Source organism: Saccharibacillus sp. O23 (assembly GCF_002205895.1).
In the GTDB taxonomy this organism is placed as follows: Bacteria; Bacillota; Bacilli; order Paenibacillales; family Paenibacillaceae; genus Saccharibacillus.
The window spans coordinates 1-96,096 of the sequence record NZ_NJDE01000013.1 but is presented as its reverse complement, the minus strand read 5'-3'; the positions used below and the strand labels follow the sequence as shown (position 1 = coordinate 96,096).

The following is a 96,096-nucleotide window of genomic DNA, read 5'->3' as shown; positions in this document are numbered from 1 at the left end:
CCTCCCGCCGCCTAACTGCCGCTTTCGGCAGTTAGGCGGCGGGAGGTGTCCGGTGAATCCACTCCCCCGAAATGCCTCTTCCGTACCAAGGATTGGGCTTGTCCCAGACCGTAGCGTTGAATGCGATGTTATCGGATGTCAGCACCTTCTTAGAATCCACTAAATTATTTTTATTTATATCAATGTTATTATGTTCTAATCGCTATTACTCCAAGTTAATATACCTTCATTCTCAGTAAATCCCTCAAACGATATTCTACTGTTTTCTTCATAACAAATATTAACATTTATCCATGCTTCCATTGACTCACTGAGCCTATGTCTATCAATAGATAAAAAACTCGTATTTCTATTTTCTTGAAAATATAAATCGATATAATCGGCATCTTCATTAGTCAAATTCGTTTTATTTAAAGTGTATTTCATTAAGAAATTCAAAGCATCCTTAGTATCGTCTTCAATAAATGTAAAAATGCCTTCTACAGATGGCTGCATACACGCATAACCACCTGCTTGATTAAAGTAAATCACTCCTGATTTAGTTTTTATAATTAAAGCTAATTGTTCCAAATCATATAAGCAGACTTTTCGATTATTGTTCATTTTATCGTCCTCGTCTTTTCAGTCTTTTAAATGCGCTGATTTCCGATAACGTTCCTGTATTTACGACTCGACGCATGTCGAGTGTGCAGCGAATGCCGGACCAAGGACGAATGTCCGCAGCGTGAATATTATGTTATCTGCTGTTTCTCTCTTCTTCGATTAATCTAATCAGTAAGTAAGTCTTTCAATAGCCACTCATTATTATTTCCATCTTTCGAAACAAACCAAATGTGACTATACTTTTCTGGCTTGTATATTTCATTCTTGTATTTAAGAAAGTCACTCATTCCATATACAGGAGAAGCATTCCTGACTAGAAGCGCTACAGGATAAACCACATCGTACTTATCTATCTTTTTTTCCTTTTGCTTTAACAATTCATTAAGAGTTTTTATATAATGTGTTGAGCTTTCTAATGCGTGAAATTCTTTATCAGATCTGCCTAATAACATCTTAGCTTCTTCCGAGTCATAAAATAAGTGAGTTACTTCTACGCCTATAAAACCGCCCTTTATATTCTTTAAAATATAGTCTGGACATTCTTGTTTTTCTACGACTTTCAAATCGTCTTGTCGATTGAAATTATATATGTTTATAAATATGCTAATAGCAGCTTCTTCTAAAGCAGATTTTTCATCATTGTGATTTCGCATTTTTGTTCTCTCCTACTATGTATTTGAGAAATTGCAGATAACGTTCCTGTATTTACGACCCGACGCGTTTCGGGTGTCTGGCGTATGCCAGACCAAGGACGTACGTCCGCAGCGTAAATATTATGTTATCTGATGTACGGTGGCTTCTTGAATCACTTACTCAGAATGACTAAATTCCTTCCGGATCTGTTCTTTTTTTTCTTCAATAATTGCTTTTAATCTTATGGCTTCTTTTTCTGTTATCTTTCCCTTGATTAAGTCGTCGTTGATCTCTACTTTAATATCTTCTAACAATCCTCTTGTTTGATATAATCTTAATCCTGTCCATTCTGTGATGAAAAAGTCATCCTTGATCTTACCGTCTATATTGAAGTGTATTCGGTAGTAACCTACATGGTTGGATCGATATTCAATTCTAACCTTGACTTCGATATATTCCCGCTCTTTATTCCCTACTTCTATGTAGTCTAAACTCTTGATATGCAACGAAATATCTTCGATTAAGACTTTCAAATACTGCTCGTCATAATCCCAAAATAGTTCTTCAAACTCTTCTGGCTCCTCAATCCTAAAAGTAATTACGTTAAGCCAGAACGCTTCTAACGCTCGATCTCTTGCATTGTGCTTGTACACTCAATTTCTTAAATCATGTATATTCATAAGTTCACTCATTTCATAAATGGTTTTACCATATTTCAGATAACGTTCCTGTATTCACGACTCAGCGTATGCTGAGTGTCCCGCGAATGCCGGACCCAGAACGAATGTCCGTAGCGTGAATATTATGTTATATGATGTTACTGTCTTCTTGATCTGCTTCCATTATTTATTTTCATCTACGAAATCTCTATATCTATCGTGTAGTTGTACTCCGTTTTTTATAGATTCCCCTGTTTGTTTGTCTACCACATCAAGATCAAAACCTAAATCACTATAACCATCAAGCATTTCTAATATTGAATACATCACTTCTTCTATTAATTCTGTTTGAATATCTTTGAACTTGTCAGGGCTAATTACTTTCCCTATACTCTCATATTCTTTCTTAAATTCAGTCCATGACATTTTTGATTCCTTATGTAAGCATGAAGAAGATAAATCACTATAGGTTTGTTTAATGTTTTCGAACTGTTGGAAAAAATCATTTAATTTATTCTCATTGGAATTCACTATAATGGCTCACCTTCTCTCTATTTGATGCTTTTCAGTAATTTCATATAACGTTCCTGTATATCCACGACTCGACGCATGTCGAGTGTCCGGCGAATGCCGGGCCAAGGAAGAATGTCCGCAGCGTGAATATTATGTTATAGGATGTCAGCGCCTTCTTCGATTTAGCACACTAAAATCATTTATTATCTTCGTTCATCTATCATCCATGAGAATTTACTTGCTATTGCATTTGCAATTTCTAAAATTGACTCTTCTATTTCTATCTTCATCTTTTGAGGTATATCTATTTCTATTAGGTTAATCTCTTCTATTCCTTTTAGAGTATAAAAAGCATAACTACCTTCTGAATCAGCTAAAAGACCAGTAGCTATTATCAATTCATCATTAATCATTTTGGAAAATTTCAAATTACTTATTTTGTTAAACTCTAATATTTCAATAAAGAATTTCTCAATTTCAATCGTTTTTGTTTTCTTTGTATATTTCTCATCGGAATAAATCATTAAATAATCATATAAAAGAAAATCGGACATATAATCCCCCCGTTCTTTCATGAATTTAAAGAAGGTTAGAGTGTTTTTGAGTTACTACGATCCTTTGGATATGATTGCGCTGATTTCCGATAACGTTCCCGTATTCACGACTCAGCGTATGCTGAGTGTCCGACGACTGTCGGACCTAGGGCGTATGCCCGCAGCGTGAATATTATGTTATATGACGTATGATACTTCTTTGAACTACAAACAAGTCACTTAAATATTCCACAAAGGTACTGAATAAACTGAGATCAAGCTACTTTTGTTTAATTTTTTCAAATTACAGTCTTTACATAGAATTTGTAAATTTGAAGGGTCATTACTTCCGTAATTAGAAATAGGCACAATATGATCTATTTCAAAATCTCCTCCACGATTAATGACACCTGTCATGTCACATCTACAAACTACACAAACGCCATTATCTCTATAAAATAACCCTTTCTTTAACCAAGCAGGCCACCTGTTTCTTTTAACTTTGTTTCCTTTTTTAAAACCTTCAGGATAATCTACATTCAAATCTTCTTTTTCATCAACTAAATGATTTGCGATTTCTTCATGAAAATCTCTAAGAAACGACTTATTTAGCATCAGTAAATGAAAGCTTGAATTAATTGCTATTGGTTTAATCTCTTCCTGTATGCCATGAATAGTATCAATAAAATTCTCAAATTGAATGCATGAAATACAAGATTTACAATGATTACAATTACTTATAGCTTCAAAATCCAAATCCACGTCAGATAAATCTATTCCCGCTCCTTCAATGAACTTAATTTCATAGTAAATATATGACTCATATTCAGAAATACTAAGATTCTTTAAGGTGCTTCTTAGATCATGTTCAACAAATCCATCAACGTATTCTAAATAGTAATGTAAAATCGTCTTTTTATGTGGTTTAAATAATCTCGGTATAATCTCTTCCTTCAACTCTTCCCAAAAATCTTTGAAAATAAATCCATGAACAGCCTCTTCATTGTAAAATATATCTATCGACCAATTCGCTAATTGAATTGCTTGACTATAACTGAATTTCACGTGTTTATTATTCATAAAAACCTCTTGAAATTTATTTTCTTCATCATATGTTATATAACGTCTTTTTCACGAACTTCCTAAATTCGCTACCTCCCGCAGTATTCACGAACTGCACAAATCTCTCACTCAAACCGATATTGCGGAACTCTCTTATTTCATGTATATCACATCCACACTTCCAGTATAACCTTACCAATCCAGCATGAATATCACTTTTTCTCATTACTCTCCCGCTTCTTCACGCAAAAAAGCCCGCGCTTTTGCGCGAGCTCCTTCTTCCTTTTCAGTTTCCTATCCCTGTCATCCCGTTCCTACCAAGACACCGTAATAATCGAAGTCTGGAAGCCCATCTGCCCGTTCTCGCGCTCCGACTTGTTGACCATGATCTTCGTGCCGGATTCGCTCCATTTCATCGCGTCGCCGGCGTCGGCGAGGTCGGAGGAGATCATGAAAGCTTCTCCCGTCGCGGCATCGGAGATATAGAAACCGTCTTTGCTGCCGTCATCGGCGGAGGTCACGGTATACGCGAGGCGTTTGCCGTCGGGCGACCAGCTTGTGCCGAATACCTGCGTGCCGGAAGCCAGCGTCTTTTTCTCGTTGCCGGCCAGATCGGTCAGCATCAGCGTCATTTCGGTCTGCGCGGTACGCTTGACGAGCGCCAATTGGCTGCCGTCCGGCGAAGGGATCGCCCATTGGATGCCGCTGCCGAACCGTTCGAGCTTCTTCGTCGAAGTATGGTAAGCGAACAGTTCCTGCTCGTTCAGCCCCGTATAATACACGATGTCTCCGGCGGCCTGAATCCCGTTGGCGCGCTGACCGGCGTCTTGGGTCAGGTCCAGTAGCTGCGTCTCGTTCCCTTGCAGATCGGTCTCGAACAATCCGCCTTCGATATTCCCGTACACGAAATGCTCGTTATCCAGCCATGCGCCGTCGATCAAGATCTCCCGGCCTTTGGCGATCTGCACCGATTTACCGGTCTTCAGATCCATGATGTAGCCGATGCCCGTCATTTCGAAGATCTCTTGGTAAAAAAGATGCTTTTTGTCCGGCGACAATTTGGCTCCGCTCCAATTTTTGTCCGCGTCCGCGACGATCGCTTTTTCTCCGCCGCCTTCCAATTCGTGCGCGTATAGACCGTGCGGAAGCATCTGTCCGTCGCCGAACGCCTGCGGATCGCCGGAGTCGTCCTGCCGATCCACCAGAATCTCGTTTTCGCCGAGCCAGTCTTGACCTCGCACGCCGTTCACTTTCTGAATGTCTTCCAATTTGAGATCGGCGTAGACCGATTGATTCGTATTTTCCGTCACCGTGATGTCGGGCTTCGCGGCCGATGTGTCGGTGTTCGTCTGCTGCGCGCCGCCCGGCGCCACGACGACGGGTTCCGAAGCCGAAGGCTGGGATCCGCATCCGGCCAGCAGCAGGATCGCGGCCGCGGCAGCCGATAAAGCGTTGATCCGTTTATGAATAGTCATGGGTCGTTCCTTCCCCTCGTTATGAATAGAACCAGTGTACCGGACAAATGCTTCGAAAATGTTTCAGCCGCGTAAACAATCCCGCCGTCCTGATTGGGATGCGTTCTATCCTTATGCCTTCGCCGCTTCTTTGCCCGCAAAAGGAAACGTCAATTCGAATAAAGTACCGCTTTCGTCGGAAGACACCAGCTCGATCGTGCCGCCCTGCGCTTCCGTCAGCCTTTTGACCAATGCCAGACCCAAGCCGCTGCCGCCCGACTGCCGCGCCCGGTCCCGGTTGACGGTGAAGAACGGTTCGAAGATGCGTTCGCGCAGCTCTTCGGGAATCGCCGGTCCGGTATTCGCGACGCGAACCGCCAGACGTTCCTCCTGCCCGATCCGCTTCACTCCGCTCTCCACCGTTACCGTCCCGTCCGCGACATTGTATTTGATCGCGTTATCCAACAAATTCACGAAAATATGCATAAAACTTTCCCGGTCGAACCAGATCGGGGCCCGATGAACCGCATCTTCGCCATCCTGCTCGGCGTCTAGGCGAAGCGTCAGACCGAACCTCTCCGCTTTGCCCCGCATCCGTCCGGCGATATCGGCCAGCGCTTCGTCCGCGTCCATCTCGCCGGCCTGCAGTTCGAAATCGTATTTCTCCAATTCCGCGAGCCGAAGCACTTTCTCGACCATCTCGTACAGCCGCTCCGCTTCTTTGCCGATATTGAGCCGCGCTTCTTCCAGCAGATTCGGATCGTCGCCGTACATCTCCAGCAGTTCGACGTAGGCTTTGATCGAAGTGAGCGGCGTTTTGAACTCGTGGCTGATGCTGCCGATATATTCTTTTTGCTGCCGCTCGAGCGCCTGCAATTTCTCTACCGCGAGCTTGAGCTTGCGCTGTTCGCCTTGCATGGCCGAGATATTGCGTTCGATCGCGCCGCTCATCTCGTACAATCCTTCGCCGAGCTGACCCAGTTCGTCGCGGCTGCGTTTAAGCGGAGCCGAACGGATAAACTCGCCCCGTCGGATCGCGTCCGCCGCTTTTTTCAATCGGACGATGCCGCCCGCGAAGCGGTTGAAGAACAGATACCCCAGCACGAAGCTGAGCGCGACCACGCTGAGTCCGATCGTCACGAAGAGGTCGCGAATATCCGCGTAAGCCGCTTGGTAGCTGCCGATCGGATAACGGAAACGGATTACGCCGAGCTGCCCGTCCGGGCCTTCCAGCGGCGCGAAATATTCCAGCGAACTGCCCTGCTTCCAATACGCCACCTGCCCGCCGATCGCGTAACGAAAAGCCGATGCGCCCGAAGCGTCTCCTTCCAGCGGTCCGATCTCTCCGGGCAGCGACGTGCCGATCCGGCCGCCTTCGGCATCGTATAAGGTCACGGGCATGCCGATCAGATCCGACAGCTCGTCCGATAAACGCACGCCTTCCTGCTTCAGAAAAGCCGGCGGCTGAAGTCTCGGCGTCTGCGAATAATACTCTTGTCTGACCCGCAGATTCGCGAGCTGCGTCTGCCGCGCCATCGTCGCTTCGATCTGCTCTTTCTGGCTCTCTTCCGTGCCTCGCAGCACCAATGCGCTCAATACGCCGACCGTCAGAATCAGCAGCACGGCCAGAAACAGCGTGAATTTCAGCTTGATGCTGATTCTCATGACGGCAGAGCCGCCTTATACCCGACGCCGTATACCGTTTGCAGCATTCCCTGATGATGCTCGCCGAGCTTTTTGCGCAGACGCTGCACATGGATATCCACCGTGCGCGTGCCGCCCGCGTAATCCATGCTCCATACCCGGTCCAGCAGGTCGTCGCGCGTGAAGACGCGGGCCGGCCGGGAGACGAGCAGCGTCAGCAGATCGAATTCTTTGGGCGTCAATTCCAGCTCCTGCCCGTCGAGTTCGGCCGAACGGTGCGAGATGCGGATCCGCAGCGGGCCGAGTTCCACGAGATCGCCGGCTTCCGCTTCGTCAGGGGCCGAATCGCCGGATTCGCCGCCGCCCGCGGCCGCTCCGTTTTTCTCCAGACGGCGCATCAAAGCTTTGACTCTCGCCAGCACTTCGCGGATCTCGAACGGCTTCGTCATATAATCGTCCGCGCCCAGTTCCAGCCCGACGATCTTGTCGATCATGTCGTTCTTGACCGTGAGCAGAATAATGCCGATTCCGCTGCGGTTCTCCAGACGTCGGCAGACTTCGTATCCGTCCATTTTGGGCATCATGACGTCGAGCACCAAGACCGAAGGGCCGAAACTTTCGACTTTCTCGAGCGCTTCTTCCCCGTCGGCCGCCGTTTCCGTCTCGTATCCTTCCCGTTTCAGGGCGTACGCGATCGCGCTGCGAATCCCCGGTTCGTCGTCTACGACCAATACCTTTTTGCTCATCGATAACTCCTCCTGTCCGCTTGCTTCTTACTTTATTAAACACGCAACCGTTCGAAAATGCACGGCAAACAGCCCCGGCAGGTCCGAAATCCCTGCCGGGGCTGCGCGATCGAGTCCGTATTACCCTTCCGCCACGACCCGGTCTTTGCCCGACCGTTTCGCCATATATAACCGGCGGTCGGCTACCGCGAGCAGATCCGTGCGGCTGATGCCGCCGCCGTACACGGTATGTACGCCGATGCTTGCCGTCACGGGCAATTTGCCCGTGATCGGGCTCCAATCCGCGTTCCGGATCGCGAGGCACATCCGATTCGCCAACTCGCGCCCCTGCTTCGCGTCGGTACGCGGGAACATGGCGACGAATTCCTCGCCGCCCATGCGCGCCACCGAAGCTTTCTCCGGGGCGGCGACCGACAGGATCTTCGCCACGTTGATCAAGACCGTATCGCCGACGACGTGCGAGAGCGTATCGTTGATCCGCTTGAAGAAGTCCAAATCGATGATCGCGACCGTGAGCGGTTCGCCGTTCTCCGCGGACTGCACCAGCAGCTCGTTGAGATGCTCGTCGATAAAGCGGCGATTGCGCAGTCCGGTAAGCGGATCGCGCAGCGCCATCTCGCGGAAGTGCTCGCTGCTCTTGCGAGCCTCCTCGGCCTCGAATACGGCCTGGAAGATGCGCGCTTTGGCTTCGCGTTCGGCCGAGCGAAGCGCTTCCGATTCGTCGTGGAACACGCGGTGTTCCTCGTACGCTTCTTTGTAACGTCCCGCGGCCGCATACAGCTCGGCCTGACGAAGCCGAACCCGCACGCCGAGTCCGGTCAAGCCGTGATCGTCGCACAGATGACGGGCCTCGTCCAGCATAGCCTGCGCTTCGGCCAGTTTGCCTTGCATCAGCTGCGCCTGCGTGATCGTCAGCATGCATTCCGGCAGCGAAGCCAATTCGCTGAGCTTTCTCTGCGACGGGTCGGAGACCACGGACAGCAGCGTCTTCTCGGCGGCTTGCGGATCGCCCAGCAGGATTTCGCCTTTGGCGATCGTGTCCAGCAGCATCATGTCGATCCGAAGCCCGTGCCGTCCGGACAGTTCGCGGATCTCCTCGATCAACTGCGCGGCTTTCTCGAGATCGCCGAGATCGTAATACGTAAACGCCATATTGTTGAGCGCATACAAAGCAAATTGGACATCGTCCGTCGCGTCGGCGATCGCCAACACCTCGTCGAAACGCTGTTTCGCATCGTCGTAAGCGCCCGACTCGTCCAGCGCCAAAGCGAGAATCATCAAGTGATCCGCGCGCGTGGCGGGCGCTACCCCGCTCGGCAGATGCTTCAAGGCGCGAAGAGCATGTTCGAGCGCGCTGTCGTGATCGCCGAGCCTGCGGAAGAAGCTGCACAGCAAGCGATGGCTCCGCGCGAGAATATGATCGTGGCCGTGCTCCGACGCCCAAGCATTGATCTCCCGAATCAAACGTCCGCTCTCGGCCACTTTGCCCTGCCGGCCGATCACGTCGGCGTGAATCAAGCGAGTGCGCTGAATCAGATCTTCGTACCCGAGCCGTTCGGCGGCGACCAGCGCCTGCTGAACCGGCCCGATCGCCACGTTAATGTCCCGATAAGGCTGAATCTCCAACCGATCGAGCAGTACCTCGAATTCTTCGCGGCTACAGCCCCCTCGCTCCGCCGCCCGGTCAAGCAGTTCCCAGTCCGGTCTTTTAATCGAAGCCGTTTTTTTGTCTGAATGATGATCCGGCAAGGTGTCTCCTCCCCCATGCAGCCGCAGTTTCCATGTAAGTTGTCCGCGACTTTATCGCGATACAATGACTACCAAGTATCCCTATACTAAGGTCACCCGCCGTTAAAATCAATGTCTCATCCCTAATTCGGCCTATAAAATATAGGAAAAAAGACCGATCGGAAGATGAACCTCCCCGGTCTTTTTCAGAATCCGTCAATGCTGCCCCAAAATATCCAGCAGCGTGCCCGGAATCCGGAACTGCTGTCCGTTGATATGAATCGTTTTGAGAAGTTCGCGTTCTTCGGCGTCATGCGCGTCTTTGATCGCCTGAACTTCATGCTGCAAGCGTTCCATCTGAAGATCCAGCGAACTGGCGGAATCGGCCGCGGCTTTGAGTTCGGCCAACAATTCTTCCGGAACGTCCTGATTATACTTGTAGAAGATTTTGTGTTCGAGGCTGGCCCAGAAATCCATCGCGATGGTGCGGATCTGGAGTTCGACGCAGACATGTTCGGTCCGATCGGACAAGAAGACCGGCACTTCGATCAACAGATGCAGGCTGCGGTAACCGTTCGGTTTGGGATTCGCGATATAATCTTTGACTTCCAGCACTTTCAGGTCGTCCTGCTGCTTCAGCATCTCGCTTACTTTGTAGATGTCGGAGATGAACGAGCAGGTGATGCGCAGGCCGGCGATATCGCGGATATGTTCTTTGATCGACTCGAGCGAAATATTGCGGTTTTTGCGAACCAGCTTGTTCACGATGCTTTCCGGCGATTTCAGACGGGATTTGGTATGCTCGATCGGACTGTAATCGTGCAGCGTCTGAAATTCTTGTTTGAGAATATCGATCTTCGTCTCCATCTCGTCAAGCGCAAACTTGTAGGTCATCATAAAGCGGGTCACTTCGTCGCGAAACGATTTCAACTGTTCCATCGGAACCCGGTTTTTGGTCAAGTCCAAAGCGTTATTTTCTATCACTTTCGTTCTCGTTCCTCTCTGCAGGGGGCACCCGAACTCGGCGTCCGGCCGTCATGTCGAATAGTATGCCTACTCCCAATATCGGTCACTTTAAGTATAGTGCTTACCTCTTCGTTTTACAAATTGGCAAAAAACGCCGATTCATTCGAAAAAAAGGTCCGGAACGTCGTGGTTGACGTTCCGGACCTCCGGTTTGGCTCATATTCAGAAAAAGGCGATGCTCGAATTTCAAGAAATCAATCGATCATTCCGGATTGGCTCAGCAAACGCTGCAGCATAGCCGCCGTCTCGCCGCGCGTCACGTCGCTGCCCGGCTTCAGGCTTCCGTCGTAGCCCCGAATAACGCCTTGGCGTATCATCTGCTCGACCGCCGAACGGGACCAATCGCTGACTTCGCCGGAATCTTCAAAGCTGCCGAGCTGCATCGAAGCCGAACCGCCGACTGCCGTATCCGGCGTCAGCGCCGACTGGGCGCGTCCCAGAATCGCCGCCGCTTCCTCGCGGCTGATCGTCCGGTCCGGAGCGAAGCCTCCGTCGCTTTGCCCGTTGATCAGGTTCCATTGGGCGGCGGTGCGAACGGCTTCCGCGTACCAGTCGGAGGCCTTCACGTCTTTGAAAGAACGTTCGGTTCCGCGGTCGTACAGCGCGTAAGCGCGAACGACCGCGGCCGCGAATTCCGCGCGGGTAACCGGACGGTTCGGCGCGAATTGCCCCGTGCTTTCCCCGTTGAGGATCTGGCGGGCGGAAAGATCTTCGACCGCCGACCGGCTCCAGTGGTTATCGGTATCCGCGTAAGAAGACTGCGCGTTCATGAAAGATACGCCCCCGCCTTCCAGCGTCTTGACGACGACGTACTTCTCGCCGCCTAGTTCGACGATTCTCGTCGGCAGCGGCTTGAGCGTGCCGTCGGGATTCAGCGTGACGCCCGTCAATCCGGCGGAAACGGCGCTTGTCGGCAGTTTCACCGAGTACTCCGCGTAATTTTCGAATTTGTCGGTCCACGCTTCGTTCGCGCCTGCGCCGGCGGCCAAGCTGAACTTGAGCGGCGCCAGATCGGACCGCTGTCCGCCGCGTTCGGCAATCGCTTTGTTCAGCGATTCGGTCTCCGCCTCGGAAGGAGCGCTGACTTCGATGTTGTAAACGGCGGCGGCGTCGACCGTGCCGGAAACCGATTGAACGTTCAGGCCGGAAGCCGGCAGCTTGACCGAAAAGTCCGGCGTGCGGATCGTCAGCGGCAGGTTGCCTTGGCGCAGCGAGCCGAGCAGCTTGCCGCTGATCTCCCCGGTCAGCTTGTTCGCCGATTCCGCCAGCGGAACGATGATGCCGCCGCTGCCCGAATTCGGCAGTTCGGACAAAATCTTGGCTTCGTCGAGTTTAAAGTTCGTCGTGCGGATCCCGCCGACGTTCGACGTCTGGGCGGAAGACAAAGCGCTCACGTTTTTGCCGCCCACGATCACCGGCAGCAGAGCCGAAGCGGCCGGCGCAGGAGCGGGAACCGGAGTCGAAGGCGTGCTCGGAGCCGGAGAGCTCGTTGTCGGAGCCGGCGTCGGGTTAGGCGTAGGTGCAGGGTCAGGCGTAGGCGGCGTTATGACGACCGGAGGAGTGGAGCCGCCGCCCGTGCCCGGATTGTCGCCGCCGGCTCCTCCGTCCGATCCGCCAGTGCCGGGGTTCGGAGTAGGCGTAGTGCCGGGATCGGGAATCGTTTCGGAAATCGGAGTTCCGAATCTTAAAGTAAGCGTACTGATCGTCATACCCACCGCATATTGGTAATTCACGTACACGACATCTTGGGTTGCGTTGATCAAAGCCGGAATCCCGTCCCGTTGATAAGGAATTCCTTCAGGCGTCGCGTTCGGAAGAGATTCCCATATGCTGCCGTTATATTTGGATACCGAAGGTGCTTGTTGTTCGCCCGAATTATAAGCCGCGTATAGGTATCCTCCCGCGAAAGTAATTTGTTTTCCGCTCTGTCCGCCTTTTGCCATCAATCCTGGACTTCCGGCGTGCAGCCAAGCATCGTTATTTTCATCAAGAGTTTGCGTATACGTTTTGATTTGCAGCGCCTGTTCCGGTGTTTGTGTCGAGTCTATATAATAAATCGCATGCATGCCTAATCCGTCCGTCGCGTAAGAGATCTCGCCAATCGAAGAAGGAATTTCGACTTCTTTGGTTGTCGGGATAAGAACCGTATCGGAAGAATCGCTTGCATACGTCACAAAATGCAATCGACTTTGCACGCCTTCATAGACTTTGTACATGATGAAAGGCTGTCCTTCCACGACCTGCATTTTGATGTAATTTACATCATGCTGATTGTTCCCCTGAGATGTTCCTTCCAATAACCCCCATGACCCCGAAGAATTGGTTCCTAGGGAGTAGCTTTGTATAGTCAGACCACCGGAAGCGGCCGAGTCCGTATAAGCCAAATAAAGTCGATCGTTCCCTGCTCCAAGCGTTATGTTGGAAGCTTTGACATCGGTCAAAGGAGCGCCAACATTTTCCCATGTTCCGTTTACAAACCTTTTGATGATAAGAGGCGCGTCAATATCGTTTTCCGTGTCTCTGTATGCGGCATAAAGAACGCCTTTGTATGCCGCAAAAGAAGACATATTACTCGAACGTATGATCGGAAGATCGCCTTTAGATAACGGTTCGATATCTCCGTTTCGATAAATGGCTATCCCTTTGCGATCAGGCGAATAATCGTTGACGATTGTATACATATTGCCGTCAGAGTCCAAAAGAGAAGTAACAAGACCCTTCGCATTAATATCTTGAATTTTGGTCCAATTTTTCTCGTTTTGCGGATCGGCTACGTTCGGCGAAGAGGTGTTAGGATCCGTGGAAGACGGATCATTCACGTTTACATCATTCGAGATATTTTGATCGATCGAATCGGCGAACGCCGCCGGAACGGAAGCCCCGAGAGTCAATGCAAACGAAAAACTGAGTACGGCTGCTTTCTTGGCCCATTTGGCTTTGGAAAAGCTGGATGTCATCTGTGATCTTGTCTCCTCTGTAATCGTCTGGATGTCGAACCGTTTCGGTTTCCTATCTTATCCTATCGGTCCGAACCCTTTCTGAACACGCCAAAAAGTCCTGTTCTTTTCAAACAGGACTTTTCTTGAATAGGAACCTTTCCCACCCCCGAAAACGAATCTTTCCTATACGTCCCGCCGTCCGTACAGCTTGATCGATAGCGCCGCGGACGCGATCACCAGCACGGTCAGCGCCAAGCCCGCCGTCAGCAGCGTCGGCGCGGCTCTCCAGATGTCGTCGTCGATCCATCTTTGCATGGTCAGCGAATTTTGGACCAGCGAACCGATCAAGGTGCTCACGAAGATCACCAGAATCATAAAAACGATACGCACAGTCTGAATGCCTTTGGGTCCCAGCCAATAATAAACGGGCAGATAGATCGAAGCGACCAACGCGTTCAATCCGAACACGGCCAGCATGTCATGGGCGCGAAAAACGCCCGCTTCGATTCCGAGCAGCCCCGCGCATAGATAAAAGACGACGCTGAAAACTAAACCGATCACCGTAAAAGGCAGGATGCTCGCATACTTGGAAAGCACGAACTGACGGCGGCTGACCGGAAGACTGGCCGTAAAGCGCTGCGTTCCATTCTGAATATCGATCGTGCAGGACGTGATGAACAAGATCATCGCCGGCATCATCGCATAGATCAAAAAGCTTGCGTTTTGCGCGAAAGTCATGTAGGCGAAGAACGGAAAAAGAATCAATATATAGCGATATACCAGCAAAATATCTTTCCGGACCAGATAAACCACGCTATGCATGAACCCGTTCCCCTTTCCCTTTCGCCGTGTAATACACGATCTCTTCGAGCGTCGGCTGTTCGATCAAGGCCAGACCTCCGAACAGCTTTTCCGCCGATTCGCGTTCCTTCATTAAGCCTTCGAACCCCATGTCCGTTTCTCTCAGCCCTATAAAGAGCGCGCGCAGATCGGCATCCAGCAGTTCTTTGCCGCCTTTGACGAGCGCATGACGTTCCAGCACCGCGTCTTTGGTTTCTTCGAAGATCAGCCTGCCTTTGTTGACGAACACGATATAATCGGCGATCCGGTCGAGGTCGTTGGTGATATGGCTGGAGAACAAGATCGATCGGCGCTCGTCTTGGATCTGCTCGGCCAGCAGGTCCAGCAGTTCGCGCCGGAATACGGGATCGAGCCCCGCCGTCGGTTCGTCCATGATCAGCAGCTCGGCCGAATGGGACAAAGCGACCGCCAGCGAGAACTTCATTTTCATGCCTTTGGACAGTTCTTTGATCTTCTTGTTCTCGGGCAGTTCGAACCGGTCCAGATAACCGCGGAAGACGTCTTCGTTCCAATCGCCGTAGAACGGGGCCAGAATATTCTTCATTCGTTTCAACGTCAGATGTTCGTAAAAATAACTTTCGTCCGACACGTAACCGATCTTGCCCCGAAGCTCGGCCGCGTCGCCTTGCAGTCTTCGTCCGAACAATTCGACATGCCCTTGATCGGGCCGAACCATCTGCATCATCATGCGGATCAACGTGCTTTTGCCCGAACCGTTCGGCCCGATCAATCCGGTGATGAAGCCTTTGCGGACATCGAAGGTTACGCCGTTCAATTCGAATCCGTCGTAGCGTTTGCCGATGCTTTCCATTCTTACCGCGTTCATCTGTCATCCTCCTCGTATACGGTTTCCAGCAGAGCGATCAGCTCCTGCTTGTCCAATCCGAGCGTCCGGCTTTCGGCCGCGATTTCCGCCAACTTCTCCTCAAGCGCCTTCAAGCGCTGCTCGCGCAAGAACTCGCGGTTGACGCCGGAGACGAACGAACCGCGTCCGACCATCGAATCGATCAGCCCCGCGCGTTCCAGTTCTTCGTAAGCCCGCTTGGTCGTGATCACGCTGATCTGCAAGTCTTTCGCGAGTTGGCGAATCGAAGGCAAAGACGAACCGGCCGGCAGTTCTCCCGTCAAGATCGACTGCCGAATCTGCGACACGATCTGCGCATAGATCGGTTCGCCGGACGAATTGGAGATTACGATATTCATCGTCCACCTCCTGTTCACTTTGTATATAGACAATATATACATTGTACAGGTAAACGTCAATCCGCTTCCGCGACGAACGAGTGACGAATCGCGCGCAGCACGCCGGTTTTCGATTTTCGGACAACATAAACAGGCTGCCCGAAACCTTCCGAAAGGTTCGCGGGCAGCCTGTTGTCTTCGGCTGTTCAATAGCTATTCAACAAGACGTCGACTTGATTATTCCGCTTTGACCAGAATCTTGACTTGGTCTTTTTCTTTGAGCAGCGTCTCGAAGCCTTCGCTCAACACTTGATCCAGCTCGATGCGTTTGGTTACCAGTTTCTCGGCCGGGAAGTAGCCTTGTTCCATCAAGCTGATGACCGCCGGGAAAACGTTCCGGTAACCGATAATGCCGTTGATCATCCGTTCTTTCATGACGATGCGGTTCGGCATGATCGGCGCTTCTTTTTCGAAAATGCTGACGATCATCAATTCGCCGCTGATGTTGGTCGATTCCAGCGCTTGAGTGAGCACGCTCGGAACGCCGGTGACTTCGTAAGCGATATCCACGCCGCCTTCCGTGCGCTCGTGAATCTCGGAGACGACGTCCATTTCTTTGGGATCGAGCACGATCGCGCCCAGTTCGGCCGCTTTGGCTTTGCGTTCCGGCGACAATTCGACCGCGTAGATCTCTGCCGCGCCCGATGCTTTGAGCGCTTCGATGACGAGCAACCCGATCGGGCCGGCGCCGAATACCGCCGCTTTGTCGCCGACTCTGAGTTTGCTTTGGCGAACGGCATGCAGAGCGACAGCGGATGGTTCGACCAGCGCGCCTTGTTCGTAAGACATGCTGTCCGGAATCTTATGCACCATGTATTCTTGAGCGGTCACGTATTCCGAGAAACCGCCTCCGCCTCCGGCCAAGCCGAGGAAGCCCATTTTTTCGCACAGATTGTATTTGCCTTTGCGGCAAGCTTCGCATTCACCGCAAGCATAGATCGGTTCCACCACGACGCGGTCGCCGACTTGCACGCGCGTCACGCCTTCGCCCGTCTCCACGACGCGGCCCGAGAATTCGTGGCCCATCACGACGGGAGCGGATTCGCCGGTAATCGGATGCGGTTCTCCGGCCGGAATAAAGATCGGGCCGGCCGTATATTCGTGCAGATCGCTGCCGCAGATGCCGCACCATTCCACTTTAATTTTGACTTTGCCGGGCTGCGCCTTCGGTTCTTCGATTTGTTCCAAACGCAGATCCTTAGGTCCGTGCCATCTCAATGCTTTCATTGCCGGTCATCTCCTTCGGTTGTCTTGGCATGAACGTCCCGATCATTCCGGAAACGTTTCCGAAAATAAATATGTCATAATATTGGCACATTGTCAAACCAAACAAGCTAAAATATCCTTGCGTTCTGCGGCGAATGTATTATGTAAAAGCTGAAATATAAGCATTCAAAAGCTTTTATGCCTGAATTTTAAACTTGCGTTCGCAAGGGGTGCTATAATATAGAGATACGGTATTCATTCCATTCTTATTCGGAAACGATTCCGAAAATAAGAATCCGAAATCAAGAGGTGATCTTTCTGGCAGCCAAAAAAGTGACGATCGAAGACGTGGCGCGCCATGCCGGCGTCGGCATCGCCACCGTCTCCCGCGCGATCAACAACGGCGAAGGCATAAGCGCCAAGACGCGTACCCGCATTCTGCAAACGATCGAAGAATTGGGATTCGTGCCGAATACTTCCGCCCAGAGTCTCAAAGTCCGGCTGACCAATCAAATCGCGCTGGCCGTGCCGGATATTCGCAACGCGATCATTCCCGATATCGCTTGGGCCGTCGAGCAGGCGGCGAAAGCTCACGGCTACCGGGTGGTGCAGATCAATACGGCCGGCAACGCGAGAGCCGAACTGGAAGTGGTGCGCGATATCAAGAAATTGCATGTGGACGGACTGATCGTCATGCCGCTGGCCTATCCCAAGACACTGCCCGAATTGATCAACAAAGCCGGCCTTCCGATCTCGGTTATCAATTACGGCAAACAGCTTGACGCTTCGCTCAAAGCCGACGTGGTCTGTTTGTCGATTCTGGAAGGCAAGTTGGTCATGGAGCATCTCCAGCAGATCGGACGGACGCGCATCGCGTATGCCGGCACGCAGAAAGACGTGATCGAAGACCGTTATCTGGCGTACGAACTCGCGCTGGATCGGGTAGATGCTTCGCTGGTGTATTTCGGGGAAGATTTCTCGCTTCAGACCGGAGTTCGCGCCGCCGACTATTTCCATAGCCTCGCGCGCATGCCGGATGCCGTCTACGCGGTTAACGATATGGTCGCGATCGGCTTGGTCAATCGGTTCAAAGAACTGGGCGTACGCGTTCCGGAAGAAGTCGCCGTCGTCGGCATCGACAACAACCAATGGACCACGATCAGCAGCCCGCAGATCAGTTCGGTGTCGATCATGGGCAGCGAAGTGGCCCGGCTGGCGACCGAACTGCTGCTGAGAAGAATCCGGGAACAGAGCCGCGACGATTACGAGAAAGTGGAGTTCGAGCCGCGGCTGATCGTCAGGGAATCCAGCGTGTCGCTCAAGCGTTCTCCCATGTCGGGAAGCTAAAGAGAAAAAAATACCGCCTCGCGAACGGGTTGCCGTTCGAGGCGGTATTCGCGTTTTATTCAGAACAGGTACTTCCGGAAGTCGGACAAGCTCGTAAAGCGCCGGATCTCGACTCCTTTTCCGCGCAGATATCGTTCCAACGTGATCGCCAACCAATGCGACGCCGACTGAAGCGGTATCAGGTTCGCGGGGTCCAACAGCGGAACGAGCGCGGGCAGCTTGGCCGCATCCGCGATTTTCTTCCCTTCTTCCGCCGCTTCCGATCCGTGCTTCCATTGCCCGGTTTCGCAGAAGACCAAGAAACTGTACAATTCCGCATCCGCTTGAGCCGCCGCGAAAAAAGCCACTTCGTAATCTTTGCGTTCGCAAGCATACTGCACTTTGTCGAGCATGCCTTTGAACTCTTCGTAAAATCCGACGGCTCGTTTCGGATAGTCCGGTTCTTCCGTCTGGACTTCGCTACGCCGACGAGCGATCAGGACGCGAAGCGAATCCGCGAGCCGTTCGCAAGCCGCAACCGTTTCGTTCACGTTAGCGCTGCGCAGAAGGGTGTTCACGTTAGCCTCCAGACCTTCCGGACGAATCGACATATTGTAGAGCTGCGGCAGGTTTCGGCCCCAACCTTTGCGCAAATAGGTCCGGTTCAGCAGCGCGATCGCTTCGAAGATCGGCGTCATGATCTCGTAAGCCTGCATCCGATAATAAGTCAAAGGCCGTCCGGTGCCCGCACGCCGCAATTCGTATAATACGGGATAAACAACCTGCATCTTCGTTTCCGCAAGACGAATGAATTCTTCCTCGCCTTCGAACGAACGCAGGTCTTTGATTTGTCGCTTAAGATTGTTGAACCGTTCCAGATCTTCGTCCGATCGCACATACAACAAACGGCAATCGGCCAGAATGCCGGCTTTGCCGTCCGCCAACGTCGCCATCCGCTCTGCCCGTTCCCAACTGAGCGGCCAGAAGTCGAAACCGATGTCGTGCAGGATAAAGGATAAACCCGCGTTCTTCCCTTCGGGAGTAGCCGGAATGAAAAAGAAGTCCAGATCGGAACGATCCGTCGCGGTTCCGTCCAGATAAGAACCGTAATACGCGGCAATGGCTACGTCTTCCGCATGATGCCGCCGAATTCGCTCGATCAACGTCGAAGAAACATCGAATACGTTGAACTTGTCCATGCTTGAAGTTCCTCCGTTCTTCGCCCGCTCTGAAGACAGCAGGCTTTCCTTTTCATACTAGCACTCTCGAGCCGCAGGAGCAAAATTTTCTTACAGAATCTAGTTAGTTGACCGAATTAAATCTAAGGCTTACGTTCCTCGGAAACACACACGGTTCTAGCGGGTTTTCGAGGGGCGTAACCTCTCCTTACCTTCGGTCAGCGTACCCGTTAGTTGACCGAATTAAATCTAAGGCTTACGTTCTTCGGAAACACGCACGGTTCTAGCGGGTTTTCGAGGGGCGTAACCTCTCCTTACCTTCGGTCAGCGTGCCCGTCAGTTGACCGAATTAAATCTAGGGTTTACGTTCCTCGGAAACCCGCGTCAGGCATCAAAAAGCCGCTTCGCGGATCGCAAAGCGATCGACGAAAGCGGCTTTCAGGTTCGAAACAGATTCGGGCGATGCCGAAAATCGGAGATTAAGCGGCTTTTGCCGCTGCCGCGACTTCGACCTTGATGATCTGCGTCGATGTTTCGCCGGCCGCGTTTTTCAGCACGGCTTTGTATTCGTACGTGCCGGCAGCTTTGCCGTTCACCTTCGTGACGGCCTGCTGCGCGCCCGGAGTCGCGGCGTTCAAGCTCTGCGCGTCGATCAATTGACCGTTTTCGTACAATTCGTACGAAGAAGCATTGGTGCCCCACCAGAGGTTCATGGTCACGTTATAGCTGCCGTCGCGATCCCAATTATCATGCGACAGCACGCCTTGACCCGGGTTCGCGTCCGTGACGTTGACCGTCAGCTTGCCGCTTTGGGTCGTACCGAAACGGTTGGTCAGCGACAGCTCGTATACGTACGATCCGTTCGATTTGCTGGAGACCGGCACGCTCAATTTCTGCGCGCCCGGCGTCACGTCGCTCAGCAGACCTGCGGAGATGACCGCGCCGTTCTCGTACAGCTTGTACGACGAACCGTTATTGCCCCACCACATATTCATGGTCACGTTATAGCTGCCGTCTTGCAGGCCGTTGTCGTGTCCGTTATCGTCGGACAGCACCGGGGTTCCCGGAGCGGCCGTTGCCGGTCCGTCCACCGGCTGCGGTTGTTCCGGTTCTTCCGGTTGAGTGACGGCCGCAGGCGCGAGATCGGCCGCGCCGCGAGGTTTCAACTGGAAGGCGCCGCGGAAGATCGCGGATACGCCCGTAATGTCCAGCTTGTCGCCTTCTTGATACGCGAACTGCTCTTGCGTAAGGCCGGTACGGCCGTCCACGCGAACGTGCGTGACGATGCCGGTCTCCGAAGTCGCATCGAATTCGAACGTTCCCGCGGGAGTCGCGGACACGATATTCGATACTTTGACGTTTTTCAATTGAATCAGTTGACCTTGATTGGCATCCGTTACGGCATCCGCGATCTTCGCCGCAGGAAGCTCGGCCGTGCCGACTTTCTCGATCGCCGTCGGCGTCGTCAGTTCCAGTTCCGTGTTATACAGCGCCAGCGGAGCGGTCACGCGGATCTTGTCGCCTTGATGAAATCCGCTCTGGCTCTGAAAAACGTAGATGCCCGCCGTTTCGTCCTGCAAGTAGAACGCTTGGCCGCCGAACGCTCCCGGCTCCGTCGTGACCACGCCTTCGAGCGTCACGTTCGTGCCTTCCGCCTGCGAGCGGGCCGAAGCGATGGTGCTCAGCTCGGGGGTGTTGGCTCCCGGCTGTTCGATGCCCGGCAGAGGCTGCGCGGGCACGTTGGCGATCGTGACGCTCTTGGTCAGCAGGTTGGTCCCGTTCTGACGCAGACGCAGGCTTGCCGCGCCCGACGTGCCCGGTTTGATGCGCACGGTCAGGTCTTTGTAAGCCAGCCCTTTGGCATCGGCCGTAATGTTGAACGTCGGGCTGTAGCCGTACGAACTCGGCCATGTGCCGTCCGCGTTCTGCACCTGCGCCACCTGCGTTCCGCCTGCCGTGTAGATGCCTGCGCTGAAACCGGACAGCGTCGCGTTCGGCGCGACGTTGCCGAGCTGCACGCGAATTTGGAACTGTTCCGCGTTCGGCAGTTGATCTTGATGGATCAGGCTGTATTCCGGTTGGCTGACGCTGGTCGACGAGCCGTACGAACCCGGTTTGAAGGTCGACGGATCCCACCATTTGTAGCCGGCGGCCGGAGCCGACCACGGTTCGGCCTGCGGCTCCGTGGAAGCGGCCGGAGCTTCGAACGGCAGCAGCGCCGTCGGCTTGTCCAACTGCAAGTTCTCCACTTGGCTCAAGCTCGTATAGGTTTCTTTCTCGGCCAGCCAATCGATCGTGTTCAGCAGCAGCTTGCCGTCGTCGACTTCTTTGAAGCCGTCGTAAGTCGTTTTCTTCGCGCCCGTTTCTTCGCGCAGATATTTCGGCGAAGCGTCTTCGACCGGCGAAGAATCGCCGATAAACGCCGCTTTGCCCAGACCGACTTTGGATACGGCTACGTAAGGACCTTCTTCGACGCCGCCGCCGTTGTAGACGCCTTGATCGACCGCGTTGCCCCAAGCCGCGTTCGTTTTCGGCAGGTACACGATGCCTTTGGCTTTGGTCGGGTCCATGATCGCCAGCGTAGAGCCCGCGTGCATCGCGACCCCTTTCACGCCTTCCGTAATACCGAACGCTTGGTCGGCGGCCACGATATTGTTCGCGGTAATATCGCCCAGCGCGTTGTAGCGGAAACGAACGCCGAAGTTCTCGCCCAGCCAATCGGAGCTGGCGACGCCCTGCATCGCTGCCGAATTTCTTTCTTCCGTGCTCATGCCTTTGGCCGGATCTTCCCAAGCGCCGCGGCGATAGCCGTTGATCGATTCGGAACCGTCCCAACGGTTCTTGTTGCGGTCCGCGTTATAGTGGTCGCCGACAAAGAAAATGCTGCCGCCCTGCTGCACGTACTGCAGCATGGCCGCTTGTTCGCTCGTTTTGAACGGAATATTCGGCTCCGCCACCACGAACACGTCGTAGTCGGCCAGATCCGCGTATGTAATCGGCGTCGATTTCCGCAGTTCTTTGACGGAATACCCGCTGCCCGCGATCCCGTTGCCGAAATCGGAGAAGCCGCCGTCGATCACCCAATCCGCCGCGCCGGCCGTTTGGCCGTGCGTGTTGTCGAACAGCACTTTTTTGCCCGCGTTTTCGTTCACGACTTTGGCATTGATGAACGGCGCCGGATCGCTTGCCGACTCCGCGGACGCCGGAACCGCAGACAGCAGCCCGACTTCGATCGACGCCGCCATCGACAGCGCCAGCACCGCTTTCATGCTTTTCGATCTGAACAGCGTAAACTTACCCACCTAACCGCCTCCTGTTTGGATCTCGTATTGAGAGCATTTTTAAAGACAACCGTTTTTTGGTATCGGGTTGTCCGTGTCTCATTCTAGCACTTGTCCAAATCAGAAGGTACCGTATTCGGTAAAAAATGAAAAAGAAATTGTAAAAAATGCGTAAAATACGAATATTAAGTCTTCCGACCCATGTCTACACGATCACGAGCTCGGGCTCCGGCACGAATCCGAACTCGGCTTCCACCTTCTCTTGAACCAGTTTCACCAGATCGGTCACGTCGCTTGCTTTGGCTCCGCCCCGGTTCTGAATGATATTGCCGTGATGGTCGGAGATCATCGCGCCGCCGCGAACCGTTCCGCGCAGTCCCAAACGGTCCACCAGCTTGCCCATCGGCTCGCCGATCGTATAGTTGTTCTTGAACACGGAGCCGCATGACGGATAATCGAAATGCAGCTTGCCTCCGCGGTCGGCGATCACGTCGAGCAGTTCTTGACGCACTTCGAAGCCCTGCTTGGCGGCGATGTTCAATTCGCCCGCGTAATGCCGGTAATAATCCGGAAGCATGGAAGAAGGCAGGTTCTTGGCTTGCAGTTTCGCGAACAACGCTTCCGTCTCGTCCGGGGTAAGCTTCGGATCGACCGGCAGCTTGAGATCCGCTCCGACGACGATCCACGGTTTGCGCATGAAGATCGAGGTCTTGTAGCCGTATTCGCAGCCCGCGAGCGGCACGGGAATGATGCCCTGCTCCGGATGTTCTTTATCGATCACGTAAGCCGTTTCCAGCACGTCGCTGACTTGGTGGCTGAAATATTTCGCGTTCATGTAGACGCCCGCCCCGAGCGTGCCCGGCAGCAGGAACATGAAATCGAAAGACGAGATGCCCGTGTACAGCCCGAAAAGCGCGAGCAGCGTCATCGGCGTGCCTCCCGACACGAATAAGCGGCCCGGCAGCAGTTTGAATTCGATATGTTCTTTCAAGGAAAAGAACAGCATGTCTTCGTCCGGACGATCCGGGAACAACGTGTTGGAGCCCATGCCGAACAGGAACGGATTCAATCCTTTCGTTTTGGCGCCTTCGAGTACGATCTTCAGTTCTTCGAGCGTATGCGGAAGCGCCAGATGCCGGGCTTCTCCTCCGATCTCGTAAGTCGAAAAAGCATCCAGTCCTACATGGTTGCGGCACAAAAGGTCGAACGTCGGGTTTTGCGAATTCATTTCTTGTACTCTCCTCTTCGCGTTCTTCTATAGGAAATCCGTTCGCGATCTTTGGCGGATCCGCAAACGAATCGATTGACGAATGTCGATAAAAAGTCTAAAATTTTAAGTTGCACGCCAGCATCCTACAGGAAGCGGCGGCAAAAATCAATGAGATTATAGGTGATCATAGATGGAAAATCAGCCGTACCGCATTTTGCTTTTCTATAAATTCGTCAAAATCGACGATCCGGCCGCCTTTACGGCGGAACATCTGCAGTACTGCAAAGACCTCGGGGTCAAAGGACGCATCCTCATCGCGAGCGAAGGCATCAACGGCACGTTGTCGGGCACGTACGAGCAGACCGAACAATACATGAAAGACCTGCTGGCCGACGAGCGTTTCGCGGATACCGTATTCAAGATCGACGAATCCGAAGGCCATGCGTTCAAGAAAATCTTCGTGCGCCACAAAGAAGAATTGGTCACGTTCCGTTACGAAAAAGAATTGGATCCCAACGTCACGTTCGGCAAACGCCTGTCTCCGAAAGAGTTCCACGAGCAGCTTCAACGCGACGACGTGATCGTGCTCGACGGACGGACCGACTACGAATACGATCTGGGCCATTTCCGCAACGCGATTCGCCCGGATATCGATTCGTTCCGCGAGTTCCCGCAGTGGATCCGCGAGAATCTGTCGGAACACAAAGACAAAACGATCTTGACGTACTGCACGGGCGGCATCCGCTGCGAGAAGCTGACCGGCTTCATGCTCGAAGAAGGCTTCGCGGACGTCGGCCAACTCGAAGGCGGCATCGTCACTTACGGCAAAGACCCGGAGGTCAAAGGCGATCTGTTCGACGGCAAATGCTATGTATTCGACGAACGCATCTCGGTACCGATCAACCATGTGGCGCCGAGCGTCGTCGGGACCTGCTATCACTGCGAAGAGCCGACGGACGTATACGTCAACTGTCCGGTATGCAATCTTCAGCATCTGGTCTGCGAATCCTGCGCCGACGAGCACAGTCATTACTGCTCGGACGAATGCAAAGAATCGGTAACCGCCGTTTAAGCGAACAACCAGAAAAAAGGCTCTATCCGGAAAACGTCCGGGCAGAGCTTTTTTTTGTATTTCTTCAGGCTCGAAACTTCCGCGGTGCAGATCGCCTGCTTGGGGCGTACAAGCCCCGGACGGCCGAAGCCGTCAATCGCGCGGATAGTTCACCGCCATAATGTCCATAAAAGGGACTTTGCGCATGTCTTCGCCTTGTTCGACATGCACTCTTCCGGTTCGCGGGTCCATCTTGACGATCATGCCCCGAACCGCTTCTTCCACTCCCCAGACCGTCAATTCCACAACGGATTTCTCCTGGTAGGCCTCAGTCAGTTGATTCCCTATTTCTTCCAGAACAAACTCGTCGCGGGTCGGGCGTTTTGCTACTTTGCCTTTTGCCAAACCGCTTCCTCCTCGCAATCGCGTGATTCCTTCATTATAGCATTATTCAGGCTTCAGGTCGCGCGAAAAAGCGAATTTTCCGAAAAAATTACGCACACGCGTTCGCGTATTCGTTATTCAGCTTACGGTCTCCCGACCGCGAAGCGCCGCGACGTCCGCCAGCATCTCGTACGAACGAAGCCGTTCGCCGTGGTCGTAAATCCCGCTGGTCACGATCAACTCGTCGGCCTGCGTCCGCTCGACCAACGCTCGGAGCCTCTGCTCGACCGTCTCGCGATCGCCGACGATGGCCGATTCCATCCGTTTGCGCACGGCCGCCAGTTCGAGCGGATCGAGCTGCGACGACAGATCGGCCGGAGGTTGAATCTTGCCGGGACGTCCGCGGGTCAAAGCGACGACCTGCTGCTGCATCGTGGTCGAGAGGAATTCCGCCCGCTCCTGCGTATCGGCCGCGATCAGCGAAACGCCCAGCATCACGTAAGGCTCCGACAGAATGTCCGAAGGCCGGAACGTGCTGCGGTAAACTTCCAGCGCCCGATCCAGATAATCCGGCGAGAAATGGCCCGCGAAAGAGAACGGCAGACCTTGATAAGCCGCCAAGCGGGCGCTGAAGTCGCTGGAGCCGAGCAGCCAGATCGGAACGTCCAAGCCTTCGCCCGGAACGGCGCGAAGCGGCGCATGATAAGAAGTCTTCGACGCGTCGAAGTAGCTTCTCAGTTCTTCCAGAAGCTGCGGGAAGTCTTCGCCGCTGTTCAGGTCGCGCCGCAGCGCAAGCGACGTGCGCCGGTCGCTGCCCGGCGCGCGTCCCAGCCCCAGATCGATCCGGCCGGGATACATCGATTCGAGCGTGCCGAACTGTTCGGCGATGACCAGCGGCGCATGGTTCGGCAGCATGATGCCGCCCGCGCCGACGCGGATCGTCGAAGTGCCGGCCGCGAGATAACCGATCACGACGGAAGTCGCCGAGCTGGCGACGCCCGGCATATTATGATGTTCCGCTACCCAGTAGCGGTTATAGCCCCATTTTTCCGCATGCCGCGCCAGATCCAGACTGTCCCGGAAAGCGTCGGCCGCGGTTTTGCCTTCGACGATCTGCGACAGATCGAGCACCGAGATCGGCAGGTCTCCGAGCTTTTTGCGCGCCGGCCGTTGTTCGCCGGACGACTTCGAAAAATCTTGATTCGATTCGGTCATTTTGATCTTCCTCTCTTTCGGTCTTTCTTAAAAACGATTTATCGGCCTGCTTCCGCTCCGCCGTCTTGATTTTGCCTCTTGAACAGGCGATCCAGCTTCGGTTCGAGCAGCCAGCCGAATCGGCTTCGCACGAAGGCGGACGATAGAGCCGCCGTAAGCAGGAGCCCCGACGGAATCAGCAGCAGCGTCCATGCGGATTCTCCGTAATTTTCGTAGAATCCGGCCGCGATCAATCCTTTGACGATAAATCCGTGCAGCAGATACGCATAGAGCGTATACCGGCCGAGCGACGACGCGAGCGGCACGCTGCGCCCCGTCATGAGCACCATGACGGATCCGCCGATCAGAGCGGCCGCGGCGTAAGCGAGCACGCGGTACAGCCCCGCCGTCCATTCCGGATGGTCGATCGCGCGGTAAGGCAGGCTGCCGTAGAACCATTCCGGACGCAGCCCGCTTCCGTATTTTATCATAACGAACGCGGCGGCGCCCAACACCGCGATCGCGGCGGCGCGAACGAGCGGCGTCCGCACGCGGTCGATCGTTTCTTTATCCAAGTAATAACCCGCCAAGAAAAACGGGAAAAAGACGATCGTCCGCGAAATGCTGGCGTAATACTCCGCGTCCGCGGCGTACCCGGCCAGAATGGCGATGACGAGCGAAATCGGCAGCGCCCAGCGGATCTTCACGGCGTAAGGCAGCAGCATTTTCCAGATGATCATGCTGAAGATGAACCACATCAACCAATAAGGCGTGAAATACGAGAATCGCAGCTTGTCCGCGCCCATCACGAAATAATCGAACAGCGAATACAAGCTCTCGAAGATCAGGTAAGGCACGATCAGAGAACCGACCACTTTGATGCGGTAATCGCCGCTGGTGATCTTTTTGCAGAAAAAGCCCGAAATCAGCACGAACAACGGAATATGAAACGAATAAATAAACAAATATAACGGCCGAAAAGCGGCTTGTCCGCTGAGCGGCTCGATCAGATGTCCGATCACGACGAGCGAGATCAGCAAAAACTTCATGTTGTCGAAATAAGCATCCCGCTTTGCCATCTTATCCTCTCCTTCGTCGGAGCCGGATCCGCTTTCTTCCATAAAAAACGTCAAGTCCGATTCTTGTCCTGCGCTGCGCGCATCCGTCGCGCGGCATCCGGCTAATCTGGCTTGGGGACCATATACCCGCCTCGCCGCATCGTGAACCTTCGCTGCAGAGCCGCGCGGCGCGGATATGGTATGATGAATCCAAAGGTCGACCAGCCATTCCACTCATGCAAGGAGGCATCAGCCATGGAACAGCAGCAAGGAAATCCGGCAGCCAAACCGCTTACGGAAACTTTACGTTCCGAGATGCGCGCCAAGGCGCGCGCTTTGGCGGAGTCGCTGCTTATGTTCGACGATATCGAAGCTTTTCTGGACAGCGAGGAGCAGGAGATCGGGAGAAACGGAGCGCCGCAAACGGCCTTCATGCGGGAAAACGAAGACGGCGATCTCCTTTTGTCCGCCGTATTCGGAGCGGACGGGCGGCTCGTTCATTATGCGGCGGGCAGCGAGCTGCATACGGCTTCGCCGCAAGACCGTCCGGCGCTGACGATCGCGGAACTTCGAAACGCCGCCGAAACGTTCGCGCGCGAGGAATACCCCGATTTCCCTGCCGGTTTCGACGGGCGCGAAGTCCGCGAACACGAAGCCGGCGCGACCTTCGTTTACACGCAGATCGCGTCCGGTATTCCGCTGCCGGAATCCGGTTTTCGGATCGAGGTCAATCCGATCGGCTTCGTGTCCGTCTTCATCTTCGAAGGGCGAAAACCCGAACCTGCCCGGCCTGCAAAATCGCGAACGCCCGAGCAAGCGTTACGGATCTTCGCGGACCGGTTGACGCTGAAATTGGGCATTCATTTTCTGCATAAACAAGCGTACGAGCAGGGCGACGATCGGCTGCATCTGGTCTATATGGCCGAAGCGTACGCTTCTCTGCTTCCGGCCGATGCCGAAGAACAATCGCCGGCCGTCAAGCCGTACGCGAACCTTCTTCCGGATCGGGAAGATTCGCATGCGGAGACCGTACCGCCGGACCGGCAGGAAAGCTGCGCGCAGGCTCTGGAAGCCGCGCGGCGGGAACAGCCGGAACTGGCTCCTTTTCTGGTCTATGCGCTGCAAGAGAATGTATTTCCGCCGGCGCAAGATCTCTTAGACGCCGAATCGGAGGACGGCAGCGAGACGATGTCTTTCCGCTTCGCCGTACGCAAAAACGGACTGCCGATCTTCAAGCGGGAGCTTGAAGCGGACGTCAACGTCGAGATCGATCGCGGCAGCGGCAGGCCGACGTTCTATCTCGGTTCGGATATCGATGCGGCGGAGCTTGCGGCGCTTTCCGCGGTCCCCGCTTTTTCCGAAGAAGAAGCCCGGCGGCGGCTGCTCGCCTCCCTGCGCGCCAAGCCGGTCTGGACGCTTGAACGAACCGGCCCCGCGGCCGAACGCTATCGCTTGGCCTACCGAATGGAGCATCGGGAATCCGGGCGTCTGGTCATGGGCGTGGACGCGGCCGACGGACGGATTCTGACTTGCGGATTTTTTTGAAAAATTAAAACCTTTTGCCGCGCCCGCCGATCCAATCCGTGAACGCTGTTTCGAAAAGGAGGAAATTCATTGAATTCGGATCTGCTGGTTCGTCGGGCCGCGGGCGGAGACTCGCAGGCTTTTGCCGAACTGATCGGCGCGGAGCGCACGCGGATGCTGCGCGTAGCCGGCTATTATGTCCGCGACCGCAACGACGCCGAAGACGTCGTTCAAGAAGCGATCTGCCGCGCGCTGGTCGCCCTGCCTTCATTAAAGGAACCGGCTTACTTTCGTACATGGTTGACGCGTATCGTCATCAACGCTTCGCTGAGCCTGCTGCAGCGGAACCGCCGAACGATACCGTCAGGCGGCATCGAAGAAGAACGGCTCGATCCCGCATCGGCCGATCACGACCGCCGCCTTGACCTGCTGCAAGCTTTGGCCGATCTGCCTTCCCGATACCGCCGGATCGTCATCTTGAGATACCTGCACGATCTCAAGCAGACGGAGGTGGCGGAACTGTTGGAACTTCCGCTGGGAACGGTGAAGACGCTGCAGAGCAAAGCGCTTAAGCTGCTGCGCGAACATTACCGGGACGAGATGGCGGAACGCGGACTCGATCGTTCCACGGCTCGCGGAGATTCCGACGAATCCGACAAACGGAGGCTCGGCGATATGTACGGCAAACACGAAGCCCCGGCGGAACAAGAAATCGCCGAAAAGCTGCGTCAGCTTCGCAGTCAAGCCCAAACGTTCATGCGGCGTGAAACCGCTCTGGAAGAAGCAAGGCTGCAGCCGTTTATCGAAGAAGTGTTTCGGCAAGGCGACGAGATCAAAGAGCTTCTGTTCGTTTGGAACAAACCCGGCACCGAGTTCGGCTTATCGGTGACGCTGAACGTCGAAGGCGAGCTGACCGATTACGCGGTCGATCCCGGACTTTACGGCGAGGCTTCAGACCGGCCGCGTTTGAACGAGCAAGAACTGCTTCAGATCGGCGAACGCTTCGTACGCGACCATTATCCCGACGCGCCGGATCTGTTCGGCCGACCGGAAGCGGAAGATCGGGGCGACCGTATCTTCTTTACCGCTTATCAGTATGCTTCGGGCATGCCGCTGCCCCGCTCGGGTTATCAGATCGACCTGCATCGTTCGGGCTTCGTGTCGGCATTCAAGTATTTCGGGTCGCGTCCTCAGCCTGTACTGCCTGAAGATCGGCTCACGCCGCAGGAAGCGCTGGACCGAATCGCGAGCGGTCTTGAGATGAAGCTTTATGTCAACATGCTGCACGAGTCGGTGTATGCGGAAGGCGACGATCGGCTGCATCTGCTCTACGTGCCCGAACCTTTCCTGACAGGAATTCCGGCGCTGCGGAGCGGAGAAGCCGATCCCCGGCCTAATGAAGTCGACGACCCGAAGTTCGATCCGTGCGCGGGAGAAAACGGGCCGATCGCGGATTTCATGCAGAGGTTCCGGCAGCAGAAAGGTGCCTGTTCGCCGACTTCGCCGCTGGAATGGATCGGAGTACGCGAAGAAGACTTCGAGCTCTTGCGGGAAGCCGATATGGGCGGCGAACGGACGATCGTTTACCGCCGCAGATCGGCGGCTTCGAATCGCGATCTTCAGGTTCCTTATACGCTGGACGGTTATATGCAGACGCTTAACGAGGACACGATCAAAGTTCGAATCGACCGCGAATCGGGACGGCTCTCGGGACTTATGGATTTGCGCGAAGAACGCGGCGGCCTGAGTCTCGACGATAATGCTTGCCTGCAGATCGCTTTGCGATTTTTGCATGCGGCCGATCCCGGCATCTTGCCTTATCTGCGGCTCGACGAGCGCGAAGCGGACGAAGACGATTCTGTCGACGAACCGCTGCACCCGGACGATAACGCGAAAACCGCAGAGTCTGTCGCAGCTTTTCGACGCCGCAACCCCGTTTTCCGCTTTTCCGTCTGCAAAAATGGGGTTCCCGGCTTCTGGCATCACGTATCGATCGGCGTCAACCGCTCGACGGGATTCGTCGTTCATTATATGGGCGCCGATCTGGACGCCGAAGAACTGCGGCAGCTGTCCGTTGTCCCTGCCCTGACGCCCGAAGAAGCGAAATTGCGGCTTCTGCAGGCATTGGACCTTCGTCTCTGCTGGGAGCTCCATTACGGAGAACATTCTTCGCAGCGGACTTATCTTCCGTACTACAAGCCGTTCGGACCGGACGAAGACCGGAAAATCCGGATGGTCGAAGCCCATACGGGGACGATCATCTCGGAAAAAACATAAACCGATCCTCGGGATCGAACAACAGGACATCACGAACAGCCCGCTCTTTACCGGAGGCGGGCTGTTCGCTTGCTCATAGGCTGATGTCGAAGGCATTTAACCGAATATGCGAATCTGCATCATGCAAACGTATGCCGGACGTTCAGCTTCTCGACGAACGCCGCATCATCCCCAACATCCGGAAGATCTGGCCGCGGTGATGCGCTTCGTGTTCGATCAAGTGATACACGATCCACTCGGGCGTCACTTCGTATTCGTCCGGCAGCAGACGGTACGTGCGCCAATCTTCGGCATCGATCGAACGGAGTTTATCCAGAAAGTCTCTACGGACCGCCGCCAGACGTTCCAAATGCCGCTCCAAGCTCTCGCCCGGCGGGCACCAGATCTCGCCCTGCTCGTCCCGGGTGGGCGCGGCGAACCACGATTCGATCTCCGGATCCAAGTCTTTCCGTCCGAACATGTCGAAATGCAGCCAGCTCGTCTCTACGTCCGCGATATGGTACAGCAGCGCTCCGACGGTCGTCTTATTTTCTCCCTGCGGCGCATCGAGTTCCTGCTGAGTGATGCCTTCCAGCTTCTCCAACAGTTCGCGGCGCACGTCTTCCATCATCCACAGCATTCGCCCGATCTCTTCCGGGTAACCCGGTAGGGCGCGGATAGCAAGCTTCGGTTCGTTCATCGGGAGTCCTCCTTCGTTTTTTGGAAATGAGCGGACGCGCACCGAATGGGTTCGTTGCTTGGTCCGAGTCGTACGGTTCGAACACGCGATCAGCTTCTCAGCTGCTTGACCATCTGCGCGATCTGTCCCCGATGATGCGCTTCGTGTTCGATCAGATGGTAGACGACCCACTCGGGCGTGACATCGTAATCCGGCAGCGTGCGCGGACGACGCCAATCTTCCGGACCGATCGAGCGAAAATGCTCCAAGAAGTCTTTGCGGACCGCCGACAACCGCTCCGAATGCTGTTCGAAGCTCTCGCCGCCGACCGGACTCAATCGGCCTTCCGCATCGCGATGCGACGCCGGAAACCATGTCTCGATCTCCGGTCCCGGCTCGCTCTCCAACACTTCCGCATACAGCCAATCGGCTTCGATCAGCGCGATATGGTACAGCAGCGAACCGACCGTCGAAGCCTGTCCTTCGAGTTTGCGATCCAATTCTTCCGGCTTCAGCCCGCGGACCAGATCCAGCAGCGTGCGCCGCACGTCTTCCATTCCCCACAGCCAACGCCCGATCTCTTCCGGGTAACCCGGCAGCGCGGCGATCGTCAAATTTTTTCGGCTCAGACGTTTTCCTCTTTTCTATTCGGATTTCGGCTCTTCGAACAATCCCATGCTCAAATAACGTTCTCCGGTATCCGGAGCGATGCAGACGACGCGTTTGCCCGGTCCGAGCCGCTCGGCGATCTTCATGGCGGCGAACACCGAAGCGCCCGAAGACGGGCCGAGCAGCATGCCTTCCAGACGAGCCAGCTTCCGCATCGTATCCAGCGCTTCTTCGTCCCGCACGCGGATGATCTCGTCATAGACTCCGGTGTTCAGAATCGAAGGCACGAAGCCCGGGCTGGTGCCGACCAGCTTATGCGGACCCGGCGAACCGCCGGACAGCACCGGCGAGCCTTCGGGTTCCACCACGGCGATATGCAGGCCGGGCAGCGACGCCCGGAGCGTCTCGCCCGTTCCGGTAATCGTGCCGCCCGTTCCCGCCGTGGCGACGAACGCGTCGAGCCTTTCTTCCGTCTGCTCCAGAATCTCGACCGCCGTCGTGCCCCGGTGGGCATCGGGATTCGCCCGGTTCTCGAACTGCTGCGGAATGAAGGCGTCGGGAATCGACGCTTGAAGTTCCAGCGCCCGCGCGATCGCGCCGGGCATGCGCTGCGCGCTCGGCGTCAGTTCGACCCGAGCGCCGTACGCTTTGAGCAGATTGATCCGTTCGCGCGACATATTGTCGGGCATGACCAGAATCGCCCGGTAGCCGCGCGCCGCCGCGATCATCGCCAGACCGATGCCGGTATTGCCGCTGGTCGGTTCGATGATCGTGCTTCCCGGACGAAGCTTGCCGGCTTGTTCCGCGGCTTCGATCAAGCCTCGCGCCGCGCGGTCTTTGACGCTGCCGGACGGATTGAAATATTCCAGCTTCACGAAGATTTCGGCCGCGCCTTTCGGAGCGGTACGACCCAGGCGCACCATCGGCGTATCGCCGATCAGGCGGGCGATATCGGGATAGACGCCGCCGTGCGCCGCAGATTTTCCGCCTTGCGTATCCGCCGGATCGGAGGTTTGTACATGAGGTCTCATCGCAGATCCCTTCTTTCTCAAAGCTTGATTCTAAATGAATCGAGCGGCTTCGCCCGACTGCCGAACAACGAAGAAAAACGGCCCGCGAAGGCCGTTTTCCGGTTTGACGCTTATATTATTGTAACCGATTTGCCGTTCGAACGCTTATTGTTCGCTTTGCACGCCGCGGAGCGTGAACCGGTACGCGTAAGTCCGGTCGGAAGGCAGCGTGAACTCTTCGTGCGTTACCGCCTGCCAACTGTCGTCGCCGCCTACGCCCATCTGACGATGGTTCACGCGCAGCACGGTACGGTCCGACTTCGGAAGCTTGTATCCGTGGTCGCAAGCTTCCAGCGTTTCCGGGCTGTAAGGCAGCGCGTTCAGTTCGACTTCCGGCGAACCTTCCACGCGCAGTCCGCTGCCGGAAGCGTCGGTCAGCTCGGCCCAACGCACGCCGGTCTTGTTGCCGACTTCTTGAGGGCGCAGGTAAGGGGTAACCTGATCGGCCACTTTGCCCGAGTAGATGCCCAGACGCGCGCTCTGATGGCGGTCCCAATAGTTCTCGTGCGGGCCGCGGCCGTACCATTGCAGCGTGTCCAGATCGCCGCGAAGTTCGAGCAGCAGACCGATCTCCGGAATTTCCGGCAGTCCTTCGCCCGGCTTGAACGTCATCGAGACGGCGATCCCGCCCGATCCCGAGACTTCGTACGTCAGTTCGACTTCCGATTGCGGAGCCGTCGGCAGCGCGAGCAGAGTCTTCAAGACGACCGTTCCTTGCGTTTCCGAAGCGTCCAAGCGGAGCAGCTTGCGGTTCCGGCCGGCTTCGCGCCAGATCGCGCTGCGCTCGTCGAGCTTGCTGCCGCGATCGTTATCCGTCAGCGCGCGCCAGAAGTTCGGACGCACGGCGGCGAGCAGCAGCTCTTGTCCTTGCCACAGTAGCGAAGACAGATCGCCGCTTTCTTTGTCGAACACGACCGCCAGCTGTTCGCCCGTCACGGTCAGCTTCTGACCGTCGTCTTCCGTCTTGAGCGGAGTTCCGGAAGCCGGCTGCGCCGCCGGCGCTTCTTCGCCCGCCGGAGGCAGAATGAATTGACCGAACGCGATCTCGTGGCCGCTCGCCGCCCAGAAACGGTCTTCCTGTTCGCTCAGCGACAGCGTCAGCGTATACTCTCCCGCGGATGCCGGAAGAGTGAACGGTACGACGATCTCGGTGTTTTCGCCCGGAGCCAATTGCAGAGGCAGCGTGCCGCGTTCGACCACTACGCCTTCGCGGGCCGTTTCCCAAGTCAGTTTGTAGCGGTTCAGATCCGTGAACAGGAAGTCGTTGTACACGCGAACCAAACCGTTGTTCAGATCGATCTCTTCGAAACGAACGTTCTGGTAGCACGTCTTGACTTCGAGCAGCTTCGGCGTCACCGTGCGATCGGCGAAAATAAGGCCGTTTCCGCAGAACGTGCCGTCGTTCGGCGAATCGCCGAAGTCGCCGCCGTACGCCAGATAATCGACGCCGTCCGCCGTCTTCGTCCGGATCGCTTGGTCGATCCAGTCCCAGATAAAGCCGCCTTGCAGTACCGGATATTTATACGTCAGATCCGTGTACTTGAACAGGTTGCCGCAGGAGTTGCCCATCGCGTGGCTGTATTCGCACAAGATAAACGGCTTCTGCGGATTCTCCTGCGCGTATTTCTCGACATTCTGAGGCGTCGTGTACATATGGCTTTCGATATCGGAAGCGGCGTCCCATTCGCGCGCATGGAAGGTGCCTTCGTAATGCACGAGACGGGTCTTGTCTACCGCATGGAAGAAGTTCGCCATATGCAGGAAGTTCTCGCCGCCCCACGATTCGTTGCCGAGCGACCAGATGATGATCGACGCATGGTTCTTGTCGCGCTGGTACATCGAATTCGCCCGATCCAGCACGTTGGCGCGCCAGTGCGGCTTGCTGCCCGGCACGGTGCGTTCGGCTTCTTCGGTCTGTCCGTATTCCCAGCTTCCGTGCGTTTCCAAGTTCGTCTCGTCGATCACGTACAGTCCGTATTCGTCGCACAGATCGTACCAGCGCGGCTGGTTCGGATAATGCGAAGTGCGCACGGCATTGATATTATGGGCCTTCATCAATTTGATGTCCGCGATCATGTCCTCTTCCGTAACGGAACGTCCTCTGTCGGCGCTGAATTCGTGACGGTTCACGCCTTTGAACACGATGCGTTTGCCGTTGATCTTCATTACGCCATCTTCGATCGCGAAATGACGGAATCCTACGCGGAACTTCACCGCTTCGACTTCGCCGTTCTCGTCCGAGAGGGACAAGACAAGCGTGTACAGGTTCGGCGTTTCGGCCGACCATTTTGCCGGCTTCGGCACGGCAGCGGACAAGTCGGCGGCATACAGAAGGTCTTTTTGCACATCCACTTCCGCGGTCATGCGCGCCGACGCTTCCCGTCCGGACGCGTCGAGCAGCTTGGCTTCCAGCTTGTACGTCCCGCCTTTTTTGCCGAACGGATTGCCGATTTGCACGCCCACTTGAAGATAACCGTCTTCGAACCGGTCGTCCAATTCCGCCGTCGCGAGCACGTCGGCGATTTGCACTTTCGGTTTGGCGTACAAGAACACGTCGCGGAAAATGCCGCTCATGCGCCAGAAATCCTGATCTTCCAGCCAGCTCGCGTCGCACCAACGGAAGACCTGCACCGCCAGTTTGTTTTCGCCTTTGCGCAGATACGGGGTCAGCAAGAATTCGGCCGGCGTGAACGTGTCTTCGCTGTATCCGACCAGATCGCCGTTTACCCATATGTAGAAGCACGACTCCACGCCTTGGAAACTGATATAGACCGGGCGGTCTTCCCACTCTTCCGGCACTTCGAACGTCCGCACGTACGAACCTACGGGGTTGAATTCGGTCGGCGCGAACGGAGGCTGGAGATCTTCGCGTCCTTCCCACGGGTAACGCACGTTCGTGTACTGCGGGTAATCGTATCCGTGCAGCTGCCAATGGGCAGGAACCGGGATATCGTCCCAATCTTCGGTCGAGTAACCGATTTCATAAAAATTCTCCGGACGATCCGCCGGTTTATCGACATGATGGAATTTCCACGTGCCGTTCAGCGAACGCACGCGGCTGGAAGTCGCGCTTCCGCTCAACGCTTCCTCCGCATCGGCATAAGGAGTCAAAGCCGCGCGGGCATCCAGGCGGTTTAATTGGAAGATTTCAGGGTTATTGTTCCATTCCGGGTAACCGTTCTCAGGAGCGACGTACTTGTATTTTTTCAACATCTCTTTTCACCTCATCAGCAAAATTAAAGCGCTCGATCGAAGACTGAACCTGTGCTTAAGCCCTTATCAACACTAAACGTAAGGTTACGCTCCCCTGAGATTTCGTACCTAAAGCATGTACGAAGTCTCCGACGGAATCGCACCGCAAGCGCGTGCATTTCAGGAAATCGTAAACCTTGGAATAAGCGTCGAAAGGGAGCTTAGGCTCTAGTGTACACTGAGAACGGCAGAAAAGAAAAGCTCCTCGCCCCGGACCGTGGTAGCGTTTTCGCTCGAAAACGTAATCGGGAAGCAAATTTGAAAGAAAATTTCCTTATTCTTATACGCAAAATATAAGAATATGGTCAATTCGCGACGTATTTTGTTGGATTAAATCTAGATTTCGGTAATTTTTTTATGCATTTAAAAATCAAGCCAACCGACATTCGCCGAATGGCGCTGTCCGTTGGCTGCAACTTCTTGCCGGATCTCGATCGCCCGCTTCAAGCGAAGGATCAACCGCCGATTTTCACCAGAATCTTCGCATGGCTCTTGTCGCGAATCAGCAGTTCCAGCCCTTCGTCGACAATATCGTCCAGTCCGATCTTATGCGTAATGACCGACTTGACGTCCAGCGCTCCCGCCTCGATCAAAGCGATGATCTCCGGAAAGATATGACGGTAAGCCAGAGTTGCCGTAACGGTCGCTTCTTTGACGAGCATTTGGAAAAAGTCGACTTTGAGCGGTTCCGGAATGGCGGCGATCACCACCACCTGTCCGCCTTTTTTCACCACCGACACGGCGCTGTCCATCGTGGGTTGAACGCCCGCCGCTTCAAAAGCGATATCGATTCCGCCGGATTGCTCTTGAATCGCCTGCGCGGCATCGACTTCGGAACTGTTCACCGGAATAGCGCCGAGTTTCTCCGCAAGCTTCAGCCGTTCGTCGAATACGTCGACCGCGTACACCTGCGACGCTCCGGCCGCTTTGGCGCACAGTACGGTCAACAGCCCGATCGGTCCCGCTCCGTACACGGCGACCTTCTGTCCGACTTTAAGGCTGCTGTGGCGCACGGCGTGCATGGCGACCGCGGTCGGTTCGACCAGCGCGCCTTCTTCGAACGAGACGTTGTCCGGAAGAGCATGAACCATATAAGCTTCTACCACGACGTAATCCGCGAATCCGCCGTCACCGTTCAATCCGACGAATCCGAAATCGACGCATTGATTGTAATGTCCTTGCAGACAATATTCGCAGACTCCGCAATGGTACAGAGGCTCGACCGCGACACGCTGCCCTTTTTCGATTCCGGTTACGTCGGGGCCGATCTCCGCTACGACGCCGGAAAACTCGTGGCCGAGCACGAGCGGAGCTTTTTGACCGGATAACGGGTGCTCTTGTCCTTCTTGAATCCCTACCCCGTGATGATACGCATGCAGATCGCTGCCGCAAATGCCGGCATATTCCACTTTGATTTTGACCTGACCCGGTTGTACGCTGCGCTCTTCGCGTTCCTCGACCCGGACGTCTTGTTTGCCGTACCAGACTGCTGCTTTCATGATCGATCTCTCCTTCTGTCAACTATTTAAAAAACGTTCTATTCAAATTTTATTATATCGCGAGCGCATCCTTCATTTATAATAATAGATACTAATGATTCCATTAATGAAACTAATGACAGGAGAATCTCTCATGAATTTGGAGCAGCTTGCTTATATCGTCGAAATCGCCAAAACGCGCTCTTTTTCCGCCGCCGCTTCGCAGATGCACATGACTCAATCCGCGATCAGCCAATCGGTGCGCAAACTGGAAGAAGAGCTGGAACTGAACGTATTCGAGCGATCCCGGCAGGGCGCGGTTCCGACGGAGGAAGGCAAACGGTTGATCGAACAGGCGATCGAGATTTTGCAGCGCGTCGATCTGCTGCGTTCCGCGATCGACCGCGACAAGCCGCTCAGCGGTTCGATCGCAGTCGCCACTTTTCCGAGCGTCATGCCTTATCTCATCGAAACGACCGCGCAGATGAAATCCGAACATCCGCAGCTTCATATCTCCATTGAAGAAAAAGGTTCTATGGACATCGCGGAAGACGTGCGGCAAGGGCGCACCGACCTCGGATTTATCGCGATCTACGACAAGCAGTTGGAACATTTGAACGGACTTCGTTTCAGCGCGATGTATGCCGGCAAACTGGTGGTCGCGGCCCATCGCGAATCTCCGCTTGCCCAGTATCATCGCGTCGCGCCCAAGCAGCTTATGCAGCACCAGCTTGCCCTGTACAACGACCGGTTCGTGCATGATTTCGTCGATCGGTTCGCCGACATGCACGGCGAGCTGTCCGTCTTGTTCTGGACCAACAATTCGGAAGCGGTGACCAGCGTGTTGGACAACGGACTTGCGGGCAGCATCGGACACGATTTTTCTTTTTATCGGCATCCGCTCTGGAAGTCGGGTCGTATCAAGATTATCGAGATCGCGGACGTGGGACAACCCGACATGCAGATCGGTTTCTTACGCTCCGAAGCGCGCGCGTTCGGACCGGGTGCGGAACGTTTCGCCGCCCGTTTCCGTCAGGCGATCGAACTCGGGCATTTGTGAAGGCGCGGCGCTAAGGACCAAACGCGGGAGAACGCCGTCAGTCTGCCGACGAGGCGACTGCGTTCCGGCAGTCCGGATCGACGCAAAAAATCCGAAAAGAACCTTTCGGTTCCTTTCGGATGCTGTAAGCGGCCGAGGCCGATCCGGCCTAATTCTTAGCCTTCGAACTTCACGACGTAGTAGTTCTTCTTGCCGCGGCGCAGCACGAGAGTCGTGCCGTGCAGACGGTCTTCCGCTCCGATCGTCGTTTCGATCGACGTGCGTTTCTCGCCGTTGACGGAGATCGCGCCGCTCTGAATGTCTTTGCGCGCTTGGCCTTTCGACGGAGCCGCACCGGCTTCGACCAACAGGTCGATCAGCAGCGGTTCGGAAGACGCTTCGGCCGTGACGCTCGGCATATCCGCCAGCGCTTCGGCCAGATCGGCTTCGTTCAGTTCGGCGAAGCTGCCCGAGAACAGCGCGGCCGTGATCTTCTCCGCGCTTTCTACCGCGTCCGCGCCGTGAACCAGTTCCGTCACGCGGCGGGCGAGTTCGCGCTGAGCGACGCGTTTTTCCGGCGCTTTGAGATGTTCCGTTTCGAGCGCTTCGATCTCTTCGCGATTCAGGAACGTGAAGTATTTCAGGAACTTGATCACGTCGGCGTCGTCCGTGTTGATCCAGAACTGGTAGAACGTGTACGCGCTCGTTTTGCTGCGGTCGAGCCAGACGGCGCCGGATTCGGATTTACCGAACTTTTTGCCGTCGCTCTTCGTGACCAGCGGCATCGTCATGCCGTAAGCGTCGCCGCCGCCGTTTTTGCCGATCAGGTCGAGACCCGCCGTGATATTGCCCCATTGGTCGCTTCCGCCGAGCTGCAGCGAACAGCCTTCGTCTTCATGCAGACGTTGGAAATCGTACGCTTGCAGGATCATGTACGAGAATTCGGTAAACGAGATGCCGTTCGCGAGACGCGAATCGACCGAGTCTTTGGCCAGCATGTAGTTGACCGTGAAGTTCTTGCCCACGTCGCGCAGGAAGTCGATCATCGTGATCGGGCCGAGCCAGTCGTAGTTGCTGACCATCTTCGCCGGGACCGGCGCGCCGCCTTCTCCGAAATCGAGGAAGCGCGACAGTTGATTTTGCAGTTTGCGCGTCCAATCCGCGACCGTATCCGCCGTATTCAGCGAACGTTCGGTCGAACGGCCGCTCGGATCGCCGATCATGCCCGTACCGCCGCCCACGAGAGCGATCGGACGGTGTCCGGCATTCTGGAAACGTCTCATCGTCAGCACCGGCAGCAGGTGGCCGATATGCAGGCTGTCCGCCGTCGGGTCGAACCCGTTGTACAGCGTGACGCTTTCTTCGCTCAGCTTCTTCTGCAGTTCTTCGCGGTGCGTGACTTGGTAGATCAGCCCTCTGTATTCGAGATCGTCCAGCAGGGCATTGGCTTCGATCGGCGTGTGTTCGTTGGTCATTAGGGGGTTCCTCCTTCGGAATCTGAAAATGAAAATCAAAAAAGACCCGGCCCGCTGCATTTCTGCAGGGACGAGTCTTAATCGCGGTACCACCCTTATTGAAAAGGCGCCATAGATCGGAGCAAGGCGCGTTTTCCACTTTAGCCGCCCGATAACGTGGACGATTCCGTCCCGTCCCTTCCGCTCTCGCGGGTTCGGCGACGGGAAGCTCCGGGACGTAATTCGCGGTTCGACCGTCTGCCACCTCACACCAACCGGCGGCTCTCTGAGAGTACGATTCCGAACGCTACTGGATTCCCTTCGACGCTTCTTATTGCGCTCCGCAGGCCGGGCGCTCATTGATTCACTTTATAACATGTTCGCGAGAAAGCTGTCAATGCCGCTTTTCCGAAACCGATTTAAAAAATAATTTACACAGCCTTTACACAACCTTTGATCTTTGAAAAATTCATGTGATACAATGTGACGGCATCAATCACAATCTAGGAGGAATGGAAGTTCATGAATTGGAAAAATTGGAGAAAGCCGAGCGTAAGCCTGGCTGTCGCGGCGCTGCTGTCGACTCAAATCGCGGGCGTAACGGGCACGGCTTCGGCAGCCGCAGGCGACGTCGAAGTCCATCTGCTGGGGATCAACGACCTGCACGGGCAGCTCGACACGACTTCGATCGTCAGCAACAAGCCGGTCGGCACCGCTCCTATTCTCGCTACATATCTCAAACAAGCCAAAGCCAAATATCCGAACTCCCTGCTGTTCCATAACGGCGATTCCGTGGGCGCGTCCGCTCCGATCTCTTCGCTCGAACGCGACGAGCCGACGCTGGAATGGTTGAACATGATGGGCTTCGACGTCGGTTCGCTGGGCAACCACGAATTCGACCAAGGCATCGCCGCGCTCAAAGCGCAGTTGAACGGCGGCCTCGATCCCAAAGAAGGCAAAGTCACGCATAAAGGCGTGAAATTCGACTACGTGAACGCCAACGTGATCGAGACGGCGACCGGCAAACCGCTGATCAAACCTTACGTGATCAAAGAAGTCGGCGGCGTGAAGATCGGCTTTATCGGCCTCGTGACCAAATCGACGCCTTCCAAGGTCGCTCCGTCGGGTACGGCGGGCGTGAAATTCCTGAGCGCGGAAGAAGAAGTGGCCGCCGTCAACAAATACGCCAAAGAACTGCAAGATCAAGGCGTGGAAACGATCGTCGTGCTGGCGCATGACCCGGCTTCGACCAAAGAAGGCGCGACGACGGGCGAAGCGGCCGATCTGGCCAAAGCATTGCCCGCGAACTCTCCGATCGACGTGATCGTCGCCGGCGACAACCATGCTTTGGCGAACGGCGAAGTGAACGGCAAACTGATCGTTCAAGCGTATTCGTACGGCACGGCGTTCGAAGACATCAAGCTCATGATCGATCCGAAAACGGGCGACGTCACGGAGAAATCCGCGACCGTAACAAGCACGTTCCAAGAAGGCGTAACGCCGGACGCGGACACCGTGGCCCTGATCAAAAAGTATCTGGACAAGCACCCGGAACTGACCAAACCGGTCGGCACGACGGACGGTTCGGTAACCCGCACGGACGCTTACAACAACGAAGCGGCGCTGGGCAACCTGATCGCCGACGCCATGCGTACCGCGGACTTCGGCGACAAAGCGGCTCCGGCCGATTTCGCGTTCATGAATCCGGGCGGCATCCGCGCGGATCTGCCGAAAGGCGACGTGACGTTCGCCGACTTGGCCAAGATCCAACCGTTCGGCAACACGCTGGTGAAATTGTCGCTGACGGGCGCTCAAGTTAAGCAGCTGCTTCAGCAGCAGTGGGGCACCAACGCCGACGGCACGCCGAATACCAAGACGCTGCAAATCTCCGGCCTGAAATACAGCGCCGATCTGAACAAACCGGTCGCGGAGCGCGTCACGTCGCTGACGACGGTGGACGGCACGGCCATCGACCCGGCCAAGACCTATACGGCCGTCGTCAACAACTTCATGGCCGCAGGCGGCGACAACTACAAGATTCTGACCGAAGCGAGCAGCTCGCTGGCCGGCCCGATCGATCTCGACGTGTTCTACAAATACGTCGTCGATACGTTCAAAGGCGGCGCGATCACCGCTAAAGTCGAAGGCCGCATCGCCAACACGCCGGCCGCCGGTTCGGAGAAACCGGATACGGACGGCCCGGCTACGGGACCTTCGACGCCGGCGACGCCTTCGAACGATCCGATCTCGCGCGCCGATTTCGTTTCCGATCTGGTTGCCGCGATGAAATTGAACGCCGTGACGTCCGCGCCGAAATTCAGCGACGTCGCCGCGGACGCTCCGTATGCCGACGCGATCGCGGAAGCCGTCAACGCCGGCCTGATCAAAGGCATCGGCGGCGGCAAGTTCAACCCGGACCGCTCGATCACCCGCGAAGAAATGGCGGCGGTTCTGGCCGCGGCTCTCAAAGGCAAGCTGCCTAGCGTCGATGCCGCTTCAGTGCTGAGCGCGTTCGGCGACGCTTCGAGCGTGTCGGCTTACGCCAAAACGCCGGTCGCTCAACTGGTGCAAGCGGGCGTTCTGAAAGCCGGCGAACCGGGAAGCTTCCAGCCGAAAAACGCCGTGACGTCCGCGGACGCAGCTGCCGCTATCCAAGCGGCTCTGGCGGTTAAATAAAGATTCTTGATCGCGAGGTAAGTCTGATCGCGTAACCTCGGACATTTGCGATTCGGCAGCCGCTTGTTCTACAATGGCATCAAGCAAGCGTTCGACGAACGCGAACCTCCGAACGGCGACGAAGAACGTCCCGCCCGATTCCCCTCCCCTGGGAATCGAGCCGGGACGTTTTTTTGTGCGGAATATTGCGGATTCGGCAAGGCGTCGCGGTCGTCGAGTCAGTTTGCCGGCTGTTCGACTGTTAGAGTATCCGATTGTTCGAGAACAAGGAGGTTTGGCATATGGATTTCGAATCGGCGCATCGTCTGTTTATCGAGCGGCATCTGCAAGAACGCACCGGCGAACGCCGGGACCGTCTGGAACGGGGCCACCGCGAAGCCGAGCAGCTTTTCTGCCGAAACGTCTGGTGGCCGCTGCGGCAGACGTTCGATCATCTGCATCCCGAATACGAAGTGACCGACTGGCGCGGACTGCGCTATTTTTGCGATTTCGTCTGGATCACGCCTTCCGTGAAGCTGGTCATCGAGATCAAAGGCTTCGGCCCGCATGTTCAAGACATGGACCGCCGCACGTTCTGCCGCGAGCTGAACCGCGAAACGTTCCTGACCGCGATGGGCTTTCAAGTGATCTCGTTCGCTTACGACGACGTCTCCCAGCGTCCCGAATTGTGTAAAACCCTTCTGCGGATGGTACTCGGGCGATACACGGCGCTCGATACGTCCCGCGCTTCTTCGCCGCGAACATCGATCGCGGAACGCGAGATCATTCGCCTCGCCTGCACGCTGGGACGGGCGGTTCGTCCGATCGACGTCGTTCGTCATCTTAATCTGGACCGCCGAACGGCTGCCGACCTGCTGCAAACGTTGTGTCGGAAACAAGTATTCGAAGCACGGTACGGCCCGGCGGGGCAGCGAGTCGTGAAATATGTGCTAAAAGACGCGGCTCGAGCTTTTATGTAAACCGGTAACGCTTCGTTCATCAAACTAAACCTGACTTTTTCTGAATAAGGCCAAAAATCCCTTTATTTTTCACGTTCGCTTCGTTTCCGGAAGAATAAGTCCATTAATCCCTCTATTTTCGGCATAATTCAAGTAATTGGGCAATAATAGAATGATTTAAGCGGAAAATTGGACTTATCTTATGTTTTCTCGAAGATATGAAAGAAATAAGGGGATTTATGGACTTAATTGCGAGTAAAACGAATCAGGCATAAAAAGAATGAGAAGTAGGCAGATCCAGCTTGTACGGCTTTCGACCGCAGATGTTTGCGGAACAGAAACGCGCCTCGATAGGAAATCTTTGCATGCTGCGAATGCTCGTTTTTCTTACGTTGTTTCCCGCCCATGCCAAAAACGGCCGCGCATCTTCGCGCAGCCGTTTTTTTCGCTTCTGATCCACTTCTGGTCCACTTCTTGTTTGCTTCTTATTCCGTTTACCGCCCGCTTCCCGTTCACCGTGGTCCGTCACGCTTGATCGCCTCTCCGATCATCCTCGCAGCGCAGAACGCGCGTACTCGAAGCGGTAGCAAGCCCTGCGGCCCTCGCCGGCTTCCCTTCTCCGACTCAACTATGCCCGATCACCGCATGCGGTACATAAGGCTCTTCCAAACGCCGGACTTCCTCGTCCGTCAGTTTGATCGACAGCGCGGCGACGGCGTCGTCCAGATGATGTTCTTTCGTCGCGCCGACGATCGGGGCGGTCACGGCGCTTTTTTGCAGCACCCATGCGAGCGCGATCTGCGCCCGAGGCACGCCGCGTTCCTTCGCCACTTCCGCTACCGCTTCGACCACCCGGCGATCCGCTTCTTCCGTTTTGTCGTACAGCGTCTTGCCGAACGCGTCGTTCTCCGAACGTTTGCTGCCGTCTTCCCAATCCCGCGTCAACCGGCCGCGCGCCAGCGGACTCCACGGGATCACGCCTATGCCTTCCGCTTCGCATAGCGGCAGCATCTCCCGTTCTTCTTCGCGGTACAGCAGATTGACGTAATTCTGCATGCTGACGAACTTGGTCCATCCGCGAGTTTCCGCCGTATGCTGCGCTTTGAGGAACTGCCAAGCGAACATGGACGAAGCGCCGATGTAGCGGGCTTTGCCGGCTTTGACTACGTCGTGCAGCGCCTCCATCGTTTCTTCGATCGGCGTGTGCGGGTCCCAACGGTGGATCTGGTACAGATCGACGTAGTCCATGCCCAGACGGCGCAGGCTGTGGTCGATCTCCGTCAGGATCGCTTTGCGCGACAAGCCGCCGCCGTTAGGACCTTGACGCATTTTGCCGTGCACCTTCGTCGCCACCACGACCTCGTCGCGGTTCGCGAAGTCTCTCAGCGCGCGGCCGACGATCTCTTCGCTCGTGCCGTCCGAATAGACGTTGGCCGTGTCGAAGAAATTGAAGCCCGACTCCAGCGCTTTGCGGATAAACGGCCGGCTTTCTTCTTCGTTCAGCGTCCAAGCGTGCGTTCCCCGATCCGGCAGGCCGTAGCTCATGCAGCCCAGACATAATCGGGAGACGTCCATTCCGGTTTGACCCAATTTGACATAGTCCATGTTCTTATTCGCTCCTTTGGGTTAAAAATAAGACGATTGCCGACCGACAGACGCTTCTTCGAACAGGCGAACGGTCGAGCCGCGGCGTTCTGCAGCTTCCGTTCGGCGCATTGCGTACCTGCCGCCGATCCGCCGCCGTAGCGGATTCGTCGCGGCGTCGTTTACACCCGCACGTCGAGCGGATGCTTCCGCACGTGGTACACGTACACTTTCGTGCGGTGCAGATCGCCGCAGACCGCCGCCGAATCCGGCTCCCATCCGTCGAACGCGAAGAACACGCTCACGATCTTCGCGCCTTCTTTGGCCCGCTCCCGCAGGATCGGACCGAGCCGCCGCATAGCGGCCGGATGCAGATAACAGACTATCAGGTCCGCCTGTTCGTACGGATACTCGAACAGATCGCCGCGCCGGAAGACCAACCGGCTGACCGGCAGACGATTGAACCGGCCGAGCAGCCGGGAGACCAGCAGCGGCACGAGCGAATTCTCCACGCCGGTCACCCGGCAGAGCGGAAACCGCCGCGCCAGGTTCAGCGCCAGCGTGCCGAATCCCGCGCCGGCTTCGACGATCTCGCAGCCTTCCGGAAGCCGGCCGATCTCGCGCATGACCATGCGCCGCACCGGCCGGCTCGTCGGCATCGGCGTGATGCCGTTGCGCACGCTGGCGGCGAAGATCATCAGCACCGCCAGCAGCACGATCGCCGTCAGCGTCCAACTGAGTATCGGATACAACTCGTGCACGGTCGCCCTCCTTCCGCCTTTGTCGAAGAATCTTTTTCGGATCGTGCAGCGTTCCCTCTCATCATAACCCTTTTTCGGGGCCGCCGCCTCTTTGCCGAACGCGGCTCCGAGTCGGAAGACCGCTTTTGTTTCCCGGCGAAAATCGAAAATGCAATTCACAAGAAAGGAATGAGCCTTTGTGCATGTCAAAACCTGGCGCAGCGGCGTCCTGATGCTGCTCTGCATGACGGCCGGCATCGTCGACGTTGTCGGCTATATCCACCTCGGCCGGGTCTTTACGGCCAATATGACGGGCAATATCGTGATCCTCGGCATGTCGTTTGCGGACGTGGCCGAGCTGTCCTTTCTGCGCGCGGCGCTCGCCTGTCTCGGGTTTGTCGTCGGCAATGCGGCCGCCGCCGCACTGCTGGGCGGCGACAAGACCCCGAGCTTCTGGCCGACGAGAATCACGACCATCTTGGCGATACAGCTGGCTTTCTATTTGATCTTCGCGGCAGCGGCCGAACCCGTCATGAGCGAATCGCGGCTGCATCTGTTGATTATCCTGCTCAGCGTCGCCATGGGCATGCAGACCACGGCGGCGCGCAGGCTCGGAATCGCGGGCATCTCTACCACCGTGCTGACGAACAATATCGCCAGCGTCATCGAAGACGTCACCGCGTTTTTCCGCACGCTTGTGCGAAGCTCTGAGAAACCCTCGCGGATCGGCGGCGAGACGTGGCTTCGTCTGACGGCCGTCGCCGTCTACTGCTTCGGCGCGCTCGTGGCCGGTCTGGCGGAAGTGAATCGTCCGTTCAGCGCGATCTGGATGCCGATCGCGGTCACGGCTTTGATCCTGATCATCGCGTTGAAGCTGTTCCGAGGTTTGAATGCCGACGGGGAACCCGCGCCTCCTGTTGCCGAGAAAAACCGGCAAGTCCGATAGCATACCCCAATCTCCCATATTCCTCACATCGAAGCGGAGCCGAAAAAAGGCTTCGCTTTCGGCTTATGTCTATTCCGCATCCCTTTTTCTCAACCCGGCATCCCTTTTCCCGCGTTCGGCCCGGATTTGGCGCAAACAAAGAGACCTAACCCAAGCAACGGGCCTGTCAACATATCTGCCGCCAACGTACACTGGGAACATGGACGAGCCGCTATCGACGATCGGCCGTCTCAATCCAAACTCGCGGGAAGGGTGATCCCATGGAAAAGTGGAACGCAAGGCTGTCGGAACTGGAAGCAACGATGATCGAATGGAGACGCTATCTGCACCGCAATCCCGAACTGTCGTTCCAAGAAACCGCGACCGCGGCTTTCGTGGCGGAGAAGCTGCGCGAATTCGGCGGCATCGAGGTTCGTACCGGCGTCGGCGGCAACGGCGTCGTAGGCACGATTCGCGGCGGCAAACCGGGCATCACCGTGGCTCTGCGCGCCGACTTCGACGCGCTGCCGATCCAAGACGAGAAAGACGTGCCTTACCGCTCGACCGTCCCGGGCGTTATGCATGCCTGCGGACACGACGGCCATACCGCCGCTCTGCTGGCGGTGGCGAAGATTCTGAGCGAACATCGCGAAGAGTTGTCCGGCAGCGTCGTCCTGCTGCACCAACATGCCGAAGAAGCGCCTCCGGGCGGCGCCAAGAGCATGATCGAAGACGGATGTCTGGAAGGCGTGGACGAAGTCTACGGCATTCATCTGGCTTCTCTTCAACCTTACGGCACGATCGGTTACAAGCACGGTTATCTGACCGCGAGCGCCGATCTGTTCGAGGTGCTGATTCAAGGCAAAGGCGGTCACGGCGCTTCCCCGCACCAGACGATCGACGCGGTCGCGCTCGGCGCTCAGCTGATCACCGAACTGCAAATGCTCGTCAGCCGACGCGTCGATCCTCTGCATCCCGCCGTATTGACGGTCGGTTCGTTCCACGCGGGGTCCGCGCATAACGTGATCGCCGATCAAGCGAAGATGACCGGGACCGTGCGGACTTTCCAAGAAGACGCCCGCGATCGGATCGAATCCGGGATTCGGGCGCTCAGCGAAGGATTATGCCGTTCTTTCGACGCGACCTGCGAAGTCGGCTACATGAGAGGTTATCCGGCCACCTTCAATCATCACAAAGAAACGGACGAAGTCGTTCGCATACTGACGGACGAACAGATCGCGAAGCTGGTCGAACTTCCGGCCATGATGGGCGGCGAAGACTTTTCGTATTATCTTCAGGAGAAACCGGGCACTTTCATCATGGTCGGCGCGGCTTTCGAAGATCAAGAGAACTTCCCGCATCACCATCCGAGATTCGATTTCGACGAGCGCGCTTTGACGATGTCGGCCAGAGCGTTTCTCGCGATCGTCGAAGGGCGATTGAACGCCGCTTCCGAGACGGCGGAAGCCGAGACCGCTTCGGTCTGACCGCCGCTCCGCCCTACTCTCGTTTACCGATCGAATTTCCGCCGATCGAATTTCCATCGAAGCGCGAAAAAGCCGGATTCCTTGGAATCCGGCTTTTTCATGCACCTTCGACCGAATATCGGCATGTTCCGTTCCGCGGATCTGCGCCGTTATCCAGACTGCGGCTTCGGGATTCGGATTCCGAGCGATCGGTACGGGCGCACTCTACAGTCCCAACCCCTGCCGGAATTCGCGCGGCGTCTTGCCGAAGCGGCGTTTGAACGATCGGGTGAAATTTTTGGGATTCTGGTACCCGACCGCCTCGCTTACTTCGTACGTTCGGCAGCCGCCTTGCTCCAGCATGTCGGCGGCGCGCGTCATGCGCACGTCGTTCAGATATTCGGAGAAGTTGATGCCCGTTTTCTGCTTGAAGTATTTGCTGACGTAAGTCGGGTTCATCCGCACCGCGAGCGCCGAACCTTCGAGCGAAGCTTCCGAACAGTTTTCTTCGATGTAACGCATGATTCGCATAATGATCGGATCGTCGGCTCCTTCCGCCACGGGAAAATCGGGTCCCGATTTCGCTTGCGATCCGCCGCCTTCTTCTGCGGCTTGCAGCTCCAGATCCATCGTTTTTTTCAGCGCCATGAAGATCTCTTTCAGCTCCTGATACCGCGTCGGTTTGAGAATGTAACTGCGCACCCCGAACTCCATGGCCCGGCAGGCCGCGTCGAAATCCCGGTGAGCGCTCAAAAACACGATGCGCGGCGAGGTTTTTTGTTTATGCAAGTATTCCGCCACCTCGATTCCCGTCATGACCGGCATGGAGACGTCGCATAACAACACGTCGACCGAATGGCAGCCGATATATTCCAAGGCTTCGAGCCCGTTCTGGGCGAACCCGTCCACTACGAATCCCAATTCGTCCCACGGGAAGTAATTTCCCAGACCATGTCTGATTTCAGCTTCGTCATCGGCAATCAGCAGCTTATACATGCACCAACCTCCTTTTTTCGACAGATTATATAACATCATTTATGAATCTTCAATGATTTTGCTTGCAAATCGAAGATATTTTCACATAATCTTTTCATTTCGTTCCGTTAAAAGGTGTTCGGCTCCGGACGCTTTTTCCGCCGGAATCATGACTTTGACGAGAGTCCCGCAGCCTTCTTTGCTGAAGATCCGCAGGCCCGAACGTTTTCCGTAAGCCAGAATCAGCCGTTTATGCGTATTCGAGACCCCGATATGCGCCGATTGGCCGAACGGCCCATCCAATTTTCGTTTCAATTCGTCCAGACGCCTTTCCGTCATGCCTGCCCCGTTATCGGACACCGATACGCTGATTCCGCCCTGCCGCTCGTAAATTTTGATCTTGATCCGTCCGCCTCGCCGATTGGCGATCCCGTGGATCAGACTGTTCTCGACCAACGGCTGCAGCAGCAGTTTCAAGATCCGGACATCTCTTCCTTGCGCCCGGCAGTCCCAGACGACGTCGAAACGCTCCCCGCTGCGCATCTGTTGAATCGCGATATACGACTCGGTATAACGGATTTCTTCTTCGATCATCACGTATTTCCGTTCCAGATCGAGCGCAGCTCTCAGAATATCGCCCAGCGGCTCGATCATCCGCGTCAACTCGTTGTCCAAGCCGCCCGCCATCGCCGCCGCTTTCCATTTGACCGACTCTAACGTATTCTGCAAAAAATGCGGATTCAGCTGCGATTGCAGCGCGCTCAGTTCCATCAGCTCGTTGACCGCCTGCCGCTGGGCCAACTGCGTTTTGAGATACTTTTTCTCCAGAAAGTTAGCAAGAATCTGCTGCACGATGTACCCGTTGACGTCTTCTTTGTCCGCGCGGGTCGCAGGTTCGGTGCCGCGCTCGGCATCGTGCAGCATATCGACGATATGCCGGATATTTCGCACGTCGCGCCGGGCAAACCGCAGACTGATCGCGATCGCGGCGAGAATCGACAGACCGGCGGCGATCGCCGTGTAGACGCCGAGGCGGATCGGCAGTTCGTAAAGGGCCGAATTCGGCGTAACCGAAGCGAAACGCAGCCCGTAATCGGGCGATTGCAGTTCCGCCACGTCGTAACCGAACGCCGATTCGCCGAACAACGCTTCCGGGCGGTAAGGATCGAACAAAAGCCCGGATGTTCCGTCGATGCGATCTCCTTCTCCCTGCGCGATTACGCGTCCGTCCAGATCCGCGATCAACAAATGCTGATCGGCCGAAGTCGGCAGGCCGGACAATTGTTCTTTCAAATAATCAAGTCGGACGTTCAGCACGATCACCGCGTCGTTTTTCCCTTTGATGTCGAGCATCTGATACAACGAGATCACGTCGGTGCGAAAGCTCGCCAATCCGTATTTATCGAACGAGCGTGGCTCGGTCCATTGTTTGTTCCGCTCCGACCGATGCGCCGTATAGCTGTCGTACCATCCCGCATCGTACGTGTCGTCGAAATCCATCATGCCTCCGGTCGTCGACGAGATGAATCGTGCGCGTTCGTTCGCCACATAGACGTAGATCGATTCGATATAAGGCCTGGCGATCGCGGGCGAATCGATAAAATTTTTGAACGAAGCGAGATCCCGGTAATCTTCGGGGTCGGGCAGCGGCTCGTTCAACATCTCCCGCAGCCGGCCGAATTCGAGCGCGCTGGACACCGCATGCATATGCAGCGTATCCAATTCCTCGAACAGCAGCTCCACGTTCGCCCTCATCCGATCCAATACCCGCCGGTTCGCCGCCTGTACTTCGCTCCCTACATAGTTCTGAATGATCGCGATCGCCAGTCCTCCGAGCATGACCAACGGAATCAATACCGGCAGCATAAACGACGAAAGCCTGCGTACAAAAAAAGTATTGTAAATTTTCTTCACACCGACTTCCCCTCTCTTTGTCGCAACCTGACGTTTTACGTCGATTATAGCCGCTTGCGCTGCAACGTTAAAGCATAAAAAAAATGCCCGAAGCACAAAAAATGATCCTTTTTACCGGATAAATCGAATTTTCGGCACAAATCAAGTTCCATAAGCCAACCTGAAACACTTTCTGAAAACGTCATTGTTCCTTACAATAGGATCAACAACGAAAGATATCCTGACATCGGAAAGGAGCCTGATTCGATGAACGATTTGCTCGAAGTAGAAGAGATCGAAACGGTGTTTCGTACGGAACGCGGGGAAGTGACGTCGGTAGACGGCGTCAGTTTCCGGCTCAAAGCGGGCGAGACGCTCGGCATCGTCGGCGAATCCGGCTGCGGCAAAAGCGTCACTTCGCTCTCCATCATGAGCTTGCTCGGCAAAAACGGTTCGATTCGTCGGGGAGAAATCCGCTTGAACGGCCGCAAGATTACGGGACTCGCCGAATCGGCGATGCGCCGCATTCGCGGCAGCGAAGTCTCGATGATCTTCCAAGATCCGATGACTTCGCTCAATCCGGTATTCACCATCGGCAGCCAACTGATCGAATCGATCTCGCTCCATCTGAAACTCAAGAATCGGCAGGCCCGCGATCATGCGATCGATATGCTGCGCAAGGTCGGCATCTCCCGGCCGGAAGAGATCATGGACGAATATCCGCATAAGTTGTCCGGCGGCATGCGTCAGCGGGTGATGATCGCCATCGCGCTCTCCTGCAAACCGAAACTGCTGATCGCCGACGAACCGACTACCGCGCTCGACGTGACCATTCAGGCCCAGATTCTCGACTTGATGAAAAAGCTGCGCGAAGAAACGGGAACGGCCATCATGCTGATCACCCACGATCTGGGCGTCGTCGCCGAAATGGCCGATCGGGTCATCGTGATGTACGCGGGACAGGTCGTCGAAGAAGCGGACGTATTCACCTTGTTCGACAAACCGCTGCACCCCTACACGATCGGCTTGATGAGTTCGATCCCCCATCTGGACGCGGACGACGACGAGACGCTGGCTTCGATTCCCGGAACGGTTCCTCCGCTGCAAAACATGCCTTCCGGCTGCCGTTTCCATACCCGCTGCCCTTTGGCCAGAGAAAAATGTTCGGCTCTGGCTCCTCCGCTGCTCGAAATGGCGGAAGGACACCGCGTCCGCTGTTGGGCGGCGCAAGGCGATATGGAAGGTTACGAAACTCAGGCGAAAGGAGAGTTCTTATGATCGAATTCGATTCTTCCGTACTCGAACGACCGCAGCCCGAGACCGCGTCCACGCTGCTTCAGCTTAACGGACTCAAGACGCATTATCCGATTCGCAAAGGACTGCTCGGGCGCGTCCGGGGCCATGTCAAAGCGGTCGACGGCGTCAGCCTTGACATCCGCGAAGGCGAAACGTTGGGACTGGTCGGCGAATCCGGCTGCGGCAAATCGACGATCGGTCGGACCATTCTGAGGCTCGAACAATCGACGGGCGGACAAATCCTGTACAAAGGCGAAGACATCACCCGGTATTCGACGCCGAAGATGCGGCCGCTGCGCACCGAGATGCAGATGATTTTCCAAGATCCTTTTTCTTCGCTGAATCCGTGGATGCGAGTCAAAGACATTCTCAAAGAACCGATGCTCGCCCACGGCAAAGCGACCGCTTCGACCGCCGATGCCGAAGTCGACCGGCTGCTGGACGCGGTCGGCATTCCCCGCTCTTACAAAGACCGTTACGTGCACGAATTCTCCGGCGGGCAGCGGCAGCGGATCGGGATCGCCCGGGCTTTGTCGCTGAACCCCAAATTCATCGTCTGCGACGAACCGGTGTCCGCGCTGGACGTATCGATTCAAGCCCAAGTCCTTAACCTGCTCAAAGAGCTGCAAAAAGAACTCGGCCTCACTTACCTCTTCATCGCCCACGGGCTGGGAGCGGTCAAATACATCAGCACGCGGATCGCGGTCATGTATCTGGGCAAAGTCGTGGAGATCGGAACCAAAGACGAGATCTTCCGCAATCCCAAACATCCGTACACGCGGATTCTGCTGAACGCGTATCCCGTGCCGAATCCGCATCTGCGCGGACGCGAGAAGATCGTTGTGCAGGGCGACGTGCCTTCGCCGGCCAACCCGCCGTCCGGCTGCCGTTTTCACACCCGCTGCCCGTTCGCGCAGGAGCTCTGCCGACAGGAAGAACCCCCGCTCGCCGCGGACGGAACCAACGGCGGACACGCGGCGGCCTGCCATTTTACGTTATAAACGAAACGTTCGTCCATTCGTCCGAAAAGGAGGTTGTCTCGCATGCTGACTTATATCGTTCGCCGGCTGTTGATCTTCGTTCCGGTACTGCTCGGCATCACGATCATCAACTTCATCATCGTGAATATGGCGCCGGGCAACCCGGTCGACATGTATATCGATCCGAATATGTCGCCGGAGATCATCGAAGCCAAAAAAGAAGCGCTCGGCTTGAACGATCCGCTGATCGTCCAATACGTCAAATGGCTGGGCACGCTCTTGACCGGCGATCTGGGCTACTCGATGAGCTCTTACGCGCCGGTCGCCCAGCTCGTCGGCGAACGGATCATGCCGACCGTCACGTTGGGATTGGCCGCGCTGGTTCTCGCGCTGCTGATCGCGGTCCCGCTCGGCATCCTGAGCGCGCTCAAACAGAACACCAAGATCGATTATTTCGTGACCGGCTTGTCGTTCATCGGCACGTCGATCCCCAACTTCTTCCTCGGGCTGGCTCTGATCTATATCTTCGCCGTGAATCTGGGCGTCCTGCCGACCGGCGGCATGCAGCAGCTCGGCGGCGACGGCGGCATGTGGGACCGCGTCCGGCATATGATCCTGCCGGCGATCGTGCTGGCGACGGCGATCGCCGGCCGCAAAGTCCGCTATGTTCGCGCCAGCATGCTCGACGTGCTGAAGCAGGATTATCTGCGGACCGCGCGTTCCAAAGGCGTGCACGAATTCTGGGTCACGAACAAACATGCGCTGCGCAACGCCCTGCTTCCGGTGATCACCGTAGTCGGACTGGAGATTCCGATCCTGCTCGGCGGCGCGATCATCACCGAACAGATCTTCCAATGGCCGGGCATCGGCCAACTGACGCTCCAATCCATGATGTCCCGCGATTATCCGACGATCATGGCGCTGAATCTGATCGCCGCCATCGCGGTGCTCGGCGCCAATCTGTTGACGGACATTCTGTATTCCGCGGCCGATCCGCGCATCAAGGTAGGCTGATTCCCATTTCGCTCAGGAGGTGAACCCGATGTCCACAACCAAGCTTCCGACGTTGGCCCAAGCCGGCGTACCGACCCTGCCGGAGATCGAAAACGTACAGGTCGAGAAACGTTTCCGGCAGGTCTCCCGGCGCTTCGCCCGCAACAAGATGGCGGTGATCGGCCTGTTCTTCTGCATCGCGTTGTTCGCGATCGGCTTGTTCGCTCCGCTGCTTCAGCCTTACCCGCCGGATCAAGTCTCCGGCGAGTTCTCGGCTCCGCCGAGCGCGGCCCATCTGCTGGGCACCGACCAGATCGGACGCGACGTGCTCAGCCGCTTGATCTCGGCCACGCAGGTCTCGCTCTTGGTCGGCTTCGCCACCGTCGCGATCTATGTCGCGTTCGGCACGCTCGTCGGCCTGTTATCCGCTTATTACGGCGGCTGGATCGATACCGTGTTCATGCGGATTACCGATATGTTCATGGCGTTCCCGTTCATGATGGTCATCCTTGTCGTCGTCAGCGTGGTCGGACCGAGCCTGTTTACGATCATCGCGGTGCTCGCGCTGTTCTCTTGGCCGAGCATCGCCCGGCTGGTTCGCGGCAGCGTCTTGTCGCTGAAGCAGGCGGATCACGTCCGCGCCGCCGTCTCGCTCGGTCTGAAGACGCCGCGCATCATCATGCAGCATATCTTCCCCGGCGCTCTCGCTCCGATCATCGTCAACGCGACGTTCGGCGTCGCTTCCGCCATCTTGACGGAATCGGGACTCAGCTTTCTCGGCATGGGCGTGCAGCCGCCGACCGCGAGTTGGGGCAATATGCTGAGCGAAGCGCAGTCGATCTCGGTGCTGAGCGATCAGCCGTGGCTGTGGCTGCCGGCCGGACTCGCGATCCTGCTGACGGTGCTGGCGATCAACTTCGTCGGCGACGGCCTGCGCGACGCGCTCGATCCGAAGCAATAAAATCTTCGCGGGATGACTGTTACTATCGAATGATTCCAATCCAATCGCCTAGGGGGCCGTACTTATGAGAAAACACAGAAAACCGTTCAGCGCGCTGCTGTTGACCGCAGCCGTCGCTTTGACCTTGTCGGCCTGCGGAGGCGGAGGCTACACGACCACCAAAGAAGCTTCGGCCGATTCGTCCGCCGCTTCTTCCGCGGGCGGCACCGCCGTTATCGGGATCGTCAATCCGCCTACGACCTTCAATCCGCTTAACCCGAACGATACGGCCTCCACGCAGGCGATCTCGGTCATGAACGACAGCCTCTCCGTCCTGAACGACAAATTGGAATTCGAGCTGCGGTTGGCCGACGCGATCGACACCGAAGACAATCGGACGTTCAAGATTCATCTCCACGATAACGCGACCTGGAACGACGGAACGGACTTCACGACCAAAGACGTCGAATACACGCTCAACATGATCGCGAATCCGAGCGTGACGAGCAATATCAACCTGTCGTTTATCGAAGGCTTGAACGATTCCGGCAAGCTGGACGCGGGCACGAGCAGCATCTCCGGTTTCAAAAGCCTCGACGACAAGACGTTTACCGTAACCACGAAATATCCGGTCGAAATGACGTACTTCAACGACGGCTTCAGCGGCAAGGTTCGTTTCCTGCCTCAGCATGTACTCAAAGACACGCCGGCGGAATCGCTCGATACCAGCCCTTACATGCAGAATCCGACCGTGACGATCGGCCAGTTCAGTTTCGTCAAATTCGCCAAAGACCAATACATCCAATACAAAGCCAACGAAAGCTATTATCTCGGCGCGCCGAAGCTGTCCGGGCTGTACCTGAAGATCATGACGGCTTCGAATCTGGTCGCTCAGATCCAGACGGGCGAAGTCGACACGAACATGGACCGCACGGGCCTGATCCCGGTCGAGGATTTCGAAAAAGTGTCCAATATGACGAACGTGACCTCTTCCTTCTCTCCGATCAGCACGCCGGTATCCGTCATGTTCAACGTCCAGAAGATGAGCGATCCGAAAGTGCGCAGAGCGCTCGAAATGGCGGTCAACCGTCAGCAGATCGTGGACAAGCTGCTCAAAGGCAACGGCGAGATCGTGGACGGCATGCTGCCGAGCACCCACCCGTTCTTCGACGGCAGCATCGAACCTTACGCCTACGATCCGGACGGCGCGAAGAAACTGCTGGAAGAAGCCGGATGGGATTTCGGTCAAGTCATCAAATTCTCGGTTCCGGTCGGCAATAAAGTTCGCGAGCAGGCTTCCGAGCTGATGGCCGCCGACTGGAAAGCGATCGGCTTGCAAGTCGAGATTCAGAAGTTCGATTTCCCGACCCTGCTGCAAAAACTGGTCTCGAACGATTACGAAGTCGGCGTCGTGACGATCCCGTATACGGCCGACCCGAGTTCCGTGTTCAACTACTTCACGCCGGCCAGCGCCATGAACTTCACGGGCATCGACGATCCGAAACTGACGGCATTGATCGAAAAAGGCGCGAAAGAAACGGATACCGAAGCGCGCAAAGAAATCTACAACCAAGTGCAGCAGTACTTCCACGAAAACGTGCCTCAGTTCGCGATGTACGTCGACAAGCTGATGATCGTTCAGTCGAATACGCTGAAAGGGAAAGTGGGACCGGATGCTTTGAATAATTTGTACAAGTGGGAGAAGACGGAATAAAGGGGGCTTCCGCTCCTTGGTTGATCGGGAAGGTCCTATTCGTTGAAAAAGCACGGCGGCGCCGGAGAGATTCCGTTCCGGTCGCTGTCTCAATCGGGAAGCTGGATGAGACTTAGAATGAGGCTTCCCGATTTCAAAGGCGAACACTATAGCGTATGCTTCCGAAGTGCATTTCTTCGAAATGCTTCGGTTCCTTCACTGGAATCTCTCCTCTGCCTCTGTCGCTTTTCAAAGTCAGGACCGCCTCGATACACCCGGATGCTCAGCCCCTTATTTGAAAAGAGTAAAGAAAAGATCAAAACAAGAACAGGGACCAAAAATGAGCAGCAAAATACCAAGAAAGCGGGTGGCGGAATGAAATTAGCGGAAAAGGTATCGGAATTGGTCGAGCGGAAAAGAAATCTCTTTACGGAAGCGAGCGACAAGGTCTGGGGATTCGCGGAGATCCGGTACGAAGAATTCCGTTCGGCGGAGCTGCTGGCGGAGCTGTTGGAACAACAGGGCTTCGAGGTCGAGCGGGAAGCGGCGGGGATCGCGACGGCGTTCGTCGCGAGTTACGGCAGCGGCAAGCCGGTGATCGCGCTGCTGGGCGAATACGACGCGCTGGCGGGGCTCAGCCAGCAGGCCGGGCTCGACGGGTTCGAGCCGGTCGTTCCGGGCGGCAGCGGACACGGATGCGGACATAACCTGCTCGGAACGGGCGCGCTGGCGGCGGCCGTCGCGGTCAAAGATTATATGGCCGAGACGGGCGCGTCGGGCACGGTACGTTTCTACGGCTGTCCGGCCGAAGAAAGCGGCGCGGGCAAGACGTTCATGGCGCGGAGCGGTCTGTTCGACGACGTCGATGCCGCCGTGACTTGGCATCCCGGCACGAGCCACGGCGTCATGCAGGTCACGTCGCTCGCGACGACGACGGTCCGCTTCCGTTTCCTCGGCAAAAGCACGCATGCCGCGGCCGAACCGCATCTGGGCCGCAGCGCGCTCGATGCGGTCGAGCTGATGAGCGTGGGGGTCAATTATATGCGCGAGCATATGATCGACCAAGCGCGCATTCACTACGCCGTGTTGAACACGGGCGGCAGCGCGCCGAACGTGGTCCAATCCGAAGCCGAGGTCCTCTATTCGATCCGAGCGCCCAAGTCGCCGCAGGTACGCGAACTGTTCGAACGCGTGAAGGACGTGGCCCGCGGAGCGGCGCTGATGAGCGGCACGCGCATGGAATTCGTCGTGACCGGCGCGACGTCCGACCTGATCCCGAATCCGGCGCTGGAGAAAGTCATGCACCGGCATATGGACGAGATCTCGCCGCCGGTTCCGATCGCGGAAGAGATCGATTACGCGAAGCGGATCTTCGCGTCGATTCCCGAACCCGACAAACAGTCGGCGGCCGGCCGATTAAGCCGCGAACGCGCCGAAGCGCTGCGGGAGAATCCGCTGCTTCCGGTGCTGTCTCCGCTGATCGAAGGCAGCGTCCCGATGTCCGCTTCGACCGACGTCGGCGATATCAGCTGGCTCGTGCCGACCGTCCAATGTTCGACGGCGACGTGGGCGTTCGCGACTCCGGGGCATTCTTGGCAGGTCGTTTCTCAAGGCTGCTCCTCCCACGCGCACAAAGCGATGCTCTACGCGGGCAAAGCCATGGCCGCTACCGCGATCGAAGCGCTGCTCGATCCGAAGCTTCGGGAAGCCGCGCGGCGCGATCTCGAACTCCAGCTCGCGGGCGAACCTTACGTCTGCCCGATTCCGGACGACGTGTATCCGCCGCAGCCCGAGAACCCGGCGGCGCGGCAAAAAGCGGAAGCGGTGACCGCGCATTGAAGCCTGGTAAGTCGACCGCATTCCGTCCACGGTTCGGGTCCTTCGGAAACACGCACGGTTCAAGCGGGTTGCCGAAGGGCGAAACCTAACCTCTTAAACTAAACGGTCAGCGTGCTAGTACTCGATTCTTGAAATAACGGCGATTCGAAGACGGCGAGCCGGATTTCTTCTCGCCGCGATTCTGCAAACCGAAAACCCGGAAACCGGGGTCCGTCGATCGGACCCGGTTTCCGGGTTTTCGTCATGCGTTTATTGAACGCTATTCGCGTTTCGAAACGAAAAATTTCGTTTTCCTGCAACTTCGCGTCGGATCGGCTTACTTCGAATCGCCGAGGAATCCTTTTTCGAAGATGCCGAGCAGATTTTCGAGCGTGATCGGATCGCTGTAAGACGCGGCCGCCGATTCGAATTCGATCACATGGCCCTGCTCCACGGCAGGGATCTTTTTCCATACCGCCGATTCCGTGATCTCGTTGGACGCGTCCAGCTTGCGGCTGAGCGCGATGAAGTCGCCCGTGTATTCCGGCAGCACTTCGAGCGACAGGGAATAATAACCGTCCGCTTTCACCGCTTCTTTGATCTTATCCGGCATTTTCAGTTTCATGGCCTGATAGAGAATCTCGGTACCGCGCGCCCAACTGTCGCCCAATACGTAAGCGTTCTTGCCGTCGACTTCCAATACCGCGACCGATACGTCGTCGCCGTATTTCGCTTTGATCTTATCGCCGATCTCCGACGCTCTCTTGGTGAAATCGTCTACCCAAGCTTTGGCTTCGTCTTCTTTGCCGAGCAGCTTGCCGATTTCGACCTGTTGATCCAGATAGTTCAGCTTGCCCCAAGTGTATACGACCGTCGGAGCGATCTTGCTCAATTGGTCGAGATTCTTGGTTGTGGAGCCGGCGATGATCAGATCCGGCGTTTGCGCGGCGATGCTTTCCGGGTCGTCTTCGGTGACGACCGCCACGCCTTTGAGTTTATCGGTGAACAGCGGGCTTCCGGCCGTCCATTGATCGACGCCGACCGGCGTCACGCCCAGCGACAAGACGTTCGGCGCGTTGGTCAACGCCACGATGCGAGTCGGATTAGCCGGAATCTCCACCGGTCCCGTCTCGGACTGGTAAGTGACCTTGCCCGATGCGGCTTCTCCGGATGCCGCGTTATCTTTGGTTTCCGTCGATGCGGCCGCTTCCTTGCCGGTTTCCGTCGCCGCCGTGTTCGAAGCCGTGCTTGCGCCGTTTCCGCAGGCGCTCAGCACCAATACGACCAGCAACAGCAGCGCCGCCATCAGAGATTGCTTTTTCATAAGCCGAATATCCCCCTTGAGTTCTGTCTCTTTTTCTATACGGAAATGATAATCATTATCACGTCTCCAAAAGTTTAGACTGCGCGGCCGGCAATGTCAATACGGAGAAACAAAAATCGAAAACGAAAAGCGGAAACAAAAATTCGGAAGCAAAAATCAAATGCAAAAATTGAAAAAAAAGCGGCTTCCCTTTTAGGGAAACCGCTCGGGCTGACTTCCAAAATCGCGTAAGCCGGCAAAACGAGCCGACTCCGAGAACCATTGCTTCCTGGAGGCGGAGAAACAGCTTCTCTAACGGAACCTGGATTCCTTGGAAGCGCCAAACCATCCTTTTCGAAAGGCTAACGGAACGTGGATTCTTTAGCCGGCCGATTCGCTTCTTTTTCGGCTGAAAACCCGCCTTTTTTCAAGCTAAGCGTCATCTCGTTCCGTTAGAATCGGAAAACGGCTCCGAATGCCCGCTAAGCGTCATCTCGTTCCGTTAGCCCCGAAAAAGCATCCAACCCGCTGCGGACGAGATCCCAAGCGCAGCAATGAACGCAGCGCCGCCGAAGCAGAGAACGCCTGCTTCATACTCGCGTTCGAGCATCCGGCCGATCCGGACCAAACCGGGAAAAAATGCTGCGGGCGTCGTGCGCGTGTCGTTTTCTCGCCCGTGCACGCTTGTTCCCGTTTACTCCCGAGGTCCCGGCGGCAGCTCGCCCTCGAAAGTCGTCCCGAGCGAAGCCGCGAAGCGGTGCAGCGCGCGCTCGACGCTGTCGCGCACGGCCGGGTCGGAACCTTCGCCTTCCTCCCACCACCACTGCTTGATGACCAGCGGCTGCTGCCCGCGCTGCTTCTCCGGTTCGAAACGGGCGACGAACCGCCCGTCGGCCGCGACCGGCAGCACGTAATAGCCGTATTTGCGCTCCGCGGCCGGCTTGTAGACCTCCCAGCGGTAATCGAACCCGTACAGTTCCAGAATCAGCCTGCGGTCCCACAGCAGGTTGTCCAGCGGCGCCAGCACGCAGGCGCGCATCGGCCGGCTCGCGGCTCGCTTCTCGTCCTTCGAGTCCCGCTCTTCGCCTTCCAAGGCTCGCTCTTCGCTCTCCGCGGCGAGCGGTCCCGCCGCCAGCGAAGCTTCGAGCAGCGCGGCGTCGCCCGCGCGCAAGTAAAGCGGATGTCCGAGCCCCTCGACATCCGCGGCCAAGATCTCGCCGCGCGCAAGCAGCGCTTCGAAAGCGGCAATGCGCTGCGCGGCCTTCATCCCCGTCATGAGCAGCGCGTCGCTCGGACGGTTCCAGAGCAGGCCCACGCTGCCGATCCGCCGCAGCAGGTACCATTCGTGATAAGCCGCGTCGCTATCGAACGGATCGGGCAGACCGTACAAGCTTTCCGGAACGATCCGTTCCGCGAGATCGTAATACTTGCGGCCCGAGGCCTTGCGCTGCACGACCAACCGGCCGGCAAAATACGAACCTTCCAGCGCGGCTCGGGCCAGCCGCGTTGGTCCCCACGCCCAGTCGACTTTCTCGTCATAATTCAGATCGGCGGAAGACAGCGGGCCGCGTTCGCGGATTTCTTCCAGCACGGCCGTCGCCGCGGCCGGATTTTTCTTGAACCACGCTTCGTGCTTCTGCCGGTGACGCTCGAAATACGGCCAATCTTTCATCGGGAAGATCGCCATGTTTTTGTCCCAATAATCGACCAAACTGCGTTCTTCGTAGAGCAGTTCCCACAGCATCCGGCGGTCGAAATCCGAGATGCGCGATTGCAGAACGAGTTCCGGATTGGTTCCGACCACGTTCAGCGGATCGAATTGAATGCAGCCGACTTTGCGGATATAATCCAGAATCCCTTTTTTGCCCGCCGAATCGAATTCGTGCGACAGCCCGTGATAATCGAACAAAAAACGCCGCGCCTGTTCCCGCGTCAGCGAATAACGCCGCTGTGTCATCTTCCGCGCCCCTCTCCTCTTTCCCGATCGTATGTAAACCGCTGCATCTTCTCGCTTAGGTTATCGCATCAACTCGGACAGGTGCATGTCCGGTTTTTTCGCGAGCAGCCGCGAACGCTCAGAAATCGAACCGCACGCGCCGATGGCGATTTTTTATCCGCTCGTTTTTACGACGGTTTGCGTGCTCAGCCTTTAAACATCAGCCGCACGGCCGCGACCAGCAAACAGACCGACAGCACGCGCACGACCGCGATCGCCGGAATCTTCGAAGCGATTCTCGCGCCGATCTGTCCGCCCGCCAGCGCGCCGATCGCAAGCCACAGAAATTTGTCCCACATCACATGGCCGAGCACCGCGTGCGAGACCGTGCCGACGAACGCCGACAGCAGGATCGAGAACATCGAAGTCGCGGTCGCGATATGCGGCGGAAATGCCAAAAACAAGATCATCGTCGGCACCATCACCGAACCTCCGCCGATGCCGAACAAGCTGGACAGAAAGCCTACGAAGAAGGCGACGCCCGCCGCGAAAGTCATATTGAACGCATATTCGTGCCGGATGCCCGAAGCGTCGAGCAGGCTGCGGCTGACGTTGGGTTTCAGGAAACCCGAGCGGCTTTTCGTCGGTTTGAAGTTGATCGAGATCGCCATCAGCACGAGGAAAATGCCCAGCGAAACGAAAAACACCCGGTTTTCCACTACCCCGGTCGTCCATGCGCCGAGGATCGAACCCGGAATCATCGCCACGGCAAAAGAGAGGCCGCTGCGGTAATCGATTCTTTTTTGCCCCGCGTAAGCGATCGTGCTGGAGATGGCGCTGACGAACAAGACCGCCATCGACGTCCCCGAAATATCGGACACGGGAATGACGTACATCAGCGCCAGTACCGGCACGATGATGAATCCGCCGCCGAGTCCGGCCACCGCTCCGCAGATCGAAGCGATCATGCCGACGGCGATCAAGAGAATGATTTCCATAAACAAATCCTTTCCGCATGTCTGTTATTCGCGCGTTCTAAATCAATCCGTCCCGGACTTGCTCCAATACGATTTTCCACCAAGTTCCACGGCGTTCGAGACATGCAGGATCTTCGCGGCGCAAAGTATCGCGCAGCGCGCGCAGTTCAAGCCTTTCACGCCGTTCGTCCGCTTCCCGGCGAGCCGACTCTTCGGTCGTGCGTTTCGGCTTGATCTCTCCGCGGCGAAAAGCTTCCAGCATCCGCCGCGCTTCTTCCGCGTTCAACGTCAAAGGCTGCGGCACGGGCGGACGACGGCGGCGAAACTCGCGGTACGCGTTCAAACAGCGCAGCAATGAAGAAAGATCGGTATTTACGAATACGCTTTTGCCGCCGTCCGGCCCGCAAGCCCGTATCTCGCCGCTGCCCGATTCGATCACCAGATATTCCGCCGTCCGCTCCCAAACATACGCGATCGGACAGCGTCCGCCTGTTCGCGGACCGGTTCCTTCCGCGAATTCGAGGTCGTCGGCAAACCGTACGCCCGCGTACTCTTCGAGCTCGGAAGGCTGAAGCAGGCCGCCGCGAAGAAGAACCGACGCCGATTCCGGCAGCGCATATCGTTCCGACAGCTCTTGTTTGAAAAAGATCGTATCGTCCGAAATTTCGTTCATCGAATGGTTACCCCTTTTCTGCCCGATCGTCACGGTTTGGCGCGATCTCCCATACCCGTCGGTATACGCTGTACGTCGCCAACGAATCTTTTACGTCCGCCCGGTCTTCTTGCTCGAAATCGCGATACGCGATCAGCGTCGCGGGCAGGCAGCCGATCAGCGCGTTTTCTCCGCCGCAGATCAGGCTTCCTGCGGCGAACAAATACTCCCATCCGTTGTCGCCCAACCTTCGCCTAGCGGTCCGAAATGCACGATCCTGCACCTCCTTTATCTGTTCGCCGCGAACATATTCTTCTGCTTCCAGTTTAGCTTGCGTTCGCGGCCGAGGGCAAGATAAACGGCCGCTTGGCGGAGCGCAAGCCGACGGTTTAGAATAAAACAAAGAAGCTCCGCTCCTCGAATTCAAACGGAGCGCAGCAAGGAGGTCCCCTATGCGAACCCCGAAAATTCGCGGAGTCAAACGCCGAACCCGCCGAATCCTTGAAGAGATCGCGGCCCATACCGCGGCTTTTCCCGACGATTTCGAGCACGGCTATTGGCATCTGCATCTGCCTGCCGACTACAAGTTTATGACTTCGAGCCGGACGCCGAGAAGAACCAAAAGGCTTTGCCTGCAAGCGCTGATGGACGGAGCCGCGCGCCTTGCCGATCTGAAGCCGGACAACGGACGCACGTACCGCGCAGTCGTCGCCGTCGATCTGCCGCAGTTATGGAGTTCGCAGATTATCCTGTTCGAGGGCGACGATTATTTCCGAAGCTTTTTCGAACGAAACGACGAACCGGGGCGTTGGACGCCTCTTCCGGCTGCCCGAAGCCTGCAAGCCGAATGGGGATTGTCTTTCCCTGCCGATTGGCGGCAAAGCGGGTTCCTTGAAGTCATCGAGGGCGAAGACGGATACCATTACGAAGGCGAGATCTGGTTGATCGGGGAATCAGAACCGAAAAACACATAAAAAAGAACCTTCCCGAAAGAAGGTTCTTCCTATTCGATTTGCATTCAGTCTGTTTCGTTTCGCGTTCAACCCGCGAAATGCTCCGCGAACCAGCGCCGAGCGCTTTCCGCTTCCGTCCGCGTCAGTTGATGGCCGAAATGTTCCCAGTTCGCTTTGACCGCCGCGCCTGCGCCTTCGAGCAGTTCGATCAGTTCTTCCGTATTGGCGGCCGGGACCATGCCGTCGTTGCGGCCCGCGCCCACGAATACCTGCACGCCGCTCATGTCCGGCAGATCGAGTCCGCGCATCGGGACCATCGGATGGTGCAGCAGCGCGCCTTGGAACGCGCCGTCGAAATGGAACATCAGGCTCGCCGCGATATTGGCTCCGTTCGAATAACCCAGCGCCACCAGATTCGAGACGTCGTATCCGTACTGCTCGGAAGCCTCCTTCAGGAAATCGCGGATCTCGTTCGTGCGGAACACGAGGTCTTCTTCGTCGAATACGCCTTCCGCCAAGCGGCGGAAAAAGCGCGACATGCCGTTCTCGGATACGTTCCCCCGCAGCGACAAGATCGACGCGCCCGGCGCGATCATTTCAGCCAGCGGAATCAAGTCCTGCTCCGTGCCGCCCGTACCGTGGAAGACCACGATCGTAGGCAGCGCGTCGTTCGTGCCTTTTCGGAAAATATGTTTCATGAGTTATCGTCTCCTCTCGAAATGTCGTTATCCCTGCGTACGGCTGCCCGGCTCGCGGACTTCGATCGGCAGCAGGCCGTTCTCGATCTGCGCGCGTTTGTTTTCGTACCATTCCGGCAGCATCAGTTCTTCCCCGAGATGCATCGGATCTTCGTCCACGGCGAATCCCGGAGGATCGGTCGCGATCTCGAACAGGATTCCGCCTTCTTCCCGGAAGTATACCGCATGGAAGTACTGGCGGTCGATGACCGGCGTCGGTTGGAAGCCGCCGCTGCTCACCGCGCCGCGCCACATTTCGTGTTCGTCGAAGTCCGCCGCGCGCCATGCGATATGATGCACCGTGCCCGCGCCTCCCGCGCCGCGAGGAACCGCCGTCATCGGCAGATCGATCAGGTTGCCCAGTTCGCCCGTCGCCCGGAAGCGCGCGAAGCCCGCGAATTCGCCGACTTTTTCCATGCCGAGCACCGATTCCAGCACATAGGCCGTACGCTGCGGATCGACGCTGTACAGCACCGCGCCGCCGAAACCTTTGATCGCTTTGTCCGCCGGCACGCCGCCGAACGTCCAAGTCGACGCCGCGCCGTCTTCGCGTTCCACCAGTTCGAGCTGCAAGCCTTCGTTGTCTTTGAATTGCAGATAATGTTCGCCGAACCGGTCCGCTTCCGTGAACGAGATCCCGAAGCTCCGCAGCCGTTCTCTCCAGAATTCCGAAGTTCCCGCAGGAATGACGTAAGTGGTAAATCCGACTTGACCGCCGCCGATCCGGCCTCTGCGCGCTCCCGGGAACGGGAAGAACGTAATGATCGTGCCCGGCGCGCCTTCTTCGTTGCCGAAATACAAGTGGTAGACGTCCGGCGCGTCGAAGTTGATCGTTTTTTTGACCAGACGCAGTCCCAGCACGCCCGCGTAGAAATCGACGTTGGCCTGCGGATCGCCCGCGAACGCCGTGATATGGTGAATGCCTGCCGTTTGCAAAGTCATATTTATCGCTCCTTCGATGATAGGTTTTATTTTGAATTTCTTGACTTCAAAGTATTTGACCTGCGAAAAGATTTCCTTTTCCGAGAAGACGGCACGCTATCCGCGTTCCGCCCCTTTGCCGAGCTTCTTGAGCAGTTCCGAGGCCGCTTCCGTCTCTTGAGCGTTCAAGCCGCCCATGATCCGCCGTACCTCGGCCGCATGCTGCGGGAAAATCTCGTCGAACAGCGCCCGGCCGTTCTCGGTAATCTCCGCATAGATCACGCGCCGATCGTTCGGACTCGGTACTCGCTTCAACAGCTCGCGTTTCTCCAGCTTGTCGATGTTGTACGTGACGCTGCCGCTGGTGATCAGAATTTTCTCGCCGATCTGCTGAAGCGGAAAACGTCCTTTGTTGTAGAGCACTTCGAGAATGGTGAATTCGGACGGCGACAGGCCATGCTTCTTCATGTCCTTGACCGCGCGGTCCATCACGTTCTTATAAGCTTTCGAGAGGATCACGAACAGCTTGAGCGACGCGTTCTCTTCCGCCGCATCGGCTTCGATCGCGCCTGTTTCTTCCGGATCCGCCGCTTGCCGTTGTTCCGTCATGGGAATTCACCTCCTTGCGCATTCTGCCTGTTCGGCTGCTGCATCTCTTTTAATTTAAATCTCTTGAATTAAAGATAAATCATTTTCTTCAGTCTGTCAACCTTTTATTCAAAAACTAAAAAAGCCCTCGAAAGGGCTTGTGCGCATCACGCCTCTTAACGGCGCTTACGCATACCTTGCACCAGATTGATGACCTGTTTGGCGGTCGTAATCACGGTCACGATCGTTCCGACCGTACGCAGCAGTTTCTTCATGTCGCAGGACCTCCTCGCAGGGGAATCGGGGCCGGCTTGCGCCGACTCGCTCTACTGCTTTTTCCCCATGAAACCGGACGGCGAAACAGTCTCAAGCCCGCGCGCCGACTTATTCGCTCCGCAGCGCCGCGACCGGGTCTTTGCGCGCGGCGAACTTTGCCGGAATAAATCCTCCGAGCATCGTCAGCGCCACGCTGAGCGCGACGAGCGCCGAAGCATGCAGCGGATTCAGCACCGCCACGCCCGACAGATCGGTCATGGATTTGAGCACGATATTGATCGGAATCGTCAGCAGATACGCGATGCCGATCCCGAGCAGCCCGGAAGCCGCGCCGATAATGAACGTTTCCGCGTTGAATACGCGGGTGATGTCTTTCTTGCGCGCGCCCAGCGCCCGCAGCACGCCGATCTCTTTGGTGCGCTCCAACACGGAGATGTAAGTGATGATCCCGATCATGATCAGAGACACGAACAGCGAGATGGAAGCGAACGCGATCAGCACGATCGTGATTCCGTTCATGATGCCGCTCGACAGGCTGGTCACGGTCGCCGCCAGATCGGTATAGACGACTTGTTCGTCGGCGCTTTTGCCTGCGTTCCAATCGTCGAGATACGCGGTCAGTTTTTCTTTGGCGTTAAAATCTTTCGGATACAGCGAGATCGAAGCGGGCTGCGACGAAGCGCCGAGCGAGACCAGCGCCTGCTGCTGCGTCGTCGCGTCCGCGGGATCGGTCATGCCGGACGAACCGCCCGTCATCCCCGGCGGTCCGAAATTCATGCCGCCGAGCAAAGACAATCCGCCCGCGCGGCTGAACGGCTGCCCGCTGACGACGTTCACGGTTCGATTCGCTTCCTGCGCTTCGACTACCGCGGACGACTTCGCGTCTTCGATGAATCGCTGCGCCAGCTCGTCGGAGTAAGCGATTCCCGGGTCCATGGCGGACAGGGGCGAATCCTGTTTTTTGCGAATGATGCCGGTCACCGTCAACGGGATCGTCCGCGAATCTTCGTAGACGCGATTCAAGTCCGGCGCTCCTGCCCGTTCGAACAATCCGTCTCCTTTGGCTCGGTAGAACAGATCGTTCGGAATCAGCTTGAACCGCGTGCCGACGATCTTGTCGAAGTCCACGGACGAAGCGTCGTATTCGAACCCGAGCGTCTCCATCGCCGATTTATCGATCCGATTGTATTCGTCCACGACCAGCGCGATATCGGTCGGCTCGGACGGATAGCTTCCGGCGACGGCGTCGTACACCTGCCGGATATAGCTGCCTCCGACGGACTGCGGTTTGGACGGATAAGCGGCGAATCCCGCTTCGCTCAGATCGACGCCCGAGACCTGCCCGTCCGCCGTGCGCTTCAGCACGTTCAGATGCACTTCGCGGGTATACGAGATGCCGTCGAGCAGCGCGGGGTCGACGGCGTTCAGATAACTTAAGTAATCGCCCGTGATCGTATTCAGATGCAGCACGGTGTTGGCGGCCGGATCGTACGGATACACTTCGCGGACCTCCGGAAACTCCGGCAGCTCGACCTCCGCGCCTCCCGGCGTACCCGGCGGCGGCTGGGTGAAGTCGATATTGGCCGCCGTCCGGCTGATCGTTACCGGGAAATTGGACAGCGCGCCAGATTCGTATTTGCTGATCTGCTTGTCGAACCCGTTCGAGAGCGACAGAATCAGCGCGATGCCGATAATGCCGATGCTGGAAGCGAACGCGGTTAGCGCGGTTCTCCACTTCTTGGTCGCGATATTGCGGCCCGACAGCTTGAGCGCGGTGAGATAACCCATCGACGTTTTCTTAAGCCGGTAATCGGAAGCCGCGCTCCCGCTCTCCGGCGGATGGCTGTCGGAGACGACCTGTCCGTCGCGGAACTGCACGATCCGGTCGGCGTAACGCTCGGCCAACTCCGGATTATGCGTGACCATGATCACGAGCTTGTCTCCGGCGATCTCGCGGATCAGATCCATGATCTGCGCGCTGGTCGCCGTATCGAGCGCTCCGGTCGGCTCGTCGGCCAAGATGATATCGGGATCGTTGGCGAGCGCCCGTGCGATCGCGACCCGCTGCATCTGCCCGCCCGAGAGTTGGCCCGGCTTTTTGTGCATATGGTCTTCGAGGCCGACGCGCTTCAACACTTCTTCCGCTTTGCGCCTACGAATCGCCGGACCGACGCCGCTTAAGGTCATCCCCATCTCGACGTTGCCGACGATGCTCATATGGGCGATCAGATTGTAGCTCTGAAAAACGAATCCCACGCTGTTGTTGCGGTACGCGTCCCAATCGCGGTCGCGAAATTTCTTCGTCGACTGCCCGTCGATCAGCAGATCGCCTCCGTCATAACGATCGAGCCCTCCGATCAGGTTGAGGCAGGTGGTTTTGCCGGAGCCGCTGGGGCCCAAGATCGCCACGAATTCCTTCTCGCGAAACGTCAGACTGACCCCGTCGAGCGCCGTCTGGGTAAAATCGCCGGTGGTATACGTTTTCGAGATTTGCCGCAATTCAAGCATATGCTTCTCTCCTTCCCTGCTATCGTGCCGGATGAACGGCCGGTCATCTCTTCGTACTCTCGACTATACAGGACTTGCGGTTCATACGAAAGCGTAATGCCGCTTCGAAGCTTGCTTTCGAACGCCGAATGTTCGTCGGACGCGGCCCGCGAAAGAATGCAGCAAAAGAACGATTGCTTGAAGCAATTTTGGGTTAATCCCTCTCATAACTGTTAGAAAGGGGCTTATCGATGTCGAACAACGAATCGTATCGCTCGCTGAATGCTTATTCCGATCTGATTTGCAAAACCCAATTCGGCAAACAGCCCGACTCGATCGAAATTCGGGCGAACGATCGGTGCTGCTTGATCTTTTACCGAGGACTTGTCGATCCCGGCGACTCCCGCCTGCCCGACGATCCGGACGAACGTTACTCGCATGTGTATATCCTGCTCGAACAATTTATTTTCCCTGCGCTCACCCCCAAGATCGAAGCGCTGTCCGGGCGCCGCGTGGAATACGCGTTTATGGATTGGAAAGTCGAGAACAACACTTCGATGATCGCCGCGTTTCTGGTTCCTCTCGACGAGCCGATGCCGGAAGATTTGTATAACGGCAAAGCCCAACTGCACAGCGACATCGAATCGATCACGGAAAAAGTCCAGAAAACACCGGTCAAGATCGAATCTTTCCGTCTGGACGACGATATCCTGATGATCATCCGCAAAGGCCTGCTGATCAGCCTCGAGAAAAAATTGGTCAAAAAAGGCTTCAACACACAGCTTCGCATCGCCAAACGCGAGCTTGAGCTGGATCGCTTCATCGAAGGCATTCCGATCCGCGACCTTGTAGGGCGCGATCTGGAAACCGCTTATATCGATTGGTCGTTCAAAGACGACGTCAGCTTGCTGCTGCTGAAGCTGAGCGAAGAAATCGTTCAGGAGCCCAAAGTTTCGGCCGAATAACGATCTGACCGATCCGCGGTTTCGCAAAGTCCGTTAGACGAGCAGAACCCCCGCTTCTTCGCGATCGAAGAGTCGGGGGTTCTGCTCGTTCGGGCATCGGCCGATCCGCTGCGGATCGAGCTGCCGATTATTGTTCTTCGCTCTCCGCGTAATGCGCCGCGCAGAACGCTTCGGTCTCTTCCAACTCGTCGTCTTCGAGATCGAAGTCCAGCACTTTCTGCGTGCCGCGTTCGATGATCTCGTGTTTGACGATTCGGCGATTCTCGCCGTCCACGCTGTAAATCACGCGCAGCAGCAGGCCTTGAGGCGTGTACAGTTCGTCTTCTTCGTCCACTTCGAACTCGAGCATGAACTCGTACCGTTCGCCCTGCACGATGCCGAAAGCGTCGCGGATCTTCTCTACCGTATATTCCGTAAATTCCATCTTAATTCTCCTTCATGACGGCGCTGCGCGGCAGCAGAGCCGCTACCCGTTCGCGCACGTCCGGTTGTCGTAAAGTTTCTCCGAAAATATCCACGCGGCCGCTGTCTCCGCTCGTGCGGATCAAACGCCCGATGCCTTGACGAAGCCGAAGCAGCATATGCGGCATGTCCACTTCGCCGAACGGGTCGGCGGATTCTCGCCGTTTCGCCGCGAAGACCGGATCGTTCGGAGGGAAAGGCAGCTCCCAAACGATGACGTGATTCAACGAATCGCCCGGCACGTCGAGGCCTTCCCATAACGTGACCGCGCACAGGTTAACTTGCGTGCCGTTCTGGAACTCGGAGATCAGCCGGCTGATCTCCGCATCGCCTTCGTACAGAATCGGGAATTCGGCGAATTCCAGACGCGAATCGGCTTCCGCGCGGAATTTGTCCATCTCTTCGCGCGAAGGGAACAGCAGCAGCGTGCCTCCTGCGCGGCGTTCCAGCACCCGGAGCACGTGATCCGTCTTCGCTTGGACGGAAGTCTCCGTATCCATCGCGGCGGTCATGCTGGCTTCGTAATCGTACGGCGAAGCCACCGAGAACGACAGATATTCGTTCACGCCGAGGCTGTCCGCGATATAGTCGAACGATTCGTCCGCCGACAGCGTCGCCGACGAGAAGACGATCGGCATGTTGCGGCCGAAGACGCGCTCGTTCAGCACTTCTTTGACCTTCTTCGGCATCAACACGAGCGTGAGATCGCCTTGATCGTCCTGCGTCCAGCAGATCAGTTCGCGCGGATTCTTGAACAAAGCCAGCGCCGTCTGCATCATCTCCAGATGCTCTTCGACGATGCGCAGTTGATATTCGTCCAGACTGAACATGCCGCTCTCGAACACGATCTCTTCTTCGATCGCGTCCACCGCGGCGCGGAACGCCTCGACGCCTTTCATCAGCTTGTCCGTCAATTCGAGTTCGCTGCGGTCCGAAGCCGGAACCGGCGTGCTGAAGCGGGCCAGCAGCTCGAACAGATCGTCGCTGCGTTCGATCGCCGTCTCGACGGAGAGCGCCAGCGTCTCGCGAACTTCGCCTTCGAGCAGACGGGTCACGATCGACTCGAACGCCGAATGTTTGAGTTTATAAGTCAGCGCGCTCTGAGCGGCCGTCTCGAGCAGGTGGCCTTCGTCGAACACGACGGAACTATGCTCAGGCAGCAGCGGCAGCTGACCTTCGCGCTTGCGCGCTTCGTACGTCCAGACATGCTCCATGTAGAAGTCGTGCGAGCAGATGATCAGATCGGAAGCTTTGCGGTAATGATCGCGCGAGAGCGTCTGTCCGCAGCGGTGGCGGCGGCTGCACACGAGGCAATCTTGGAACACGTCCCAACCGACTTTGTTCCATTGGCTGTCGTCCAGTTCCGGATAGTCTTTGCGGCTTCCGTAAGGATAGAAAGCTTGCAGCGTGTCCGGAAAATGCACGAACGGCGGCAGTTCTTCGTAAATCTCTTGGAACGTCTCGCCTTCGAAGCCCGTTCCGCGAGCGTCGTCGAGCTTGTTCAAGCACAGATATTGATCGGGCGACTTGCCGAGCCGCACGTCGATGTTCAGATCCAGATGGCGGGCGATCTTGGCGATATCGCCTTCCGGCTTGACGAGCTGCTCGATCAGCGATTCGTCCGCGCACGCGATAACGGCCGGTTTGCGCGTATAGCGGGCGTAGAGCGCGGCATACAGCAGGTAAACGAGCGTCTTGCCCGTCCCTACGCCGGCTTCGGCGAAAATGGTCTTCTTTTCTTTATAAGCGCGCTCCAACTGGAACGCCATGAAGATCTGTTCGTCGCGGGTCTCGAAACCCGCTTCGGGCAAAATATCGTAAAAAACGTCCGCGATCCAATCGGAAGCCTGATCCAGAAACGGAGCCGCGGGGTCGAACGCAAACGGATAAGTAGTGGTCAAAATGCGCGTAAGCCTCCATTGTCATGCGATTTGAAAGACCCGGAATCGTTAAACGGTTCGCAATCGGGCCAAACGTCATTATAACCGGAAAAAGGAATCTTGGCGAGAGGCGAAACGCGAATCGGCCGACGCCGAAAGCCGTTCCTCGCCCGTGGGCGGCGGAACGGCTAGGCGGCGGTCAGATCAGTCCCGCGGCGGCAAACACTTTATCGTATCCTTCGCGCGAACGCTGCACGAGCCGTTCCGGTTCTTCTTCCGGCGGCGCGAGAGTCAGAATCTCCTGCGAGACCGGACCCGTATACCCGATCTCACGAAGCGCGCGCAGGAAAGCGGCCAGATCGATCACCCCTTCGCCCGGATACACCCGATCGTTGTCCAATACCTGTTCGACAGGAACGTCTTTCGCGTCGTTCAGATGCACATGGACGATCTGATCCGGCCGCAGCCGCAGCAGGTCGTCGACTCCCGATTCGTTGGTATACCAGTGATACGCGTCGAGCAGCAGACCGACGTTCGGCTCGCCGATCGCGTCGATCCAATCCAGCGTCTCTTCCATGCTCCGGATGAACGGATGCTTCCAAGCGGTCCGCAGATGATGCGGACCGACGAATTCCAAGCCGAGCCGAATGCCGTAAGTCCCGAGAATTCGGGCACAGGTACGCAAACGCCAAGTCGCCAGCGCCATAAAATGCGCGGGATGATGATCCGTCGAAGGCAGCACGTACGTACAGCAGCGCGTGCAGCCGAGTTTGCGAGCGGCGGCGGCCGCTTCCGTCAAAGCCGGCAATCCCGCAAGAAACGTCTCTTCGTCCGCCCGCCATTCTACCGGCAGATCGATCGAAGCCAAGATCAATCCGTATTCCGCAAGCTGCTCGCAAGCGCCTTCCCGGCCGTAACGTTCGATCAAGCCTCTGGCATCCATATCCACGGCCCCGAAGCCTCCGGCGGCCGCGAGCTGCAAGAACTGTTCGTCGCTTGCGATCGCGCCGAGTCCGGCACGCGTCAATCCTTTTAACATAAGATCCTCCCTGTACGCTGAAATCGATTCGGTTCGGAGAAACGGCATCTCGAATATGCGCGAACCCCGATTTTTGTATTCGCTTCCATCGTATAACGGCAGGTCTTCGATTTCAAACGTTTTCGTTCAAAAAGACTTATGGAGTCGGCTTGGGGAAATCGAGGGTCAACGACAGATTATCCTGCGCTCCCGACTGTCCGACGATGCTCTCTACGTAATGTTTGGCAAAATTCCCGTCTTCGGCCTGCTGCCACAGCTTATACCCTTCCGAAGCCAAGATCGCTTCGCGGTCCTGCTCCTGCGTGCCGGCGAAGTAGCTGACATTGACGTCGGCCATCGTCCGCGCCATCGCTTCGACCTGCCGCGTCGTATACGTGTCGTCCGCGATCAGCCGTTTGAACGCCATCTTGTAGCCGAAGCCCGCAAAAAAGTCCCGCGAATACTGCCGGAAATTCAGTAGGTTCTCGTCTTGGCTGCCCGTGCGTTTCGCCCATGCTTCCACGTCCGTCGTACGGGCTTCGTAATCGAATTTGCGCGCGTCCGCATCGTAATGCATGAGGCCGTAGCGATTCGGAGAAACGGACTGCGCGCCGGTCACGATATCGTATAACGTCTTCCCTTCCTGCTTGACGCGGGCAATATGCTGAATATGGATATGCCCGCTGAGCGAAGGGGTCATATCGAACTTGGCGAATACCCGCTGCGCTTCTTCCGCGTTGTTCAGCGTGAATCCGTCTTGAATCACGTCGCTGTGATCGGTCAAGTTGTGATGCATGACCGGAATGATTCTTGCTCCTGCCCGATTCGCCTGTTCGCCGCAATCCGCGATCCATTTCAGCGTCGAAGGTTTCAGTTCGCCGTCCGTCTCGGGGTAACCGAGCTTGGCATTGTCCGCGTATTTGCTGGTATCCAGCATCAGCAGCCACAGATCGCCGGAAGGCTTGACCAGATAGCTGAGCGAATCCTTATCGCGGGAAGCCGCTTCGCCGTAGCCGTATTCGCCGTAGATCTGCACGAACTGCTCGGGCGTGACGGACCGCGCTTTGTAATGTTTATCCGCTTTGAAGCTGCGCGCCCACGGATTGAGCAGATCATGATTGCCGGGAATGACATAGACGCGCGTACCCGCTTTCTCCACCTTTTGCAGCTTGGCGGACAGGTCTTCGTGACTCTCCAGCTCGCCGTTGTTGGTCAAATCTCCGCTGAGGATCAGCACGTCGGGATGCTCCGCCGCGATCTGATCGGTAAACGCATCGAGCAGTTCAGCGCTGTAATTAAGCTGCTTGCCGTCTCCGGCATGGACGTACGTGTCGAACGCCTGTCCGCCGTCCGTCAGACGGTCGCTCAAAGTATGCAGATCGGTCGCGACCGCCAGCGTGACGTCGCGTTCCGCCGCGATCGCTTCCGGCGCGGCCGCGAGCTGCTCCGTTCCGCGATCGCAGCCGGGCAGCAGGAGCAGGAGCAGGAGCAGGAGCAGGAGCAGAGGCAGCAGCAAAGCCGTTTTATGATTCTTTTTCTTTTTCGATTTTTCGAACGCCGAATGTTTGACGATTTCCATCGCTTCTTCCTCTTTCCGATCGGACTCGCTCCGTTTGAGATATTTTTCACAATTGACTTCCGAAAAAGAACAGCCTGAAAAACCGTTCCCGTCTATTCTAAAGGAAACGGCTCAGACTCGAACCTTCGTATTCCGAAACTATTGTGAATCCGTCCGTCCATTCCGTTCTTCCGGCTTCGCTTTGCTGAGCAGCTCGTCGACCGTATCCCAGCGATGCCGGTATTTCTCGAGCCGCGGATGGAGACGTCCGGGCGCTTCGTCCAGCACGAGCCGAATCCGCACGATCCATTCTTCGAACGTGGCGAACGAAGCGAACCGGTTCGCGTTATCCGGCGTCAGATACAGAAACAGCGGAGACGGATATTTTTCTTCGATAAACCGCAGCGCGGCTTCGAGCGGCGTGTACTTTTTGCGTTTGCCGTCCCAATTCTCCACGCTGACGTTACGCATGATATTCTGCTCTTTGCGCCATTCGTGCAGCCGGTCGTCCCGTTTGTAAAAAGCGCTGGCCGTCTCGCCCGTCAGGCGCTTCACCGTCGCTTCATGCAGCGGATACAGCACCAGATGCGCGAACGAACGCGCTTTGGCCGCATTCGCGGCGCGTTCTAACTGCTCGTCTTCGATCTGTTCGAACGAATCGTAGAAGATCAAGGTGCCTTTGGTCGCCCGCTTGGCCGGTTCCGCGCCGAACGGAATCTGATACGTTTGCCTGCCCATGATTCATTCCCCTTTCGCGGATCTCAAAGATCCTTTCTCTTAAATAACCACAATCCGAGAACGAAAGCAAAAAGGGTGAAACAAAGCGAGTAGATCACGAACGTGTTCGAAGGCGGATTGCCCCCGGTCAGAAAAGGAATGCTTTCTCCCGCGCCTTGCGTCAGCACGTACTGCATGCGGCGGTTCAAACCGTCGGCAGGCATCAGCAGCGACAGCAGCGCTCCGATCCGCGACAGCGTCTGCTCCGTGTCCGGCTCGACGGGCAGGAAACTGCGTACTTTTTCCACCATGCCGCCGAGCCAACCCGCTCCGTAGAGCATGGTCATGAATACGCCGTTGCCGATCCCGGAAAACAAACAGGAACCGAGCATGGAAGCACTTACCAATGCCGGAACGGCGACAAGAAACAGCAGAAGCGACACCGCCATATCGCCGTAATCCCGCGTCATCCCCGAATGTGCGGCCGTGATGCATACGATCGCCGCGAACAGCAGCAGCGAATAAGCGCCGATCAGCGAAACGTAACCGATCCAGCGTCCGACGTACCATTTCCAGCGCGGAATCGGCCGGGTGAGCACCGATTGAAGCACGCCCTGTTCGGCTTCGCCCGATACGACGGAGAAGGAACTGAAGATGGCCAGGAACGCGACCACGAATCCGCCGAAAAAGAAGCCCAACCCCAAAGTCGCTCCGCGCCGCTCGAAGCGTGCCAGCAAGTCCGAAGAACTCTGGCCTTTTAAGGCGATCGTATCCGCGATAAACCAAAATACGCCCATGAAAAGAAGCGTCAGCACCAACGTGATCAGCAGCATTTTGCGCCGCAGCATCTCCTGCCACGTCGCCGCGATAATCGTCTTCATCCGCGTTCCCCCCTTTGGTCCCGACCGGCTACGGCTTGCAGGAACCAATCTTCCAGCTTCTCGCGCTGCGCGTAAGCTTCGTACAAAGTCATGCCCTGCTCGACGATCAGCGCGTTCAGGCGTCCCGCCTGATTCTCGTCTTCGAGTTCGGCTTCGAGCCAGACCGGCTTCTCCCAATCGTCGCCGACGTCCGCGTCCGCTTTGCCCGATTGCGGTTCTGCCCAAGATACGCGCAGTCCGCTTTCTTCCCGCAGCCAATCCAGCAAAACGGGCGAAAATCCGCCGACTTTGAATCGCCAGCGGACTTTCACTTTAAGCATCTCCGTCACGGAACCTTCGCGGATCATCTCGCCGTTCAGCATCAGCGCCATCCGGTCGCAGACCGCTTCGACGTCTTCCATCAAGTGGGAGTTGAGAAACAGCGTCGTGCCCTGCTTTTTCAACTCCAGCAGCAGCTCGCGCACCTGGCGGCGTCCGACCGGGTCCATCGCCGACGACGGTTCGTCGAGGAACAGGATTTCGGGCTGCCCGAGCAGCGCGCAGGCCAAGCCGAGACGCTGCTGCATGCCTTTGGAATACTGCTTGACGCGGTCCGAGCCTCGTCTGCCGATGCCGACTTGGTCCAGCCCTTCGCGGACGCGGATCTTGGCTTCCGCCCCGCGAATGCCGAGCAGGCCCGCATGCTGCTTCATGACTTCTTCGCCGGTCAGCCACTCGGGATACCGGTACAGTTCCGGCAGGTAACCGATATGCCGCCGCGCTTCCAGCGAGCCGATCGGATGACCGAGCAGGCTGCCCGCTCCTTCGCTCGGATGCACGAGTCCGACCAACATTTTGACGAACGTGCTTTTGCCCGCTCCGTTGGGACCGAGGAAGCCGAAGGCTTCCCCTTTCCCTACCGTCAGCGTGATGTTCCTGCAGCCGCGTCCGTTATCGTAAATTTTACTGAGTCCTTGCGTATGAACGGCAGGCATCGCCGCATTCGGAATTACGTTCACTGCGCGACCAACCCTTTCAGGAATGTGAGGAAACCGGCTTCGTCTTTGCGGAAGCTTTCTGCCGCGCTGTATTCGTACAATACGCCGTCTTTTTTCCAGAACGCGTCGTAGACTTTATGCTGCGCGTCGTACGTGTAAGTCGCCGTGACTCCGTTGACTTCGATCTGATGACCTTCGCCGTTGGCGTACATCACGAGCGGAAGCTCGCCGCTGGATACGGCCGAACGTTCCAAGCTGTCTTTCAAGTCGCCCGGCAGACCCGGGAAATTGATGACGGCGTTCATCGTTTCGTCGAACGGGAACGAGTCGTCGAAATCCACGGTCGGCGCCTCCGATTGAGTCAACGTAGCCCAATCGCTGCCGTCGTCGTCGTTCAGATCAAAGTTGTAGCTGATCGAATCCGGATAGTTCAGCGTGATCGCTTTGCCGTCCGCTTCCTGCGGGAACAGATACGGCGCGCCCAGTCGGCGCATCGTCTCGTTGACTTCCGCCACGTTCAGCTTCATGATCGTTTGGCTTCCCAGCGACATGTTCATCCGCATTTCCGCTCCGTCAGGCGAGACGATCGGCTTGAAGCCGAGTTTCTTGATAAAGGTTTGCGGCGTTTCGTTCGGTTCGAATCGGCCTTTCGAGATGTTCTCGAAGGTGCCGTAACGGTTCTTGGATTCGATCGGTTCTTCGCCGTTAAAGACCTGCTGCACCATATTGCGCATATCGTTTTCTTGAACGAGTACCACGTCCTGCATGGTGAACTTGTTCAGTACATCCGCCAGCGCCTTATTGCCGGCCGGCGTAACGGCTGTCACGATCGCGGCCGCGGCAGCGGCGGTCACAGCCAGCCGAACGATATTTTTGCGAGCTTTGGCGGACAAGCGGCGGCGAGCGGACGAAGCTGCGGGAACGGCGCTCGGCGAGCCTTCCGCGGAACCTTTTTCGGCTTGAGCAGCAGCGGGACGTTCAGGCGAGCCTGTCAAAGGTTGCGAAGAAAAGTCGGCGGTTTCCGAAGCGGAAACGCGATCGCTTTCGTCTGCGGACGATTGCAAAGCTTCATTCTTGCGCGCTTCCCATGTTGCCCAAGCCGGATTGGCCGGTTCCTGCCGCAAGCGTTCTTCCATCTTGGCCCAAGCTTGGTTCGCCAGTTCCCGCTCCCGCTCATTGTTGTTGATTGTTGTCATTGTGTACTGCCTCCTTGAAGATTCGATTTGAATCGCGCCTTGCGGCACCTATGTCGGATTTCATAAAATGAACGTCTTCGCGATCAAAATTCGCGGTTAAGCCGGTCGGTTACCATTCCAATCCGTTCGGTTTGTTCTCGGCGCGTCTTCGCAGTTTGTCGACCGCCCGGCTGAGCAGCGAGCCGACGCGCGGCGGATTGACGGCAATCTCTTCGGCGATCTCGGCGTAACTGTAACCGGAGTAACGCAGCATCAGCACCTGCCGGTCGCGTTCGGGAAGCTCTTCGAGCAGCTCCGTCACCTGCTGGCGTTCTTCGCTGCGAACCAGAGCGTCTTCGCCGTTCTCGCCCGACCGTTCGCGGTCGAAATACTGCTGCTGCTTCTCCTGAAGTTTGCGCTGCCGGACCAGATGATCCGTGTGGTCGTAAGCGATCCGGGTAAGGACCCGGTGCAGCCAAGCTCCGATTACCCTCGGATCGTCCGGCGGATTGCGATACAACCGCAGGAACACTTCCTGCGCCAGATCTTCCGCCGTCGCTTCGTCTTTGACCATCGCGATCAATTTCCGGCGCACGCCGGGATAATATTCGAGAAATACCGCGCGAAACGCATCGGATTCCGATTGTGGATTGTTCATGGGTAAACCTCCTTGTGAAGTGCGGCCGCTCTTCCTTGCCGTATATACACTGAGAAGACGGGGGGTCTGCGGAATTTGTATCGGTTATCGCTAAAAAATAGAAAAAAAGTCGAGAAAGTTCGCCGGCAGCAGCGGAAAACCGCGTCGGGCGCGGGCGCTGAGCGGCGGCGGCGACGCTTCGGGCAGCGAGATTGCGGCTTCGCGCCGGGCGTGCCGAAGAAAGCCGCCCGAAAAAGCGTTTCGCAAAAAAGACGCGGATTTGGAAGACGCATCCCGGTCGGGGTAAGATAAAGAATACCTCTTTCGACTCTTACTCCGTGCCAGATCAATAGTGGGTTTACCTTTACTTGGTACAGAGTACTATACAACTTCGGCGCAGCGGCGCGAAAGGAGATCGACATGATTTATCGGATCACTTATTTGTCCGGCGGCCTTCGCGTGATGGGTTATCTCGCTTTCCCTGCCGGAGCGCAAACGACGGCCGAGGGTATCGAGGCATGGTTGAGGCGCGAATGCGGCGACGAGGAACTGACGGCCGAAGCGGTGGCTTGCCTGCTGCCGAGCGCGCAGAATTCGGCAGAAGCGGCTCGGCGGGATGCGGGGTTCACGGTGCCAGAGACGGAAAGCGGCGCGGCAGCAGCCATGGAGCGCCATAAAGCGCAAGGTACCGACGCACGGGCTGCGGCTGCGCAGCGGCCGAAAGTCCAAGACGTCAACGCACAGATTGCGGCCTCTCAGCAGCCGAAAGTGCAAGAGACCGACGCATGGGTTGCGGCTGCGCAGCGGCCGAAAGCCCAAGACGCCGACGCACAGGTTGCGGCCTCTCAGCGGCCGAAAGTGCAAGATGCCGACGCACGGGCTGCGGCTGCGCAGCGGCCGAAAGCCCAAGACGTCAGCAGCGGGGCGCGGGAGCTCGACCGCGCCTCCGATTCGGAAGCGCCGGGTTCTTATCCGGTGCTGGTGTACTGCCGGGGCGGGATCGGCCGGGTGGGCCGGGTTCGCCTCGATTGGTTGGCCGAATTCGCGGCATTCGGCCGGATCGTGATGGCGCCCTGCTACCGCGGAGGCGAAAGCGGGGTCGGGCATGACGAATTCGGCGGGGCCGATCTGGAGGACTCGCGGATCGCCGTGCGGCTGGCCCGCGCGATTCCCGGGGCCGATCCGGCCCGAATCGCGGTTCTGGGCTTCTCGCGCGGCTCGATCAACGCGACGGACGCGGCGATCGAAGAACACGCTTCGCGGCTTGTGCTCTGGGGCGGCCTGTCCGATCTGGCCGTCACGTACGAGGAGCGGATCGATCTCCGCCGCATGCTCAAACGGGTCGTCAAAGGTTCGGCGTACAAGCTGCCGGACGTGTATCTCGAACGCTCGCCGATCCATATGGCGAAGCGCTTGAATTGTCCCGTGCTGATCATGCACGGGACCGAAGACGCGCAGGTGGACTACGGCCACGGCGAGCGCATGTACGCCGAGCTGCGCAGGCTCGGCAAGTCTGCCGCCCTGACCTCTCTGGAAGGGCTGGGGCATCATATGCCGCAGGAGACCCGAATGCGGGTGCTCGCGGGAATGTTCGCGTGGCTGGAAGCGCCGCCGAACCCTTAATCGTCAGGAGAAAGGAAGAAGCCTTGCGGTTTGCGGTTTGCGGTTTGCGACCAAGCGCTGACCGCAATCGATTTTTCTGCCTCGCAAAATAGCCCATGTCCGGTTTCCGAATCGAAATGTTGTCATTTCGTCAGCATTGGGCTCCCGAAAAAGCATGATCCGATGAAAAAGTTGACTTTTCGTCCACTTTTTTCGGCTTTTACGGCTGTTTCTTCGATTTTTGTGCGGAATTGTTGATGTATAGTCAACAATCGCTCGAAAAGTCGACGATCGAGTCCAAATTGCTGACTTTTCGTCAACATTTATTGTTCGAGCCGTATAGCTTGCGGGCTCGCGAGCGGCAGAGCCGCGTCTGCCGAAGGACGCAGGCTGCCGTCTGGCTTGATCCATCGCGCGGGAACCTGCCGCCCGCAAGATCAGAAAACGCGCCGAAAAACCTCTTCCGATCGGGAAGAGGTTTTTCGTTTGCTTCTATGACGACTGCCTATAAATGCCGTTCGAAAAACATGTCCGGCAGGCGGCTTCGTCGTGCCGAATAGGCGAAGCCGATGCTTAAACGTTCGAAGCTGCGGGAACCTTGCGGCGTTCCAGCCGTGCGGCGGCCTCCGTCAGCATGACCCCGCTCAACTGCACGCTGAGTTGGACAGGCAGCACCGGAGTGGCGGCCCAGTCCGGGGCGCATAGCCCGGTGTACGGATCGATGCCCTGCCGCCACAGCAAAGCGCCATTACGGTTCAACACTTCGAGAACCTGCCCGTGGTCCGGCGCTTCTTCGAGCAGAAGCAGCAGGTAGCGGACAAGGATGCCTTTGAACAATCCGGTATCGTCGATGCCTTCGTCCGGAAGCTTGAGCGATGCCGGATCGCATAACCGTTCGATGCAGGCGGACGCCGTCCGCCGCGCTTCTTCCAGATAAACGCTGTCGCCGGTGCAGCGATACAGCTCCACTCCCGCGCCGAGGAAGACGCCTTGACAGTACGTGAATTCCCAATCTTTATCGATCCGACCGTCGCCGAGGCGATTCAGCCCGTCCCAGACGAAGCCGGTCTGCGGATCGACCAGATTGTCGCGGTTCCAAGCATAGATCCGTTTGGCCCATTCCAGATCTTCAGCATCGCCGAACTCCCGGTACAAACGCGCGGCCAAAATAGCGGCAGGCGCGTTGGCAGGCGTGTTTTTGTAGTCGAGCTGGTCTTTTTTCCAAGCCATGCCGCCTCCGCAGTTGTCGTTCCAAGCGGTACGGATATCCGCCCATAACTCCAACGCATGCTGCTTGTAAGCATCCTTGCCTGTCGCTTGGTAAGCGCGGAGAAACGCCAACGCCAGCCATTCCATATCGTCGTAATAGTTATGCAGATACGTATCGCCGTTGCTTCGGCGCAGATGAACGGCCAAATCCTCGATACGCTCCGCGTATTTCGCTTCGCCCGTCCGTTCCAGCGCGTCGACGAACACGTCTAGGACGTGGGCCTGCCACCAATAATAGAAGGGTTCGTTCTCCGTCTTGTGGCTGCCGGGGAACCATTGGTTCAGAATCCCGGTCGCCGGATTATGATAACGCTCGTACAGGATCTTCTGGAACCGCTCCGCGCGTTCGTTCCAGATTCCCGACCGAACGGGGGAATCCGGACTCGAATCCGCAGCGCCTGCGTTATCCGCCGCCGCGCTTTCGGCCGCGCCTAAGTTTGCTCCCGTTCTGACGACGCTCGGCCCGGCTCCGCTCTCGTCTGCGCCCGAGTCCGTCTCCGGCTTGCCGCCCTCCGACCGGACGGCGCTCTCCAGAAGCATCACGCCGCTAAGCTGCGTGCAGAGCTGCACCGGACTTTCCGGCTCCCGCCTCCAGTCCGGCCCGAACAACGCGGCGCCTTCGCCGCGGCCCCGCGCCCAGAGCACGTCCGCGTTATGCGCGAGCCAATGCGCGGTCCGAACCTTCAAGGCTCCCCCTGCGCTCGGTCCCCGCGCTTCCTCCGCCGAAGCCGTACCTTCGGCGGCAGAACCAGCCGCCGACCCGTTCGTCGATTGGCTGCTCTCCGACGCCCGAACCGCGGATCGTCTTCCTTCGAAATCCTGCCCGCCGGCCCTTTCTGGACGGTCCGCTCCGCCGCCTCCAAGCAGCCGCGCGGCTTCCGCCGCATACCGCGCCAGAATGCCTTTGAACAATCCGGCATCTCCGCCGCCTTCGTCCGGCAGCATGCCTTCTTCGTCCGCGAGCCGTGCGCGCGCGGCCTCCAGCGTCCGCACCGCGTCGAGCGCGTAAAGTTCTTCGCCGGTGCAGCGATACAGTTCGGCCGCCGCGCCGACGAAGACGCCTTGGCAGTAGGTGAATTCCCAGTCTTTGTCGATCTGTCCGTCGCCGAGACGGTTCATGCCGTCCCAGACGAAGCCTGTAACGGGATCGACCAGATTGGCTTTGAGCCAATCGTAGATGCGGCGCGCCCAGTCCAGATCGTCCGCGCTGCCGAAAGCGCGGTGCAGCCGCGCCGCGAGAATGACCGCCGGCGCGTTGGCCGGCGTATTCTTGTATCCCGGCTGCCGTTTATGCCAAGCGATGCCTCCGCCCATCGTCTCGTTCCAGCCGGTCCGGATATCGGCCCACAGTTCCAGCGCGGCCGACCGATAACGCGGCTCGCCCGTCGATTGATAAGCGCGCAGCCAAGCCAGCGCCATCCATTCCATATCGTCGTACAGCTCGTTCGACCAGACGCCGTCGTTGCGCGCCAGCACGCCTTCGTACAGTTTGCCGAGCCGCATTTTGTAGAATTCGTCGCCGGTCCGTTCGTATCCGTCGATCAGGACGTCGGCCGCGTGCGCCATCCACCAATAATGAAAGATCGTGTTGCAGTCTCCGTTCGGGCAAGGCGTTTCGATATCGTACATGGAGATCGATTCGTTCCAGAACCGCTCCTCCAATAAGCGCTGCGCTTCGTCCGCTCTGCGCGCCCGTTCTTTTTCGTCAATCGGCATGATCGCTCTCCTCTCCGTCTATTCCTTTGCGGCGGCGGACCGGCCAAATTTTCGGCAGTCCGTCTCCGGTTCGTTCATCGTCGCCTCGCCTCGCCTATCCTTTGATCCCGCTGAACGCGATCCCCTGAATGAAATACCGCTGAAGCGCGAGGAACAGAATCAGGATCGGCAGGATCGCGACCAGCGCTCCGGCCATCATCGGTCCGTAATCGGTCTGGAAATTGAACGAGAACGCCTGAAGCCCCATCTGAATGGTCGCTTTGTTCGGATCGTTCAGCACGATCATCGGCCATAGGAAGCTGTTCCAACCCGCTTGAAACGTGAAGATCCCGAGCGTCGCCAGCGCCGGCTTGGTCAGCGGCAGGTAGATGTTCCAGAAGATGCGGAACTCGCCGCAGCCTTCGATCCGCGCCATCTCCATCATGTCCGACGGCAGCGTCAAGAAGAATTGGCGCATGAAGAACACCGCGAACGTGCCCGAAGCGCCGGGCAGAATGATGCCCCAGAACGAGTTCATCAGCCCCATGCCCCCGTCGCCGAACAGATCGTTGCCGCCCATCAGCGGAATATGGCGTAATACGTACACGCTCGGAATCATCGTCACGATGCCCGGCACCATCATGGCGGCCAGCAGCACGCGGAACATGGCCGAGTTGCCTTTGAACTTCAATTTGGCGAACGCGTACCCGCTCAGCGAACCGAAGAACAGGTTCAGCACGACGCCGGTCGCCGCTAAGAAAAACGAATTCCAGAAATACAGTCCGAAAGGCACGGTCGTAAACGCTTTGACATAGTGTTCCAACGTGAACGACGTCGGAATCCAGCGGATCGGCATGCTGAACATGTCTTCGTCCGGCTTGAACGAAGTCATCACGCTCCAATAGAACGGCAGGAACATCACGATCGCGATCAGAATCCCCACGATATAGAAAGCCAGTCCGTTGACCAGCTTCCGCGCGGCCGGATTCGGCGCGTTTTTCGTTTTGCCGCTAGGCAGCCCTGCGCCTTTGCCCGTTGCGGTGCTCATAGAACTTTCGCCTCCTTTATCCGAATACGGCGTTTACAGAATCGATTCTTCCGAACGGTTCAAGCGCATGCTGATCAGCGAGAAGATCAGAATCGCCATCGCCAGCACGAACGCCTGCGCCGACGCGTAACCCATTTGCAGTTGGTTGAAGCCCTGCTGATAGATGAGATAGACCGGCGTTTTGGTCGCGTTGGCCGGACCGCCCTGCGTCAGCACGAAAGCTTGGTCGAACAATTGCAGCGCCCCGATGATCGACATGGTGCTGACCAAGAACGTCGTCGGGCGAAGCTGCGGCCAAGTGATGTAGCGCAAGCAGTCGAAACGGGACGCGCCGTCGAGCCGGGCCGATTCGTAGAGATAATCCGGAATGCCTTGCAGACCCGCCAGATAGATGATCATGTTCGAACCTACGCTCTGCCAGAGCGTCATCATGATGATGGCGATCATCGCCGTTTCCGTCTGCGACGTCCAAGCCGGACCGACGATGCCGAACGTCGACAGGATGCCGTTCACCATGCCGTATTCGGGATGCAGCAGCCACAGCCAGACCGTCGCGGCCGCCACGGCCGAGGTGAGCGTCGGCAGATAATAGAACGTACGCAGGACTTTGACCCCGCGCGCCGCCCGATTGAGCAGCACGGCGAGCAGCAGCGAGATCAGCAGATTCAGCGGCACGAACACGATCGCGTAGAACCCCACGTTGAGGAACGTCTGCCAATACAGATTGTCCTGAAGCAGACGGCTGTAGTTGGCCAAGCCGATCCAATCGTTTTTGCTGAGGACGTCGTAATTCGTGAAGCTCAAGTACAGCGCCATGACGACGGGAATGACCATGAACACCGCGAACAGCAGCATCGTCGGCAGGATAAACAGATAACCCATTCGCGCCTGATGGCGGCCGAGTCCGGTTCCGGCCGACGGACGCGATTTTTCCAGTTTTCCGGCTGAGATCATAGGATTGCCTCCTTAAGGTAGACGCCGCCCGCCGAAGATCGGCGAAGCGGCGCGTGATGCGCGATCCGTCCTTGCGGACCCGGAGTGTCGGTTATTGCACGACCGCGTTTTCTTGAAGCAGCCGTTCGCCGTCGGTCTGCGCTTTTTTGAGCGTGTCTTCCGCGCTTTGCTTGTTCTGCAGGAACAGCTCCAGATTCGGAATCAGCGCGTTCTCTTCCATGACGGAATAACCCGGATGGGTCGGACGCACTTTCGCGTATTCCAGCGCTTCGAGGAACGGCTTCCAGCGCTCGTCTTCCGAGAAATACGGATCTTCGACGGCCGGACGGAAACCGGGAATGTTCTGGCTCGTTTTGGCCCACAGCAGCGCGTTATCTTTGTTCGCCGTCCACCATTTCACGAATTCCCATGCGGCGTCCGGATTTTTCGAACCCTGCGGAATGACCAGACCGAAACCGCCCATATTGCCGCCGGTATCGCCGTTCGGTCCTTTGACCGGCGGCACGATGCCGTAATCCAGATCTTTGCCGTATTTGTCGTAGGTACTGAGCATCCACGGACCGGTGTAGAGCATCGCGACCTTGCCGGTGACGAACGCGTCCGCCCCTTCGCCCAAGCCTTCTTCGAAACCGACTTTGTACACTTTGTCTTCGTTCATCAGGCGTCCCCAGAAGTCCAGCACCTGTTTGCCGGCATCCGTGTTGACGTTCACTTTGTTGTCTTCGGTCAGCATGGAACCGCCCGCCTGCTGGATATACATGCTGAACAATCCGGGATCGCCGAGCGACATGCCCGCGACGTTCAGCTTGTTGCCGTCCCATTTGGTCAGCTTCTGTGCCACGTTCTCCAGATCGTCCCACGTCTGAGGCGGCTGCAAGCCGGCGTCGTTGAGCATCTTTTTGTTATAGAACAGCGCGCGCGTATCGACCGTCAGCGGCATGCCGTACAGCTTGTCCTGATACGTCAGTTCTTTCAGCGCCTCGGCGTAAAAGTCTTCCCGCTTGATCCCGTCGCGCTCCAGATATTCGTCGATCGGATGCAGGACGTTCTTGGGCGCGTACAGCGACGTCCGCCAGCGGTCCCAGAACACGATGTCCGGCGTTCCGCCGTTGGTCGCCGCCGTCAGGAACTTGGTGATCACGTCCTGCTGGAGCGCGTATTTGACCTGAATCTTGTCCTGCGATTTGTTGAACGCGTCGACCATCGTCTGAATCTGCTTCTGGCCGTCGCCGCCCCAGTCTCCCCATAACGTCAACGTCGTTTTGCCTCCGGAACCTTGGCCGTTCGACGCCTCGCCTCCGCCTGCTCCGCACCCTGCCAACAATCCGATCGACAACGCCACCGCCGCGATTTTCGCGAACGCTTTTCTCATCCTTCCCGCCTCCTCTTCGTTTGTAAAAAAGTTCGGATCGTAAAAAGTTCGAACCTACCGCTTAACGACCCTGCCGCTGTCCATCAAGACCAGCTCGCAGAACATCATGTTGGACCAAGAGAACCACGGACGGGTGAACTCTTCGGGACGGTCCGCATGGAAGCCTTCGTGGGTCAAACCTGTTCCGCCGTCCGTCCTCATGATCAGTTCCAGCATCTCCCGGCGCTCCTCTTCGCGTTCTGCGGTCATGCCCTGCATCGCCAGCGCGATATGCCAGATATAATGCGGCGGAGTATGCGGACTGCCGATTCCCGAAGCGGCTTGCCCTTCGTAAAAATAAGGATTGCGCGAACTCAGCACGAAATTCCGGGTCGTCCGGTACAGCGGATCGTCCTTGTCGCAGAAACCCAAGTAAGGCAGCGACAGCAGGCTCGGCACGTTGGCGTCGTCCATCAGATTGATCGAACCGAGTCCGTCGACTTCGTAGGCGTACAATCGCCCTGATTCGGGATGTTCGATCACGCCGTGGCGCGCGATCCCGGCTTCGATCTCCGAAGCCAGAGCTTCCGCTTCCTCCGCCAGCGCCGAATCGTTCAGCACTTCCCGGGCGATCTCCGCGGCATACCCCAGGACGACGACGGCAAAAGCATTCGAAGGAACCAAATATCCGTAGCGGCAGGCATCGTCGCTCGGCCGGAACCCCGACCAGGTCATGCCGGTAAACGCCGTCGGACTGCCGAGCCCGCCGCGTTTCAGCGTGTCGGTCGGCGCGCCGTCGCTTCGTTCGAAGCGGTAAGGCGATCGTTCTTCGTGGCGCTGTTCGGTTATCCACGTTCGGATAATCGCCTGCACGCCCCGCCGGAACGAATCGTCGAACTGCGAGGTGCGTCCGGCGTTTTTCCAGAGCAGATAAGCCAGTTGGATCGGATAACACAGCGAATCGATCTCGTATTTGCGTTCCCAGATCCACGGACCGCTCTCCGTCGCGTCGCCTTGATGCCCGCGTCCGTTCGCTTCTTCGTTGAAAGCGTTCGCATAAACGTCCTGTTCGATGTACCGGAACTGCCTGCGTACCACCCCTTCGATCAGATCGCCGACTTCGTCGTCTTCGCTGACGATCAGAAAAGGCCGAACCTGCGCCGCCGAATCTCTCAGCCACATGGCCGGGATATCGCCGGTGATCACGAAGGTCGTTCCGTCGCTTTGCCGCTTCAGCGTCGTATTCCACGTATTCGCCAAACAGCGTTCGAAACGTTCGGCCACCGCTTCGCTTTGTTTCTCCCTAACTTCCGCCGCCAACTGTTTCAGTGCTAGGGGCATGCCTTGCATCGTCTGCATCTGACACCTCTTTTCCGAGACCCCCGCTTGCCCGGCCTCTTATGTAACCGTTCTCACGAATGAGTATATTGGCATAATATATACATGTCAATATGTTATTTATTATTTTTAGTATATCGGTATGTAAAAAGGCTTCGAAAAAAGAACGTTCCGCCGTGAAAGCAGACGAATCTTTTTCCGAAGCCTTTTGCTTTTTCCGGGGTTATCCGCGGCAAAACGCGCAGCGCGAGCGCCTTCGGCCGACAGCGTTCGCGCGGATGCGGGCCGCAAACCTATTCGCGGACGCGAGCCGTCGAAGCGCCGGGTACCAACTCGGCCGGCAAACGCACTTCCGCCGCCGGCTGCTCGCCCGCCATGATCCCGAGCACCGTCTCGATCGCCAATCGGCCCATCTCTTCTTCGCGCTGCCGAATATGCGTAAACAGATAGCCTTCGCCGACGTTCAGCATCGGGCTGTCGAAGCAGATGATCGACAGATCTTCCGGCACGCGGCGGCCGATCCGTTCGGCGGCGGCTTTGGCGAGCAGCGCGATATAATATTCGATCGCGAAAAAGGCCGTGATCTCCGGATGCCGCTTCAGATGCTCCGCGATGCGCGCGATCTCCGCTTCGATATTGTCGCCGTAGAACGCATCCGGCAGCGTAGCCGTGATATCGTTCATCCACAGGCCGCGATCCGCCGCGATGCCTCGGTCGGCGTGGGCGCGCACGAAGCCTTCGATCCGTTCCTCGATCGCCGTCGTATCGCGGGGCGGCGGAGAAATCAGCGCGATCTGCCGATGGCCCAGATCGAACAGGTGGTTGACGGCCAATACCGCCGCTTCCGTATTGTCCGTGCTGATCGAAGACGCCGCTACTCCTTTGAGTTTGCGGTCGATCAGCACGAGCGGAAACTCGGCGATCACGAGTTTCAGAATCTCGGCATTGAAATATTCGCCCTGCGCGGGGAACACGATCAATCCGTCGACGCCGAGGCTGCGCATTTTCTGAATGGCCGCTTCTTCGCCGCTTTGATCGCCGAACGTGCGGCGCAGCACGAGAAAACAATCGTTTTTTCGCGTGAACTCTTCCATGCTGTAGAGCAGCCGGGTGCCGTAACTGGCGGAGAAATCGGTCAGGACCAGCCCGATCATCTTCTCTTTCTTGCTCTGGGCCGAGCCGGACTCCGCCGATTCGGCGCGCGGCGCGGCCGGAAGCATCGTCCGGTGCTCCCGCTGTTCGCGAGCTTCGCGATTTTCGGCGGAAGCCACGAACGATCCTCTGCCCGGCATGCGCACGATCACGCCTTCGGCCGCCAGCAGATCGAGCGCTTTTTTGCTGGTGATGCGGCTGACTCCGTATTCGTCGGCCAATTCTTTTTCCGAAGGAATCTTGTCGCCGCTGCGGTATACGCCGGTATCGATCAGTTCCCGGGTCTCGTTAAAGATTCTTTCGTACATCGGTATCGAAGAAGCGGTATCTTTCAAAAATAAGCCCTCCCGTCCTGAACTAAAATATATAACAATATATCATGTTATGTGTCGTAATGTCTATGACTCTGTTTTCTTTGCGGCCGCATCGCAAAAAAATCGGCTTCGCCATCCGCAGCAGATCTGCGAATCGCGAAGCCGATTTCCGTAAGTTTTGGAGCAGCCGATACGTCGTGCTTCGGACCTAAACGGTTTCCAGTATCCACGCGCCCGACAATGCGCCGTCCTTCGTCACGATTACCGCGTCCCTACGGGTGCGCGACGAGCGCGCCGCCGCCAGTTCAAGCACGCGGGCGATCGGCATACCGGCATCGACCGTCAGCGGATGCAGTCCCATCAAACGGCTGATCGGCAGTTCGTAGAGATGCTCGGGATCGAATTCCGCGTTCATCTGGATAAAAAAAGCGTCGCTCATGACCAATCCGACCGGACGTCCGCGATCGTCGCAGACGACGGCGCAGGCGGCTTCGGGATGTCGGAGCAGCAGACGCTGCGTTTCTCCGCAGGTGTCGGTTTGGCTCAGGATCGGCACGGCGACGCTTTTCGATCCCGCAAGCTCGCCGTTTTCCGCTTGCCAAGCGGCCGAACCTTCTTTTTCTTCTTCTCTTTCTTGCGGAAAATCCGCCTTTTTATTCACGCCGAACAGGCGAAGATGTTGTTCTTGAGTCGTCGTCATGGCGTTAAACTCCTCTCGTCGGGATTCTCCGCGTCGGGCCGGCTGCCGCTGCTTGACCTATTGCCGCGCCGTTCGTAGGCGCGACGCCGAGAACTCCGTTCCTGTTTCACTCTATCTGTCAGATTACGCCGCGAGCGTCAGCTTCGTTCGAGGAGATTGTAACGGCTGCGTAAATAAAAACCGCTCCGGGGAAATTCCCGAAGCGGTCGACCGAGCCGTTTTCGGCCGGACAAGTCTCAAGTCGTTATTTCCGTTTGCGCGATGCCAGAGCGAAGGCGGACAACCCGATCGCCACGATCGACAGCGCAAGCGTCACGTACAGCAGCACCGACTGGCCGGAAGCAGGCTCGCTATCCGACGGGGCATCCGCGGCCGCCGTAGCGGGTTCGCTGACCGTCGTGTCTTGGGTCGCGTCCGCAGACGCGGCGGGATCGGCTTGTTCGTTCTCTTCGGTCGCTGCCGAAGCCGGATCGCTGACGCCGGATTCCGTTTCGGCGGCTTGATCTTCTTCCGTCTGCGCGGCAGCCGGATCGGAAGACGCGTTCGAAGTCGAAGCGGACGTTTGACCGTGCGAATTCGCGGCCGTGCCGCTGGCTTCCGCGCCGATCGTCGTGATCGAGTGCGGCGTATCCGCATTCTCGTCTCCGGTCCATTCTACGATGCTGCCGTCCGCATAATATTGGAACGCGTCCCAAGCGGCTTCGCCGGGCTGTTCCGGGTTCTTGGCGACGAACGTAAAGCGTTGGAACTGCCCGGCGGCGATGCCGTCGCCCTGCGCTTCCCAAGTCACCGTGCCGGCCGCTTCGTCGACCGTCGTTTTCCAGCCCGGAATCGGTTCGTACTGTTGGAACTCGACGCCTTTCGGCATCTTGAGCACGACTTTGTTCGTGTTGACGTCTTTTTCGACCGGAACTTTCATCGTATACGTCTCCCAAGCGCCGGTCGTCGATTCTTTCGGCAGCACCGAGACATGGGCGCTGGCGACCGCGGCGAACATCAAGAGCGCCGCCGAAGCCGGAGCCGCAAGCGTCAGCAGTTTTTTCCAAGTTCGGTTCATTTTCCGCCCGGATCGAGTGTCGGAACGTCTTTCGTTTTGCTGCTTCGTTTCTGTACGATTATCCATGATCTTTGATCCCGCCTTCGTCAAATAGTAGATTCGTTAACGCACTTCCATCGTGAACGTATAATCGGCCTGCTCGAATTTCTCGGACAGCCCGTGCACTTCGACTTTCCATAATCCCGCGCTGCCGAAATACAGACCCGAAGCCGTATAGTTTCCGCCTTGCTGCGCTTCGGCGCGCACCTCGGTGTAATCGTCCGGCGAAGCCTGCGGCGCGATCTTCAGCGTGACCTGCTGCCAATCGGTTCGCAGCGCGCCGTATTTGTCCGTAAAACGAACCGTGAACGTGCTGGTTCCGACCTGCAAAGGTTCGACCTTAAGCGCGATCACCGCGTCGTCCGCATCCTGCGCCTGCTGCTTGTCCGAGAAGGTCTGCGGCGCGGCCGCGGCCGGCTGCGGAGTCGGCACGTTCGTGAGCAGTCCGGCCAATACGAGCACGATGACCCCGACCGCAAGTTCGGCGGCCAGCGACAGCGTATTCCGCTCGCCGTCCCGCCGGTTCGCGCGCCGGAAATGCAAGAATCCGAGCGCGCCCATGACCAGCAGCAGCGCGGCTTTGATCACGATCAGCACGCCGTATCGGCTGCCGAAAAGCGCGCTCCAGCCCGGCACGTGCGCCAGGCTCATGACTACGCCGCTCAGAACCAACGCGATCACCGAACCGAACGCCCACGGCGTGAAGCGGCGGAACGAAGCGGTCCAGAACGCGGCTTCGCCTTTTTTGGCATGCGGCAGAAGCAGCAGCAGGATCAGCAGGCCGCCGACCCAGACCGAAGCGCCGAGCAGATGCAGCGTATCGGCCAACACCTGAGCGAAGACATGTTCCGAACCCGCCGCATGTCCCGTCAGCGCTTTGGTGACGAGCAGCAGCACGAATCCGATGATCGCGATCGTCCAATGGCCGCCTCTTTTGCCCCAGCCCATCAGGTTATTGACGATTACCGCGCCCGCGATCATCGCGAGCAGCAGCAGCTGAAGCAGGAACATCCGGCCCGAAGAAGTTCCTTCGAGCGTCTGGCTCAAGATCTCTTTGCCGAACGCTTCGCTCCACGGCACGTCCGCGAACAGTTTGGCTTGAAGCGGCAGTCCGATCAGCACGACGACCAGCAGTCCCGCCAGCGAACCCCAGAACCAGATTCGGGCCGGCCGAACGATGTCGCGGCTGCCTCGAAGTTCGGCCGGAAGCAGAAAGCCCAAGAACAAGAGGCTTCCCGCCGTCAGCGAGAGCAGCGTGTACAGAATCGCCCGCTGCGCGACCGTATCCGCGCCCGGCGTGTAATCCGCCGCCCCGCCGGCCGTTCCCGCGTCGGTCAGCACGCCTTCCGAACCGACGCCGAAACGGATCGTGCCTCGGATCGGATGGCCGTCCGCCGAAACGACGCGCCAGTTCATCGTATAGATGCCGTCGGGAAATTCGCCCGACCGATCCGCCACGACGACGTGTTCGTCGATCCGCGACAATCGGGCTTCTTCGAGCGGCATCTTTTTGCCTTTGGTATCGGTGACGACGATCGACAAGAATTCGCCTTGGATCGTCTCGTTAAACGTCAATAAAATCTGCTCCGGCATCTCCGCCACCGACGTCTGATCGGCCGGCGTCGACGACAGCAGCGTCGCATGCGCCGAAGCGAGTCCCGGCAGCGCCGCCGATACGATCATCCAGACCGCAAGCACCAGCGCGCCGACCTTTTTCCATCCGTAGGATGCGTTCATGTGTTCCTTCCTTTCTGATCTCGGACCGGCTTACCGTTCGCCGCCGAAACCGTCGCGCCCGACCCAGCCTTTCTCCATCGCGTAGCGGGTCAATTGGACGCGGTTTTGCAGTTGAAGCTTTTGCAAAATGTTTTTGAGATGATTTTTGACCGTGTGCTCGGAGATGCCCAGATTCTCGCCGGCTTCGCGATTGGTCAATCCCGAAGCGACCTGACGCAGAATCTCGCGCTCGCGCGCCGTCAGCGAATCGCTGTCCGGCTGCTCGGCGGCCGGCGCGGAGAATTCTTTGAGAATCTGAAAAGCCAATTCGCGGCTCAGCGGCGCTTCTTCGCTCACGATCGCTTTGAGATATTCGATCCAAGTTGAAGGCGCGAGGTTCTTGAGTAAATAACCCTGCGCGCCCTGCTTCAACGCTTCGAGCAGATACGCGATATCGTCCGATACCGTGATGATGACGATCTTGACGTAAGGATAGGCGATCTTGATCCGTCCCGTCGCTTCCAATCCGCCCATCCCGCTCATGCGGATATCCATCAAGATCAAGTCGGGCATCCATTGTTCCGTGAACGCGATCGCTTCGGCGCCGTCCGAGACGACGCCGACGACTTCGAACAACGGATCGAGCGACAGAATATCGCAGATCGCTTCCTGCGCATGTTTGTGGTCGTCCACGACCAAGACCCGGCAGCGATTCATGCTCTTCCTCCTCCGACGATGCGGACCGAAGTGCGGCCCGGCTTCGAATCCCATTCGAACTTCCAGCCCATCTCCTGCGACCGATCTTCCATGATCTTCAATCCGTAGCGGCCGGACACCGCCAGCGGATCGCCATCGAACCCGCGGCCGTCGTCCGCGATCTAGATCGGAAGAGAAAAAAAAAAACTTCAGTTAATGACAACTTTGGTTACACAGATTGGACACACCGTAATAT

Annotated in this window: 79 protein-coding genes, 1 pseudogene and 1 other annotated feature; of the genes and pseudogenes, 18 read left to right on the top strand and 62 right to left on the bottom strand. The window is 56.9% G+C overall.

Annotated elements, in window-relative coordinates; all coding sequences use genetic code 11:
• Nucleotides 1-195: 195 nt before the first annotated feature.
• From CDO73_RS26515 to CDO73_RS17070, 16 genes are all read right to left on the bottom strand, one after another.
• Nucleotides 196-603: a DUF6210 family protein gene (locus CDO73_RS26515; protein WP_143536145.1), complete on the bottom strand. Its 408-nt coding sequence runs from the start codon at nt 601-603 to the stop codon at nt 196-198.
• 164 nt (nt 604-767) lie between these two features.
• On the bottom strand, nt 768-1,256 hold the full coding sequence (locus CDO73_RS17150; RefSeq protein WP_088489749.1) for a hypothetical protein: 489 nt from the start codon (nt 1,254-1,256) through the stop codon (nt 768-770).
• Nucleotides 1,257-1,412: 156 nt separating this feature from the next.
• A complete protein-coding gene (locus CDO73_RS26805; protein WP_256972738.1) occupies nt 1,413-1,889 on the bottom strand; it encodes a hypothetical protein in 477 nt (158 codons plus the stop codon).
• Between the two features lie 189 nt (nt 1,890-2,078).
• Nucleotides 2,079-2,426 carry a hypothetical protein gene (locus CDO73_RS17135; protein ID WP_143536144.1) on the bottom strand — a complete coding sequence of 116 codons (348 nt, stop codon included), beginning with the start codon at nt 2,424-2,426 and terminating at the stop codon, nt 2,079-2,081.
• 185 nt (nt 2,427-2,611) lie between these two features.
• Nucleotides 2,612-2,962 (bottom strand): hypothetical protein, encoded by a 351-nt coding sequence (locus CDO73_RS17130; protein ID WP_088489747.1) that lies wholly within the window; start codon nt 2,960-2,962, stop codon nt 2,612-2,614.
• Nucleotides 2,963-3,181: 219 nt separating this feature from the next.
• The gene (locus CDO73_RS17125) at nt 3,182-4,021 is read right to left on the bottom strand and encodes an HNH endonuclease (protein ID WP_088489746.1); all 840 of its coding nucleotides are present in this window, start codon (nt 4,019-4,021) and stop codon (nt 3,182-3,184) included.
• 296 nt (nt 4,022-4,317) lie between these two features.
• Nucleotides 4,318-5,478, bottom strand: coding sequence for a PD40 domain-containing protein (locus CDO73_RS17115; protein ID WP_088489744.1), 1,161 nt, complete (start codon nt 5,476-5,478; stop codon nt 4,318-4,320).
• A gap of 111 nt (nt 5,479-5,589) precedes the next feature.
• The gene (locus CDO73_RS17110; RefSeq protein ID WP_088489743.1) at nt 5,590-7,122 is read right to left on the bottom strand and encodes a sensor histidine kinase; all 1,533 of its coding nucleotides are present in this window, start codon (nt 7,120-7,122) and stop codon (nt 5,590-5,592) included.
• Nucleotides 7,119-7,847: a response regulator transcription factor gene (locus tag CDO73_RS17105; protein WP_088489742.1), complete on the bottom strand. Its 729-nt coding sequence runs from the start codon at nt 7,845-7,847 to the stop codon at nt 7,119-7,121. The genes CDO73_RS17110 and CDO73_RS17105 overlap by 4 nt, the downstream gene beginning before the upstream one ends.
• 120 nt (nt 7,848-7,967) lie before the next feature.
• Nucleotides 7,968-9,596, bottom strand: a complete 1,629-nt coding sequence (locus CDO73_RS17100) for a GGDEF domain-containing protein (RefSeq protein ID WP_088489741.1) — start codon at nt 9,594-9,596, stop codon at nt 7,968-7,970.
• Between the two features lie 195 nt (nt 9,597-9,791).
• Nucleotides 9,792-10,514 (bottom strand): GTP pyrophosphokinase, encoded by a 723-nt coding sequence (locus tag CDO73_RS17095; protein WP_088489759.1) that lies wholly within the window; start codon nt 10,512-10,514, stop codon nt 9,792-9,794.
• A gap of 281 nt (nt 10,515-10,795) precedes the next feature.
• Nucleotides 10,796-12,817, bottom strand: a complete 2,022-nt coding sequence (locus tag CDO73_RS17090; RefSeq protein ID WP_179218730.1) for an S-layer homology domain-containing protein — start codon at nt 12,815-12,817, stop codon at nt 10,796-10,798.
• A gap of 906 nt (nt 12,818-13,723) precedes the next feature.
• Complete coding sequence (locus CDO73_RS17085) at nt 13,724-14,362, bottom strand: ABC-2 transporter permease (RefSeq protein WP_088489739.1); 639 nt, start codon at nt 14,360-14,362, stop codon at nt 13,724-13,726.
• Entirely contained in the window at nt 14,355-15,227 is an 873-nt protein-coding gene (locus CDO73_RS17080; protein WP_088489738.1) for an ABC transporter ATP-binding protein, read from the bottom strand. The genes CDO73_RS17085 and CDO73_RS17080 overlap by 8 nt, the downstream gene beginning before the upstream one ends.
• Entirely contained in the window at nt 15,224-15,604 is a 381-nt protein-coding gene (locus CDO73_RS17075; RefSeq protein WP_088489737.1) for a GntR family transcriptional regulator, read from the bottom strand. Before CDO73_RS17075 ends, CDO73_RS17080 begins: the two co-directional genes overlap by 4 nt.
• 216 nt (nt 15,605-15,820) lie before the next feature.
• The gene (locus CDO73_RS17070) at nt 15,821-16,870 is read right to left on the bottom strand and encodes a 2,3-butanediol dehydrogenase (protein WP_088489736.1); all 1,050 of its coding nucleotides are present in this window, start codon (nt 16,868-16,870) and stop codon (nt 15,821-15,823) included.
• A 288-nt stretch (nt 16,871-17,158) separates the two neighbouring features.
• Here CDO73_RS17070 and CDO73_RS17065 point away from each other — a divergent pair, with 288 nt between their 5' ends.
• Nucleotides 17,159-18,196 (top strand): LacI family DNA-binding transcriptional regulator, encoded by a 1,038-nt coding sequence (locus CDO73_RS17065; RefSeq protein ID WP_256972737.1) that lies wholly within the window; start codon nt 17,159-17,161, stop codon nt 18,194-18,196.
• Between the two features lie 59 nt (nt 18,197-18,255).
• On the opposite strand, the gene CDO73_RS17060 is transcribed toward CDO73_RS17065, so the two are convergent.
• From CDO73_RS17060 to CDO73_RS17050, 3 genes are all read right to left on the bottom strand, one after another.
• Nucleotides 18,256-19,374, bottom strand: coding sequence for a hypothetical protein (locus CDO73_RS17060; RefSeq protein ID WP_088489735.1), 1,119 nt, complete (start codon nt 19,372-19,374; stop codon nt 18,256-18,258).
• Nucleotides 19,375-19,832: 458 nt separating this feature from the next.
• A complete protein-coding gene (locus CDO73_RS17055) occupies nt 19,833-22,655 on the bottom strand; it encodes a DUF5689 domain-containing protein (protein WP_088489734.1) in 2,823 nt (940 codons plus the stop codon).
• A 184-nt stretch (nt 22,656-22,839) separates the two neighbouring features.
• On the bottom strand, nt 22,840-23,862 hold the full coding sequence (locus CDO73_RS17050; protein WP_088489733.1) for a UDP-N-acetylmuramate dehydrogenase: 1,023 nt from the start codon (nt 23,860-23,862) through the stop codon (nt 22,840-22,842).
• Nucleotides 23,863-24,034: 172 nt separating this feature from the next.
• Here CDO73_RS17050 and trhO point away from each other — a divergent pair, with 172 nt between their 5' ends.
• A complete protein-coding gene (trhO, locus tag CDO73_RS17045) occupies nt 24,035-24,916 on the top strand; it encodes an oxygen-dependent tRNA uridine(34) hydroxylase TrhO (protein WP_088489732.1) in 882 nt (293 codons plus the stop codon).
• 132 nt (nt 24,917-25,048) lie between these two features.
• Here trhO and CDO73_RS17040 read toward each other — a convergent pair whose 3' ends face one another.
• The 3 genes from CDO73_RS17040 to CDO73_RS17030 form a co-directional block, all read right to left on the bottom strand.
• On the bottom strand, nt 25,049-25,300 hold the full coding sequence (locus CDO73_RS17040; protein ID WP_088489731.1) for a YolD-like family protein: 252 nt from the start codon (nt 25,298-25,300) through the stop codon (nt 25,049-25,051).
• Nucleotides 25,301-25,417: 117 nt separating this feature from the next.
• Entirely contained in the window at nt 25,418-26,494 is a 1,077-nt protein-coding gene (locus CDO73_RS17035) for an LLM class flavin-dependent oxidoreductase (RefSeq protein WP_088489730.1), read from the bottom strand.
• A 38-nt stretch (nt 26,495-26,532) separates the two neighbouring features.
• On the bottom strand, nt 26,533-27,552 hold the full coding sequence (locus CDO73_RS17030) for an acyltransferase family protein (RefSeq protein WP_088489729.1): 1,020 nt from the start codon (nt 27,550-27,552) through the stop codon (nt 26,533-26,535).
• Between the two features lie 234 nt (nt 27,553-27,786).
• Here CDO73_RS17030 and CDO73_RS17025 point away from each other — a divergent pair, with 234 nt between their 5' ends.
• Nucleotides 27,787-29,076, top strand: a complete 1,290-nt coding sequence (locus CDO73_RS17025) for a YcdB/YcdC domain-containing protein (protein WP_088489728.1) — start codon at nt 27,787-27,789, stop codon at nt 29,074-29,076.
• Nucleotides 29,077-29,145: 69 nt separating this feature from the next.
• Nucleotides 29,146-31,332, top strand: coding sequence for a sigma-70 family RNA polymerase sigma factor (locus CDO73_RS17020; protein WP_088489727.1), 2,187 nt, complete (start codon nt 29,146-29,148; stop codon nt 31,330-31,332).
• 142 nt (nt 31,333-31,474) lie between these two features.
• On the opposite strand, the gene CDO73_RS17015 is transcribed toward CDO73_RS17020, so the two are convergent.
• From CDO73_RS17015 to CDO73_RS16995, 5 genes are all read right to left on the bottom strand, one after another.
• Nucleotides 31,475-32,011, bottom strand: a complete 537-nt coding sequence (locus tag CDO73_RS17015) for a DinB family protein (protein WP_088489726.1) — start codon at nt 32,009-32,011, stop codon at nt 31,475-31,477.
• Nucleotides 32,012-32,100: 89 nt separating this feature from the next.
• Nucleotides 32,101-32,604: a DinB family protein gene (locus CDO73_RS17010; RefSeq protein ID WP_256972736.1), complete on the bottom strand. Its 504-nt coding sequence runs from the start codon at nt 32,602-32,604 to the stop codon at nt 32,101-32,103.
• Nucleotides 32,605-32,634: 30 nt separating this feature from the next.
• Entirely contained in the window at nt 32,635-33,630 is a 996-nt protein-coding gene (gene cysK, locus CDO73_RS17005) for a cysteine synthase A (protein WP_088489724.1), read from the bottom strand.
• Nucleotides 33,631-33,774: 144 nt separating this feature from the next.
• Complete coding sequence (gene lacZ, locus CDO73_RS17000; protein WP_088489723.1) at nt 33,775-36,882, bottom strand: beta-galactosidase, LacZ type; 3,108 nt, start codon at nt 36,880-36,882, stop codon at nt 33,775-33,777.
• A 494-nt stretch (nt 36,883-37,376) separates the two neighbouring features.
• Complete coding sequence (locus tag CDO73_RS16995; protein WP_088489722.1) at nt 37,377-38,420, bottom strand: 2,3-butanediol dehydrogenase; 1,044 nt, start codon at nt 38,418-38,420, stop codon at nt 37,377-37,379.
• Nucleotides 38,421-38,553: 133 nt separating this feature from the next.
• Between CDO73_RS16995 and CDO73_RS16990 the strand changes: the two genes are divergently transcribed.
• A complete protein-coding gene (locus CDO73_RS16990; RefSeq protein WP_088489721.1) occupies nt 38,554-39,459 on the top strand; it encodes a LysR family transcriptional regulator in 906 nt (301 codons plus the stop codon).
• Nucleotides 39,460-39,614: 155 nt separating this feature from the next.
• Here CDO73_RS16990 and tyrS read toward each other — a convergent pair whose 3' ends face one another.
• Nucleotides 39,615-40,913: a tyrosine--tRNA ligase gene (gene tyrS / locus CDO73_RS16985; RefSeq protein ID WP_088489720.1), complete on the bottom strand. Its 1,299-nt coding sequence runs from the start codon at nt 40,911-40,913 to the stop codon at nt 39,615-39,617.
• 63 nt (nt 40,914-40,976) lie between these two features.
• Nucleotides 40,977-41,226 (bottom strand) — a binding site (T-box leader).
• 188 nt (nt 41,227-41,414) lie between these two features.
• On the opposite strand from tyrS, the gene CDO73_RS16980 reads away from it, so the two are divergent.
• Together CDO73_RS16980 and CDO73_RS16975 are read left to right on the top strand one after the other, a co-directional pair.
• Nucleotides 41,415-43,568, top strand: coding sequence for a 5'-nucleotidase C-terminal domain-containing protein (locus CDO73_RS16980; RefSeq protein WP_088489719.1), 2,154 nt, complete (start codon nt 41,415-41,417; stop codon nt 43,566-43,568).
• 281 nt (nt 43,569-43,849) lie between these two features.
• Nucleotides 43,850-44,527: a DUF559 domain-containing protein gene (locus tag CDO73_RS16975; RefSeq protein ID WP_088489718.1), complete on the top strand. Its 678-nt coding sequence runs from the start codon at nt 43,850-43,852 to the stop codon at nt 44,525-44,527.
• Between the two features lie 244 nt (nt 44,528-44,771).
• Here CDO73_RS16975 and CDO73_RS16970 read toward each other — a convergent pair whose 3' ends face one another.
• The 3 genes from CDO73_RS16970 to CDO73_RS16960 form a co-directional block, all read right to left on the bottom strand.
• Nucleotides 44,772-45,035 (bottom strand): hypothetical protein, encoded by a 264-nt coding sequence (locus CDO73_RS16970; protein ID WP_143536143.1) that lies wholly within the window; start codon nt 45,033-45,035, stop codon nt 44,772-44,774.
• Between the two features lie 95 nt (nt 45,036-45,130).
• Nucleotides 45,131-46,111, bottom strand: a complete 981-nt coding sequence (locus CDO73_RS16965; protein ID WP_088489716.1) for an aldo/keto reductase — start codon at nt 46,109-46,111, stop codon at nt 45,131-45,133.
• Nucleotides 46,112-46,272: 161 nt separating this feature from the next.
• On the bottom strand, nt 46,273-46,851 hold the full coding sequence (locus CDO73_RS16960; RefSeq protein ID WP_256972735.1) for a class I SAM-dependent methyltransferase: 579 nt from the start codon (nt 46,849-46,851) through the stop codon (nt 46,273-46,275).
• A 178-nt stretch (nt 46,852-47,029) separates the two neighbouring features.
• Between CDO73_RS16960 and CDO73_RS16955 the strand changes: the two genes are divergently transcribed.
• A complete protein-coding gene (locus CDO73_RS16955; RefSeq protein ID WP_256972734.1) occupies nt 47,030-47,776 on the top strand; it encodes a YoaK family protein in 747 nt (248 codons plus the stop codon).
• 260 nt (nt 47,777-48,036) lie between these two features.
• Complete coding sequence (locus CDO73_RS16950) at nt 48,037-49,242, top strand: amidohydrolase (RefSeq protein WP_088489715.1); 1,206 nt, start codon at nt 48,037-48,039, stop codon at nt 49,240-49,242.
• A 204-nt stretch (nt 49,243-49,446) separates the two neighbouring features.
• On the opposite strand, the gene CDO73_RS16945 is transcribed toward CDO73_RS16950, so the two are convergent.
• Nucleotides 49,447-50,217 (bottom strand): response regulator transcription factor, encoded by a 771-nt coding sequence (locus tag CDO73_RS16945; RefSeq protein WP_256972732.1) that lies wholly within the window; start codon nt 50,215-50,217, stop codon nt 49,447-49,449.
• Between the two features lie 81 nt (nt 50,218-50,298).
• Nucleotides 50,299-52,110, bottom strand: coding sequence for a cache domain-containing sensor histidine kinase (locus CDO73_RS16940; protein ID WP_088489714.1), 1,812 nt, complete (start codon nt 52,108-52,110; stop codon nt 50,299-50,301).
• Nucleotides 52,111-52,356: 246 nt separating this feature from the next.
• Here CDO73_RS16940 and CDO73_RS16935 point away from each other — a divergent pair, with 246 nt between their 5' ends.
• From CDO73_RS16935 to CDO73_RS16910, 6 genes are all read left to right on the top strand, one after another.
• Nucleotides 52,357-53,367 (top strand): ABC transporter ATP-binding protein, encoded by a 1,011-nt coding sequence (locus CDO73_RS16935; RefSeq protein WP_088489713.1) that lies wholly within the window; start codon nt 52,357-52,359, stop codon nt 53,365-53,367.
• Entirely contained in the window at nt 53,364-54,386 is a 1,023-nt protein-coding gene (locus CDO73_RS16930; protein WP_088489712.1) for an ABC transporter ATP-binding protein, read from the top strand. The genes CDO73_RS16935 and CDO73_RS16930 overlap by 4 nt, the downstream gene beginning before the upstream one ends.
• Nucleotides 54,387-54,428: 42 nt before the next feature.
• On the top strand, nt 54,429-55,379 hold the full coding sequence (locus CDO73_RS16925) for an ABC transporter permease (protein ID WP_179218729.1): 951 nt from the start codon (nt 54,429-54,431) through the stop codon (nt 55,377-55,379).
• A 28-nt stretch (nt 55,380-55,407) separates the two neighbouring features.
• Nucleotides 55,408-56,319 carry an oligopeptide ABC transporter permease gene (gene opp4C / locus CDO73_RS16920; RefSeq protein ID WP_088489711.1) on the top strand — a complete coding sequence of 304 codons (912 nt, stop codon included), beginning with the start codon at nt 55,408-55,410 and terminating at the stop codon, nt 56,317-56,319.
• Between the two features lie 64 nt (nt 56,320-56,383).
• Nucleotides 56,384-58,012 (top strand): ABC transporter substrate-binding protein, encoded by a 1,629-nt coding sequence (locus tag CDO73_RS16915; RefSeq protein WP_088489710.1) that lies wholly within the window; start codon nt 56,384-56,386, stop codon nt 58,010-58,012.
• Nucleotides 58,013-58,366: 354 nt separating this feature from the next.
• Nucleotides 58,367-59,830: a M20 family metallopeptidase gene (locus CDO73_RS16910; protein WP_088489709.1), complete on the top strand. Its 1,464-nt coding sequence runs from the start codon at nt 58,367-58,369 to the stop codon at nt 59,828-59,830.
• A 316-nt stretch (nt 59,831-60,146) separates the two neighbouring features.
• Here the strand turns inward: CDO73_RS16910 and CDO73_RS16900 are convergent, their stop codons facing one another.
• From CDO73_RS16900 to CDO73_RS16875, 5 genes are all read right to left on the bottom strand, one after another.
• Nucleotides 60,147-61,133 carry an ABC transporter substrate-binding protein gene (locus CDO73_RS16900; protein WP_088489707.1) on the bottom strand — a complete coding sequence of 329 codons (987 nt, stop codon included), beginning with the start codon at nt 61,131-61,133 and terminating at the stop codon, nt 60,147-60,149.
• A 673-nt stretch (nt 61,134-61,806) separates the two neighbouring features.
• Entirely contained in the window at nt 61,807-63,069 is a 1,263-nt protein-coding gene (locus CDO73_RS16890) for a winged helix-turn-helix domain-containing protein (protein ID WP_088489705.1), read from the bottom strand.
• A 185-nt stretch (nt 63,070-63,254) separates the two neighbouring features.
• On the bottom strand, nt 63,255-64,046 hold the full coding sequence (locus tag CDO73_RS16885; protein WP_088489704.1) for a sulfite exporter TauE/SafE family protein: 792 nt from the start codon (nt 64,044-64,046) through the stop codon (nt 63,255-63,257).
• A 37-nt stretch (nt 64,047-64,083) separates the two neighbouring features.
• Nucleotides 64,084-64,698, bottom strand: coding sequence for an SUKH-4 family immunity protein (locus tag CDO73_RS16880; RefSeq protein WP_088489703.1), 615 nt, complete (start codon nt 64,696-64,698; stop codon nt 64,084-64,086).
• Nucleotides 64,699-64,705: 7 nt separating this feature from the next.
• Nucleotides 64,706-64,924 carry a hypothetical protein gene (locus tag CDO73_RS16875; protein ID WP_088489702.1) on the bottom strand — a complete coding sequence of 73 codons (219 nt, stop codon included), beginning with the start codon at nt 64,922-64,924 and terminating at the stop codon, nt 64,706-64,708.
• 205 nt (nt 64,925-65,129) lie between these two features.
• Between CDO73_RS16875 and CDO73_RS16870 the strand changes: the two genes are divergently transcribed.
• Nucleotides 65,130-65,651, top strand: coding sequence for a DUF3916 domain-containing protein (locus CDO73_RS16870; RefSeq protein WP_088489701.1), 522 nt, complete (start codon nt 65,130-65,132; stop codon nt 65,649-65,651).
• Nucleotides 65,652-65,716: 65 nt separating this feature from the next.
• Here CDO73_RS16870 and CDO73_RS16865 read toward each other — a convergent pair whose 3' ends face one another.
• From CDO73_RS16865 to CDO73_RS16850, 4 genes are all read right to left on the bottom strand, one after another.
• On the bottom strand, nt 65,717-66,328 hold the full coding sequence (locus CDO73_RS16865) for an alpha/beta hydrolase (protein ID WP_088489700.1): 612 nt from the start codon (nt 66,326-66,328) through the stop codon (nt 65,717-65,719).
• Between the two features lie 27 nt (nt 66,329-66,355).
• The gene (locus tag CDO73_RS16860) at nt 66,356-67,309 is read right to left on the bottom strand and encodes a ring-cleaving dioxygenase (RefSeq protein ID WP_088489699.1); all 954 of its coding nucleotides are present in this window, start codon (nt 67,307-67,309) and stop codon (nt 66,356-66,358) included.
• 96 nt (nt 67,310-67,405) lie between these two features.
• Nucleotides 67,406-67,897, bottom strand: a complete 492-nt coding sequence (locus tag CDO73_RS16855) for a MarR family winged helix-turn-helix transcriptional regulator (RefSeq protein ID WP_088489698.1) — start codon at nt 67,895-67,897, stop codon at nt 67,406-67,408.
• A gap of 363 nt (nt 67,898-68,260) precedes the next feature.
• Nucleotides 68,261-70,660 (bottom strand): ABC transporter ATP-binding protein/permease, encoded by a 2,400-nt coding sequence (locus CDO73_RS16850; protein WP_088489697.1) that lies wholly within the window; start codon nt 70,658-70,660, stop codon nt 68,261-68,263.
• Nucleotides 70,661-70,890: 230 nt separating this feature from the next.
• On the opposite strand from CDO73_RS16850, the gene CDO73_RS16845 reads away from it, so the two are divergent.
• Nucleotides 70,891-71,604, top strand: a complete 714-nt coding sequence (locus CDO73_RS16845) for a Na-translocating system protein MpsC family protein (RefSeq protein WP_088489696.1) — start codon at nt 70,891-70,893, stop codon at nt 71,602-71,604.
• A gap of 127 nt (nt 71,605-71,731) precedes the next feature.
• Here CDO73_RS16845 and CDO73_RS16840 read toward each other — a convergent pair whose 3' ends face one another.
• From CDO73_RS16840 to CDO73_RS16800, 9 genes are all read right to left on the bottom strand, one after another.
• On the bottom strand, nt 71,732-72,028 hold the full coding sequence (locus CDO73_RS16840) for a DUF6509 family protein (RefSeq protein WP_088489695.1): 297 nt from the start codon (nt 72,026-72,028) through the stop codon (nt 71,732-71,734).
• A gap of 1 nt (nt 72,029) precedes the next feature.
• Nucleotides 72,030-73,967: an ATP-dependent DNA helicase gene (locus CDO73_RS16835; RefSeq protein ID WP_088489694.1), complete on the bottom strand. Its 1,938-nt coding sequence runs from the start codon at nt 73,965-73,967 to the stop codon at nt 72,030-72,032.
• A 178-nt stretch (nt 73,968-74,145) separates the two neighbouring features.
• A complete protein-coding gene (locus CDO73_RS16830) occupies nt 74,146-74,985 on the bottom strand; it encodes a sugar phosphate isomerase/epimerase family protein (RefSeq protein ID WP_088489693.1) in 840 nt (279 codons plus the stop codon).
• 136 nt (nt 74,986-75,121) lie between these two features.
• Nucleotides 75,122-76,543, bottom strand: a complete 1,422-nt coding sequence (locus tag CDO73_RS16825) for a metallophosphoesterase (RefSeq protein ID WP_088489692.1) — start codon at nt 76,541-76,543, stop codon at nt 75,122-75,124.
• A gap of 138 nt (nt 76,544-76,681) precedes the next feature.
• Nucleotides 76,682-77,260: a hypothetical protein gene (locus CDO73_RS16820; RefSeq protein WP_088489691.1), complete on the bottom strand. Its 579-nt coding sequence runs from the start codon at nt 77,258-77,260 to the stop codon at nt 76,682-76,684.
• A gap of 23 nt (nt 77,261-77,283) precedes the next feature.
• Nucleotides 77,284-78,120, bottom strand: coding sequence for an ABC transporter permease (locus tag CDO73_RS16815; RefSeq protein ID WP_088489690.1), 837 nt, complete (start codon nt 78,118-78,120; stop codon nt 77,284-77,286).
• Nucleotides 78,117-79,118, bottom strand: coding sequence for an ABC transporter ATP-binding protein (locus tag CDO73_RS16810; RefSeq protein WP_306437533.1), 1,002 nt, complete (start codon nt 79,116-79,118; stop codon nt 78,117-78,119). Before CDO73_RS16810 ends, CDO73_RS16815 begins: the two co-directional genes overlap by 4 nt.
• Nucleotides 79,115-80,293, bottom strand: a complete 1,179-nt coding sequence (locus CDO73_RS16805) for a hypothetical protein (protein WP_088489689.1) — start codon at nt 80,291-80,293, stop codon at nt 79,115-79,117. Before CDO73_RS16805 ends, CDO73_RS16810 begins: the two co-directional genes overlap by 4 nt.
• Before the next feature lie 109 nt (nt 80,294-80,402).
• Nucleotides 80,403-80,930, bottom strand: coding sequence for a sigma-70 family RNA polymerase sigma factor (locus CDO73_RS16800; protein ID WP_088489688.1), 528 nt, complete (start codon nt 80,928-80,930; stop codon nt 80,403-80,405).
• Nucleotides 80,931-81,329: 399 nt separating this feature from the next.
• Here CDO73_RS16800 and CDO73_RS16795 point away from each other — a divergent pair, with 399 nt between their 5' ends.
• Nucleotides 81,330-82,532: an alpha/beta hydrolase family protein gene (locus CDO73_RS16795; protein ID WP_256972731.1), complete on the top strand. Its 1,203-nt coding sequence runs from the start codon at nt 81,330-81,332 to the stop codon at nt 82,530-82,532.
• Between the two features lie 552 nt (nt 82,533-83,084).
• On the opposite strand, the gene CDO73_RS27350 is transcribed toward CDO73_RS16795, so the two are convergent.
• The 11 genes and pseudogenes from CDO73_RS27350 to CDO73_RS27220 form a co-directional block, all read right to left on the bottom strand.
• Entirely contained in the window at nt 83,085-85,496 is a 2,412-nt protein-coding gene (locus CDO73_RS27350; protein ID WP_306437532.1) for a glycoside hydrolase family 76 protein, read from the bottom strand.
• Between the two features lie 94 nt (nt 85,497-85,590).
• Nucleotides 85,591-86,523 carry a carbohydrate ABC transporter permease gene (locus tag CDO73_RS16785; RefSeq protein ID WP_256972730.1) on the bottom strand — a complete coding sequence of 311 codons (933 nt, stop codon included), beginning with the start codon at nt 86,521-86,523 and terminating at the stop codon, nt 85,591-85,593.
• 33 nt (nt 86,524-86,556) lie between these two features.
• Nucleotides 86,557-87,477, bottom strand: coding sequence for a carbohydrate ABC transporter permease (locus CDO73_RS16780; RefSeq protein WP_088489687.1), 921 nt, complete (start codon nt 87,475-87,477; stop codon nt 86,557-86,559).
• A 91-nt stretch (nt 87,478-87,568) separates the two neighbouring features.
• Nucleotides 87,569-88,849, bottom strand: coding sequence for an ABC transporter substrate-binding protein (locus tag CDO73_RS16775; protein ID WP_088489686.1), 1,281 nt, complete (start codon nt 88,847-88,849; stop codon nt 87,569-87,571).
• A gap of 54 nt (nt 88,850-88,903) precedes the next feature.
• Nucleotides 88,904-90,187, bottom strand: a complete 1,284-nt coding sequence (locus CDO73_RS16770) for a glycoside hydrolase family 125 protein (protein WP_088489685.1) — start codon at nt 90,185-90,187, stop codon at nt 88,904-88,906.
• A 272-nt stretch (nt 90,188-90,459) separates the two neighbouring features.
• Nucleotides 90,460-91,653: a GntR family transcriptional regulator gene (locus CDO73_RS16765; RefSeq protein WP_088489684.1), complete on the bottom strand. Its 1,194-nt coding sequence runs from the start codon at nt 91,651-91,653 to the stop codon at nt 90,460-90,462.
• A 187-nt stretch (nt 91,654-91,840) separates the two neighbouring features.
• On the bottom strand, nt 91,841-92,332 hold the full coding sequence (locus CDO73_RS16760; protein ID WP_088489683.1) for a CBS domain-containing protein: 492 nt from the start codon (nt 92,330-92,332) through the stop codon (nt 91,841-91,843).
• 600 nt (nt 92,333-92,932) lie between these two features.
• Nucleotides 92,933-93,389 (bottom strand): annotated as a pseudogene (locus tag CDO73_RS27225) (YcnI family copper-binding membrane protein); the annotation flags it as partial.
• A 102-nt stretch (nt 93,390-93,491) separates the two neighbouring features.
• Nucleotides 93,492-95,165 (bottom strand): copper resistance CopC/CopD family protein, encoded by a 1,674-nt coding sequence (locus CDO73_RS16750; RefSeq protein ID WP_088489682.1) that lies wholly within the window; start codon nt 95,163-95,165, stop codon nt 93,492-93,494.
• 30 nt (nt 95,166-95,195) lie between these two features.
• Nucleotides 95,196-95,861, bottom strand: a complete 666-nt coding sequence (locus CDO73_RS16745; RefSeq protein WP_088489681.1) for a response regulator — start codon at nt 95,859-95,861, stop codon at nt 95,196-95,198.
• Entirely contained in the window at nt 95,858-95,980 is a 123-nt protein-coding gene (locus CDO73_RS27220) for a hypothetical protein (protein ID WP_256972729.1), read from the bottom strand. Before CDO73_RS27220 ends, CDO73_RS16745 begins: the two co-directional genes overlap by 4 nt.
• Nucleotides 95,981-96,096 lie beyond the last annotated feature (116 nt).

Coding starts and splice junctions, on each gene's coding strand:
- CDO73_RS26515 (WP_143536145.1), bottom strand. CDS start 603: ATGAACAATAATCGAAAAGTCTGCTTATATGATTTGGAACAATTAGCT.
- CDO73_RS17150 (WP_088489749.1), bottom strand. CDS start 1,256: ATGCGAAATCACAATGATGAAAAATCTGCTTTAGAAGAAGCTGCTATT.
- CDO73_RS17130 (WP_088489747.1), bottom strand. CDS start 2,962: ATGTCCGATTTTCTTTTATATGATTATTTAATGATTTATTCCGATGAG.
- CDO73_RS17125 (WP_088489746.1), bottom strand. CDS start 4,021: ATGAATAATAAACACGTGAAATTCAGTTATAGTCAAGCAATTCAATTA.
- CDO73_RS17115 (WP_088489744.1), bottom strand. CDS start 5,478: ATGACTATTCATAAACGGATCAACGCTTTATCGGCTGCCGCGGCCGCG.
- CDO73_RS17110 (WP_088489743.1), bottom strand. CDS start 7,122: ATGAGAATCAGCATCAAGCTGAAATTCACGCTGTTTCTGGCCGTGCTG.
- CDO73_RS17105 (WP_088489742.1), bottom strand. CDS start 7,847: ATGAGCAAAAAGGTATTGGTCGTAGACGACGAACCGGGGATTCGCAGC.
- CDO73_RS17095 (WP_088489759.1), bottom strand. CDS start 10,514: ATGGAACAGTTGAAATCGTTTCGCGACGAAGTGACCCGCTTTATGATG.
- CDO73_RS17090 (WP_179218730.1), bottom strand. CDS start 12,817: ATGTACAAAGTCTATGAAGGCGTGCAAAGTCGATTGCATTTTGTGACG.
- CDO73_RS17085 (WP_088489739.1), bottom strand. CDS start 14,362: ATGCATAGCGTGGTTTATCTGGTCCGGAAAGATATTTTGCTGGTATAT.
- CDO73_RS17080 (WP_088489738.1), bottom strand. CDS start 15,227: ATGAACGCGGTAAGAATGGAAAGCATCGGCAAACGCTACGACGGATTC.
- CDO73_RS17075 (WP_088489737.1), bottom strand. CDS start 15,604: ATGAATATCGTAATCTCCAATTCGTCCGGCGAACCGATCTATGCGCAG.
- CDO73_RS17070 (WP_088489736.1), bottom strand. CDS start 16,870: ATGAAAGCATTGAGATGGCACGGACCTAAGGATCTGCGTTTGGAACAA.
- CDO73_RS17060 (WP_088489735.1), bottom strand. CDS start 19,374: ATGGACAAGTTCAACGTATTCGATGTTTCTTCGACGTTGATCGAGCGA.
- CDO73_RS17050 (WP_088489733.1), bottom strand. CDS start 23,862: ATGAATTCGCAAAACCCGACGTTCGACCTTTTGTGCCGCAACCATGTA.
- trhO (WP_088489732.1), top strand. CDS start 24,035: ATGGAAAATCAGCCGTACCGCATTTTGCTTTTCTATAAATTCGTCAAA.
- CDO73_RS17035 (WP_088489730.1), bottom strand. CDS start 26,494: ATGACCGAATCGAATCAAGATTTTTCGAAGTCGTCCGGCGAACAACGG.
- CDO73_RS17030 (WP_088489729.1), bottom strand. CDS start 27,552: ATGGCAAAGCGGGATGCTTATTTCGACAACATGAAGTTTTTGCTGATC.
- CDO73_RS17025 (WP_088489728.1), top strand. CDS start 27,787: ATGGAACAGCAGCAAGGAAATCCGGCAGCCAAACCGCTTACGGAAACT.
- CDO73_RS17015 (WP_088489726.1), bottom strand. CDS start 32,011: ATGAACGAACCGAAGCTTGCTATCCGCGCCCTACCGGGTTACCCGGAA.
- cysK (WP_088489724.1), bottom strand. CDS start 33,630: ATGAGACCTCATGTACAAACCTCCGATCCGGCGGATACGCAAGGCGGA.
- lacZ (WP_088489723.1), bottom strand. CDS start 36,882: ATGTTGAAAAAATACAAGTACGTCGCTCCTGAGAACGGTTACCCGGAA.
- CDO73_RS16995 (WP_088489722.1), bottom strand. CDS start 38,420: ATGAAAGCAGCAGTCTGGTACGGCAAACAAGACGTCCGGGTCGAGGAA.
- CDO73_RS16990 (WP_088489721.1), top strand. CDS start 38,554: ATGAATTTGGAGCAGCTTGCTTATATCGTCGAAATCGCCAAAACGCGC.
- tyrS (WP_088489720.1), bottom strand. CDS start 40,913: ATGACCAACGAACACACGCCGATCGAAGCCAATGCCCTGCTGGACGAT.
- CDO73_RS16980 (WP_088489719.1), top strand. CDS start 41,415: ATGAATTGGAAAAATTGGAGAAAGCCGAGCGTAAGCCTGGCTGTCGCG.
- CDO73_RS16975 (WP_088489718.1), top strand. CDS start 43,850: ATGGATTTCGAATCGGCGCATCGTCTGTTTATCGAGCGGCATCTGCAA.
- CDO73_RS16965 (WP_088489716.1), bottom strand. CDS start 46,111: ATGGACTATGTCAAATTGGGTCAAACCGGAATGGACGTCTCCCGATTA.
- CDO73_RS16950 (WP_088489715.1), top strand. CDS start 48,037: ATGGAAAAGTGGAACGCAAGGCTGTCGGAACTGGAAGCAACGATGATC.
- CDO73_RS16945 (WP_256972732.1), bottom strand. CDS start 50,217: ATGTATAAGCTGCTGATTGCCGATGACGAAGCTGAAATCAGACATGGT.
- CDO73_RS16935 (WP_088489713.1), top strand. CDS start 52,357: ATGAACGATTTGCTCGAAGTAGAAGAGATCGAAACGGTGTTTCGTACG.
- CDO73_RS16930 (WP_088489712.1), top strand. CDS start 53,364: ATGATCGAATTCGATTCTTCCGTACTCGAACGACCGCAGCCCGAGACC.
- CDO73_RS16925 (WP_179218729.1), top strand. CDS start 54,429: ATGCTGACTTATATCGTTCGCCGGCTGTTGATCTTCGTTCCGGTACTG.
- opp4C (WP_088489711.1), top strand. CDS start 55,408: ATGTCCACAACCAAGCTTCCGACGTTGGCCCAAGCCGGCGTACCGACC.
- CDO73_RS16915 (WP_088489710.1), top strand. CDS start 56,384: ATGAGAAAACACAGAAAACCGTTCAGCGCGCTGCTGTTGACCGCAGCC.
- CDO73_RS16910 (WP_088489709.1), top strand. CDS start 58,367: ATGAAATTAGCGGAAAAGGTATCGGAATTGGTCGAGCGGAAAAGAAAT.
- CDO73_RS16900 (WP_088489707.1), bottom strand. CDS start 61,133: ATGAAAAAGCAATCTCTGATGGCGGCGCTGCTGTTGCTGGTCGTATTG.
- CDO73_RS16890 (WP_088489705.1), bottom strand. CDS start 63,069: ATGACACAGCGGCGTTATTCGCTGACGCGGGAACAGGCGCGGCGTTTT.
- CDO73_RS16885 (WP_088489704.1), bottom strand. CDS start 64,046: ATGGAAATCATTCTCTTGATCGCCGTCGGCATGATCGCTTCGATCTGC.
- CDO73_RS16880 (WP_088489703.1), bottom strand. CDS start 64,698: ATGAACGAAATTTCGGACGATACGATCTTTTTCAAACAAGAGCTGTCG.
- CDO73_RS16870 (WP_088489701.1), top strand. CDS start 65,130: ATGCGAACCCCGAAAATTCGCGGAGTCAAACGCCGAACCCGCCGAATC.
- CDO73_RS16865 (WP_088489700.1), bottom strand. CDS start 66,328: ATGAAACATATTTTCCGAAAAGGCACGAACGACGCGCTGCCTACGATC.
- CDO73_RS16860 (WP_088489699.1), bottom strand. CDS start 67,309: ATGACTTTGCAAACGGCAGGCATTCACCATATCACGGCGTTCGCGGGC.
- CDO73_RS16855 (WP_088489698.1), bottom strand. CDS start 67,897: ATGACGGAACAACGGCAAGCGGCGGATCCGGAAGAAACAGGCGCGATC.
- CDO73_RS16850 (WP_088489697.1), bottom strand. CDS start 70,660: ATGCTTGAATTGCGGCAAATCTCGAAAACGTATACCACCGGCGATTTT.
- CDO73_RS16845 (WP_088489696.1), top strand. CDS start 70,891: ATGTCGAACAACGAATCGTATCGCTCGCTGAATGCTTATTCCGATCTG.
- CDO73_RS16840 (WP_088489695.1), bottom strand. CDS start 72,028: ATGGAATTTACGGAATATACGGTAGAGAAGATCCGCGACGCTTTCGGC.
- CDO73_RS16830 (WP_088489693.1), bottom strand. CDS start 74,985: ATGTTAAAAGGATTGACGCGTGCCGGACTCGGCGCGATCGCAAGCGAC.
- CDO73_RS16825 (WP_088489692.1), bottom strand. CDS start 76,543: ATGGAAATCGTCAAACATTCGGCGTTCGAAAAATCGAAAAAGAAAAAG.
- CDO73_RS16820 (WP_088489691.1), bottom strand. CDS start 77,260: ATGGGCAGGCAAACGTATCAGATTCCGTTCGGCGCGGAACCGGCCAAG.
- CDO73_RS16815 (WP_088489690.1), bottom strand. CDS start 78,120: ATGAAGACGATTATCGCGGCGACGTGGCAGGAGATGCTGCGGCGCAAA.
- CDO73_RS16805 (WP_088489689.1), bottom strand. CDS start 80,293: ATGACAACAATCAACAACAATGAGCGGGAGCGGGAACTGGCGAACCAA.
- CDO73_RS16800 (WP_088489688.1), bottom strand. CDS start 80,930: ATGAACAATCCACAATCGGAATCCGATGCGTTTCGCGCGGTATTTCTC.
- CDO73_RS16795 (WP_256972731.1), top strand. CDS start 81,330: ATGATTTATCGGATCACTTATTTGTCCGGCGGCCTTCGCGTGATGGGT.
- CDO73_RS27350 (WP_306437532.1), bottom strand. CDS start 85,496: ATGCCGATTGACGAAAAAGAACGGGCGCGCAGAGCGGACGAAGCGCAG.
- CDO73_RS16785 (WP_256972730.1), bottom strand. CDS start 86,523: ATGAGCACCGCAACGGGCAAAGGCGCAGGGCTGCCTAGCGGCAAAACG.
- CDO73_RS16780 (WP_088489687.1), bottom strand. CDS start 87,477: ATGATCTCAGCCGGAAAACTGGAAAAATCGCGTCCGTCGGCCGGAACC.
- CDO73_RS16775 (WP_088489686.1), bottom strand. CDS start 88,849: ATGAGAAAAGCGTTCGCGAAAATCGCGGCGGTGGCGTTGTCGATCGGA.
- CDO73_RS16770 (WP_088489685.1), bottom strand. CDS start 90,187: ATGCAGACGATGCAAGGCATGCCCCTAGCACTGAAACAGTTGGCGGCG.
- CDO73_RS16760 (WP_088489683.1), bottom strand. CDS start 92,332: ATGACGACGACTCAAGAACAACATCTTCGCCTGTTCGGCGTGAATAAA.
- CDO73_RS16750 (WP_088489682.1), bottom strand. CDS start 95,165: ATGAACGCATCCTACGGATGGAAAAAGGTCGGCGCGCTGGTGCTTGCG.
- CDO73_RS16745 (WP_088489681.1), bottom strand. CDS start 95,861: ATGAATCGCTGCCGGGTCTTGGTCGTGGACGACCACAAACATGCGCAG.